The sequence below is a fragment of the Deinococcus sp. KSM4-11 genome, from assembly GCF_004801415.1.
Lineage (GTDB): Bacteria > Deinococcota > Deinococci > Deinococcales > Deinococcaceae > Deinococcus.
Window position 1 is genome coordinate 57,672 of the sequence record NZ_SSNX01000002.1, and the last position, 115,343, is coordinate 173,014.

At 69.3% G+C, this 115,343-nt stretch carries 102 protein-coding genes (2 of these 102 cut by a window edge); 55 read left to right on the forward strand and 47 right to left on the reverse strand.

What is annotated here, in order from left to right:
* Together E7T09_RS07455 and E7T09_RS07460 are read left to right on the forward strand one after the other, a co-directional pair.
* Positions 1-1,237: the 3' portion of a sugar ABC transporter substrate-binding protein gene (locus E7T09_RS07455; protein ID WP_136388568.1), read on the forward strand. 83 nt of this gene lie to the left of the window's left edge; the window shows 1,237 of its 1,320 coding nt (coding positions 84-1,320); its start codon lies beyond the left edge, outside the window; it ends in the stop codon at positions 1,235-1,237.
* A gap of 84 nt (positions 1,238-1,321) precedes the next feature.
* Positions 1,322-2,674 (forward strand): alpha-glucosidase/alpha-galactosidase, encoded by a 1,353-nt coding sequence (locus E7T09_RS07460; protein WP_136388569.1) that lies wholly within the window; start codon positions 1,322-1,324, stop codon positions 2,672-2,674.
* A 472-nt stretch (positions 2,675-3,146) separates the two neighbouring features.
* On the opposite strand, the gene E7T09_RS21865 is transcribed toward E7T09_RS07460, so the two are convergent.
* Complete coding sequence (locus E7T09_RS21865; RefSeq protein WP_168734750.1) at positions 3,147-3,317, reverse strand: hypothetical protein; 171 nt, start codon at positions 3,315-3,317, stop codon at positions 3,147-3,149.
* Between the two features lie 282 nt (positions 3,318-3,599).
* Between E7T09_RS21865 and E7T09_RS07465 the strand changes: the two genes are divergently transcribed.
* The 12 genes from E7T09_RS07465 to E7T09_RS07520 all read left to right on the forward strand — a co-directional run bounded on the left by E7T09_RS07465 (position 3,600) and on the right by E7T09_RS07520 (position 20,195).
* Positions 3,600-4,322, forward strand: coding sequence for a FadR/GntR family transcriptional regulator (locus tag E7T09_RS07465; protein WP_136388570.1), 723 nt, complete (start codon positions 3,600-3,602; stop codon positions 4,320-4,322).
* Positions 4,315-5,793: an ABC transporter substrate-binding protein gene (locus tag E7T09_RS07470; protein ID WP_136388571.1), complete on the forward strand. Its 1,479-nt coding sequence runs from the start codon at positions 4,315-4,317 to the stop codon at positions 5,791-5,793. Before E7T09_RS07465 ends, E7T09_RS07470 begins: the two co-directional genes overlap by 8 nt.
* Positions 5,794-5,815: 22 nt before the next feature.
* A complete protein-coding gene (locus tag E7T09_RS07475) occupies positions 5,816-6,760 on the forward strand; it encodes an ABC transporter permease (protein ID WP_136388572.1) in 945 nt (314 codons plus the stop codon).
* The gene (locus tag E7T09_RS07480) at positions 6,757-7,635 is read left to right on the forward strand and encodes an ABC transporter permease (RefSeq protein WP_136388573.1); all 879 of its coding nucleotides are present in this window, start codon (positions 6,757-6,759) and stop codon (positions 7,633-7,635) included. The genes E7T09_RS07475 and E7T09_RS07480 overlap by 4 nt, the downstream gene beginning before the upstream one ends.
* A 63-nt stretch (positions 7,636-7,698) precedes the next feature.
* A complete protein-coding gene (locus tag E7T09_RS07485) occupies positions 7,699-9,237 on the forward strand; it encodes a gamma-glutamyltransferase family protein (protein WP_136388984.1) in 1,539 nt (512 codons plus the stop codon).
* 32 nt (positions 9,238-9,269) lie between these two features.
* Entirely contained in the window at positions 9,270-10,127 is an 858-nt protein-coding gene (locus tag E7T09_RS07490) for an ABC transporter permease (RefSeq protein ID WP_240741672.1), read from the forward strand.
* A gap of 10 nt (positions 10,128-10,137) precedes the next feature.
* Positions 10,138-11,058 (forward strand): ABC transporter permease, encoded by a 921-nt coding sequence (locus tag E7T09_RS07495; protein WP_136388575.1) that lies wholly within the window; start codon positions 10,138-10,140, stop codon positions 11,056-11,058.
* A gap of 22 nt (positions 11,059-11,080) precedes the next feature.
* Positions 11,081-12,679 carry an ABC transporter substrate-binding protein gene (locus tag E7T09_RS07500; RefSeq protein ID WP_136388576.1) on the forward strand — a complete coding sequence of 533 codons (1,599 nt, stop codon included), beginning with the start codon at positions 11,081-11,083 and terminating at the stop codon, positions 12,677-12,679.
* Positions 12,676-13,632: an acetamidase/formamidase family protein gene (locus E7T09_RS07505; protein ID WP_136388577.1), complete on the forward strand. Its 957-nt coding sequence runs from the start codon at positions 12,676-12,678 to the stop codon at positions 13,630-13,632. Before E7T09_RS07500 ends, E7T09_RS07505 begins: the two co-directional genes overlap by 4 nt.
* 75 nt (positions 13,633-13,707) lie before the next feature.
* Positions 13,708-16,479: a bifunctional diguanylate cyclase/phosphodiesterase gene (locus E7T09_RS07510; RefSeq protein ID WP_136388578.1), complete on the forward strand. Its 2,772-nt coding sequence runs from the start codon at positions 13,708-13,710 to the stop codon at positions 16,477-16,479.
* 315 nt (positions 16,480-16,794) lie between these two features.
* Positions 16,795-19,431 carry a C1 family peptidase gene (locus tag E7T09_RS07515; protein ID WP_136388579.1) on the forward strand — a complete coding sequence of 879 codons (2,637 nt, stop codon included), beginning with the start codon at positions 16,795-16,797 and terminating at the stop codon, positions 19,429-19,431.
* An 83-nt stretch (positions 19,432-19,514) separates the two neighbouring features.
* Positions 19,515-20,195, forward strand: coding sequence for a hypothetical protein (locus E7T09_RS07520; RefSeq protein WP_136388580.1), 681 nt, complete (start codon positions 19,515-19,517; stop codon positions 20,193-20,195).
* Between the two features lie 87 nt (positions 20,196-20,282).
* On the opposite strand, the gene dgoD is transcribed toward E7T09_RS07520, so the two are convergent.
* From dgoD to E7T09_RS07535, 3 genes are all read right to left on the reverse strand, one after another.
* Positions 20,283-21,431, reverse strand: a complete 1,149-nt coding sequence (gene dgoD, locus E7T09_RS07525; protein ID WP_136388581.1) for a galactonate dehydratase — start codon at positions 21,429-21,431, stop codon at positions 20,283-20,285.
* On the reverse strand, positions 21,428-22,063 hold the full coding sequence (locus tag E7T09_RS07530) for a bifunctional 4-hydroxy-2-oxoglutarate aldolase/2-dehydro-3-deoxy-phosphogluconate aldolase (protein WP_136388582.1): 636 nt from the start codon (positions 22,061-22,063) through the stop codon (positions 21,428-21,430). Before E7T09_RS07530 ends, dgoD begins: the two co-directional genes overlap by 4 nt.
* An 88-nt stretch (positions 22,064-22,151) precedes the next feature.
* Complete coding sequence (locus tag E7T09_RS07535; protein WP_136388583.1) at positions 22,152-23,102, reverse strand: sugar kinase; 951 nt, start codon at positions 23,100-23,102, stop codon at positions 22,152-22,154.
* Positions 23,103-23,304: 202 nt separating this feature from the next.
* On the opposite strand from E7T09_RS07535, the gene E7T09_RS07540 reads away from it, so the two are divergent.
* Positions 23,305-24,993 (forward strand): ATP-binding protein, encoded by a 1,689-nt coding sequence (locus tag E7T09_RS07540; protein ID WP_136388584.1) that lies wholly within the window; start codon positions 23,305-23,307, stop codon positions 24,991-24,993.
* A gap of 26 nt (positions 24,994-25,019) precedes the next feature.
* Here the strand turns inward: E7T09_RS07540 and E7T09_RS07545 are convergent, their stop codons facing one another.
* From E7T09_RS07545 to E7T09_RS07580, 8 genes are all read right to left on the reverse strand, one after another.
* Positions 25,020-26,417 carry a cytochrome b N-terminal domain-containing protein gene (locus E7T09_RS07545; protein WP_240741673.1) on the reverse strand — a complete coding sequence of 466 codons (1,398 nt, stop codon included), beginning with the start codon at positions 26,415-26,417 and terminating at the stop codon, positions 25,020-25,022.
* The gene (locus E7T09_RS22200) at positions 26,414-26,944 is read right to left on the reverse strand and encodes a ubiquinol-cytochrome c reductase iron-sulfur subunit (protein ID WP_168734751.1); all 531 of its coding nucleotides are present in this window, start codon (positions 26,942-26,944) and stop codon (positions 26,414-26,416) included. Before E7T09_RS22200 ends, E7T09_RS07545 begins: the two co-directional genes overlap by 4 nt.
* Positions 26,941-27,171 carry a hypothetical protein gene (locus E7T09_RS07555; protein ID WP_136388586.1) on the reverse strand — a complete coding sequence of 77 codons (231 nt, stop codon included), beginning with the start codon at positions 27,169-27,171 and terminating at the stop codon, positions 26,941-26,943. The genes E7T09_RS22200 and E7T09_RS07555 overlap by 4 nt, the downstream gene beginning before the upstream one ends.
* The gene (locus E7T09_RS07560) at positions 27,168-27,746 is read right to left on the reverse strand and encodes a cytochrome c oxidase assembly protein (protein ID WP_240741674.1); all 579 of its coding nucleotides are present in this window, start codon (positions 27,744-27,746) and stop codon (positions 27,168-27,170) included. Before E7T09_RS07560 ends, E7T09_RS07555 begins: the two co-directional genes overlap by 4 nt.
* Positions 27,743-28,309 carry a cytochrome c oxidase subunit 3 gene (locus E7T09_RS07565; protein WP_240741675.1) on the reverse strand — a complete coding sequence of 189 codons (567 nt, stop codon included), beginning with the start codon at positions 28,307-28,309 and terminating at the stop codon, positions 27,743-27,745. Before E7T09_RS07565 ends, E7T09_RS07560 begins: the two co-directional genes overlap by 4 nt.
* The gene (locus tag E7T09_RS07570) at positions 28,306-29,985 is read right to left on the reverse strand and encodes a cbb3-type cytochrome c oxidase subunit I (RefSeq protein ID WP_240741676.1); all 1,680 of its coding nucleotides are present in this window, start codon (positions 29,983-29,985) and stop codon (positions 28,306-28,308) included. The genes E7T09_RS07565 and E7T09_RS07570 overlap by 4 nt, the downstream gene beginning before the upstream one ends.
* On the reverse strand, positions 29,982-30,929 hold the full coding sequence (gene coxB, locus E7T09_RS07575) for a cytochrome c oxidase subunit II (RefSeq protein WP_136388587.1): 948 nt from the start codon (positions 30,927-30,929) through the stop codon (positions 29,982-29,984). The genes E7T09_RS07570 and coxB overlap by 4 nt, the downstream gene beginning before the upstream one ends.
* Before the next feature lie 109 nt (positions 30,930-31,038).
* The gene (locus E7T09_RS07580) at positions 31,039-32,109 is read right to left on the reverse strand and encodes a phosphatidylglycerol lysyltransferase domain-containing protein (RefSeq protein ID WP_136388588.1); all 1,071 of its coding nucleotides are present in this window, start codon (positions 32,107-32,109) and stop codon (positions 31,039-31,041) included.
* Positions 32,110-32,293: 184 nt separating this feature from the next.
* Here E7T09_RS07580 and E7T09_RS07585 point away from each other — a divergent pair, with 184 nt between their 5' ends.
* The 4 genes from E7T09_RS07585 to E7T09_RS07600 all read left to right on the forward strand — a co-directional run bounded on the left by E7T09_RS07585 (position 32,294) and on the right by E7T09_RS07600 (position 36,651).
* Positions 32,294-33,169: a phosphate/phosphite/phosphonate ABC transporter substrate-binding protein gene (locus E7T09_RS07585; RefSeq protein ID WP_136388589.1), complete on the forward strand. Its 876-nt coding sequence runs from the start codon at positions 32,294-32,296 to the stop codon at positions 33,167-33,169.
* Positions 33,170-33,319: 150 nt separating this feature from the next.
* The gene (gene phnC / locus E7T09_RS07590; RefSeq protein WP_136388590.1) at positions 33,320-34,069 is read left to right on the forward strand and encodes a phosphonate ABC transporter ATP-binding protein; all 750 of its coding nucleotides are present in this window, start codon (positions 33,320-33,322) and stop codon (positions 34,067-34,069) included.
* Entirely contained in the window at positions 34,066-35,709 is a 1,644-nt protein-coding gene (phnE, locus tag E7T09_RS07595) for a phosphonate ABC transporter, permease protein PhnE (protein WP_205746956.1), read from the forward strand. Before phnC ends, phnE begins: the two co-directional genes overlap by 4 nt.
* Before the next feature lie 195 nt (positions 35,710-35,904).
* Positions 35,905-36,651, forward strand: coding sequence for a PucR family transcriptional regulator (locus E7T09_RS07600; protein WP_205746957.1), 747 nt, complete (start codon positions 35,905-35,907; stop codon positions 36,649-36,651).
* Between the two features lie 27 nt (positions 36,652-36,678).
* Here the strand turns inward: E7T09_RS07600 and E7T09_RS07605 are convergent, their stop codons facing one another.
* Positions 36,679-37,494 carry a helix-turn-helix domain-containing protein gene (locus E7T09_RS07605; protein ID WP_240741677.1) on the reverse strand — a complete coding sequence of 272 codons (816 nt, stop codon included), beginning with the start codon at positions 37,492-37,494 and terminating at the stop codon, positions 36,679-36,681.
* Between the two features lie 176 nt (positions 37,495-37,670).
* Here E7T09_RS07605 and E7T09_RS07610 point away from each other — a divergent pair, with 176 nt between their 5' ends.
* Entirely contained in the window at positions 37,671-38,657 is a 987-nt protein-coding gene (locus tag E7T09_RS07610) for an aldo/keto reductase (RefSeq protein WP_136388592.1), read from the forward strand.
* An 84-nt stretch (positions 38,658-38,741) separates the two neighbouring features.
* Positions 38,742-40,289: a diguanylate cyclase domain-containing protein gene (locus E7T09_RS07615; protein ID WP_168734752.1), complete on the forward strand. Its 1,548-nt coding sequence runs from the start codon at positions 38,742-38,744 to the stop codon at positions 40,287-40,289.
* Between the two features lie 73 nt (positions 40,290-40,362).
* On the opposite strand, the gene E7T09_RS07620 is transcribed toward E7T09_RS07615, so the two are convergent.
* From E7T09_RS07620 to E7T09_RS07645, 6 genes are all read right to left on the reverse strand, one after another.
* Positions 40,363-41,436: an NAD(P)-dependent alcohol dehydrogenase gene (locus E7T09_RS07620; RefSeq protein WP_136388594.1), complete on the reverse strand. Its 1,074-nt coding sequence runs from the start codon at positions 41,434-41,436 to the stop codon at positions 40,363-40,365.
* Between the two features lie 40 nt (positions 41,437-41,476).
* Entirely contained in the window at positions 41,477-42,244 is a 768-nt protein-coding gene (locus E7T09_RS07625) for a glucose 1-dehydrogenase (protein WP_136388595.1), read from the reverse strand.
* A gap of 22 nt (positions 42,245-42,266) precedes the next feature.
* The gene (locus E7T09_RS07630) at positions 42,267-43,751 is read right to left on the reverse strand and encodes a mannitol dehydrogenase family protein (RefSeq protein WP_136388596.1); all 1,485 of its coding nucleotides are present in this window, start codon (positions 43,749-43,751) and stop codon (positions 42,267-42,269) included.
* A 154-nt stretch (positions 43,752-43,905) separates the two neighbouring features.
* Positions 43,906-44,760, reverse strand: coding sequence for a carbohydrate ABC transporter permease (locus E7T09_RS07635; protein WP_136388597.1), 855 nt, complete (start codon positions 44,758-44,760; stop codon positions 43,906-43,908).
* 1 nt (position 44,761) lies between these two features.
* Positions 44,762-45,688 carry a carbohydrate ABC transporter permease gene (locus tag E7T09_RS07640; RefSeq protein ID WP_136388598.1) on the reverse strand — a complete coding sequence of 309 codons (927 nt, stop codon included), beginning with the start codon at positions 45,686-45,688 and terminating at the stop codon, positions 44,762-44,764.
* 137 nt (positions 45,689-45,825) lie between these two features.
* Positions 45,826-47,151 carry a sugar ABC transporter substrate-binding protein gene (locus E7T09_RS07645; RefSeq protein ID WP_136388599.1) on the reverse strand — a complete coding sequence of 442 codons (1,326 nt, stop codon included), beginning with the start codon at positions 47,149-47,151 and terminating at the stop codon, positions 45,826-45,828.
* Positions 47,152-47,399: 248 nt separating this feature from the next.
* Here E7T09_RS07645 and E7T09_RS07650 point away from each other — a divergent pair, with 248 nt between their 5' ends.
* The 8 genes from E7T09_RS07650 to E7T09_RS07690 all read left to right on the forward strand — a co-directional run bounded on the left by E7T09_RS07650 (position 47,400) and on the right by E7T09_RS07690 (position 58,258).
* Positions 47,400-48,440 (forward strand): LacI family DNA-binding transcriptional regulator, encoded by a 1,041-nt coding sequence (locus E7T09_RS07650; RefSeq protein WP_136388600.1) that lies wholly within the window; start codon positions 47,400-47,402, stop codon positions 48,438-48,440.
* Complete coding sequence (locus E7T09_RS07655) at positions 48,437-49,681, forward strand: MFS transporter (RefSeq protein WP_136388601.1); 1,245 nt, start codon at positions 48,437-48,439, stop codon at positions 49,679-49,681. The genes E7T09_RS07650 and E7T09_RS07655 overlap by 4 nt, the downstream gene beginning before the upstream one ends.
* An 18-nt stretch (positions 49,682-49,699) precedes the next feature.
* A complete protein-coding gene (locus E7T09_RS07660; RefSeq protein ID WP_136388602.1) occupies positions 49,700-50,851 on the forward strand; it encodes an acyl-CoA dehydrogenase family protein in 1,152 nt (383 codons plus the stop codon).
* Positions 50,852-50,915: 64 nt separating this feature from the next.
* Positions 50,916-52,043, forward strand: a complete 1,128-nt coding sequence (locus E7T09_RS07665) for a type III polyketide synthase (RefSeq protein ID WP_136388603.1) — start codon at positions 50,916-50,918, stop codon at positions 52,041-52,043.
* Positions 52,043-52,759, forward strand: a complete 717-nt coding sequence (locus E7T09_RS07670; protein WP_136388604.1) for a class I SAM-dependent methyltransferase — start codon at positions 52,043-52,045, stop codon at positions 52,757-52,759. Before E7T09_RS07665 ends, E7T09_RS07670 begins: the two co-directional genes overlap by 1 nt.
* Positions 52,752-53,897, forward strand: a complete 1,146-nt coding sequence (locus E7T09_RS07675; RefSeq protein ID WP_136388605.1) for an NAD(P)/FAD-dependent oxidoreductase — start codon at positions 52,752-52,754, stop codon at positions 53,895-53,897. Before E7T09_RS07670 ends, E7T09_RS07675 begins: the two co-directional genes overlap by 8 nt.
* Positions 53,898-54,147: 250 nt before the next feature.
* Positions 54,148-56,388, forward strand: coding sequence for a helix-turn-helix domain-containing protein (locus E7T09_RS07685; RefSeq protein ID WP_168734753.1), 2,241 nt, complete (start codon positions 54,148-54,150; stop codon positions 56,386-56,388).
* Between the two features lie 475 nt (positions 56,389-56,863).
* Entirely contained in the window at positions 56,864-58,258 is a 1,395-nt protein-coding gene (locus E7T09_RS07690) for an endo alpha-1,4 polygalactosaminidase (protein ID WP_240741678.1), read from the forward strand.
* A 67-nt stretch (positions 58,259-58,325) separates the two neighbouring features.
* Here E7T09_RS07690 and E7T09_RS07695 read toward each other — a convergent pair whose 3' ends face one another.
* The 7 genes from E7T09_RS07695 to pelF all read right to left on the reverse strand — a co-directional run bounded on the left by E7T09_RS07695 (position 58,326) and on the right by pelF (position 67,053).
* Positions 58,326-59,075, reverse strand: a complete 750-nt coding sequence (locus E7T09_RS07695) for an endo alpha-1,4 polygalactosaminidase (protein ID WP_136388608.1) — start codon at positions 59,073-59,075, stop codon at positions 58,326-58,328.
* A complete protein-coding gene (locus tag E7T09_RS07700; RefSeq protein ID WP_136388609.1) occupies positions 59,075-61,195 on the reverse strand; it encodes a hypothetical protein in 2,121 nt (706 codons plus the stop codon). The genes E7T09_RS07695 and E7T09_RS07700 overlap by 1 nt, the downstream gene beginning before the upstream one ends.
* Positions 61,176-62,111: an NAD(P)-dependent oxidoreductase gene (locus E7T09_RS07705; RefSeq protein WP_136388610.1), complete on the reverse strand. Its 936-nt coding sequence runs from the start codon at positions 62,109-62,111 to the stop codon at positions 61,176-61,178. Before E7T09_RS07705 ends, E7T09_RS07700 begins: the two co-directional genes overlap by 20 nt.
* Positions 62,108-62,884 carry a sugar phosphate nucleotidyltransferase gene (locus tag E7T09_RS07710; RefSeq protein WP_136388611.1) on the reverse strand — a complete coding sequence of 259 codons (777 nt, stop codon included), beginning with the start codon at positions 62,882-62,884 and terminating at the stop codon, positions 62,108-62,110. Before E7T09_RS07710 ends, E7T09_RS07705 begins: the two co-directional genes overlap by 4 nt.
* 148 nt (positions 62,885-63,032) lie before the next feature.
* Positions 63,033-64,028 (reverse strand): GDP-mannose 4,6-dehydratase, encoded by a 996-nt coding sequence (locus E7T09_RS07715; protein ID WP_136388612.1) that lies wholly within the window; start codon positions 64,026-64,028, stop codon positions 63,033-63,035.
* A gap of 119 nt (positions 64,029-64,147) precedes the next feature.
* On the reverse strand, positions 64,148-65,539 hold the full coding sequence (locus E7T09_RS07720; RefSeq protein ID WP_136388613.1) for a hypothetical protein: 1,392 nt from the start codon (positions 65,537-65,539) through the stop codon (positions 64,148-64,150).
* Positions 65,536-67,053, reverse strand: coding sequence for a GT4 family glycosyltransferase PelF (gene pelF, locus E7T09_RS07725; RefSeq protein ID WP_136388614.1), 1,518 nt, complete (start codon positions 67,051-67,053; stop codon positions 65,536-65,538). The genes E7T09_RS07720 and pelF overlap by 4 nt, the downstream gene beginning before the upstream one ends.
* 370 nt (positions 67,054-67,423) lie before the next feature.
* Between pelF and E7T09_RS07730 the strand changes: the two genes are divergently transcribed.
* From E7T09_RS07730 to E7T09_RS07755, 6 genes are all read left to right on the forward strand, one after another.
* Positions 67,424-67,633, forward strand: coding sequence for a hypothetical protein (locus tag E7T09_RS07730; RefSeq protein ID WP_136388615.1), 210 nt, complete (start codon positions 67,424-67,426; stop codon positions 67,631-67,633).
* A gap of 221 nt (positions 67,634-67,854) precedes the next feature.
* A complete protein-coding gene (locus tag E7T09_RS07735) occupies positions 67,855-69,375 on the forward strand; it encodes a sugar ABC transporter ATP-binding protein (protein ID WP_136388616.1) in 1,521 nt (506 codons plus the stop codon).
* Positions 69,362-70,381, forward strand: coding sequence for an ABC transporter permease (locus tag E7T09_RS07740; protein WP_240741679.1), 1,020 nt, complete (start codon positions 69,362-69,364; stop codon positions 70,379-70,381). Before E7T09_RS07735 ends, E7T09_RS07740 begins: the two co-directional genes overlap by 14 nt.
* 75 nt (positions 70,382-70,456) lie before the next feature.
* A complete protein-coding gene (locus E7T09_RS07745) occupies positions 70,457-71,407 on the forward strand; it encodes an ABC transporter substrate-binding protein (RefSeq protein WP_136388617.1) in 951 nt (316 codons plus the stop codon).
* 56 nt (positions 71,408-71,463) lie between these two features.
* Positions 71,464-72,210, forward strand: a complete 747-nt coding sequence (locus tag E7T09_RS07750; protein ID WP_136388618.1) for a glycosyltransferase family 2 protein — start codon at positions 71,464-71,466, stop codon at positions 72,208-72,210.
* A 22-nt stretch (positions 72,211-72,232) separates the two neighbouring features.
* The gene (locus tag E7T09_RS07755; protein WP_136388619.1) at positions 72,233-73,501 is read left to right on the forward strand and encodes a glycosyltransferase; all 1,269 of its coding nucleotides are present in this window, start codon (positions 72,233-72,235) and stop codon (positions 73,499-73,501) included.
* On the opposite strand, the gene E7T09_RS07760 is transcribed toward E7T09_RS07755, so the two are convergent.
* Complete coding sequence (locus E7T09_RS07760; protein ID WP_136388620.1) at positions 73,486-74,010, reverse strand: hypothetical protein; 525 nt, start codon at positions 74,008-74,010, stop codon at positions 73,486-73,488. The two genes, E7T09_RS07755 and E7T09_RS07760, sit on opposite strands and share 16 nt — an antisense overlap.
* A 71-nt stretch (positions 74,011-74,081) precedes the next feature.
* On the opposite strand from E7T09_RS07760, the gene E7T09_RS07765 reads away from it, so the two are divergent.
* Complete coding sequence (locus E7T09_RS07765) at positions 74,082-75,239, forward strand: ABC transporter permease (RefSeq protein ID WP_136388621.1); 1,158 nt, start codon at positions 74,082-74,084, stop codon at positions 75,237-75,239.
* A 27-nt stretch (positions 75,240-75,266) separates the two neighbouring features.
* Here E7T09_RS07765 and E7T09_RS07770 read toward each other — a convergent pair whose 3' ends face one another.
* The 9 genes from E7T09_RS07770 to E7T09_RS07810 are packed head-to-tail and all read right to left on the reverse strand — an operon-like array spanning position 75,267 to position 81,898.
* A complete protein-coding gene (locus E7T09_RS07770) occupies positions 75,267-76,139 on the reverse strand; it encodes an urease accessory protein UreD (protein WP_240741680.1) in 873 nt (290 codons plus the stop codon).
* A complete protein-coding gene (gene ureG / locus E7T09_RS07775; RefSeq protein ID WP_136388622.1) occupies positions 76,067-76,735 on the reverse strand; it encodes an urease accessory protein UreG in 669 nt (222 codons plus the stop codon). Before ureG ends, E7T09_RS07770 begins: the two co-directional genes overlap by 73 nt.
* Positions 76,736-76,760: 25 nt before the next feature.
* On the reverse strand, positions 76,761-77,420 hold the full coding sequence (locus E7T09_RS07780; RefSeq protein ID WP_136388623.1) for an urease accessory protein UreF: 660 nt from the start codon (positions 77,418-77,420) through the stop codon (positions 76,761-76,763).
* The gene (locus E7T09_RS07785; RefSeq protein WP_136388624.1) at positions 77,417-77,878 is read right to left on the reverse strand and encodes an urease accessory protein UreE; all 462 of its coding nucleotides are present in this window, start codon (positions 77,876-77,878) and stop codon (positions 77,417-77,419) included. The genes E7T09_RS07780 and E7T09_RS07785 overlap by 4 nt, the downstream gene beginning before the upstream one ends.
* On the reverse strand, positions 77,875-78,537 hold the full coding sequence (gene hypB, locus E7T09_RS07790; protein ID WP_136388625.1) for a hydrogenase nickel incorporation protein HypB: 663 nt from the start codon (positions 78,535-78,537) through the stop codon (positions 77,875-77,877). The genes E7T09_RS07785 and hypB overlap by 4 nt, the downstream gene beginning before the upstream one ends.
* Positions 78,534-78,887, reverse strand: a complete 354-nt coding sequence (locus E7T09_RS07795; RefSeq protein ID WP_240741681.1) for a hydrogenase maturation nickel metallochaperone HypA — start codon at positions 78,885-78,887, stop codon at positions 78,534-78,536. Before E7T09_RS07795 ends, hypB begins: the two co-directional genes overlap by 4 nt.
* A gap of 27 nt (positions 78,888-78,914) precedes the next feature.
* Positions 78,915-79,478: a HupE/UreJ family protein gene (locus tag E7T09_RS07800; RefSeq protein ID WP_136388627.1), complete on the reverse strand. Its 564-nt coding sequence runs from the start codon at positions 79,476-79,478 to the stop codon at positions 78,915-78,917.
* Between the two features lie 15 nt (positions 79,479-79,493).
* Positions 79,494-81,215, reverse strand: a complete 1,722-nt coding sequence (ureC, locus tag E7T09_RS07805; protein ID WP_136388628.1) for an urease subunit alpha — start codon at positions 81,213-81,215, stop codon at positions 79,494-79,496.
* The gene (locus E7T09_RS07810; protein WP_136388629.1) at positions 81,212-81,898 is read right to left on the reverse strand and encodes an urease subunit beta; all 687 of its coding nucleotides are present in this window, start codon (positions 81,896-81,898) and stop codon (positions 81,212-81,214) included. Before E7T09_RS07810 ends, ureC begins: the two co-directional genes overlap by 4 nt.
* A 247-nt stretch (positions 81,899-82,145) precedes the next feature.
* Between E7T09_RS07810 and urtA the strand changes: the two genes are divergently transcribed.
* The 5 genes from urtA (at position 82,146) to urtE (ending at position 86,860) form a co-directional block, all read left to right on the forward strand.
* Positions 82,146-83,330, forward strand: a complete 1,185-nt coding sequence (gene urtA / locus E7T09_RS07815; RefSeq protein WP_136388630.1) for an urea ABC transporter substrate-binding protein — start codon at positions 82,146-82,148, stop codon at positions 83,328-83,330.
* 94 nt (positions 83,331-83,424) lie between these two features.
* Positions 83,425-84,330: an urea ABC transporter permease subunit UrtB gene (urtB, locus tag E7T09_RS07820; protein ID WP_136388631.1), complete on the forward strand. Its 906-nt coding sequence runs from the start codon at positions 83,425-83,427 to the stop codon at positions 84,328-84,330.
* A complete protein-coding gene (gene urtC / locus E7T09_RS07825; protein WP_136388632.1) occupies positions 84,330-85,403 on the forward strand; it encodes an urea ABC transporter permease subunit UrtC in 1,074 nt (357 codons plus the stop codon). The genes urtB and urtC overlap by 1 nt, the downstream gene beginning before the upstream one ends.
* The gene (gene urtD, locus E7T09_RS07830) at positions 85,393-86,169 is read left to right on the forward strand and encodes an urea ABC transporter ATP-binding protein UrtD (protein WP_136388633.1); all 777 of its coding nucleotides are present in this window, start codon (positions 85,393-85,395) and stop codon (positions 86,167-86,169) included. Before urtC ends, urtD begins: the two co-directional genes overlap by 11 nt.
* Positions 86,156-86,860 carry an urea ABC transporter ATP-binding subunit UrtE gene (gene urtE, locus E7T09_RS07835; RefSeq protein ID WP_136388634.1) on the forward strand — a complete coding sequence of 235 codons (705 nt, stop codon included), beginning with the start codon at positions 86,156-86,158 and terminating at the stop codon, positions 86,858-86,860. Before urtD ends, urtE begins: the two co-directional genes overlap by 14 nt.
* A gap of 43 nt (positions 86,861-86,903) precedes the next feature.
* Here urtE and E7T09_RS07840 read toward each other — a convergent pair whose 3' ends face one another.
* The gene (locus E7T09_RS07840) at positions 86,904-87,395 is read right to left on the reverse strand and encodes a dihydrofolate reductase (protein ID WP_240741682.1); all 492 of its coding nucleotides are present in this window, start codon (positions 87,393-87,395) and stop codon (positions 86,904-86,906) included.
* On the reverse strand, positions 87,392-88,186 hold the full coding sequence (locus E7T09_RS07845; protein ID WP_136388635.1) for a thymidylate synthase: 795 nt from the start codon (positions 88,184-88,186) through the stop codon (positions 87,392-87,394). Before E7T09_RS07845 ends, E7T09_RS07840 begins: the two co-directional genes overlap by 4 nt.
* Before the next feature lie 88 nt (positions 88,187-88,274).
* Here E7T09_RS07845 and E7T09_RS07850 point away from each other — a divergent pair, with 88 nt between their 5' ends.
* Positions 88,275-89,519, forward strand: a complete 1,245-nt coding sequence (locus tag E7T09_RS07850) for a Zn-dependent hydrolase (protein ID WP_136388636.1) — start codon at positions 88,275-88,277, stop codon at positions 89,517-89,519.
* Positions 89,520-89,525: 6 nt separating this feature from the next.
* Here E7T09_RS07850 and E7T09_RS22065 read toward each other — a convergent pair whose 3' ends face one another.
* The gene (locus E7T09_RS22065; RefSeq protein ID WP_205746958.1) at positions 89,526-91,199 is read right to left on the reverse strand and encodes an NPCBM/NEW2 domain-containing protein; all 1,674 of its coding nucleotides are present in this window, start codon (positions 91,197-91,199) and stop codon (positions 89,526-89,528) included.
* A 197-nt stretch (positions 91,200-91,396) separates the two neighbouring features.
* Between E7T09_RS22065 and E7T09_RS07860 the strand changes: the two genes are divergently transcribed.
* From E7T09_RS07860 to E7T09_RS07870, 3 genes are all read left to right on the forward strand, one after another.
* Positions 91,397-92,539: a nuclear transport factor 2 family protein gene (locus E7T09_RS07860; protein ID WP_136388637.1), complete on the forward strand. Its 1,143-nt coding sequence runs from the start codon at positions 91,397-91,399 to the stop codon at positions 92,537-92,539.
* 107 nt (positions 92,540-92,646) lie between these two features.
* On the forward strand, positions 92,647-95,646 hold the full coding sequence (locus E7T09_RS07865; protein WP_168734754.1) for an EAL domain-containing protein: 3,000 nt from the start codon (positions 92,647-92,649) through the stop codon (positions 95,644-95,646).
* Positions 95,647-95,709: 63 nt separating this feature from the next.
* Positions 95,710-97,746 carry a diguanylate cyclase gene (locus tag E7T09_RS07870; protein WP_136388639.1) on the forward strand — a complete coding sequence of 679 codons (2,037 nt, stop codon included), beginning with the start codon at positions 95,710-95,712 and terminating at the stop codon, positions 97,744-97,746.
* A gap of 51 nt (positions 97,747-97,797) precedes the next feature.
* Here E7T09_RS07870 and E7T09_RS07875 read toward each other — a convergent pair whose 3' ends face one another.
* The 4 genes from E7T09_RS07875 to E7T09_RS07890 form a co-directional block, all read right to left on the reverse strand.
* Entirely contained in the window at positions 97,798-98,034 is a 237-nt protein-coding gene (locus tag E7T09_RS07875; protein WP_136388640.1) for a hypothetical protein, read from the reverse strand.
* A gap of 100 nt (positions 98,035-98,134) precedes the next feature.
* Positions 98,135-98,401 carry a hypothetical protein gene (locus tag E7T09_RS07880; protein WP_136388641.1) on the reverse strand — a complete coding sequence of 89 codons (267 nt, stop codon included), beginning with the start codon at positions 98,399-98,401 and terminating at the stop codon, positions 98,135-98,137.
* A 76-nt stretch (positions 98,402-98,477) separates the two neighbouring features.
* On the reverse strand, positions 98,478-100,994 hold the full coding sequence (locus E7T09_RS07885; protein WP_136388642.1) for a glycoside hydrolase family 2 protein: 2,517 nt from the start codon (positions 100,992-100,994) through the stop codon (positions 98,478-98,480).
* Positions 100,995-101,241: 247 nt separating this feature from the next.
* A complete protein-coding gene (locus E7T09_RS07890; RefSeq protein ID WP_136388643.1) occupies positions 101,242-102,141 on the reverse strand; it encodes a hypothetical protein in 900 nt (299 codons plus the stop codon).
* Positions 102,142-102,337: 196 nt separating this feature from the next.
* Here E7T09_RS07890 and E7T09_RS07895 point away from each other — a divergent pair, with 196 nt between their 5' ends.
* The 10 genes from E7T09_RS07895 to E7T09_RS07940 all read left to right on the forward strand — a co-directional run bounded on the left by E7T09_RS07895 (position 102,338) and on the right by E7T09_RS07940 (position 111,917).
* The gene (locus E7T09_RS07895) at positions 102,338-103,306 is read left to right on the forward strand and encodes an acetylxylan esterase (protein ID WP_136388644.1); all 969 of its coding nucleotides are present in this window, start codon (positions 102,338-102,340) and stop codon (positions 103,304-103,306) included.
* 195 nt (positions 103,307-103,501) lie between these two features.
* Positions 103,502-103,924 carry an SRPBCC family protein gene (locus tag E7T09_RS07900; protein WP_136388645.1) on the forward strand — a complete coding sequence of 141 codons (423 nt, stop codon included), beginning with the start codon at positions 103,502-103,504 and terminating at the stop codon, positions 103,922-103,924.
* 60 nt (positions 103,925-103,984) lie between these two features.
* Complete coding sequence (locus tag E7T09_RS07905; RefSeq protein WP_136388646.1) at positions 103,985-104,887, forward strand: SMP-30/gluconolactonase/LRE family protein; 903 nt, start codon at positions 103,985-103,987, stop codon at positions 104,885-104,887.
* A 19-nt stretch (positions 104,888-104,906) separates the two neighbouring features.
* Positions 104,907-105,809: an NAD(P)-dependent oxidoreductase gene (locus tag E7T09_RS07910; RefSeq protein ID WP_136388647.1), complete on the forward strand. Its 903-nt coding sequence runs from the start codon at positions 104,907-104,909 to the stop codon at positions 105,807-105,809.
* Positions 105,810-105,834: 25 nt separating this feature from the next.
* Positions 105,835-106,593 carry an SDR family oxidoreductase gene (locus E7T09_RS07915; protein WP_205746959.1) on the forward strand — a complete coding sequence of 253 codons (759 nt, stop codon included), beginning with the start codon at positions 105,835-105,837 and terminating at the stop codon, positions 106,591-106,593.
* Positions 106,590-107,120 carry a gluconokinase gene (locus E7T09_RS07920; protein ID WP_205746960.1) on the forward strand — a complete coding sequence of 177 codons (531 nt, stop codon included), beginning with the start codon at positions 106,590-106,592 and terminating at the stop codon, positions 107,118-107,120. Before E7T09_RS07915 ends, E7T09_RS07920 begins: the two co-directional genes overlap by 4 nt.
* Before the next feature lie 87 nt (positions 107,121-107,207).
* Positions 107,208-108,698 (forward strand): decarboxylating NADP(+)-dependent phosphogluconate dehydrogenase, encoded by a 1,491-nt coding sequence (gene gnd / locus E7T09_RS07925; protein WP_136388649.1) that lies wholly within the window; start codon positions 107,208-107,210, stop codon positions 108,696-108,698.
* Positions 108,699-108,869: 171 nt separating this feature from the next.
* Complete coding sequence (locus E7T09_RS07930) at positions 108,870-110,534, forward strand: FAD-dependent oxidoreductase (protein ID WP_136388650.1); 1,665 nt, start codon at positions 108,870-108,872, stop codon at positions 110,532-110,534.
* Positions 110,531-110,842 (forward strand): UBP-type zinc finger domain-containing protein, encoded by a 312-nt coding sequence (locus E7T09_RS07935; protein ID WP_136388651.1) that lies wholly within the window; start codon positions 110,531-110,533, stop codon positions 110,840-110,842. Before E7T09_RS07930 ends, E7T09_RS07935 begins: the two co-directional genes overlap by 4 nt.
* Positions 110,843-110,912: 70 nt before the next feature.
* Positions 110,913-111,917 carry an aldo/keto reductase gene (locus E7T09_RS07940; RefSeq protein WP_136388652.1) on the forward strand — a complete coding sequence of 335 codons (1,005 nt, stop codon included), beginning with the start codon at positions 110,913-110,915 and terminating at the stop codon, positions 111,915-111,917.
* Between the two features lie 43 nt (positions 111,918-111,960).
* On the opposite strand, the gene E7T09_RS07945 is transcribed toward E7T09_RS07940, so the two are convergent.
* The 4 genes from E7T09_RS07945 to E7T09_RS07960 form a co-directional block, all read right to left on the reverse strand.
* Positions 111,961-113,013: an LLM class flavin-dependent oxidoreductase gene (locus E7T09_RS07945; protein WP_136388653.1), complete on the reverse strand. Its 1,053-nt coding sequence runs from the start codon at positions 113,011-113,013 to the stop codon at positions 111,961-111,963.
* Positions 113,014-113,094: 81 nt separating this feature from the next.
* Positions 113,095-113,664 (reverse strand): NADPH-dependent FMN reductase, encoded by a 570-nt coding sequence (locus E7T09_RS07950; RefSeq protein ID WP_136388654.1) that lies wholly within the window; start codon positions 113,662-113,664, stop codon positions 113,095-113,097.
* 165 nt (positions 113,665-113,829) lie between these two features.
* On the reverse strand, positions 113,830-114,414 hold the full coding sequence (locus tag E7T09_RS07955; protein WP_136388655.1) for a hypothetical protein: 585 nt from the start codon (positions 114,412-114,414) through the stop codon (positions 113,830-113,832).
* 21 nt (positions 114,415-114,435) lie between these two features.
* Positions 114,436-115,343 carry the 3' portion of an ABC transporter permease gene (locus tag E7T09_RS07960; RefSeq protein WP_136388656.1) on the reverse strand. It continues 424 nt past the right edge of the window, so the window shows 908 of its 1,332 coding nt (coding positions 425-1,332); its start codon lies beyond the right edge, outside the window; its stop codon occupies positions 114,436-114,438.

Consider the following 115,343-nt stretch of genomic DNA (forward strand, 5'->3'; position numbering starts at 1 on the left):
GCAATACTGGCTGTGGGACAGCAACCAGCAACCCGCGTACCAGAGCTGCGCGACCGCCTTCACCAAGGCCAACCCGGACATCACCATCAAGATCACGCAGAAGGGCTGGAATGACTACTGGACCGGCATCACGACCGGCTTCGTGTCGGGCACCGCGCCGGACGTGTTCACGGATCACCTCGCGTACTTCCCGCAGTTCGCCGCCAACAACCAGCTCCTCGACCTGGCGCCGCTGATCGCCAAGGACAAGGTACCCACCAACATCTACTACCCGGGCCTGAAAGACCTGTGGGGCCGTGACGGCAAGCAGTACGGCCTGCCCAAGGACTGGGACACCGTGGCGATCTTCTACAACCAAGATCTGCTGGCCAAGGCGGGCATGAAGCCCAGCGACCTGGCCAACCTGACGTGGAATCCCAAGGACGGCGGCACCTTCCAGAGCACGATCGCCAAGCTGACCAAGGACAAGAGCGGCAACCTGGGCTCCGCGGCCAACTTCGACAAGAAGAACGTCGCGCAGTACGGCTACGAGACCGGCTACGGCGCCGGCTTCAACGGCCAGACCGAGTGGGCGTGGCTGGCCGCGACCACCGGCTGGAAGTACAACGACGGCCTGTACGCCAAGAAGTACTACTACGACGATCCCCGCTTCGCGCAGACCATCCAGTGGCTGGCCGACCTGAACCTCAAGCACGGCCTGATCCCCAGCTTCCAGGAAGTGCAGAGCGGCTCGGACTCGCTGTTCCGCGCCGGGAAGGTCGCCATGGTCACCAACGGCTCGTGGATGATCGGTGACTACACCGGCAAGCTGCCCTTCAAGGTCGGCGTGGCGCCGCTGCCCAAAGGCCCCAACGGCAAGCGCATGAGCATGTTCAACGGACTGGCCGACTCGATCTGGGTGGGCAGCAAGAACCAGGACGCCGCGTGGAAGTGGGTCAAGTTCCTCGCCAGCCCCGCGTGCCAGAACATCGTCGGGAATACGGGGGTGGTCTTCCCGGCCATCCCGGCCGCCGCCGCCATGTCACAGGCCAAGTCCAAGGCCAAGGGCGTGGACGTCGCCACCTTCATCAATCAGGCCAAGGCGCCCGGCGGCACCTTCTACTTCCCGATCACCGACCACATCTCGGAGGTGAACGACATCATGTCGAGCGCCATGCAGAACGTGTACCTGGGCAAGGCCCAGGCCTCCGACGTGCTGAAGGCCGCGAACGACAAGGTCAACGCGCTGTTCAAGTAAATATGAAGGGGGGTGGCCGCGCTGGCCACCCCCCAGTCTTGCCCTAAACTGTAGAACGATCAAATTTCACGCTGGAGGCTCACCATGACCACACCCAAGATCGCTTTCGTCGGTGCCGGCAGCACCGTCTTCGCCAAGAACCTGCTGGGCGACATTCTCAGCTTCGAGGAACTCGGCGGCGCCGAGATCCGCCTGTTCGACATCAACCAGGAACGACTCGACGTCACCGAGCAGGTCGCCCACCGCGTCGCGAAGACCGTGGGAGCCGCCCCCACCGTCAGTGCCACCACGGACCGTCAGCGGGCGCTGGACGGCGCGGACTTCGTCATCAACATGATCCAGGTGGGCGGCTACGAGCCCGCGACGGTCACGGACTTCGAGGTGCCCAAGCAGTACGGCCTGCGCCAGACCATCGCCGACACGCTCGGCATCGGCGGCATCATGCGGGCGCTGCGTACCGTTCCCGTGCTGGCCGACATGAGCCGCGACATGGAACGCCTGTGCCCGGACGCGCTGCACATGAACTACGTCAACCCCATGGCCATGAACATCTGGGGGCTGGCCCGCCTGTCCCCGCGCATCAAGACGGTGGGCCTGTGCCACTCGGTGCAGCACACCGCCGAGGAACTCGCCAAGGATCTGGGCATTCCGGTCGGGGAGATCGACTACCTGTGCGCCGGGATCAACCACATGGCCTTCTACCTCAAATTCGAGCACCAGGGTCAGGATCTCTACCCGCGCCTGATGGAACTCGCGGAGTCCGGCCAGGTGCCCGAATGGAACCGCGTGCGCTACGAGATGCTGCGCCGCCTCGGGTACTTCGTGACCGAAAGCAGCGAGCACTTCAGCGAGTACGTGCCGTACTTCATCAAGCGCGGCCGGGACGACCTGATCGAGAAGTTCAACGTGCCCCTCGACGAGTACCCGCGCCGCTGCGTGTCGCAGCTCGGCGGCTGGCAGGACCTGCGCACCAAACTCCAGGATCCGAACGAGCCGCTGGAAGTCAAACGGTCGGTCGAATACGGTTCGCTGATCATCCACTCGATGGTCACCGGCCAGCCGCGCGTCGTGTACGGCAACGTCATGAACAGCCCGGTGCAGGCAGACGGTACCCCCGGCCACGGCAAGCTGATCAGCAACCTGCCGGACGAATGCAGTGTGGAGGTGCCGTGCCTGGTCGACCGCCAGGGCATCCAGCCCACCCGCATCGGCCGCATCCCGCCGCAGCTGGCTGGCCTGATGCAGACGAACATCAACGTGCAGGCCCTGACGGTCGAGGCGCTCGTCACCGGGAACCGCGAGCACATCTACCACGCGGCCATGCTCGACCCGCACACCAGTGCGGAACTGGATCTGGATCAGATCTGGGGCCTGACCACAGACCTGCTCGCCCAGCATGGCGACTTCATTCCTGAGGCACTCCAGGCCGCCGACTGAATACGGCGCACACTGGAGCCGCCCGGACATCTGCTGTCCGGGCGGCTCCAGGCTGTCGTGTCGAGGATCACGGGGCTCACCGGCCACGACCCCAGCCCACACCGGATCACCCGCCTCTACGCCTCTGGGCTCGATGGGAGATCACGGAACTGTGCTCATGACTGGTGGAGCAGGGCGGCCGTGGAACAGAGCCCACTGTTGTCGCGACCGACCCTCGTCGGACGGGCTGCAAACCGTCACGAGGCTTTGGTGCGTTGGCGCAATCTGATCTTGGACAGGCGTCACTTCACCGTCAACGAGGACGGCGTGACGCCTGCTGAACGCACAACGGGCGCGAGCTCCGAGCGGCAGTCGGCATGCCTGGGTAAAGGCCTTTGCCTGAGCTCACAGTTTGGGACAGCGGGATAACCCGTTGGTTCAGACGGTCAGGCCACCGTGAAACGTACCGGCGACGGGCGCAGCCAGACCCGGCTCAGGCCGGTCGTGGCGCGTGGGGCAGGTAGTGCGCGGCCATGTCTTTGAGGTAGCGCTCGGGAGCGGGATCGTCCCATTCCGTTTCCAGGCCGGTGCGGTGACGGGTGGGCAGCACCAGCAGGAGGACAGTGGCGGCCAGAACCAGAAGAATGGCGAACAGCAGAATCATGTGGAACTCCTCGGCATGGGATGTCAGGGAAATGTAGGTGGCAACGAAGAATCCCAGGTTGGGTTGTATGACTGTCACCAGGGATAGCACGCGTGGATGAGAATTGTCTATGGCTCCCTTGAATCGAAGGGGGAGCCCACTGTGCGGTGCCAGCAGGGCCTTGACGGCACAGGGCACCGGTTCACGCGTTGGCCTTTACAGGACGGTGCCGAGCGCGTACACTCCACGCCACCGAATTGGTCTGACCACCAGACCGTCAGGCCGGGGTGGTCGAGGAGGGAGATGACGGTACAGCCGGTCAAACGCCAGAAACTCACCGAAAGTGTGGCCGAGGAACTGCTGTCCCTGATCGTGCGGGGCGGGTTTCCACCTGGCCACCGACTCCCGGCCGAGCGCGTGCTGGCCGAGCAGATGGGCGTGTCGCGGGCCAGCGTGCGCGACGCCGTGGCCCGCCTGGAAGCGCTCGGGCACGTGGGCGTGCGACAGGGCGACGGCATCTACGTGCTGGCACCCAGCGCCGCCACGCTGTCACAGCCATTCCGGGGTCTGCTGACCCGCCTGCCCCAGACGGCGCGTGACCTGCTGGAGTTCCGCCGCATGCTGGAACCCGAGGTCGCGGCCCTGGCCGCCCAGCGCGTGACTGACACGCAGGAGGACGACCTGTGGATCAGCGTGGACGCGCAGGTGGGCGCGGCCCGCCGTGGCATCAAACTCGTCGCCGAAGACCTGCACTTTCACGCCCTGATCGCCCGGATCGCCGGGAACGGTGTGGTCACCCTGGTGCTCGACACCCTGCAGGAGCTGCTGCACGACCTGCGGCAACGCGACCTGCCCGGCGACCTGCCGGACCTCACCATTCGAGATCACCGCGCCGTCGTGCAGGCCATCGCGAGCCGCGACCCGGTGGCCGCACACGCGGCCATGGCCGCCCACCTCGACACGGTGATCCAGACCGCCAGCGCCGCCCTGAGCTTTTCCCCCGATGGAGGATCCGCGCATGATTAACACCAGCGTTTTCGCCGGCACCGCCCTGCTCACCCTGTGCCTGCTGGGCAGCGCCCATGCCCAGACAGTCACCGTCGGACTGGACGCCGATCCGCCCCGGCTCGACCCGGCGCTGTCCACCGCCCTGGTCGACCGGCAGGTCATGAACCAGATCTTCGACAAACTGGTGGATCTGGACGAGAACCTGAAGATCGTGCCGCGGATCGCCACGTCCTGGAAGATCACGAACGGCGGCCTGACCTACACCTTCAAGATCCGCAGCGGCGTGAAGTTCCACGACGGCACACCCCTCGACGCCGAGGCCGTCCGGTATTCCATCGACCGGGCCATGACGCTCGAGGGCAGCGCCCGCAAGGGGGAGCTCAAGAGCGTGAAGGAGGTCAAGGTCCTCGACCCGACCACCGTGCAGCTCACGCTGTCACAGCCGTACGGGCCGCTGCTGGCCGTCCTGACGGACCGCGCCGGCATGATCGTGTCGCCCACCGCCGCGAAGAAAGCCGGGGCCGACTTCCTGAATGATCCCATCGGCAGCGGGCCGTTCACCTTCGAGTCCCGCAAGCGGCAGGACAACGTGACGCTCGCGGCCAACAAGGCGTATTGGGGCGGCACGCCGAAGATCGACAAGCTGGTCTACCGGCCCTTCCCGGACGGCGACGTGCGCTACGCGAACCTGCTCTCCGGCGCGGTGCAGGCCATCACGCCGATCGATCCCAAGGACATCGGCAAGCTCCAGGCGAACAGCAAGTTCAAGGTGCTGAACTACGCCGGGCTGGGCTTCCAGGGCATCTGGTTCAACACGACCCGCGCGCCCTTCAACAACAAGGCCTTCCGGCAGGCGGTCGCCGCGACCATCGACCGCGCCGCGATCGCCAAGGCGATCTTCTACGACACCGTGGATCCGGCCGCCGGCCCCTTCCCGCCCGGCACGCCGGCCTACTCCCCGGCGATCAAGGTGGCGGCGCCGAACATTCCGCTGGCCAGGAGCAAACTGGGCGGCAAACCCCTGACCTTTACCCTGCTGACGTCGCCGGGCAGCGTGACCACGCAGCTCGCGCAGCTGTACCAGGCGATGTTCGCTCAGGCCGGCATCAACGCGAAGATCGAGCTGGTCGAGTTTGGCACGCTGCTCGACCGCGCCGACAAACGCAATTACGACGCCCTGATGCTCGGCTGGAGCGGTCGCCCCGATCCCGACGGCAACATCTTCGACTTCTTCACCACGGGCGGCGTGAATAACCAGGCGGGGTACAGCAACCCCACCATCGATTCCCTGCTTGGCAAAGCCCGCGCTCAGAACGCGATGTCCGCCCGCGTCGCCACGTACAACGTCGCGCTGGGGACGATCCTGAACGACGCGCCGTACGTCTTCGTGTACTTCCAGAAGAACCTGGTGGGTACCGCCGCCGGTCTCACGGGCCTGAAGCCCATCCCGGACGGCATCCTGCGCTTCGCCGACGTCGACCTGAAGTGACCTGGCTGCCCGGAGGTGAACCTTGCTCGTCTTCGCTCTGCGCCGGCTGATGTCGGCGATACCCACACTCCTGATCGTGACGCTGGTCGTGTTCGCGATGGTCAAGCTGCTCCCCGGCGACCCGGCCCGGCTGATCCTCGGGCAGGAGGCCACGCCGCAGGCCCTGACGGAACTGCGGCGCTCCCTGGGCCTCGACCGGCCCCTGCCCGCGCAGTATGTCTCGTGGCTGGGCGACATCCTGCACCTGGATTTCGGCCGGAGCCTGCAGGATCACACGCCGGTGGGCGCATTGATCGCAGGAAAGTTGCCGGTGACCATCGAGCTCGCGGCCTTCTCGATGCTGATCGCGCTGGTGATCTCCGTTCCGGCCGGGGTGCTCAGCGCGCTGCGGAAGAACACCTGGATCGACCAGGTCATGACCCTGTTCGCGCTCTCGGGAATCAGCCTGCCGAATTTCTTCCTGGGCATCCTGCTGATCTACCTGTTCAGCATCAAGCTGGCGTGGATTCCGGCCAGCGGGTACACGGACTTTCTGGAGAATCCGGGCCGCAACGTGCTGCTGCTGCTGCTCCCGGCCTTCACCCTCGGCACGTACTCGGCGGCGGTGCTGACCCGCTACCTGCGTGCCAGCCTGAGCGAGACGCTGACGCAGGATTACGTCCGCACGGCGCACGCCAAGGGCCTGCCGGGCGGGCAGGTCACGCTGCGGCACGCGCTGCGCAACGCCCTGATTCCGTTCATGACCGTCTTCGGTCTGCAACTCGGCGGGCTGCTGGGCGGCGCGGTCATCACCGAGCAGATCTTCAGCATTCCCGGCTTCGGGCGGCTGCTGGTGGACGCCGTGTTCACCCGTGACCTGCCCGTGATCCAGGCGATGGTGCTGGTCTCGGCGGTCGCGGTGTTCGCCGTGAACTTCCTGGTCGATCTGGGCTATGCGGCGGCCGATCCGCGGATCCGGTACGCATGACGGTCACAGCGCCCGTCTCTCCCCCCCGCCCGCCCCGCCGGCTGAGTGCCCCCCTGCGCCGCTTCCTGCGCCACAAGCTTGCGGTGGCCGGCGTGATCGTGCTGGTCGTGTTCGTCCTGGCGGCCATCCTCGCACCGTGGATCGCGCCGGACGATCCCAGCCGGATCTTCTTCACCGAGATGCGCGCCGCGCCCGGCGGCCCGCACGCCTTCGGCACGGATGAACTGGGCCGCGACATCCTGACCCGCGTGATCTACGGCGCGCGGGTCTCCCTGAGCGCCGGACTGGGCTCGGTGGTCGCGGCGATGCTCGCGGGCACCGGACTGGGCCTGATCGCCGGGTACGCCGGCGGCTGGCTCGACAACGTGATCATGCGGCTGGTCGATGCCCTGCTGGCCCTGCCGTTCCTGGTCCTGGCCATCGCGCTGGCAGCCATCCTGGGGCCGAGCCTGCAGAACACCATGATCGCCATTGCCATCGTCAGTGCCCCCGCGTTCGCCCGCGTGACGCGGGGTGAAGTGCTCGCGCAGCGTGAGCGCGAGTACGTGCAGGCCGCCCAGGCCCTCGGGGCGCGGGACGGCCGGCTGATCCTGCGGCACCTGCTGCCGAACATCAGCGGGGCCCTGACCGTGCAGACCTCGCTGGCCGTCGCCACGGCGATCCTCGCGGAGTCCAGCCTGAGCTTCCTGGGCCTGGGCGTGCAACCCCCCCAGCCCAGTTGGGGATCGATGCTCAACGCGGCGCGCGGGTACCTGGCCGAGGCCCCGTGGATGGCCGTGTTTCCCGGCGCGGCCATCTTCCTGGCGGTCCTCGCCTTCAACCTGGTCGGCGACGGTCTGCGCGAGGCGCTCGATCCGCGCGGCCGGGACGCCTGAGCACCGGAGGTTCCCTTGACATCACACCGCATCTCCCGACACCCCGTCCTGTCGCGCCGGGGCATGGTCGCCACCAGCCAGCCGCTCGCGGCGCAGGCGGGCCTGAGCCTGCTGCAGGCGGGAGGCAACGCCGTGGACGCCGCGATTGCCGCCGCCGCCGCGCTGACGGTCGTGGAACCGACCAGCAACGGGATCGGCAGCGACCTGTTCGCCCTGGTGCACATGGACGGCCAGCTGCATGGCCTGAACGCCTCCGGTCGGGCACCGGCGGCCCTCACCCTGGACGCGCTGCCGGATCGCACGCTTCCGTCGCACGGCTGGCTGCCCGTCACGGTGCCGGGCACGGTGCGCGGCTGGGCCGACCTGCACGCGCGCTTCGGGCGTCGGCCCTTCGAGGAGGTGCTCGCGCCCGCGATCCACTACGCCCGGCACGGGTATCCCCTGTCGCCCGTGCTGGCCGCGAACTGGCAGCGCGGCATCCAGATTCACCGCACGCGCCGCGGCCCGGAATTCGGGCCGTGGCTGGACACCTTCGCGCCGGACGGCTTCACGGCGCCGGTCGGAGCGCTGTGGGCCTCCGAGGCGCACGCGCGGACGCTGGAGGCCATCGCGGCCTCGCGGGGCGAGAGCTTCTATGCAGGCGCCCTGGCCGCGCAGATCGACGCCTTCGCACGGCAGACCGGTGGTCTCCTGACCGGCGATGACCTCGCCGCGCACGTGTCTGAGTGGGTCACTCCAATCCAGACCGCCTACCGGGGCCACCTGGTGCACGAGATTCCGCCGAACGGGCAGGGCATCGCGGCCCTGATCGCGCTCGGGATCCTGGACGGCGTGGAGCTGCCGGAGCACCGGGACGACGCGCGGGGCCTGCACGTGCAGATTGAGGCGATGAAACTGGCCTTCGCAGACGCCCTGCGCCACGTGGCCGATCCGCAGCACGTGCCGGTGCCGGTCGACGCGCTCCTCGACCCGGCGTACTTCGCGGCCCGGCGCGCATTGATCGGCGAGACGGCGCTGGAACCCGAACCCGGCGATCCGAACGCGCACGGCACCGTATACCTCGCGGCGGCCGACGGCGACGGCGGGCTGGTCAGCCTGATCCAGAGCAACTACATGGGCTTCGGCAGCGGCGTGGTCGTGCCCGGCACCGGCATCGCCCTGCACAACCGGGGCCATAATTTCAGCGTGGACGCCGCGCACCCGAATGTCCTCGCGCCGGGCAAACGGCCGTACCACACCATCATTCCCGGCTTCCTGTCGCGGGACGACGGCACGCCGCTGGGGCCGTTCGGGGTGATGGGCGGGTTCATGCAGCCGCAGGGGCACGTGCAGGTGGTGCTGAATACCCTACGCTACGGCATGAACCCCCAGCAGGCCCTGGACGCCCCGCGCTGGCAGTGGCTGGCAGGCAAGACGGTCGAGGTGGAACATGAACTCGGCGGGGCGGTGTCGCGGGCTTTGCAGGCGCGCGGGCACGACGTTCGCGTGCAGCTCAACCCGAATGCCTTCGGGCGCGGGCAGATCATCTGGCGTGACCCCGTGACCGGGGTGCTGACCGGCGGCAGCGAATCCCGCACGGACGGGCAGGTGGCCGCCTTCTGAGCGCCATCCAGCTTGATGCTCCTCAGCGCAGCGTGATCGCGCGGCTGCTGCCCCGGCGGCTGCGGCGCGACCGGGTGGCGATGCTGGGGCTGGGACTGGTGCTGCTGGTCGTGGCGTGCGCGCTCGGCGCTCCGTGGCTCGCGCCGCACGACCCCGCCTTCCAGTTCAGCGAGGGCCTCACGCTGGACGGAGCGCCCCGGCCGCCGGATCGTCAGTTCCTGCTCGGCACGGATCTGCTGGGCCGGGATGTGCTGTCCCGGCTGATCTGGGGCGCGCGGGCTTCTCTCGTGGTCGGCGTGGTCGCCAACGGGCTGGCCGTGGCCATCGGCGTGCTGGTCGGCGCGGCGGGCGGCTTCCTGGGCGGCTGGGCGGGCCGGGCGATCATGCGGTTCACGGACGTGATGATGGCCTTCCCGGTGCTGCTGCTGGCGATTGCGTTGACCGCCATCCTGAAGCCGTCGCTGTGGATCGTGGCGCTGGTGATCGCCCTGCTGAACTGGGTGGGCGTGGCGCGCGTCGCGTACGGACAGGTGGTGGCCCTGCGCGAGCGGGAGTTCGTGGAGGCGGCGCAGGCGCTCGGGGCCCGGCCAGGGCGGGTGCTGGCGCGGCACGTGCTGCCGCACCTGATCCCCACGGCGCTGGTGTGGGGCTCGCTGGGCCTGAGCACCACCGTGCTGCTGGAGGCGACCCTGTCGTTCCTGGGGGTCGGCGTGCAGCCGCCCACGCCGAGCTGGGGCGGGATCATCAACGAGTCGCAGAGCTACCTGACGACCGCGCCGTGGCTGGTGCTGTTTCCGGGACTGGCGATCCTGCTGACGTCGCTGGGCTTCAACCTGCTCGGCGAGGGCCTGCGGGACGCGCTTGATCCGACGCTGCGGGGCACGCCATGACGGAGGTTCCGTGCTGCGCTTCCTGACGGCCCGCGTGGGCCAGAGCGTGCTGGTGCTGCTGGTGGCGTCGCTGATCACCTTCAGCCTGGTGTTCCTGCTGCCCGCCGATCCGGCGCGGCTGGTGGCCGGGCCGAGCGCCAGCGTGGCGACCGTGAATTCGATCCGGCACGAGCTGGGTCTGGACCAGGGCTTTGTGGTGCAGTACGGGCGGTACCTGGGGCACCTCGTGCAGGGTGACCTGGGCCAGTCGTACAAGCAGCAGACGGGCGTGACGGCGCTGATCGGCTCGCGGATCGTGCCCACGCTGCAGCTGATGCTGGGCGCGGTGGCGCTGGAACTGCTGATCGGACTGCCGCTCGGGATCCTGGCGGCGCTCACGCGGGGGCGCTGGCCCGACCGGGTGGCCATGGTGTTCGCCTTCGTGGGCGTCTCGGCCCCGCAGTTCTGGCTGGCCCTGACGCTGGTGTACGTGCTCGCGTACGACCTGCGCATGTTCCCGCTGGGCGGCTACGGGGGCCTGTCACACCTGTTCCTGCCGGCGCTGACGCTCGGGATCGGTGGGGCCGGGTGGTACGCGCGGGTGATGCGCTCGAGCCTGCTGGACGTCCTGAGCCGCGACTACATCCGCACGGCGCGGGCCAAGGGGGTCAGCGCGCGCGGCGTGGTGCTCCGGCACGCGCTGCGCAACGCCGCGATGCCCATCATCTCCATGATCGGGCTGGACATCGGCACCTTCATGGGCGGCGTGGTCGTCGTGGAGAGCGTGTTCGGCTGGCCGGGCCTGGGCCGGCTGGTGTGGGACGCCATCCGCGTGGTGGACATCCCCGTGATCATGGGCGTGGTGATCTTCAGCGCCGCGCTGATCACGCTCGGGAACCTGCTGGCCGACGCCCTGCAACCCCTGATCGACCCGCGCACCCGCTTCGACTGAGTTCCGTTCGCTGGAGGTTCGTATGAAACTGACCGCTGCTTTCCTGAGCACCACCCTCGTGTTGGGTCTCGCGCACGCGCAGCAGCGCGGCGGGGAGATGACCGTGTCGTACAAGGACGACGTGACGACCCTCGATCCGGCCATCGGCTACGACTGGCAGAACTGGCCGATGGAGAAGATGGTCTTCGACGGCCTGCTCGATTACACCCCGGGCACGACCACGCTGGTGCCGCGGCTCGCGGCGAAGCTGCCGGACGTGTCGGCCGACGGGAGGTCGTACACCTTCACCCTCAGAAGCGGCGTGAAGTTCCACAACGGCCGGGGGCTCACTGCCAGCGACGTGAAGTACACCCTGGAACGCGTGATCGACCCGAAGACCAAGAGCCCCGGCCAGAGCTTCTTCCTGGGCATTGCGGGCGCGCAGGCCTTTGCCGACGGCAAGGCGAAGGAGGTCACCGGGATCAAGGTGCTCAGCCCCACCCGCGTGCGGATCACGCTGAGCGCGCCGAACGCCGCGTTCCTGAACATCATGGCCATGAACTTCGCGTTCATCGTGCCGAGGGAAGCCGTGGCCGCCGCGAAGGGCGATTTCGGGCACAAGCCGGTCGGCACCGGGCCGTTCACCATGACCGCGTGGGTGAGCGGGCAGTCGCTGACCTTCAAGCGCAATCCCGCGTACTTCCTGCCCGCCCTGCCGTACCTCGACGGCGTGACGGTGAAGGTCGGCACCGACCCCTCGGTCGCGTACCTGGGGCTCCAGCGCGGCGAGGTCGACCTGCTGGGCGACGGCATTCCGCCCGCCCAGTTCCTCCAGGCGAAGAACGATCCGCAGCTCAAGGACAACATCATCTCCAAGACGCAGGTGAACACATCGTACCTGAGCATCAACACGCAGATGAATGAACTGAAGGACGTGCGGGTGCGGCAGGCGATCAACCACGCGGTCGACAAGACGAAGATCATCCGCATCATCAACGGGCGCGGCGAGGTGGCCCGTGGCGTGCTGCCGCCCCTGATGCCGGGGTACGACAAAACCGCGAAGGGCTACGACTACAGCCCGGACAAGGCCAAGGCGCTGCTCAAGGCCGCGGGGCTGGCCAGCGGTTTCAGCACGACCCTGTACACGAACTCCACCGATCCGAACCCGCGCATCGCGCAGAGCATCCAGCAGGACCTCGCGCAGGTGGGCATCAAGGTGGAGATCAAGAGCCAGGCGCAGGGCACCGTGATCGAGGCGGCAGGCAGCAGGAACACCGCGCCACTGGTGTGGTCAGGCGGCATGGCGTGGACGCAGGACTTCCCGGATCCCAGCGACTTCTACGGCCCGATCCTGTCCTGTGGCAGCGCCGTGCCCGGTGGCTGGAACTGGTCGTGGTACTGCGACAAGGCGCTGGACGCCCAGGCGGCGAAGGCGGACGCCATGACCAGGCCCGCCCAGCGGGCGGCGCGGCTGAAGATGTATAGCGCCATCTTCAAGACGCTGAACGACCAGGCCGTGTGGGTGCCCATCTTCCACGAGGTGCGCTACATGATGCACTCGGATCGCCTGCAGGGCACGGAGGCCGAGTTCGTCGATCCGATCCACCTGATCGGCTACGAGCGGTTGTGGGTGAAGAAATGACAGAGAAGGCCCCGGTGAAGTGCACCATCCATGACCACCACATCGGCTGGGACCACGACCTCCCGCCCGCCGTGACGGTCACGCCGGGCGAGACGGTCGCCTTCGAGGTGCTGGATGCCAGCGGCGGACAGCTCGGGCCGGGCGCCACGCTGGACGACCTGAAGGCGCTGGATTTCGGGAAGGTGAATCCCGTGACCGGCCCCGTGTACGTGGAGGGCGCCGAGCCGGGCGACGCGCTGATCGTGGAGATCCTGGAGTTCGTGCCGTCGGGGGTGGGCTGGACGGCAAACATTCCCGGGTTCGGTCTGCTGGCCGACGAGTTCCCGGATCCCTACCTGAAGCTGTGGACGTACACGGCGGACAGGGCGGAGTTCCTGCCGGGCATCCAGATTCCGGTCCGGCCGTTCACGGGTACCATCGGCAATGCGCTGGCTGAGGCGGGCCAGCACTCGGTGGTGCCGCCGCGCCGGGTGGGCGGGAACATGGACATCCGCGACCTGACGGCCGGCACGCGCCTGCTGCTGCCGGTGGAAGTCCCCGGCGCGCTGTTCAGCGTGGGCGACACGCACGCCGCACAGGGCGACGGTGAGGTCTGCGGCACGGCCATCGAGTCGGCCATGCAGGTCACGCTGCGATTCGGGCTCCAGAAGGCCGCGCACTTCAGCGCGCCGCGCTTCCGGACGGCCGGGCCGGTCACGCGGCACATCGACGCCCTGGGCTACGACGTGACCACCGGCGTGGGGCCGGACCTGTATGCGGCCTCGCGGGACGCCGTGCGGGCCATGATCGACCACCTGGGGCGCGAATACGGCCTGGGGCCGGAGGACGCCTACCTGCTGTGCTCGGTGGCTGCGGACCTGCGCATCAGCGAGATCGTGGACGCCCCGAACTGGCTGGTCAGCCTGTACCTGCCCCGGCAGGTCTTCGGGCCGTCCGGTTCCCGGCCTTCATGATGTCTTCATAGAAGGGGGCCGGAAGAGGGGGAGGCAATAAGGGAGTAAGAGTGCTCCACCTATCGTGAGAGCACCGTGACTCCCGCCTTCCCAGCCGCCGCGGCCACCCTGACCAGCATGGGGGTCGTGCTGCTGGCGGCGCTCGTGCTCGGCGTGCCGGCCTTCGACCGGATCGCGCAGCGCGGACGGGGGCGGCGGCAGGCGCTCGCCGCCGGGACGATCCTGGCCGGCGGGGTGTGGGGCGTCCAGATGGCCCTGCTCAGTCGGCGGGGCGTGAACCTGCCCGGCATTCACCTCGCCCTGAGCGGGCTGGCGGCCGTGGCCCTGTGCTGTGGTCTGTTCCTGTGGTACCGGCATTACGCCGCGAACCGGCCCGCCCTGACCTCGACGGGCATGCTGATCGCGGTGGTGCTGTCGCTGGCCGCCGGCGTGGCCCAGGTTCCCGGCGTGAGTGTCACGTGGGCCGCCGTGGCGGCGCTGCTGGCCGCGAGCGTGGTGGGCTGGAGTGCGTCGTGGCTCGCCGGACGGGCCAGCCGCGCCAGACCATGGCCCCCGGCCCGGCCGCTGGCACTGATCGCCATGGGGAATGGCCTGCTGATCGGTGGCGTGCAACACACCATGCTGCGGTTCCTGCCAGACAGCGCGGCGGCACCCCTCGCGCCCCTCTCACCCATCGGGCTGGCGACCGCCGCCATCATCCTGGTCGTCGTCGCCGCCGCGCTGTACAGCGACGTCCAGCTGCGCCGCAGCCACACGCTCGACCGGCTGGCGCAGGAACGCACGGCAGATCTGGCGCGGGAACGTGACCTGCACGTGGCCCTGCTGGAGAGCCTCAACGATCAGGTCATCGTGTGCGACGCCGACGGACAACTGGTGGGCCACAACGACGGCGCCACCCGCCTGCACGGCCGCACCCCGCTCGCGACCCTCGCCCCCGACTGGGCGCGCGAATATGGCCTGTACACCCCGGACTTCGCCCGGCACCTCGACCTGCTGGACGTTCCTCTGTACCGCGCCCTGTCCGGGGAGGCCGTCCGGGACGCGGTGATCGGCGTGGAGACCGGGGGCGTGCGGCGCGTGATGACCTGCAACGCCAATCCCATCCGCGACGCTCAGGGGCAGCGCATCGGCGCGGTCGTCGCCATGAACGACGTCACGGAGCGCGAGCAGGCCCGCGCGGAGCTGCGCCGCACAGCCGCCCGTCACGCCGAGATCATCAACACGCTCGATGAGGGGCTGCTGCTGCTGGATCTGAATGGGGCCATCCTGACGGTCAACGCCCGCACGCTGGATCTCCTGCACTGGACCGGCCCCCCGCCGGGTTCGCTCGACGAGTTGACGGGCACGGTCAGCTCGCGCAGCGCCCAGGGCTTCGCGCTCGGGGTGCGCGCGGAGTCTTTCATGCAGATCATGCAGGGTGCCACCACCGTCACGGAGACCATCACGGAGATCACCCGCCGCGACAGCAGCGTCGTGTGGCTGCGCAGCCGCGCCCAGGGTCTGTTCCAGGATGGGCAGCTGACCGGCATCCTGTATGTGCTGGCCGACGTGACCGACCGTCAGGAACTGCGGGAAGAACTGCACCGGCTGTCCCGCTTCGAGGCGCTGACGAACCTGCCCAACCGCCTGCACTTCCAGCATCTGGCCGCCCACTCTCCGGCCACGCCAGAGCGCACTGTGGTCACCGCGCAGTGCGTGAACATCACGGAACTCCGGCGGCTGGGCCGCGCGCAGCTCGCGGACGCCCTGGCCGTGAGGTTCTCGCGGGAACTCATGGCCGCCTACCCGGACGCGCTGCAGTTCGGGCAGCTCGACGAACAGACCTTCGTCGCCCTCCTGCCGCACGGCTCCGATGAGCTGCCGGGACGCCTGCTGCACCCGGTGGGCGTGCTGGGTGAGGAGGTCTTCCCGAAGGTCAAGGCCGGAGCGCGCGCGTGGCCCGACGACACGCCGGTCGAAACCGTTCTCCAGGAGGCCGAGACGGCCCTGCAGGCCGCCCAGGAAGGCAAGCTCGCGCCGTATGAGGTCACCTACCTGATCGAGCAGCGCCGAACCCTGCGCACCGAGGCCCGCCTGCGCCACGCCCTGAAGTACCTGCCGTTCACGGTGCAGTACCAGCCGATCGTGAACCTGAACACGGGCGGCATCGTGAAGGCCGAGGCCCTGGTGCGCTGGATCGACGAGGAACTGGGGGTCGTGCCGCCGGATCAGTTCATTCCGATCGCCGAGCGGCTCGGTCAGGTGCACCGCATCACGGATTTCGTCATCGAGGCGGCGCTGGTCGAGGCGCGCCGCGCGAGCGGCCTGCTGGGGCGCCCCGTGCGCATCGCCGTGAACCTCTCCCCCACCGAGTTGAACGCCCCGGATTTCATGGACCGCGTCTACACGCTGCTGTCCGTCCACCCGGACGCGCCGGAGCTGCTGGCCTTCGAGGTGACCGAGGGGGCCGTCCTGAAGAACCTCACGGCCGCCGTCGCGACGCTCACGACCCTGCGGCAGCTGGGCTTCGGACTCGCCCTGGACGATTTCGGCACCGGCTACTCGGCGCTGGGCATGCTCCAGCACCTGCCGATCCATCACCTCAAGCTCGACCGGACGTTCGTGTGGGGCATCGAGGGCAGCGACCGTCAGCAGATCCTGACGCACAGCGTCGTGGAACTGGCCCGCCGGCTGAATATCGACGTGGTCGCCGAGGGCATCGAGACCAGCATGCACGACCTGATGCTGCGCGAGATGCACTGCGCCTTCGGACAGGGCTACCTGTACAGCCGGCCGACCGCCCAGCCCGACTGGCAGGCGCTGGACGGCCACATCGGCCGCCTTGGCAGCGTCGGCCTGGCCGGATAGGGCGGTTGAGCCGGGCGCCGATCTACTCGGATCGGCGCAACGGCGCCGTCGGCTGACCCGCCCGTTACCCCCCGGCCAGCACAATCGGGGAGGAAGGAGGGAGCCGGGCGCCCGAGCAGCGCCTGAATGAGGACGCTGGTGGTGAGATCCGGGGGGATCACGCGCCACGCCGCAGCAGCAGGTTGACCACACGAGCCGGATAGCACGAGTCCACCGCCGGATCGCGCCGCCGAAGCGGCGCTCCGCCCTCGCCTGTGCCGGCAGGAGGGCGTGACGTGAGGCGGGCGGGATCACCAGGGATTTCTGGAGTGAACCATGAATGTGATCAGACGAACAGGCCTGCTGGCGCTGCTGGTGGCCCTCACTGCGTGTTCGGGACCGTCGTCCACGACGCCGCCGGATCCCACGCTCTACACCGAACCGAACGCCTGGACGGGCAGCATGCCGGACGGGGCCGAGCAGCTCAGCCCGCAGGAGTTCCAGGCCCGCGTGGCCTCCGGGGACCTGACCGTGGTCTCGACGGCCAGTCTGGCGGCGCAGGCGAAGGCGCGGCAGGATCAGTTCGACCAGGATCGCTCGTTCCTGCAGGGCCTCTCCAGCAAGAGTCCGTATGAGACGGCGCTCCTCACTGCGGCCAGCGGAGTGCAGGACGCGGGAGGAGACCAGCAGGCCACCCTGCCGGGCGGGCAGACGGTCACGCTCAATGGGATCGCCACGCAGCTGCGCGACGCGGCCGACGCCGAACGCCTCGCGGCCAGCTCGGCCAACGCCCTGAGGGACTACGCCGTGTCGTACAGTCTGATGCCCGCCGCCTTGCAGGCCAGGGCGGCGAGTCCGTCCAGCCTGCAGGGCCAGCCGGCGTCGCAGGTGCGGGCCGCGCTGGGCCACCTGAATGGCCTGCTCGGCAGCGTGCCGAACCTGGGCCGCGTGCGGCTGGATCCGGCGGGCCGCCTGAGCCCCCAGGGCACGCTCAATGCTGGGAATGGCAGCGACAACAACGGGCCGTGCAGCTCGCCGGGCGGCATCGGAGCGAGCTTCTGGTATCCCCTGAAGAACTTCCTCTCGCCCATCAAGGACCAGGGGTCACGGGGCACGTGCTGGGCGTTTGCCGCCGTGGCCGCGCTGGACAGCCGCGAGGCCGTGCAGAACGGCTCGGCGACCAACCTGTCTGAGCAGTTCCTGGTCAACAAGGTCAAACAGGACTGGGACAAGGACAACTACGTGGACGGGTACTGGTCGGAGAACGCCCTGAACCTCGCCACGGACAAGGGGCAGGCGCTGCTGGGCGAGGGCGGCTGGACGTACAACCGTTCGCCCAACCGCCCGGAGTACAAGGCCGGAGACAGCGACTCGTATGCCCACTCCTGCGACAACTACACCGGCACGTGCTCGGATTCCTCGCACCAGAGCCGCGAGAGCTGCACGTCCGTGGTCTTCACGTTCTGCGCGTACAACGGTGTGCGCTTCGACGGCCCCGGGGTGCATGCCAACCACACGGTGCAGGCCTGGAAGAGCGGCGACACCTTCGACCTCAACCGCTACGTGGCCCTGATGGCCGACGGCCACGCGCTGCTGGCCAGCTTCACGGTGTACCGGGGCTTCATGGACGACGCGGCGAGCGGCCAGGGCTACGTCACGAACTTCAGCGCCACCAAGCTGGAGGGCGGCAAGGACGTCAAGGGCTCGTACGGCGGGCACGCCGTGCTGATCGTCGGGTACATCGACAACACCTCGATCAGCGCCAATCCGCTGCTGGGGGGCGTTCCACTGGCGCCGGGAGGCGGCGGGTACTTCATCGTGAAGAACTCCTGGGGCTGCAACGTCGCGGACGCCGGGTACTGGTACGTGCCGGTGGAGTACGTCAAGCAGTACTTCAACCGCCTGAGCTACCTGGACTTCGACGCGAGGCGCTCGGACGCCTGGACGCGCGAGCAGGCCACGCCGGGCGGCGCGGCGAACATCGCGATCACCACCAACCCGGCCCGCGCCGACCTGCGCGTGCAGACCGACGTGTCGCAGTGGTTCAAGGTCTCGCAGGCGGTGGGCGCGGCCATCAGCCTGACCGTCACCACGGACCGCGGTGAACCTATTTACTCCGGCCCGTGGAACAGCGGTCCCTTCGGCCAGAACCTGTACTACACCTTCACGTCGGCCGGAAGCCGCACCATGACCCTCGTGGCGCACACCGGCGCGACCGACACGCGCGCCACGCTGGTCGTGAACGTCGTGAACACGCCGCCCACCCTGACCCTGCAGGCGGCGGGCAGTCCGCACCAGGGTGAGCCGTACCCGATCGCCGCGCTGATCAAGGACATCAACGAACCCGACAGCACGGTCGTATGCGCGAATACCACGTGGGCGGTCGACGCTCCGGATACGCTCAGCGGCGCGACCGGGTGCAATCAGAAGGTCACCTTCGGCACGACCGGCAGCCGGCAGGTTCGCGTGACCACGACGGACCGTGACGGTGCGGGCGCCTCGCAGACCCTGACCCTGACGGTGCTGCCGCCGTCCGAGAATCCCTACCCCCGCGTCCTGAGCGCCGGCGTGTACGCGCATGATTTCCACAGCAGCGGCGCGATCCGTGGCTGCTATGACACCGCCGTCTCCAATGGAACGACCATCATCCTGGCCCAGACCGGCTGCACCTTCGGCATCGGCGCGCCGCCCCAGCGGTACTCGGCGCAGGTGCAGGTAGAGAATCCCCAGAACGAGGCCCTGACCTACGACTGGACGCTGTACATCACAGACGAACGGGGCGAATCGGTGCTGTACCGCACGCTGGCCTCCGGAAGCTCGACCTTCCCGCTGCACAACTATGCGAACGCCGTCGAGGTCACGCAGCCGTGCCGGATCACGGTGCGGGTGAACGCCCCGGATCCGGCCCGCAGCAAAGGGCCGACGACGGTGTGGACTGGACAGTGCACCTACGATGCGGTGCAGATCAACTGATCTGTAGCGTCCGGGGCGGCGCGGCCAGTGGACCGCCCGCCCCGGTCATTCGATTCCACCTGCGGTACGCCCAAGGAGACCCCATGTCCATCCGATCCATCGCCGGCCTGACCCTCGCCGCCCTCTGCACGCTGGCCCTGGCAGCCGGCACCCAGTACGCCGTCATCGTGGGCGGGCAGGTCGCGCCGGATCAGGCGATCGTCGTGAACGGCAAGACGTACGTCCCCCTGTCGGCCCTGAAGCTGCTCGGAGTGGCGTCCAGTCTCAAGGGCACCACCCTGACGCTGGGCACCCAGGCGGCGGCCACGCCAGGCGGAGCGAACCAGCGCGCGTCGCTGGAGGGCTGCATCGGCGACACCCTGTTCAACGGCGTGTGGCGCCTGACCGTGAAATCCGTGCAGCCCATCACGCGGTACAACGGCCAGCAGAAGGGGTACAGCCTGAACCTGGAGTGGAAGAACGGCACCGCGAAGACCATCGACGCCCTGAACACGGGCGTCAAGACGCTGACCCTGGTGCTCGCGGACGGCAGCACGCTCACCTCCGAGGAGTACCAGAACGTGACGCTCAAGTCCCTGCCCCAGGCGGCGGGCACCACCCTGACCCTGCCGTTCTACGCCGATTCGGCCACCTCGGCGAAGGGGCTGGCGGCGGCGTCGAAGTTCCTGGTCGAGATCAACGCGGCCGGTGCGGCGCCCTCGGGCGTGGCGTACACGTCGCCCACCCCGAGCTTCCGGGTGAAACTCGACTGCACCAAGAGCTGATCCGGGAGCCCCTCCTGCTGACTGTGCTGTCGAGTCGGGTCAGCCTGGCGGCGAGCGACCGGGCGGCCCACGGGCCACGCCAAGCTGTCACCATTCGGCGACGCTGCCGTCGGCGTGCCGCCACAGCGGGTTGCGCCAGCGGTGGCCCACGCTGGCCTGCTCGCGGACGTGCGGCTCGTTCACCTCGATGCCCAGCCCCACCCCCTGCGGAATGGCCACGGAGCCGCCTTCGTAGGCGAACACACCCTTGTCGGTCACGTAATCCAGCAGGTCGCTGCCCTGGTTGTAGTGGATGCCGAGGCTCTGTTCCTGGATGGCGGCGTTGTGCGCCACCGCGTCAATCTGTAAGCACGCGGCCAGCGCGATCGGCCCGAGTGGGCAGTGCGGCGCGAGGGCCACGTCGTACGCCTCGGCCATGGCGGCGATCTTGCGGACTTCCGTGATGCCTCCCGCATGCGACAGGTCCGGTTGCAGGATGTCCGCGAGCCCCTCGTGCAGCACGGTCTTGAACTCCCAGCGGGAATAGAGGCGTTCGCCCAGCGCGATGGGCGTCGTGGTGACGCGCCGCACCTCGCGCAGCGCCTCGACGTTCTCGCTGAGCACCGGTTCCTCGATGAACAGCAGGCGCATGGCGTCGAGCTCGCGGGCCAGGACGCGGGCCATGGGCAGATGCACCCGCCCATGGAAGTCCACAGCGATCCCGAAATCCGGGCCGGTCGCGTCGCGTACGGCCTGCACTCGGGCCAGCACGGCGTCGAGCTTGGACGGCACGTCGAGGTAGCTCAGTTCCTCGGTGGCATTCATCTTGATGGCCGTGAAGCCGGCCCCGTGCGCGGCGCGGGCGGCCTGCGCCACGTCGTCCGGGCGGTCGCCGCCGATCCACGAGTACACGCGCATGCGGTCGCGCACGGGGCCGCCCAGCAACTGGTGCACCGGCGCGCCGAGCACGCGACCCTTGATGTCCCACAGCGCCTGGTCGATCCCGGCAATGGCGCTCATGAACACCGCGCCACCCCGGTAGAAGCCGCCCCGGTGCATGACCTGCCACAGGTCCTCGATGCGCGCCGGATCCTGTCCGACGAGCAGATCCGCGAGTTCCTGTACGGCGGCCTGCACGGTGTGCGCACGGCCTTCCACGACGGGTTCGCCCCAGCCGCTCACGCCTTCATCTGTCTCGATCTTCAGGAACAGCCAGCGGGGCGGCACGACGAACGTTTCCAGGCGCGTGATCTTCATAGGCTGTCTCCCAGGCCGGCGGCGGCGACCAGGGCAGCCGCGCCGGAGTGCAGTGACGCCCAGTCCGGGGCGCTCCAGTCGGTGTGGGTCAGGGCCCCGCCGATGCCCGCGCCGAGCGCGCCAGCCGCCAGGTAGGCACCGAGGTTTCCGGCGGTCACGCCCCCCACGGCCAGCAGCGGCGCGTCCGGGTACGGGCCGCGCAGCTGCTGGAAGTAGTCCGGGCCGAACAGCCCGGCCGGAAACACCTTCACGGCGGCGCTGCCCAGCGCGAGTGCCTGCACGATTTCAGTGGGTGTGAGCGCGCCCATCAGCAGGCCCAGCCCATTCTCGTTGGCGACGTGCGCGACGTCCGGTACCAGATGCGGCGTGACCAGAAAGCTGGCGCCAGCCGCCTGCGCCTGGGCCGCCAGTGCTGGCGTGAGGATCGTCCCCGCGCCCAGCATCAGATCCGGGTGGGCGGCATGCACGGCCTTCAGGGCGTCCAGTCCAAGCGCGTCCGAGAGGGCCACCTCGAAGAGTGCGATGCCCGCCGCCCGCAGGGTCTCGATCAGGCGGGGAGCGTGGAGGGCCGGCACGCCGCGCAGGATGGCGAGCAGACGGTGGCGGCGCAGCAGGGTGGGAAGGTCAGGCATGGGGGTCTCCTTGGGTCGCCCGGGGGGTGGCTGGGCCGACCGAGTCATGGGCCACGGTCGAAGGGGTGACCCGGCCTCCAGCATGGGTTCAGCGGCGCGGTTCACCCTGTTCACCGCCCACCAGCACCGCCTGCACGTCGGCCTCACTGGCGCGGAACCGGTCCCCCGGCAGGGTGGTCTTCAGCGCGGCACACGCGGACGCGTAGCGCAGGGCGTCGGCGGGCGCGGCGCCCTTCAGCCAGGCGTGCAGGAACCCCCCGGCGAAGGTGTCCCCCCGTCCGACGCGGCCCGGCCCGGTCGCCTGGAAGGCGGGCTGCGTGACCACCTCGCCGCCGTTCAGGTGCGCCTCGCTGCCCTGAGCGCCGCGCGTGACCACGATGAGCGCGTGCGGATTCAAGTCGCGCAGGCCGGCCACGCCGCCCAGCAAGGGTGCGTCTCGCGCGGCCGTGAAGATCACGTCGGCCCGGGCAGCGGCCGGGCCGTAGGTCGCGGGGGCAGCGGCGTCGGCGAGCAGCAGGCGGCGGTGGTTCACGTCAAAGGACACGAGGGTGCCCTGGGCGCGGGCGTGGTCGATGAGCGCCAGGGCCAGGTCTCGCGGTCCATCGCCGAGTGCCAGACTGATGCCGCTCACGTGAAGCGCCGCGCGGCCCTCCAGCCAGCGGGGATCCAGGTGAGCGGCGCTGAGGGCCTGGAATGCCGTGCCGCTGCGGTCGTACGCGGCGCGGCTGGGGCGGGGGGCGTGATGATCCTCGAGGTACAGCGTGCCCAGGCGGCCCGGCAGGCTCAGGCTGTCGTCCGTCACGCCGAGCGACGCGATCCAGGTTCTCGCCCAGTCTCCCAGCGGCCCCGGAGGCAGCGCCCCCACCCACGCGGCGGGACGGCCCAGCGCCCGCACGGCCGTGGCCACGTTCAGTTCCGCCCCGGCGCAGTCGGCATTCAGGGAGGTCATGTCCTCCAGCCGATGGGTGGGCGGCAGCGTGAACTTGAGCAGGGCTTCTCCAAAGCCGAGCACCGAACCGTCGGTGGGCCGTGGGATCATCCGCCGTGTCCAGCGCGGGTCAGGAGGAAGCCGCCGGGCAGCAGCGGGGCGGGGTGGCCGGCAACGGGTGGATCCACGCCGGCCATCATTTCACGCGGCCGCAGCCGGGCGTGGGCGCCAGGATGGAGTCGAGGCGGGCCGGAGGCGATGACGCCACAGGACGTCCGGGGATGGTCCATCCACGGGCCCGTATCATGCCCGCATGACCGAGTTGCAGGATCCGGAGTTCAGGTTCCGGCTGGCCCTGCAGGCGGCGCGGCTGGGCATCTGGGAGTATGACCTGATGACCGGGATCGGGCGGCGATCCCCGGAACTGCGGGCGCTGCTCGGCCTGCACGACACGGAGCGGACGCTGGCCGAGATGCTCGGCGACGTGCATGAGGACGACCGGGACACGGTGGTGGCGGCCCTGACGGCCCTGGCGGACAGCGCGGCGACGGAGGGGCAGATCCACTTCCGGTTCCGCCATCCGGATGGCCGGCTGCTGTGGCTGGAGCAGCACGTCTTCGTGGAACACGACCCCGCTGGCCAGGCCCGGCACTTCTACAGTCTGGTCCGTGACGTGACCACGCAGCGGCAGACCGAGCAGGAGCTGCACGACCTCAACGCCACGCTGGAGGCACGGGTGGCCGACCGCACCCGCGAGCTGGAGGAGGAGCGGGCCGCGCTCGACGCGTTCGTGGCGTTCACGGAAGTGGCGGGAGCCCAGCCTGAACCGCACCTGCTCGCCCTCCATGCGGTCGACGCCCTGGAGCACACGCTGGCAGAGGTGAGCGTCCTGTATATGGAGCGCGACCGGGATCTGTGGAAGGTGCGGGCGCATTCGCCTTCCATGGACGCGGGCCTCCTGGCGCAGCTCGAATCCGGCGTGCCCGTCGAGCCGCCGGGGTCGGCGCGGGCCATGCCCGAGGGAGACGCGTTCTTCCTGCCGGACTGGCACGGCCCGGAGCGGGGCCTGCCGCTGGCCGCCGGGTACCGCGCGGCGGCCGTGTATCCCTGCGTGGTGGATGGACGCGCCGCCGGATTGCTGGTCATGGGCATCACCCGCGCGCCAAGCTGGACACCGCGCGAGCAGGCCGTGTTCCGTGCCGTGGGCCGCAGCCTGACGCTGGCGCTGGAGCGCGCCGCCGTGACCGCCACGCTGTGGCAGCAGAACGAGGCCCTCGAGGCCCGCACGCGGGCGCTGGGCGCCGCGAACGAGGAACTGGAGGCCTTCGCCTACTCGGTGTCGCACGACCTGCGGACGCCAGTGCGGCACGTGATGGGGTTCGTGGAGCTCACGCGCACGGCGCTGCGCCGGGAGCAGGTCGACAAGGCGCTGCGGTCGCTGGACATCGTGTCCGAGGCGGCGCAGCGCATGAACACCCTGATCGACGGCATGCTGGAGCTCTCCAGGGCAGGTCGGGACGGCTTCACGCCGCGCTGGGTGAACCTGGGCGGGCTGATCGATCAGGCCCGGCAGGACGTGGCCCGGGAGTTCCCGGACCGGCAGGTGCGCTGGACCGTGGACGCCGACCTCGACCTGTGGGCGGATCCAGCGCTGCTGCAGCAGGTCATGACGAACCTCATCAGCAACGCGGTGAAGTACTCCAGCGGGCAGGCCAGCAGCGACCTGACGGTGCGCGCCTTGCCTTCCGAGACCGGGTGGACGGTCACGGTACAGGACAACGGCGTGGGCTTCGACGAGCGCTATGCGCACAAGCTGTTCGCGGTGTTCCAGCGGCTCCACACGCCCCGGGAGTTTCCGGGAACCGGTGTGGGACTGGCCACGGTGCGCCGGATCGTGCTCAAGCATGGCGGCACGGTGTTCGCCCACAGTCCGGGTCAGGCCGGGGCCGTGTTCGGCTTCACGCTGCCGAGGCCAGTTGCCGATGACGCCGAGTCCGGCTGACCGCCCGCATAGGGGCTGTGCTGGGATCACTGGCGGCTGTGGAGGAACGCGACGAGATCCGTGAGCTGCTGGGTGCTGAGCACCCCGGCGTAGGCGGGCATGCCTCTGCCCCCGTTCTGGATGCGCAGGGTCAATTGATCCGCATTCAGGCGGGCGCCGACCGTGCTCAGCTCCGGCCCCCGCTGCCCGCCGAGCCCCCCGATCCGGTGGCAGGCCTCGCAGGACTCGGTGTGCCACAGGGCCGCGCCGCGCCACACGGCCGGGTCGCGGCTGTGCACGGTGGCGGCCGGGAGGGCGGGGGCGTCCAGCGCGGGCAACCACGGTTCGCGCAGTCCGACAGCGGTCAGGGAGGCGATCACCGCCACGCACACGCCCACGATGCCCAGCGCCCACGGTCGCCGGGACGGCGCGCGTTCCCCGGCGGGCCGCAGCAGCGGCAGCGCCAGCAGGGCCAAGATGCCCAGTGTGGGCGCGGCGATCAGCATGACGTTGGTGATCCCGTAGGGCCACAGCGCGAGCACCGTGAAGTACCACAGCAGGTACCAGTCGGGTTTCGGATCGACCGCCACCACCGACGGATCGGGAGGGCCGCTCAGGAGGGGCGGGCCCAGCCGCCAGGCCAGGACGCTCACCAGCAGGATCATCAGGCTGCCGAAGACCGCGTCCCGCCACGCGGCGTCCGGCCAGAAGGGCACGCCGTCGCGCTGCACGAGCGCCCGGTAGTCACGCTTGTACGTTCGGACGTCGACTGGACGCCCGGGGACTGGCGGTTCGCTGATGCCGTTGCGGAGCACCAGGCCCACGTGCAGGGCCACCAGACCCAGCAGACCGGCGGGCAGCCACAACGCGTGCAGGGCGTACAGGTGCGGCAGGGTGTCCACGCCGGGCGTGTCGCCGCCCAGCAGGAACCGTGCCAGCCACGGCCCGATCACGGGGGCGCGGGCCGCCTGCTCCGCGCCGACCACCAGGCTCCAGTAACCGTTGCCGTCCCAGCGGATGACCTGCCCCGTGAAGGCCATGGCCAGGGTGAGCAGCAGCAGCACGACGCCCGACAGCCACTGCACCTCCCGTGGGTATTTGTACGCGGCCATCAGGTACACGCGGATCATGTGGATTCCGGCCATCACGACCATCAGTGAAGCCCCGAAATAATGCAGGGCGCGCACGAAGGCCGTGACGCTGCCCGGGGCGCTCAGCCGCTGCACGCTCTCGTACCCGGCCGCCGGAGAGGGAGTGTAGACCATGGCGAGCGTGATGCCCGTGACGACCTGGAGGACGAGGGCAAACAGCGTGGCGCTGCCGAACACGTACGCCCAGCGGCTGCGGCGCGGCACCCGGTGATCCATGAGGGCGGTCACGGCACGGACAAGACCGGTCCGCTCCTCCAGCCAGCCGAGCAGGCCGCCGCGCTGACCGGAGCTCACCGGGGCCGTCCCAGCAGATCCGGCAGGGGCAGGGCCTGGGCGCGCACCTGCACGCGGCCCGCCTGCTCGCGGACACCCAGACGCACCAGGGGCGCGCGGGGCGGCCCGGCCAGGTTCACGCCGCGCGCGTCGTACACGCCGCCGTGGCAGGGGCACAGGTACAGGCGACTGCCCGGCTGGTACCGCACCGGGCAGCCCAGGTGCAGGCAATTGTTCTGAAGCGCCAGCCAGCCGCCGTCCTCGCGCGTGACCCACGCGGTGTCCCGGCGCAGGTCTCCCGTCGTGAGCTGGGCATGCGGAGTCGTACCGGGCCGGTCGAAGATCACCAGCCGGGCCACGCCTGGGGTGAAGTCACCGGGAACGCCCACATCCCGCCACGCCGCGCCGCGCCGCAGCCACGCGGGCTGCAGCACCGCCGCGCCGACGGGCACGCCCACGGCCAGCGCCGCCAGGCCGCCCGTCCCGAGGCCCACGAGCGTCAACACGCGGCGGCGCCGGGGGTCGGCCGATCCGGCGTCCCCGCTCACCGGCTCTCCCGCAGCGCGGCCAGGGCCCACATCACGCCGCCGGCGAGGGCCCACAGACTCCCCACGGCCAGCACCCACGCGCCCTGCTGGACGAGGACGCCCACGGCCAGGACGGCCAGGCCACTCGCGAGGAGCAGGGGGGCCGGGGTGGGAGCCACCTCGCGCATCTCAGGTGGTGGAGTCAGCACCGTCGGGGTGGGCTCAGGAGTCGGGTCAGGCTGCGTCATGCGCGGTCTCCGTTCAGGAAGGCGAGGAGGAGGGCCAGCGTGGCCGCCATGGGAACGAGGCCGCCCACGACCCACATCAGCACGCCGCCGAGGGCGACGTCCGCGTCCGTGGTGTGGTAGACGGCGCCGCGCGTGAAGGTCACCAGGGCGCCCGTGAGCGCACACGCGGCCATCTGGGCCCCCAGCAGGCCGGCCGCCCGCAGAGGGGATCGGGTGCGGGCCGACTGCCACAGGCCTATGCCGGAGAGCAGGAACAGCGCACCGGCCAGGACGGTGCCGCCGGGAACCGTCATGAGTCGCCCATGGACGGTGGGCAGGTGCAGCAGCACGGTCACGGTGTTGAGGGTCACGAAGGCCGGCAGGGGAGCGACCGGCCTCTGAACCCTCCGCGCCAGGACGAGCAGGGGCGCGGCCGCGAAGCTGAGCAGCAGGTGCGCGCCCATCCACGCGCTGAAGGGATAGCCGGGCCAGGGCCGCACGAGGAGCGCGACCGCGCCGAGGAGGGCGAGCAGGGCCCCGGTGGAGGGTAGCGGCCGGACCGCAGGACGCCCCTCCCAGCGTCCCACCGCGCTCACGGGCCGCCCCACACGTACAGCGCGGCGTACAGCACGACCCACACGGCGTCCACGAAATGCCAGTAGAGGGTAGCGGCCTCGCGGAAACCGGCGCGGCGTTCGGTCAGGCGGCCCCGCGCGGCGAGGGTGGCCAGCGCGGTCAGCAGCGGCAGACCCAGGAACACGTGCAGGCCGTGCAGGGCGGTCAGGGTGTAGAAGCCCGTGAAGAACAGGTCGCTGGTGACCGTGTGGCCCTGGGCGAGGAGGTGCCGGTACTCCAGGCCCTGACCGAGCAGGAAGGCCGCGCCGAGCAGGGCACCCAGGCCGTATAGCGCCGCGCTCGCCCAGGCCCTCCGGACTCGCGGGGCGAGGACCAGCGCGGCGCTCGATGCCCACAGCGCCGCACTCCACGGCAGCATGGCCGCGGCCGAGAGGGCCCCGGCGCCCGGCCCGTGCCCCTGGCGGCGCAGGAACGCGTGCGCGACCAGCAGCAGCAGGAAGATCACGGCGTCGGTGACCAGGAACACCGCCATGCCCCAGTAGGCGTCGGGGCGGCGGGCGGAAGGGGCCGCGGCGGCGCTCACTGGTGATGCTCCCGTTCCTCGGGGCGGATGTGGCCGTGCGTCTGGTCGTGGCGGCGGGGCCGGTCGGCATCAGTGTCCTCGGGATGCGCGAGGTCCCACAGCGGGCGGCGCGAGCGGATGGGGGGCAGGTCCGTGAAGTTGCCGGGGGGCGGCGGGCTGGCGCACCACCACTCCAGCGTCCAGGCGTTCCAGGGGTTGGCCCCGGCGACCTCGCCCACCCGCAGGCTGCGCAGGATGTTCCACAGGATCATGGTCATCCCGACCCCGAGCAGGCCCGCGCTGAGGGTCGAGAGGACGTTCAGCAGGCCCCAGCCGGGCAGGTCCGGGTAGGTGTACACCCGCCGGGGCATGCCCATCAGGCCCAGCGCGTGTTGCACGAGGAAGACGCCGTTGAAGCCCAGCGTGACCAGCCAGAACGACCACATGCCCAGCGACCGGGTCAGGTGGCGGCCCGTGACCTTGGGGAAGTAGTAGTGGAGACCTGAGAGCAGCGCGAAGATGGTGCCGCCCATCAGGACGTAGTGCATGTGCGCCACTACGTAATACGAGTCCGTGACCTGCCAGTCGATGGGCAGCACGGCGAAGCTCACGCCGGTCACGCCGCCGAAAGTGAACTGCACGATGAATGCCAGCGCGTACAGCATCGGCAGTTCGAAGCGGATGCTGCCCTTCCACAGGGTCGCGACCCAGTTGGCGACCTTCACGCCGGTCGGAATGGCGATCAGCATGGTGCTCGCCGCGAAGGCGAGGTTCACGGGGCGGCCCAGGCCGACCACGAACATGTGGTGCGCGTACACCGCGAAGGACAGCAGCGCGATGGCGACCGAGGAACCCGCCACGAACTCGTAGCCGAAGATCGGTTTGCGCGAGAACACCGGGATGACCTCGCTGATGATCCCCCACGCGGGCAGGATCATGATGTACACCTCCGGGTGCCCGAACAGCCAGAAGTAATGCTGCCACAGCAGCGCGCTCCCGCCGTGGCTGAAGAAATGCCCGCCCAGCCGCCGGTCCACTTCCAGCATCAGCAGCGCGGCCGACAGGCACGGCAGCGCGAAGGTGATGATGAAGGCGTTCACGAAGGCCATCCACGCGAACATCGGCATCTGCCACAGACCCATGCCCGGCGCGCGGTAGCGGATCGCCGTGACGATCACGTTGATGGCCGTGAGGGTCGTCCCGAAGCCCGCGAACAGCAGGGCCGCGATCCAGAAGTCCGTGCCCTCGCCCATCGCGTACGGTTTCTCGCTCAGGGGCGCGTAGCTAAACCACCCGGCGTCGGCCGGACCGACCAGCACACTTGCGTATAGCAGCAGGCCGCCCATGACGGTCAGCCACAAACCAAAGGCGTTCAGGCGCGGGAAGGCCATGTCCCGCGCGCCGATCTGCAGGGGCACCAGGTAATTCGAGAAGCCCAGCAGCATGGGCATGACCACGAAGAAGATCATGGTGGTGCCGTGCAGCGTGAACACCTCGTTGTAGGTCTGCGCGGTGATCAGCGTGGCATTCGGCCGGGCGAGCTGCGCGCGCATGGCGAGCGCCTCCAGGCCGCCCAGCAGCATGAACACCATGCCCGTGAGCACGTACAGGATCCCGATGGCCTTGTGGTCGGTGCTCGCCAGCCAGCGGGCGACCCGCCCCGACTCGGGCGGCGAGGTCGGCAGGATGAGGCTCACTTCAGCCCGCCCAGGTAGGCGCCCAGGTGGCCGAGATCGGCGTCGGTCAGGGGATACGTGGGCATGCGCGTGCCGGGCTTGACTGCCTGCGGGGCGCGCAGCCACGTGCGCAGGTTCGCGGGCGTGTTCGTCAGGACGCCCCCCGCGATGATCTGCCGGGAGGCGAAGTGGGTCAGGTCTGGCCCCGGCCCGCCGCGCGCACCCACGCCGCGCAGGGCGTGGCAGGTGCCACAGCCCTCGCGCGCGAACAGGGCGGCCCCCGCCTGGGCGGCCGCCACGGACGGCGGCGCGGCCGATCGGGCCTGGGCCGCCAGCCACGCGCCGAAGGCCTCCGGAGCGTCCGCCACGACGTCCAGGCGCATCCAGGCATGTTGCGCGCCGCAGAATTCCGCGCACGTTCCGCCGTAGCGGCCCGGCCGATCCGCCTCCAGCCACAGCCAGTTGGACTGGCCGGGCACGGCGTCCATCTTGCGGCCCAGGCGCGGCAGCCACAGGTCATGAATGACGTCGGCACTGCGCAGCTCGACCAGTAGGCGCTGACCGGCGGGAATGTGGACCTCGTTTGCTACCCGCACGGCCCCCCGGCCGCCGGCCGCCGGGTACGCCGCCTCCCAGTACCACTGGTGGCCGGTCACGATCACGTCGGGAGTGCGCCCGGCGGGGGGGGCCGGGTCGACCCGGTTCATCGTCCACCACGCCAGGGCAAACAGACCGGCGAGGAGTGCGGCGGCACCGACCATCCAGAGGACTTCCTCGCGGGCGTTGCCGAAAATCTGCGGCGGCTCGCCCCGCGCGCCCCGGTGTCGGTAGCGCCACGCGTAATACGCGGTGAAGGTCGCCACGGCCACGAAGACCGCGCCGCCCAGCGCGAACACGATCCACATCAGCCGGGTCAGTGGCCATGCCAGGCTGGACGCCGGATCGAGCGTGGGCACTGCGTTCACAGGGGGTTCACAGGGGCCGCAGCGGGAGCGGACGGGACAGCGTGGTCAAGGCACTCCTCCTGGCAGGGTCGGGGTTACCGGGCCAGGATAGCGGCGCGGCCCGGCGGCGTCATGGTCGCGTGGCCGGCTGGAGCCGGGCGGCGGCCGGGGTGCCGGGGCGGCGGCTCCGGGCAGGCCGATCGCCCCAGAGCTGTTCCATCAGGGGCCGCACGCCGTCAGGCAGGGCGAGCCGCAGAACCGCCCACGCGGCCAGCGGCAGCGCCGACCGGGACGGCAGGATCATCCATTCGTCCTCGACGTGATCCGCGCCGAACTGCGCCTTGAAGTGCTGGAGCCCATCGACGTGGTACCAGCGGCTCACCAGGGGTTTCAGGAAGCGCAGGTGCAGGTCGCCGGACGTGCCCGTCAAGGGGACTCCGCCCAGCGTGACGCTGCGCACGCCCTCGGCCCCCAGGGTGCGGATGGCGTGCGCCACAACGCTGGCTGCCGTGCCGCGCGGACTGCGCTCGTCCCGCACGACGTCCTCCAGGTACCAGCCGGCCCGGCCGGGGAGTGGCGAGGCTGACAGGAAGGCCAGCAGGGTGCCGTCCGGGCCGCTGGCGATGAAGGTTCGCTTGAGGAGCGCGTGCTGGGAGGGATCGAGCCGGAAAATCCACTCCAGCCCCGCGCCCGCCCGGCGGCCCGCCAGCCAGCGCCGGGCCAGCCGTTCCAGCGCCCGCTGCAGGCCGGGGCCGGCCTCCACGACCTCGCGTACGTGGAGGCCCTGGCGGGCCGCGTGGTTCAGGTCGTTGCGCAGGCGGGCGAAGCGGTTTCCGCGCGGAGCCCAGCGGTGGGCGTCCACATACGCGGTGGCACCCAGGTGCAGGCACGGCAGGCCCAGCTGACGCGCGGCCTCCCCCACGTCCGGGCCGACGGGCGACAGGATCGCGGTGCGCCGGGCGCGGCGGGCCGCATCCAGAAACGCCGTGAGCAGGCCGGGCACGGCGTCCGGAGGCGCCAGGGGTTCCCCGGCCATCCAGACCGGGCCGACCGCGAGATACGGCACGCCGCCCGCGAAGGCCGGGTGTTCAAACAGGTGCGTCCGGCGGTCGATGGCGACCAGCGAGGACGGATTGCGGGCATGTCGGGCGTGGTACCGCAGCGCGCGCTGGACGGCCGGCAGGTGGGACGGCGAGGTCATGTTGGCCCACCATAGGTGGGCGGGCTGTGCAGGACATGAAAGCCCATCAGGCCGAACCACCCGGTGGATAGGAACCGCTGTGGAGCGGCTCAGCGGGGGCTTCGGTTCGGCGGGCAACTGACCCGGCGTGGACGTTGCGGCGGGCCTTTCACCCCTGACACGCGCGTACTATAGTCACGCTCATATGAAAAGACGCGCTCTCCTGACGGCCCTCGGCCTTGGTCTGCTTTCCGCCGCGTACGCCGCGCCCATCACCGTGCGGGTCGGCTTCAACCCCACCCAGAATTCGGACCAGATCAACGCGGCCGCCAAGGCCATCGCCAGCTACCTGGAGGAGAAGTTCGGCGGCACCATCGCCGTCGAGCCCTTCGTGCCCACCGATTACCGCGGGCTGATCGAGGCCATGCGGGCGGGCAAGCTGGACTTCGCGTTCTACCCCCCGGACGGCTACGTGCTCGCCCACCGGGACGCCGGCGCGCAGGTGCTGCTCAAGTCAGTACGCAACGGCTCGCCCGTGTACTGGGCGGCGATCGTGGTGCGCAAGGACAGCGGTATCAAGAACGTGGCCGGGCTGGAAGGCAAGAGCATCGCGTGGATCGACCCGAACAGCGCGTCGGGCTACACCTTCCCGCGCGCGGGCCTGATGGCGCAGGGCATCAACCCGGACAAGTTCTTCAGCAAGCAGGTCTACGCCGGCAAGCACGACGCGGCCGTCCTGGCCGTGCTGAACAAGTCCGTGGACGCGACCGCGACCTTCGCGAACGATGACAAGAACGTCAGCGGCTCCTGGACGCAGTTCCTGAAGCCCGAGCAGGCCGCGCAACTCACGGCCATCTACTACACCAAGCCCATTCCCGGCGACACCTTCGCCGTCGCGCCGCAGTTCCAGAAGAAGTACCCGGCGCTCACGGCCGGCATCGCGGCGGCCATGCGGCAGATCAAGGATCCGCAGAGCAAGCTGCTGATGAACCTGTACACCATCAACTACATGGTGAACGCCAAGGACAGCGATTACGACGTGGTCCGCGAGACCCGCAAGGCCATGGGGCTCGACAAGTAATCCTGTCCCTGTCCGGTGCCGCCGCATGCGTGGCGGCGCCGTTCGTTCTGGGTCGCGATCCTCGACCGGGGCGGATCGCAGACCGTTCTGCCGGCATCCGGCGACGCACCACCGCCCCACCCGGGCGCCGCCTCAGGAGTACCTCCGCGCATGATTGAAGTCCGTTCGCTCACCAAGACCTTTGCAGATGGCACCCGCGCCCTTGACGACGTCAGCGTGAGTATTCCCGACGGGGATTTCGTGGCGGTCGTGGGGCTGTCCGGCGCGGGCAAGTCCACCTTCCTGCGCTGCCTGAATCGCCTGGTGGAACCGACCAGCGGCTCGATCCTGGTCAATGGCCAGGACGTCGCGCCGCTGCAGGGCCGGCAGCTGCAGGCCTACCGGCGCACAGTCGGGTTCATCTTCCAGCAGTTCAACCTGGTGACCCGCCTGACGGTGCTGGAGAACGTGCTGCACGGCCGCCTGGGCTACCACTCCACGCTCAGCGGGCTGCTCGGCCTGTACCGCGAGGAGGATTACGCGCGGGCCCGTGACGCCATCCGGGTGGTCGGCCTGACCGGCCGCGAGGACACGCGGGTCAGTTCCCTGTCGGGCGGCCAGCAGCAGCGTGTGGCCATTGCCCGCGCCATCGCGCAGAACCCCCAGCTGCTGCTGGCGGATGAGCCCATGGCAAGCCTCGATCCGCGGCTCTCGGATGTCATTCTGGGCCTGCTGCGCGGGTACAACGAACAGCAGGGAGTCAGCGTGATGATCAACATTCACGTGCTGGAGCACGCCCGGCGGTACTGCAAGCACTTCCTGGCCTTCAACCGGGGGCAGCTGGTCGCGCAGGGGCCGATCGAGAACCTCACGCCGGAACTGGAAACCCTGATCTACCAGGGCGACCTGGGGACGCTGTGACCCTGTTCGTGATCGCCGGCATTCTGGGCGCCGTGATCGCCGTATTGAGCGGCCTGGCGGGCGGCAGCATGCGCCGCCTGGGGCTGGCGGGCGCCCTCACGTCGCTGCTGGTGGCGGGGACGCTGCCGCTCACGCCCGGTGTGGGCCTGCGCGCCACCGACACCGTCTCCCCCACCGTGCTGGGGCTGCTGCCGGTGGCGCCGTGGCTGCTGCTGAGCCTGCTGGCCCTGGTCGCCAGCGTCTGGACAGCCCGGCGCGGCGGGCGGGTCGCGGCGCTGGGCAGCGTGATCGCGGGCGCGGTGCTGCTGCTGTCGCTGATCGTGTGGACCCGCCAGCCGTCACAGCTGGCCCACGTCCAGCCGCTGCCGGGCGTCATGGAGGTCGTGGCGGGCCTGCTGCTGCTGGCGCTGGTGCAGGTGTTCACCTGGACCGGCCCACAGCGGCGCACGGGGCTGCTGGTCGGGTTCGCGCTGGGCGTGGCGCTCACGGGGTATCTGCTCTCCCCGGATGGCCGCACCAAATTCCCCAGCACGCCCGGCTACTACCGCGTCATGCGCCCGGTGCCGGCCGACGAGACGACCCGGCTGATCAGCGGCTACAACGCCGATCTGGCGAACCTCAATGCCATCCGCAAGAGCATCGATCTGCCGCCCCTGCCGCCCATCAAGGCCGTGTCGGAACTCGGCGCACAGGGCCTGCCGCAGGCCATTGCCGATCAGGGCTACCGGCTGCTGCAACCCGCCCGGCCCGCCTACGGGGAGCCCGTGTTGTTCCTCACGGCGGCGCTCCTGCTCGTCTCGGGCCTGCTGCACCTCCGGCGACCGCAGCTGCAACAGGCCAGCGACTGGCTGACCGGCAGCGTGATCGCCGTGCTGGTCACGCTGCTCGTGCCGTCGTTCGCGGCCACGAACTTCAACCTCTCGCAACTGGTGCGCGGCGCTCCGTTCCTGCGGGATTTCCTGAGCCGCTCCTGGCCGCCGAATCTGGCGCAGGTGAACCCGCAGAACCCCAGCGCGAACATCTACCCCCTGCAGGAAGTCATGAGTCAGATGGCGCTCACGGTCGAGATCGCGCTGGTCGGCACCTTCATCGCGACCCTGTTCGCCCTGCCCCTGTCGTTCCTGGCGGCCCGCAACCTGACCGCCCGGCACGTGCTGATGCGCGCGTCGTACGTTGTCGTGCGCACCTTTTTCAACGTGGATCGGGGCATCGACACGCTGATCCTGGCGCTGGTGTTCGTCGCGGCCGTGGGCCTGGGGCCCTTTGCCGGCGTCTTGGCCATGGCGATCCACTCGGTGGCGGATCTGGGCAAGCTGTACTCCGAGGCGATCGAGAACGCGGAGCGCGGCCCCATCGAGGCGCTGGAATCGGTGGGCGCCACCGGCACGAACGTGCTGCGCTGGGGCATCCTGCCGCAGGTGCTGCCGCTGTTCACGAGCTACACGCTGTACCGCTTCGAGATCAACTTCCGGGTGTCCATCGTGCTGGGCTTCGTCGGGGCCGGCGGGATCGGCTTTTTCATCCAGGGGGCCATGGCGTCGGGCCACTACGACCAGATGATCATCGGGGTGATCGCCATCATCGTGATCGTGAACCTGATCGACTTCCTGTCCAGCGAACTGCGCCGCCGCCTCGTCTGACAGCGGCGTTCCGTTCCGCTGACGGGTCAAATGCACGTCCGCCAACTCCATTCCAGGCGCGGTCTATCGCGCTCACCCGCTCTCCCGGGAAGCTCCTCGAGTCCGCTCGCCCCAGCTCCGGTGAAGGTCTTGACCTTCACCGGAGCTGGCTGCCGCTGTGAGCGCCGGGCCGCAGCCGGCCGGTAGCATGGGCGGATGACGGGCCTGCCGCTGCCCACCGTGCACGACCTGCTGGCCCTGCCTGCCTTCGCCGGGGCTCAGGTGCTGGGCGGGGAGGGCGGGCTGCGCCGCACGGTCACCTGGGTGCACGTGTCCGAGCTGCTGGACGCGGCGCGGTTTCTCTCGGGCGGAGAACTGCTGCTCAGCACCGGACTGGAACTCTCCCGCACCAGCCCCGAGGCCGGGGCAGCCTACCTGCGGTCGCTGGCGGACGGGGGCGCGCACGGGCTGGCCCTGGAACTGGTGGGGCCGCTGCGCGAGGTGCCGCCCGCCCTGCTGGCCGAGGCCCGGCACCTGGACTTCCCGCTCCTGGCCTTCCGGCATGAGGTGCGCTTCGCCGACCTGACCCGCGCGGCCCACGCCCGGATCCTGGCGCGCGGCGTCCCCGACGTGACCAGCGGCCTGGACAGCGTGGCCCTGGCCCTGCGGGAGACGGGCCGCGCCGAGGTGTTCCGGGACGCGCAGCTGGGGCCGCTGCTGGCCTTGCCCGCCCGCCCCCAGAGCACGCTGCTGGGCACGCTCGACGCCCTGATCGCCGGGCAGTTCAACATCGCGCAGGTGGCCCGCACGCTGGGCGTCCGACGACAGACGGTGTACTACCGCCTGGAGCAGCTCCGGGCGCTGCTGGGCAACCTCGACGATCCGCGCCGGCAGCTGGCCCTGCGGCTGGCGCTGGACTTGTCGCCAGAAGCACCGATGGCGCCCGGCACCGAGAGCAGCTGAACACGCTGCCGGTGGCCAGCTGCCGGCTTACAGGGACTGAACCTCCCGCCGGACCGGGTGGCCCGCCCGGAGCAGGGCGAAGTCCGCGAAGGCGCCCGGGGTGAGCTGCGCCAGCGCGCGGAATTCCCGCGTCAGGTGGGCCTGATCGGCGAAGTTCAGGTCGTAGGCGAGGAGCGCCAGGGGCTGCTGAGGATCGCGTTGCAGTCGGTGGGACACTTCCTGAAAGCGGATCAGGCGGGCCAGGGTCTTGGCGTTCACGCCGACCTCCTGCGCGAACAGCCGTTCGAGCTGCCGGGAACTGACGTTCAGGGTCTCGGCCAGGGTGGCCACCCGGATCACGCCGTGCGACGCGTACAGTTGCCCGGCCGCCTGAATGCCCTTGCCGGGCTCACGGGCCCGCTCGATCCACAGCAGCAGCAGCCAGTGCTCGAGCAGCGCCTGCGCGCCGTCCCAGTCGTTTTCGCGCAGCAGGGCCCCGATGTCGCGGGTGGGCCACGGATAACGGGCCAGCAGGTCGAGGTCCGGTGAGCCCAGCGACCAGCCGAACAGCTGCCGGGCGGCCCAGGGGTACAGGTCGACGCCCATCGCACGTTGCAGGCCGGGCGAGACCATGCGCTGCGGCGCGAGGCTCAGGCCCGAGAGGGTCGCCTCGGGCAGGCGGGTGAGGGCCGCCCTGTCCAGTGTGCCGTGCCACGACGCGCCCGTCTGGAAGGTCAGGTTCACGGTGCCCTCGGGCAGCAGGCGGTGCTCCTGGGTGTCCGGGGTGTGTTCCTCCTGCACGCGCCAGAACGCGCGGGCCAGCGTGCTCAGACGCGGATCAGGGGGAAGCTCCCGGTACAGCATGCTCCAACTGTGCCAGATTCCGGCCCTGGACGGCATCGGTCACCTCGACCAGCAGGCATGTCGCATTTCTTCTAGACGCGGGCTTCCCCGCCCCCCGGACGGCGACGGCTTCAGGCCCGGTAAACGGGTCAACCCCGCGCCGTCCGCTAGGATCCAGGTCGTCACAGGAGGCGCAGATGCAGTACCGAAGGCTCGGCAAGACTGGTTACGACGTGTCCACCATCTCGTTCGGGGCGTGGGCCATCGGCGGCACGTGGGGGCAGGTGGACGACGTCCAGAGCATGGCCGCGCTCCACCGCGCGCTGGATCTGGGCATCACGTTCTTCGACACGGCCGACGTGTACGGCGACGGGCACAGCGAGCGGCTGATCGCCCGCCTGCGCCGCGAGCGCCCGGAAGAGCCCTTCACGGTGGCCACCAAAGCCGGTCGGCGGCTCGATCCGCACGAGGCCGCCGGGTACACCGAGAAGAATCTGCGCGGGTTCATCGAGCGCAGCCTGAGCAATCTGGAGATGGACGCGCTCGATCTGGTTCAGCTGCACTGCCCGCCCACCGTGCTGTACCGCCAGCCGGAGGTCTTCGGGATCCTGGACGGGTTCGTACAGGAGGGCCTGATCCGGCACTATGGCGTGAGCGTGGAACTCGTGGACGAGGCGCTGGAAGCGATCAAACACCCCGGCGTGGCCAGCGTGCAGATCATCTTCAACGCCTTCCGGCTGAAGCCCGCCGACGCCTTTTTCGCGGCGGCTCGGGCGGCGGATGTCGGCATCCTGGCGCGCGTACCGCTCGCGAGCGGCCTGCTGACCGGCAAACTGCGCGCCGACACGCCCTTCGAAGCGGACGACCACCGCGCGTTCAACCGTCACGGGGAAGCCTTCGACAAGGGCGAGACCTTCAGCGGCGTCGACTACACCACGGGGCTGGAGGCGGTCGACCGCCTGCGGCCCCTGGTGCCGGACGGCGTGAGCCTCGCCCAGTTCGCACTGCGCTGGATCCTGATGTTCCCCGAGGTCACCTGCGCGATTCCCGGCGCGCGCACTCCCCAGCAGGTCGAATCGAACGCGGCCGCCGCGGAGCTTCCCCCACTGACCGGCGACCAGATGCAGGGCGTGCAGGCCGTGTACGACGACCTGATCCGCGCGCAGGTGCACGGGCACTGGTGACGGGAACTGCGGTCCGGTGGGACGTTCATGGCCCTCACCTCATCTGTAAGGACGGTGTGGTTCCCGCCTGCTACGGTAGTCCGCATGGGGTATCAATCGGCATCGGAGTATGAGTTTCAGCGGCTGCTGGCCCTCACCCGTTATGAAATTCTGGATACCGCGCCGGAGACCCGCTTCGATCAACTGACCGCCCTGGTGGCCGACGCCCTCGAGGTGCCGATCGCCCTGATCAATTTTGTGGACGAGTTCCGGCAGTGGGGAAAATCCTGCATGGGCCTGGAGAGTTCCGAGGCCGCCCGCGAGGACTCCTTCTGTGCGCACACCATCGGACTGGCCGCGATCGGGCAGCGGAGCGGGCTGATCGTACCCGACGCCCGCCAGGATGAGCGGTTCGCCGACAATCCGATGGTGACTGGCGCGCCAGACATCGTCCTGTACGCGGGGGTGCCGCTCACCACTCCAGACGGCTACCACATCGGCACCCTGTGCGTCACGGACCGAGTCGTCCGGGCCTTTGGCGACCGCGAGATGCGGCTGATGCATGGTTTTGCCGCGCTGGTGATGGAAACGCTGGAAGCGCGGCGCCGGGAGCGCCAGCTGACCCTCGATACGCAGTCCAGCGCGGCCCAGGTACGTGAGCTGAGGCGGGTCGCCGCCGATGCCGAGACGCTCGCGGCGGTCACGGCGCTGTTCGACAGTGGCCTCGATTCCGTGGAGGCGACCCGCGCCACGGCCGAACTGCTGGGCACCGCGGCAGACGTGGACTGGTGCGGGCTGTTCCGGACGGACGACCATGGCCTCGACCTGCTGGCCAGCTGGGAACGCGCGCCGCAGGGAAGCGGCCCGATCACCGATGCGAACACCATCCTGGGCGGTGTGGCGGGTTTCGCGGCGCGGGCCCAGCTCAGCTCCTTCGTGGACGATTACAGCGCCCATCCGCGCGCCCTGCCGGGCCTCCTCGACCTGGGCGTGAAGGCCGTGGCCGCCCTGGCCCTCGGCGAGATCGACGGCACCCGCTACCTGCTCGCCAGCGCACGGATGCACGAGGTGAGGCCCTGGCGCGGCAGTGACCGGATCCTGCTGGAAGCGGCGGCCCGCATCGTCCGTGGAGCCCTGGAACGGCACGCGCGCCTGCAGGCCGCGCAGGCGGCCGCGCAGCTCGACGCCCTGACCGGTCTGCCCAACCGCCGCGCGCTGGACGAGGCGCTGCGCGTGGAGGACGAGGAAGGACACGGCGTCAAGGTCGCGCTGGTCGACCTCGACGGCATGAAGGCGGTCAACGACGGCGAGGGCCATGACCGGGGTGACACCCTGCTCCAGGTGTTCGCCCGCGCCCTGCGGGCCCAGTTCAGATCATCCGACGGCGTGTACCGGCTGGGCGGAGATGAGTTCGCCGTCCTGCTGCGCGGCCCCGGCGACGGCCTGGATGACGACGAGGTGCTGGAACGGGTCGATCAGGCGGTGGTGGCGACCCGCGCCGCCAGTTTCTCGAGCATCGGCGCGAGCACCGGCATCGCCCACTCGTCGGGCCAGTCCATGCTCGAGACGGTGGCCGAGGCCGACCGCCGGATGTACCAGCACAAGCGGCGCAAAGCGAGCCTGCGCCGCCCTGGCCTGACCGCCAGCCGCTAGGTGGCCGCACCACCGGGCGGGCCAGGCCACCGGTCAGGGCAAGCCTGGCGCTGAGCCATGACGCCAGGTGCCCTCAGCTGACGTCGATCATGACCTTCATGCTGGTCTTCTTTTCCCGGTCGGCGAACTCAAAGGCGGCCGGCGTCTGGTCGAAGGCGTAGCGGTGCGTGACGAGGGCGTCCAGGTTCACCGCGCCGCTGGCGACGAGTTCCACGGCGGCCGGATAGCAGTTCGCGTAGCGGAACACGCCGCGCAGCGTGACCTCTCGGCTGGCGGCACTGACGATGTCCAGACTGACCTCCGGATCGGCGGGCAGCCCCACCAGAACGGCCACGCCGCCGGGTTTGGGCGCCGCCAGGGTCAGGCGCGTGGTCGGCAGGCTCCCGGCGGTCTCAAAGGCCACGTCCACCCCGCCGTGCGAGAGCGGCAGGCCGTCGCGCTCAGCACACAGCTCGCGGATGTAGGCCAGGGCGTCGCCGCTGCGGGCATTGAAGGTATGGGTGGCACCCACCTGCCGCGCCAGATCGAGCCGGAAGTCCTCCAGGTCGACGGCGATGATGGTCGTCGCGCCGGCGGCCTTCGCGGCCATGACGGTGGTGCAGCCGATCGGGCCGGCCCCCAGCACCGCGACCGAGTGGCCGGGTCGGACGTCTCCCTTGCGGGCCGCCCAGATGCCCACGGCGAGCGGCTCGAGGAGCGCGGCGGCGTCGTCGGACACCGTGTCGGGGACGGGGAACACGAAATCGTCGGGCCACACCACGTACTCGCTAAGGGCGCCGTCGACCGGGGGCGTGGCCATGAAGGTCATGTCCGGGCAGAGGTTGTACGCGCCGGTCTTGCAGTACGTGCAGCGGCGGCAGGGTACGCCGGGTTCCAGGGCCACGCGGTCGCCGGGTTTCACGCGGGTCACGCCCTCACCGACAGCGTCCACCACGCCGCTCACCTCATGACCGAGCACCAGCGGCCCCTCCACAATGAATTTTCCGATGCGGCCATGCGTGAAGTAGTGGACGTCGCTGCCGCACACGCCGATGCGGGCGACCTGGACGCGTACCTCGTGAGGGCCGGGGGTGGCGACCTCGCGCTGTTCCCAGCCGAGGGTGCGGTGGCCGGTCAGGACGGACGTCTTGGATGAGATCGTGGTCATGGTGCAGTCTCCATCAGAGGGCGTGGCGGGCAGTTGCGCCTCACCAGCAGACATACCCGCCGTCCACGACCAGCGAGTGTCCGGTCACGAAACTGGAGGCGTCGCTGGCGAGGTACAGCACGGCGGGAGCGATTTCGAAAGGTTCGGCCAGGCGGCCCATGGGCGTTTCGCCCAGCCACGTGGCCCGCCACTCGGGCGTGTCCAGGCCGCGCCGGGTCATGGGCGTGGCCGTGTAGCCGGGCGAGACGCAGTTCACGCGCACACCGCGCGCTCCCCACTCGCCGGCCAGGGAACGAGTGAGGTGAATGACGCCCGCCTTGCTGACGTTGTACGCCACCTGGGGTTGCGGGTGGTTGCTGATCAGGCCGGACATGCTGGCGGTGGACACGATGCTGCCGCGGCCCCGCGCGAGCATGCTGCGCCCAAATTCCCGGCAGCACCAGAACACGCCGTCCAGATTGACCTTCATCACGGCTGTCCAGTCGTCGTCCTCGGTATCCTCGGCAGGAAGATTGCGGACGATCCCAGCGTTGTTGACGAGGATCTCGACATCGGGGAGTTTCGCGGCGAGGGCCGCGACGGCGGCCGCATCCGTCACGTCCAGCACCTCGAAGGTGCCGCCCAGCGCCTGCGCGGCCGGTTCGCCCACCTCGGCATTCAGGTCCGCGAGGGTGACCCGCGCGCCGGCCTGGGCCAGTCCCTTCGCGATCTCGTACCCGATGCCCTGGGCGCCGCCAGTCACGACAGCGTGGCGGCCGTACAGCTTGAACAGGTCGAGGATGGGCCGGGGTTCGGGGGCTGGAGTCATGGTCATCCTTTTCGTCGGCCGATCAGGCAGAGGGCGTCGGCGGCGTCGCGGCCTTGCGGAGCGCCTGCATCGCCCCGACCGGGCCGTTCGCCTTCAGGCTGGCCGCCGCCGAGATGTACGCCGCGCGGAACCGCTCGTCCTGGGCGAGGTCGCCAAAGACTTCCGGCTGCTCAAGGAACACGCCGGGCGTCTGCTGATCCTGCCGGGCCAGATCGGTCAGAGCGGTCGCGCGTGGATCGACCAGATCCGGGCGATCCGGGCTGGCGATGTACGCACTCCAGGAGGCGACGACCAGCGCCGACCGGTCGATCCCGCCGCCGGTGGCAAGCTGCTCGCGCACCACAGGCAGCAGGAATTTCGGGATGCGCTCGGAGCCATCCACGATCAGGCGGGCCAGCGTGTCGCGGATGGCCGGGCTGGCGAACCGTTCGATCAGCTCATGCTGGTAGGCGCCGAGGTCGATGCCCGGCACGGGGCGCAGGGTCGGCGTGGCCTCCAGCGCCATGTAGTCCAGCAGGTACGCCACGAAGTCCGGATGCTGGCAGACCTCATGGGCATACGTGTACCCGGCCAGCAGGCCCAGGTAGGCCATGGCCTGGTGCGAGGCGTTCAGCAGCCGGAGCTTCATCAGTTCGTAGGGCTCGACGTCATCCACGACCTGCACACCCACCGTCTCCAGCGCCGGGCGCCCCAGCGTGAACTGGTCTTCGAGCACCCACTGCGTGAAGGTCTCGGCCACGACCGGCCAGGCGTCCTCGACGCCGAACTCGGCGCCGACCTCAGCGCGCACCTGATCCGTGGTGGCGGGCGTGATGCGGTCGACCATCGAGTTCGGGAACGCGACCTTCGCCGCGATCCACTCGCCCAGACCGGGGTCCTTCAGGCGCGCGAAGGCCGTCAGGACGCGCTGGGTGACGTGGCCGTTGCCCTGGATGTTGTCGCAGGACATCACCGTGAAGGGTGCCAGCCCCCGGTCGCGGCGGCGGCGCAGCCCCTCGGTCAGGAGGCCGAACACGCTTTTTGGCACGGCGCCGGGCTGCAGATCCGCCTGAACGTCCCCGCTGGGATCGAATTCGCCGGTCACGTTGTTCAGGCTGTAGCCGCCCTCGGTGACGGTGAGCGACACGATCCGCGTGTCCGGGTGCGCGAGCGTCTCGATCACGGCCTCGGGATCGTCCGGCGCGAACAGGAAGGTGTGGATCGCGCCGATCACGCGGGCCTCGGCGTGGCCGTCCGGGGATTTGGTGAGCAGGGTGTAGAGGTGATCCTGCTCGTGCAGGACATCCCGCATGCGGGCGTCGTGCGGCAGGACGCCCACGCCGCAGATGCCCCACTCGTGACCGGCGCCGGTGTTGAGCAGGCGGTCGAGATACATGGCCTCATGCGAGCGGTGGAAGCCGCCGACACCGAAGTGGACGATGCCGGTGCGGAGGGTCTGGGGGTCGTAGTGCGGCACCTCCACGTGGGGGAGGGGGCCGGCCAGGGCCGCCGAGTTGAGCTTGACCATGCTGGGCACTCCAGGGGTGTCACGTGCTGGCCTGGCTGGGTGGCCTGCACGGACGGATGAGAGGACGGAGGTGGGTCAGGTGGGTCGTGCGGAGCGAAATATCTTGGGTGGGAGGGGCGCCGACCGAACCTGACCGGTGGCAGGCGCCCACACCCTACTTCACGGCGCCGAAGCTGAGGCCGCGGACGAGCTGGCGCTGGGCGAGCCAGCCGAAGATCAGCACCGGGAGGACCGTCAGGGTCGCGGCGGCGCTCATCTTCGCCCAGAACAGCCCCTCGCTGGTCTTGAACTGCCCGATGAACACCGAGAGCGGCGCGGCCTCCGAGTTCGTCAGGTTCAGGGCGAAGAACACCTCGTTCCACGCGAAGATCAGGCACAGCAGCGCCGTGGCGGCCACGCCGGGCATCGAGAGCGGCAGGGCGATCCCGAAGAATTCCTGCGCCACGCTCGCCCCGTCCACTTTGGCGGCCTCGTAGATGGCGTAGGGAATCTCGGTCATGTACGAGTGCATCATCCACACGACCAGCGGCAGGTTCATGGTGGTGTACATCAGGATCAGGCCGGGCAGGGTGTCGATCAGGTGCAGGTTGCGGAACAGCAGGAAGATCGGCACGATCACGCCGACCGCCGGCATGAACTTGGTGCTGAGCATCCAGGTCAGGACGCCTTGCGCGCGCGCCGTGGGGTAGACAGCCAGCGCGAAGGCAGCCGGGAGGCCCAGGATGAAGGCGAGCAGCGTGCTGCCGATGGCCGCGACCAGGCTGTTGCGCAGCGCGTGGAAGTAGGTGGGCAGGGCGTTCTGGAAGTTCTCCAGGACGGGCGTGAAGGCGAACACGGGCGGCACCTGGAAGGCCTGCGCCTCAGTCTTGAAGGCCGCCATGATCATCCACACCAGCGGAAACAGGAAGGCGATGGCGATGAGGTACGTGACGACGGTCAGGACGGCGTTGCGGACGCGGTAGCGGTCGCTGACTGTGCCGGTGCGGGTCGGGCTGGGTACGGCGGTCATGTCATCCCCCCTGGCTGCTGCGGGTGCGGCTGATCAGGCGCAGCAGGTACACGGCGAGCACGTTGGTGAGGATCACGGTCAGCACCCCGGCGGCGCTGGCCAGGCCGATGTTGTACTCGGCGAAGGCCTTCTGGTAGATGAAGTACGGCAGGTTCGTGGTGGCGATGCCTGGCCCGCCGGAGGTCGAGCCGTAGATCTCGCCGTATACCTGCAAGAGAGCGATGGTTTCCATCAGCACGACCACCTGGATGGCCTGCATCCAGTGCGGCAGGACGATGTGCTGGAATTCCTGGATGGGGCTCGCGCCGTCCAGCCGGGCGGCTTCGAGCTGGTCGTCCGGGAGGCTCTGGAGGCCGGTCAGCAGGATCAGCATGGCAAAGGGCGTCCATTCCCAGGTGATCATGGCGATCACGCTGGCCATCGGGTACTGCGCGAGCCAGTCGACAGGGTGGCCGCCGACCAGCGTCACGATCCACGAGAAGAAGCCGAAGACCGGGTTGAGCAGCATGTTCTTCCACACGACCGCAGTCACGATCGGCATGACCAGGAACGAGCTGATCAGCAGGGTGCGCAGCAGCGTCCGTCCGGGGAAGTCGCGGTTGAGCAGCATGGCGAGGGCCCCGCCGATGAGCAGCGTCAGGATCAGGGTGCCGCCGGCCAGCACGATGGTGTTCCACAGGATGTGCAGGTTCTGCGGATCGGTCAGCAGGTTGCGGTAGTTCTCCAGTCCGATGAAGGGCCGGCTGCCGGGGATTACCAGGTTGTAGCGGAAGAACGAGTAGTAGATGGTCATGAAGAACGGCACCTGGGTGGTGCAGATCAGGTAGATCATCGCGGGCCAGATCAGGGCGGCGGGGGTCAGACGCAGGCCGCGTTTGGGGGCCGGGGACAGTCCGGTCACGGTGGTCGGGGTGGCGACGGCGGTCATGGGTTCACCTCCTGCTGAGGGGTGGCGGGACTGGGGGCGGCCAGGGCGGGGCGGCGGGCAGTGGTGCGGCGGGAATGGAGCCGGGCGGGAAGGGGGCACGAGCGCTCCCCTCCTCCCGCCCGGTCAGGCCACTGGACTTACTTCTGGTAGCCGCCGTCCTTGGCGGTCTTCTCGGCGGCGGCCTGCGCCTGCGTGAGGGCCTGGTCGACGGTGGTCTGCCCGCTGATGGCCCCGGCCAGGAACTGACCGACCTGGGTGCCGAGCGCCTGGAACTCGGGAATCGCGACGTACTGGATACCGGTGTAGGGCACGGGATCCTTGGTGGCGTGGTTCACGTCGGCGGCGTTGATGCTGCTCAGCACCAGTGCGCTGAAGGCGCCGGCGGCCTTCTTGTAGTTGGCGTTGTTGTAGGTGCTGGTGCGGGTGCCGGGGGGAACCGAGGCCCAGGTGCCCTTCTCCTTGGCGACCAGGGCAATGTATTCCTGGCTGGTGGCCCAGGTGATGAACTTGAAGGCGGCGTCTTCCTGCTTGCTGCTCTTGGGAATGGCGAGGTTCCAGCTCCAGTACCAGTTGTTGCCGCGCGGCGTGGTGCCGACCGGGGCCTTGGCGAAGCCCACCGACTTGGTGATCTTGCTGCTGGCCGGATCGCTCAGGAAGCCGGCGGCGACGGTCGCGTCGACCCACATGCCGCACTTGCCCTGGCTCATCAGGGTGAGGTTCTCGGTAAAGCCGTTGGACGTGGCGCCGGGAGGGCCGTACTTCTTGATGGTGTCGACGTAGAAGGTCATGGCGTTCTTCCACGCAGGGGAGTCAAGCTGGGCCTTCCAGCTCGGATCGAACCAGCGGCCGCCGAAGGTGTTGACGACGGTGGAGAAGACCGCCATGTTCTCACCCCAGCCGGGCAGGCCGCGCAGGCAGATGCCGTACACGCCCTTGGAGGGGTTGTGGATCTTGGCGGCGAAGCCCTGAATCTGCTGCCACGTGGGCTGGGTGGGCATGGTCAGCCCGGCGGCCTTGAAGAGATCCTTGTTGTAGAAGGTCATGGAGCTCTCGGCGTAGAAGGGCACTGCGTACAGGTTGCCGTTCTGGGTGAGCGCGCCGCGCACGCCGGGCAGGATGTCGTTGACGTTGTAGGCCTTGGCGATGTCGGCGTTCTTGGCGAACAGGGGGGTCAGCGGATCGAGCCAGCCGTTCTTCGCCCAGATCGGCACTTCGTAGGCGCCGACGGTGGCGACGTCGAAGGAGCCCGCGCCGCTGGCGACGTCCAGGGTGATCTTCTGACGCAGTTCGTTCTCGGGGAGCGTCACCCACTTGACCGTGATGTCTGGGTACTTCTTGTTGAACTCGGGGGTGAGCTTCTGCATGGTCACCATGTCCGGGTTGTTCACGGTGGCGATGGTGATGGTGCTGGCCGCTTGGGCGGTGGCGGTCAGGGCAAGGCTAAGCAGCAGGGCACGCTTCATGGGTTCCTCCGGGGGCCGCCGTGGGGCGGCGCGAGAACGGCGCGGTTCGGTCGCATCGGGAACTCGGGTGCCCCGTCGCGGGTCCGGTGGCCGCTCCACCGAACACCTGAGTTGAATGGTCTCGTGGCCATTAGTGAACCATACTTGTGGGCCCGTGTCTAGTGGTCCGCAAAATACTCTGTACCTGGTGCAATGGGCTCGTGACCATTTTCACCAAATCTGCGTGCCGTCTTGACCTACACTGACGTATGCCCACCATCCAGGACGTCGCGCGACTGGCGGGCGTCTCTCCCACCACCGCCAAACGCGCCCTGCGCGATCCCGACAAACTCACCCCGGACACCCTGCTCCGCGTGCAGCAGGCCATTGAGCAGCTGCACTACGAGCCGGATCAGCGGGCCGGCAGTCTGCGCGGCGGCCAGAGCAGCACCATCGGCCTGATCCTCGGGTCGATCCTGGAGCCGTTCTTCGCGCAGTTCGCCCGCAGCGCCGCGCACGTCCTGGCCGAGGCCGGCTACACCGTCATCATCTCCGAGAACGAGTACTCGGCCCAGCGCGAACTCGAGGAACTGCGGCGCTTGTACGGTCAGCGGGTGGCCGGGATCATGCTGCGTCCCGGCTACGGTCCGCACAGCCGCGACTACCTCGCCCGACTCGCCGCGCGGGACGTCGCGGTCGTCGAATACGACTACACGCACCCGCACTCGCCCTACCCCAGCGTGGTTCTCGACAACCGTGGGGCCATGCGCCAGGCCGTGCAGTACCTGCACGGCCTCGGGCACCGAGACATCGCCGCCCTCGGTACCTATCACCCCGTCATCCACCCGGAAGAGCGCAGCCGCACCTTCCCCGAGGCCATGAACGAGCTGGGCCTGACCGTGCCCACCGAATACCAGCGCGTCACGCTGCTCACGGAAGACACCGCATACACCCTGACCCATGAGCTACTCTCGTTGCCCCGCCCCCCCAGCGCCCTGATCGCCCTGACCGGCACCCAGGCGGTGGGCGCGTACCGCGCCATCCAGGAGCGGGGCCTGCGGATTCCGCACGACCTGAGCCTGATCACCTTCGACAATTACCCGTGGACCGCGCTGGTCGATCCGCCCATCACGGTGCTCGAACAGCCGGCCGAGGCGATGGCCACCGCCACCGCCCAGCGGCTGCTTGAGCGGCTCGACACCGAACCGCGAGCGCCCGCGACCCACGAGGTCTTTCCCGCTCGCCTGATCGTGCGGGGCAGCTGCGCCGTGCCCGCCACCCCCGCCAGTCCCCTGCTGAGGCGGGCGTGACCCGCCCGGAAGCCGCGCGCCCCTACTACGGCTGGGTGATCGTCGGGATCACGGTGCTGGCGCTGCTGATTGCCGCCGGGGCCCGCAGCGCGCCCGGCGTGTTCCTGCTGCCCATGCAGGACAGCCTGGGCCTGAGCCGGGCCACGCTGTCGTTCTCGGCCAGCCTGGGGCTGCTGGTCTTCGGACTGGCCGCGCCCCTGTCGGGCCGCCTGATGGACGTGTTCGGCCCCAGGCGCGTGGCCACCGCCGGCCTGCTGCTGGTCGCGTTGAGCTTCGGCCTGAGCACCCTGGCGCACTCGGCGCTGGCGCTGCACCTGACCTGGGGGCTGCTCAGCGGTCTGGGCACTGGACTGGTCGGGAGCGTGCTGGGCGCGACCGTCGCCACCCGCTGGTTCGTCAGGAAGCGCGGGCTGGTGGTCGGCATGTTCGGCGCGGCCACCAGCGCCGGGCAACTGCTGTTCATCCCGCTGCTCACCGGCTGGGCCGGTCGACTGGGATGGAGCGGAGCGACCCTGGTGATCGCGGGCGTGGCCCTGCTGCTGGCCCCGGTCGTGTGGAGCCTGCTGCGCGACCGGCCTGAACAGCTCGGCCTGCAACCGGACGGCGACCGGCACGCGCTGCCCATGCCGGCTCCCACGCCCGACCCCGGCGTGATGCGCCGCGCCCTGAAAAGCCGGGACTTCTGGCTGCTGTCCACCACCTTCTTCGTGTGCGGGTTCACGTCCAACGGCATCATCGGCACCCACTTCATCGCGTACTGCGGCGACCTGGGCCTCACAGCGGGCTTCGCCGCCGGCATGCTCGCGCTGATGGGCGCGTTCAACTTCATGGGCACGCTGGCGAGCGGGTACTTCACGGACCGGGTCGATCCGCGCTTCCTGCTCGCGCTGTACTACGTGTTCCGGGGGGTAAGCCTCGCGATCCTGCCGCTGGTGCCGCCGGGGCTGGCGCTCACCGCCTTCGCGGTGCTCTTCGGGCTGGATTACATTGCGACCGTGCCGCCCACCACCGCCCTGACCGCCGACACCTTCGGCCGGGCGAACGTAGGCACCGTGTACGGCTGGATCTTCTGCGCCCATCAGGTCGGCGCGGCGCTGGCGTCGTGGCTGGGTGGGGCCGTGCGCGATTCGGCCGGCAGTTACGGCCCGGCCTTCATCGCGGCGGCGGTGCTTGCGGTCGCCGCGGGCGTGCTCGCGCTGGGCGTGACCTCGCCGGCGCGGCGGGCGGTTCGTCCCGCGTAGGGACGCTAGCCTGCCCGCATGGTTGAGTCCGATTTCACTCCCGGTCAGGCCGAGGTGGTTGACCGCGCCGCGTCCGCCATCCGTGAACACGCGTCCGCGTGCGAGGCCGCGCAGGACGTCACCCCGGCCGCCGCGCGGGCGCTGTCGGACAGCGGCTATACCCGCCTGACGCTGCCCGAGGAGGCGGGTGGACTGGGCGCCACGCTGACCCAGTTCGCCCGCGCGCAGCTGGAACTCGGCCGGGCAGACGCCAGCCTCGCGCTGGTCCTGGCGATGCATGGACACGTGACCGGCTCGGCCTTCCAGGGTCGCAGCCTGCCGCCCGCCCTGCTGGACGCCGTGGCCGGCGCCGGCGTGCGCGGCGAACTGCTCAATGCCCTGGCGAGCGAGCCGGAACTGGGCAGTCCGTCGCGCGGCGGGCTGCCGCGCACGGTGGCCGTCCCGGACGGCAGCGGGTTCGAGAGCGCCACCTGGCTGGTCACGGGCCGCAAGACCTGGAGCACGGGCGCGCGGGCGCTGCGCTGGGCGCTGGTGAGCGCGGCCACGCCCGATGGCCGGGTGGGACGCTACTGGATTGATCTCCGTGGCGAGGGCGTGCGGATCGAGCCGACCTGGGTGGACGCCCTTTCGCTGCGCGGCAGCGGCAGCCACGACGTGGTGTTCGATCACGCCCCGGCCGCGCTCCAGGCTCCGCCCGCCGGGGCCCGCCCGGCCGGCAGCGCGTGGTTCTGGACAGCGGTGGCGGCCACCTACCTCGGCGTGGGGGTGGCGGCCCAGGACGCGCTGACGGCCTACGCCCAGGCGCGGGTGCCGACCGCACTGGGTGCCCCCATCGCCACGCTGCCGCGCGTGCAGGAGAATGTCGGGCGCCTCGCCGCCGATCTGCTCGCCGCGCGGACACTGCTGCTCCACGCCACCGCCACCTGGGACGCGGTGACGGACGCCGCCGCCATCCCGCTGATCGGCGCGGCCAAGGCCGTCGCCACGAACGCCGCCGTGAACGCCACGGACCTCGCCGTGCGGACGGCCGGGGGCGGGGCGCTGACCGGCGCGCTGCCGCTGGGGAAACTGCTGCGCGATGCGCGTGCGGGTCTGACCCACCCGCCCGGTGAAGACGCGGCGTTCACCGCGTTCGGCGCCGCGCACTTCAGGGGGATGGATGTCCCTTAAGGCCCCTCCTTCGCCTTAAGAAAGGCGGGCATGTGCGTCAGCTTCGCCCGCTTAGACTGCGCTCATGCCCGTTTTCCTCCATGCCCTGCGCGGGGTGCTGCCCGAAACTGCCTACGCGCAGGCGCGGATCCGTGATGTGATCCGCGCCCAGCCTGAACTCGACCGGCTGGGCCAGCGGCTCACGACCAGTATCTTCAACAACGCGGGCATCGAGACGCGCCACTCCGTCGTGCCAGACTTCGGGCCGCAGGGGGCCGGACTGTTCTACGACCCGCAGACCGAGCGGATGCTCACGCCCAGCACCGGGGTCAGGAACGCGTACTACGTCGAGCACGCCACGCCGCTGTTCCTGGCAGCGGCCCGCGCGGCCCTCGCTGCCAGTCCGCACCTGAAGGCCGCCGATATCACGCACGTGGTCACGGTCTCGTGCACGGGCTTCTATGCGCCGGGGCCCGAGTACGCGATCGTGCGTGGCCTGGGACTGAGTCCGCAGACGCAGCGCTTCCACCTGGGATTCATGGGCTGCTACGCGGCCTTCCCGGCCCTGCGTATGGCCCGCGCCTTCTGCGAGGCCGACCCGGACGCCGTGGTGCTGGTCGTGTGCGCGGAACTGTGTACCATCCACATGCACTCCGTGAATGACCCGGACACGCTGATCGCCAACTCGGTCTTCGCAGACGGCGCGGCGGGCGTGATCGTGTCCGCCAGGACGCCCGCCGCCGGCACGCCCGCCCTGCGCATGGACGGGTTCGGCACCACCCTGACCCCCGAGGGTGTGGGCGAGAAGGAGATGGCCTGGACGGTCGGCGACCAGGGCTACGACATGGTGCTGAGCACCTACGTGCCGGAGATCATCGAGGCGAACATCGGGCCAGTCTTGACCGACCTGCTGACCCATGACCGGGGGCTGGCGGGCGCGGCCAGCGCGCAGGTGCAGCGCTGGGCGATCCATCCCGGCGGGCGGCAGATCCTCGACCGCGTGCAGGGAGCACTGGAGCTGAGTGACGGACAACTTGCGCCGTCCCGTGAGGTGCTGCGCCGGGCAGGCAACATGAGCAGCGCCACCGTGCTGTTCATCCTGCAGGACGTGCTCGCTCAGGGCACGGACGGCGAGCGGGTGGCGGCGCTCGCCTTCGGGCCGGGGCTCACGGTCGAATCCGGGCTGTTCACGATCTGCAGCGGCCTGGACTGATGGGCGCGGAGCGGTGGCCGGGCGGCTGGCGCACGCGGGCCGTGCACCTGCCCGAGATCATGGACGATCCGCAGTGTGATCCGGCGGGACTGGAGCGCACCTACCGGGCCTTCGGCACCATCAATGCCCTGATCGCCGGCTGGCGGCTGGTGTACCGGCGCGACCTGCGCCCGTTCCTGATCCGTCCGGGCGGCGCGACGCTGCTCGACATCGGCTGCGGCGGCGGGGATGTGGCGCGGCACCTGGCTCGCTGGGCAGCCCGGGATCGCCTGCGCCTGCAAGTCACGGCCATCGATGCCGACGGGCGGGCCATCGCCTATGCGCGGGCGCAGGCGCCTGCGGAGAACGTGACATACCGGCAAGCGTTGAGCAGCGACCTGCGCGCCGAGGGACAGCACTTCGACCTCGTGATCTCGAACCACCTGCTGCACCACCTGAATGCCGCCGACCTCGCCTCCCTGCTGGCTGACACCGAGGCGCTGTGCACGGGGCTGGCGGTGCACGGCGACATCGAGCGGCATCCGCTGGCGTACGCGGCGTACCGGCTGGTCACGCCGCCATTGTTTCCAGGCTCGTTCATCCAGGTCGACGGCCTGCGCTCGATCCGCCGATCGTACACGCATGCGGAACTCGCGGCGGCCGCCCCAGTGGGTTGGGTGGCGCGGCGGCAGGTGCCGTTCCGCAACCTGCTGACGTGGCGGGCCCCGCGTGCCTGACACGTGTGAGGTCGCCGTGGTCGGGGGCGGGCCGGTGGGCCTGTACCTCGGGCTGCTGCTCGGCCGGGCGGGGGTGGAGGTGCGCGTGCTGGAACGGCGCCTGGCCGTCAGCACGCATTCCCGCGCGGTAGGCCTCCACCCGCCGGCGCTGGAGGGTTTCGACGAGGTGGGCGGCCTGGGCCGGAGCATGGCCGACGCGGGGATTCGCATCCGCCAGGGCGTGGTGCGCGGTCCGTCGGGCACGCTGGGCACCCTCAGCTTTGCGGGCACGAGTGCCACCCACCCGTACGTGCTGGCGCTGCCGCAGCGGCAGACCGAGACGCTGCTGGAAGACGCCCTCGTCCGGCTGGCTCCAGACGTGCTCCGCCGTGGCGTGACCGTGACTGGTCTGGAGCAGACGGACCGTCATGTCGATCTGCGCGTGGAGGGCACGCGAACCCCTCCAGCTGTCCTGCGGGCCCGGTACGTGGTCGCCGCCGACGGACGGCGCAGCACCGTCCGTGAGGCGGCCGGTCTTCCCTTCCCCGGCCGCACCTACGCGGCGACTTACCTGATGGGCGATTTCCCGGACGTGTCTGCGTACGGCCCGGACGCCGTGATTACCCTCAGTGCCGGCGGTGTGGTCGAATCATTCCCATTGCCCGGCGACCAGCGGCGCTGGGTGGCCCAGACGCCCGAGCTGCTGCCGGAGGCCACGCCCCAGCACCTCGGAGGGATCGTCGCGCAACGCACCGGCCTCCGCGTGCCTGCTGACGAGGCCACGATGCTCAGTGCCTTCGAGGTGCGGCGTCATCTGGCTCCGGGCTTCAGGGCGGGCCGGGTGCTGCTCGCTGGCGACGCGGCGCATGAGGTCAGTCCAATCGGCGGTCAGGGAATGAACCTCGGCTGGCTGGATGCCCGCGACCTTGCACCCAGGCTCGTGGCGGCGCTGGATGGCGACCCGCTGCCCCTCCGCGGGTACGGTGACCTACGGCGGCGATCCGCCCGGCGAGCCGCCCGGCAGGCGGAACTGAACATGTGGCTGGGCCGGCCCCTTCAGGGCCCCGAAGGTCAGCTGCGCGAGCGCATGATGGCTGGCCTGCTCGCCAGTCCGGCGAGCGCGCTCCTGGCCCGGGCATTCACCATGCGCGGCCTGTGACGCGTCGTCCCCGATGTAGACTGATGGCCCCCCGGACTGTGTTGCCTTCTTCCGTGTAGGTGCCAGATCATGCACGTCAGATAAGGGAGTCCAACTTGATGGTGTTCGGTTCGTCTGTGGTTCTGCGCACGTGTGCGCTCTGCTCGACGCCACTCGGCCTGGCGACGGTTCCTGCCAATTCAAATGACTCCCCCGCCGCCTCACGTGGCCAGGCCGGTATCTCAGCGTCCCTGCAGACCACCCGCCGGGCATGCTGAAACTCTACGTGCTGGGCCACACCTACGCCACGCTGGATGGCCGGCCGGTCCGCCTGTCGACCAAATCCCTGGCCCTGCTCACCTATCTGGCGCTGGAGGGCCGCCCCCAGCACCGCGATCACATGGCGGACCTCCTGTGGGATTCAGCGGGCGCCCTGCGGAACCTCCGGGTGGAGCTCAGCCGCCTGCGGCAGCGTGGACTCGACCTGTTCCCACCGGCCCAGCCCATGCTGGAACTGAGTGTCCGCACGGACCTCGATGACTGGCTGGCCTCGGACGGCGACGTGGGTGAGGCGCAGTTGAGTACCTGGCTCGCGGTGGCCTCGACCCCAGCCCTGGGCGGCCTGGACGATGTGGGCACCCTGGCGTTCCGCGCGTGGCTGGATGCCCGGCGGGCCCTGATCGGTCAGGTGATCGAAGAACACCTGGTCAGCGTTCGCGCCCGCCTGCTGGAACGCGGAGGCCCGAGGATCAGGATGATCGAGGCCCAGATGCAGCGCCTGGAGATTCCCGTGGCGCCCCTGGTCGCCCCACCGGCGCCAGCGCCTTCTGCGCTGATGTTCGAACGCCCGGAGGTGCAGGCCCGGCTGCTGGACGCGCTGGGACGGGCCGGGACGGCGCCGCATCTGATCCTCGTGGAGGAGCGGGCCGGTTCGGACGTCCGAGACCTGATGGCGGAGGTGGCCGTCCGGGCCGGCTGGCAGCTGCTGGAGGTCAAGGCCTCCTCGGACGCCGAGCTGATCGCGTCGGTTCTGGAACGTCAGCTGTCCGGGCTGGAACCCATGGGTGACACCCCTTCTGACCCGGCCACATCAACGCGGACAGAAGGGGTGGGAAGGTCATTGCGCCGCTCCTGGGCGCGCCTGGTGGCCCGTGGTCTGAAACTGGCCGTGGCGATCCAGGTGGATTCCTGGCTGTCCGAGGCGACGGTCGAGAGCGTGCACTACGCGATGGGCCTGCCTGGGCCGCTCGCCATCGTGCTTTACGGGGCTGGGAGTGTCGACCAGTTCCACCAGCATGACCTGGCGGCCATCGACCAGCGCCGCGTGATCCGGCTGCCGATTCCGCCCCTGGGTGTGGGGGAGATCCTGGCGGTGCTCAACCGGGTCGAACGCACCCTCGACCCGGAGCAGCGGCTGGCACGGGCGACCATGATCGCCCAGGAGTCCGAGGGCTGGGAACTGTTCGCCCGCTCGCTCATCTCTCAACCCTCCGATCTCACCGGGCCGGTGTCCCTGCCCGGTGAAATTCGGGAGGCCCTTCTGGCCGATGTGGCCTCGCTCGGGCCTGCACTCCGGAGTGCCCTGGCCAAACTGGCGACGGTCCACAGCCCGTTCGACCTGGACATCGCCCGGCTGCTGGTCGGTGAGGACGCGGCGGGTGTCCTGGATGAAGCCGAGCGGCGTGGCCTGCTGGTCACGGCCGCCGCCCAGGAAGTGGTGACCATGCCGCTGCTGCGGTACCAGTCGAGCGATCAGGATGATCAGCTGACGCTGGCGAGCGAGCCGCTTCGGGCGGCGCTCTCCGGAACGCTCACAAGTACCGAGCGGCGCGCGCTGCGGACGAAACTGGCCATGTTTCATCTCAATACCCGGCCGGACGCCGGTCTGGCGCTGTACTACGCCCAGCGATCCGCCCGGCCGGATCTTGCGGAGGCGGCGCAGGGCTTGCTGGCGAAGACCCCGCCGGGACAACGGATGGCGAGGCCCATGGTGGGGACGCCCTCCGGGCATCAGGCCCATCCCCGGCTCACGGACGTGCAGCGTCTGGAGCGTCGAACCGGGAACGGGTACCGGGTCGTGCTGGAGGGTGGCCAGCTTCAGGTGCTGCGCTACGGCGTGCACACGCGGGCTCCCCTGCTGCGTCTGCGCTGGTCGAGCGTGCCCGCTGGCGAGTGGCAGTTCGTGGGCCGGATCGACGTGTTCCGTGAAGCGCCGGAGCTGGGCCGGACGACGTCAGCGTTTGCGGTGGGGGTGCAGTTCCCGGACGCCCCTCTGGCGATGTACAGCACGGAGGCCATCTGGGTGGCGCCGGACCGGGCCGATCGCCCGGCAGGTGGTCAGGTGCCTCTGGGCCGCTGGTTCAGGCTCTCTGGCCGCAGTGAGGGTGGTGCGGTCGAACTGCAGGTGCGCGGCCTCGATGTGGCCCTGACCGTGGCCCTGTGGCATTCGGGTGGACAGACGCTGATTCCCGTTCCGGGACTACCGGGCACAGCAGGTTCAGGGGTACGGTAGACCACTCAAAGGGATGGCGCTGTTACCTTTAGAAAACCTTAATCCGTTCTGACCCTTGGTTCTAACACGTCCAGGCCCTGTGAAGTCGCGCGTCCTTGGACTGACCTGATCTTCCTGAAGGTGATGAGTGAGTCTAAGGATCAGAGCAGTACGTCACCGCTTCATGCCTCGGGGCATCGTTCCACATTGAACGGAGTGAGGGTCAGCGGTCGGATGCACTGGGGGCACCCGACCGGGGGGACTCTCATTTATGAAAATCAGGTGTAGATGAGATGAAGATCCCCTAAGGACAGCTGAAGGCCGTTCAGGTGCTTCTTTATAGGCACCCCGAATGTCAATAGATTACGAACGACTCATATCATGAGGGTGAAGAATGACACGAAATACTCAGCAATTGAATTTGGCAAGACCACCCATTATTTGATGTCGGTTTTTTAATACAAGCTGGGCGCCAATGACCGTTAACCTGCCGCCCATGAAAAGAAGTCTCCCCCTGTGCCTCACCCTGTTGACCGCACTGATCAGTGCCTGTGGTCAGCAGAACGCCTCTCAGCCAGCCGCGAGCACTCCTGCCAGCGTGAGTCTTGAGGCCACCACCGAACTGTCCAGCCTGACGGTCGTCAATCCCGGGACGCAACAGGGCGCCGTCACCGTGAGCGACTCTGCCGCCACCGGGGGCACAGCGATTCAGCTCAAGGCGGTGGGCAGCAGCGTGGCCTTCGCCCTGCCGTCCACCTTCCAGTCGGGAGACACCTCTGTCAGCATCCGGGCCCGCGGCGTCTCGGATCAGGGTTCGCCGGTGGTCAGCCTGATGCGCGGCACCCAGGAACTCGCCCGCAAGACGCTGAAGAGTGCCACCTACACGACCGTGTATTTCGGCCACTTCATGTTGAAGACCGGGGACACGCTCAGCGTTCGGCTCGTCAACGGCGACTCTGCAACGCGCCGGGCCGCCGTGGTGGATTACCTGAGTTTCGTCCCGAAAACCAGTCCGGCGCCAGCACCGGCTCCTGCACCAGCTCCCACCCCGACACCCACTCCAACGCCAACCCCGACACCCACCCCAACGCCAGCGCCGGCCCCTGCGCCCACGCCCTCCGGCATTCACCTGCCGCCGACCGGCAAGGTCAGCTGGGACTGGCAGATCGGAGCCGGCAGTGATTCTCAGATCACAGCCCCATCCGGCACCGCCCTCCTGGACGTCGACGGGTTCGGCACGAGCGCCGCGAAGGTCGCGCAGCTCAAAGCGCAGGGCCTGTATACCGTCTGCTACCTCGATGTCGGCAGCTACGAGCCCGGCCGCCCCGACTCCAGTCAGTACCCGTCCTACCTGAAAATCCAGCAGGATCCCGACTGGCCCAGCGAATACTTCCTGGACGTGACGGATGTGTTCAAACCGAATTCGGCGCTGGCCACCATCCTGCGGGCCCGCTTCGCGATGTGCAAGGACAAGGGCTTCGATGCTGTGGAGCCCGACAACCTCCAGAACGACGAGAACGTCTCGGGCGGTCGGATCACCACCCAGCAGCAGATCGACTTCAACGGCTGGGTGGCCGATGAGATCCACGCCGCCGGGCTGGCCGCGTTCCAGAAGAACGGCCCGGACAAGATTCTCCTGAAAGACCGCACGGGCAAGATGATGGTCGAGAAGTTCGACGGCATCCTGAACGAGCAGTGCCAGGAATACGGCGAGTGCGCGTCGCTTGCGGAGTACACCAAGCGGGGCAAACTCGCCCTGGACGTCGAGTACAAGTCTGGCCTGTCCCTGAACTGCACGCAGTCCGCCAGCCTGCAGATGAACGCGATGAAACGTGACCTGGATCTCGTCGGCCCCTCGATGTCCGGCTATTCCCGCCAGACCTGCAACTGAGCCTCCTCACAGCAGCACACGCCCATCACGTTCGGGGCGTGTGCTGCTGTGGTTCATTCGGTGGGTCTTAAATCTGGGTCAGATCGCGGTTGCTGATGAAGGTGGACACTCCCAGCCGGGTGGCCCGACGCCGGGCGAAGCGCCGCAGCGCCGGGGTGTCGGCGTAGTCGAGCGCGTAGGCATCGAGTTTCAGCCGCCGCGCCAGATCGAGGAGCCCTTCGGTGTAGGCGAGTTCGTGTCCGTGAAAGGCGTGGTACCCGCCCTGCCACGTGGTCGAGAACGATTCGATCAGAACGCCGTCCACGCAGCCGCGCAGGCGTTCGAGCAGGTCGAAGCCCCGGTTGGCGAGCAGATACCCGCTGCCTGACCATTGCCGGATCTGCCGCACGAGCCGGATCATGGCGCGTTTCTGATACGGGTCGGACGCGGCACTGTCCAAGGTGTCCAGCAGGAAGCCGTCGAAGACCTTGGTGTGGCGTTCCACCTGCGCGTGGATATGTTCGCGCCACGCGGGGTGCCGGACATTCACCCGGCGGGTCTGCCACTCCGGGTGAATGTCATCACTGGTCCACGGAGCGGGGCCACCGTCGTCTTCTCCCAGGCTCAGGTAGGCGAGCACCTCCACGCCACGCGCCTGGAGTCGCGCCACCCGTTCCGGCCAGAAGTGGCCGGGCTGCACCACCACACGCCGGTAGCGGGTGAGGGCCGGGACGAGTTCCGGCCCGTAGTACACCGCCAGCGACCGGTGCCTGGCCGGATCCTCGCGGTCATCCAGCGGCGGAACCAGGTACGTCTGGGGATGCCGGAGTGTGGGCATCAGGGCACAGGGGCCGTGACCGACTGACCGGCCATGAGCGTGAGGGTGCTGATCTTCTGACCGGCGTAGGTCTGGGTGGTGCCCACCGTCACGCCGGTCACGTAGGCGTCGCCACCCCGGGCGGAGGTCAGCGTGACGGTCTTCACCACGCGATCCCAGCGGCCGCTCAGGCCGCTTTTCATGAATGTCGTCCGCGACTTCACGTAGGCTCCCACGGCGTCCCAGCGCAGGGTCTTGAGGGGGAGGGTCGAGTACTTCATGTACTTGGTCAGCAGCGCCGATTCCCAGTCGTAGGCGAGGCTCCGGCCGGTCGCATACTGCCGCAGGTTGTCCTGGTGCATGTAGTGCGGGAAGGCCCCACCACTCAGCAGGTGCGAGAGCGCGATATCCGATTCCTTGTCCTGGATCTCGGTGTAGCTGAGGTTGTGGTCCCAGAAGGGCAGCGTGCCGCCCGGACCGTACACCGAGTTGTACGCGGCCGTCATCTGGGCCGGGGTCGTCACGGAATAAAAGACGTTGGTGGGCCAGCGCGGCACCAGGAAGATGCTGGCATTCAGCGGGTGCACGATGCCGCAGTTCATGCAGGTGGGATCCCACTGCCCGTCCACCGAGTGGTTCGAGGCGAGGTACACGTCACCGGACTTCTGCGCGGCCTGCAGGAAGTTGACGTTCGACGCCTTCAGGCCGTAGTTGGTCTTCGGGCCGTCGCCTGCCGGGTTGTAGTAGCCCAGGCCGGACATGTCGCCGGTCACGAGGCTCTTGCGGCTGAGGTTCAGGTCGAGGGTCTGCGCAACGTCGATGTTCGGCTTCAGCTGCGCCAGCGAGTCGGCGTAGTTCAGGGAGTCCATGTACTCGTGCTGGAGGGTATGGCTGACCCAGTCGAAGTCCCACTTCAGGCAGCGGGACATGCTCGTCAGGGGATCCGGGCTGACCACGTTCGGATCACAGCTGGCTGGAGCGCTGGTGTTCGCGCCGCCCCCGTTGAAGACCATGCTGAAGGTGAAGTTGCTGGACACCGAGAAGGCGTTTTGCAGCGCGGTCTGCTGGTTCCTGACGGCCAGCGCGTCGCTGGCGCTGAGGCGGAATGCGTCCGGCTGGATGGTGAGGGTCGTCTCGTTGAACACGTCGCCCGGCAGGAACCAGTCGTCGATGTCGAGCTGGTTGTAGCGGCGGTATTCGCCCACATACACGCCCTTGGTCAGCCAGTTCACGAGGCTGGGGCTGATCAGGGCGCTGTGCAGCAGGTACGGGTTCTGCGCGAAGGTCAGGGCCAGCCGCTCTCGCGTGCCGGTGCCGAAGGTCGCAGTGGAGGTGGCGGCCAGCACGCGCCCGGCCGTGTCGGTCAGCAGGGGCGTGGTCGTGGTGCCAGCCACGGTGGCCAGCGTGGCCGGGTAGTTGTAGGCGTTGCGGATGGGCAGTTGCAGGCCCGCCTTAAGGTCCTTGAACACGGTGCGGCCCGTGGTGGTCATGACCGGATCTGCCGTGGCGGAGGCCACCCCGGCGTCGCGCAGGCCGTAGTCCTCGGGCCAGGTGCTGGGGTAGGTGTACAGCGAGAGCTGACGCGCCTGGTAGTCGGTCTCGTACTGCCACAGCAGGTTCCAGCCCGCCCAGTCCAGCGCGCTCTGCCAGTTGCCGGGGCTGGCCTCGTAGGCGAGGTTACCGGTGGTCAGGATCACGCCCTGGTACTTGCCCGTGCCGTCGGCCGCGACCAGCGTGTCGGCCGTGAACGCTCCGGGGACGCTGGGGTTCACCACGTCGTAGGGCACGCCCGCCTGGTCGAGCATGGTCTGGGCGTCGCTCAGGGCCGAGTCGGTGGACGACGCGGTGAGAATCAGCACGCGCAGCGCCACGACCGCCGTGTTCTGCACGGCGAGGGATCTCAGGGGCGTCGCCACGACCGGTTTCGCTCCTGTCAGTTGACGCAGGGGGGTGAGGGCACGGCCATCGGGCAGTGCAGGCGCCGCGAGCGTCACGGCGTGTGTGCCGCCGCGCGTGGTCGTCCCGCCTGGCACGGCCGCGCCGGACGTCTCAGGCGACGGCGTGGTCGAGCATGCGGCCAGGATCAGGCCGGGCAGCAGGGCACCCAGACGCAGCGAACGTTTAACTTTGGATCGCTTCATGACGGTTCTCCTCACGGCCCCAGGCCGCCGGTGCAGGGGTGTCTCCATACCAGAGATCGAGCAGGGCCTCGTCCAGCGTGAAGCGGGGCGCCCAGCCCAGCGCGCGGATGCGTTCCAGGTTGGCCTGCTGCCATGCCACGGCGGCCGACCGCTGCGACGCGGGCGCGGTCTCGGTGACCTCGCCGTGGTAATCGGCCAGCCGCGCCAGGCCCCGGACAATGTCGCGGGACGGCCGGGCCACCCCGGATCCGACGTTCAGCAGCAGCGGGCTGCGCTCCAGGCGGGCGGCGAACACCGCGGCGCTGGCCACGTCCCGCAGGGCCACGTAGTCTCGGCGGGTGTCCAGCGACCCGAAGGTCACGCTGGGCGTGTTCTGGCTGGCAGCCGAACGGATCAGTTCAGCCGCCCGGCCCGGCAGCGTGGCCCCACTCTGACCGGCCCCGACCGGGTTGAAGACCCGCAGCACCACGCCACGCAGCTGACCGCCCTCGCAGGCCTGACGGACGCGTTGGGTTCCCGCCAGTTTGCTCATGCCGTAGCTGCTCTGTGGGGAAGCCAGCGCGTGCTCGCTGACGGGCACGTCCGGCTCGGTCAGGCCGTATTCGGCGGCAGAGCCCAGGTGCACCAGCCATGGCCGCCGTGGACGACGTTCCAGGGCCTCGATCAGGCGGCCCACGAGCTCGGCATTCTGCGTAAACAGCGCCTCATCGTCGCCCACCGTGGCTCCGGCTGCGTTGACGACCACGTCCGGATCCATCCCGAGCACCGCGTCCCAGTCGTCGGCGCTGGCTGTCGCCAGATCCACTTCAGCATGGCGCGGCCCCAGGTGCGTCTGCAGATCCGGGTGATCACCCAGCTCACGGACGATGGCCCGCCCGATAAAGCCGGTGGCCCCGAGCAGCAGCACGCGTTTCATTGGACGGCCTGCGCTCCGAAGGTCTCGAGGGGAATGGTCGGCTGCTCGGGCGTCTGGTCGTGCAGGCCGGGCATCAGCAGGTCAATGTACTTCGCGAATTCCTCGTTGGCGCGGTCGTAATCGTCGGGCCGGCCGATGTCCAGCCAGTAACCCCGGAAGGCGTAGCTGGCGGGCCGTTCACCCCGGGAGAGCAGGTCGAGGATCAGCTGGTCGAAGCCGAAGGGCTGCCCGGCCGGGTACCGGGCCAGCGTGGAACGCGTGAAGCCGTAGATGCCCATGCTGACCATGAAGTCGAAAACCGGTTTTTCCCGGAATTGCACGATGTTGCCGCCCTGGATGTCCAGCACACCGAATTCGCTGCGAACCTCGCGCGGGTAGGTGGCGACGGTGACGGGCGCGCCGGACGCCACGTGGTCACGCAGCAACGTGCCGTAGTCGAGATCCGTGAGCACGTCGCCGTTCATGACCAGGAAGTGTTCCGGCAGGCGATCCAGAGCGCCCAGCATGGGACCGATGGTACCCAGCGGCGTGACTTCATCGAGGTAATCGACCTGAATGCCCCAGCGGCTGCCGTCTCCGACGAACGACCGGATCAGATGCCCCATGTGTCCGATGGCCAGGGTGACGTGCGTGAAGCCGCAGTGCGCGAGCTGGTGGAACACGACCTCCAGGATGGAGTAGCGGTCGCCAATCGGCACGAGCGGTTTGGGAACACAGGTGGTGTAGGGGCGCAGACGGGTTCCTTTGCCTCCAGCCATGACTACTGCGTGCATATCGTTCTCCTTCGACCAGTGGACAGTGCGGTGGACGGTGGCGTGATGGTCGGTGCGGCGGTGGACGGACATCGAGCGGATTGAATTTGGAGCGGTGCGGCCCCATACGGACCCCTATGAGCCGCAGTCACAGCGTGTGGCTGTCGGCTCAGATGGCGTACTGGCCGGGGCGATAGTGGGCCAGGTTCGCCGGGTTCAGGAACCACTCGCTCGTGCGTTCCAGGCCGGTGTGTAGCGTGTAGGCGGGCTGCCAGCCGGTCAGCTGCCGCAGTTCGCTGCTGTCGCTGATCAGTCGCATCACCTCGGAGGCGTCCGGGCGCATCCGCGCGGCCTCCTGCTGCACTTCGACCCGCGCGCCCATGACGTCCGCGATCGCCTCGACCAGCGCGCCCACCGACACCTCGACGCCGGTGCCGGTGTTCAGGGTGCGGCCCAGCACCTTCGGTGCCGGGGCGGTGCCCACCGCCAGGAAGGACTGCGCCGTATCCGCGACGTAGTTGAAGTCCCGCGTGGGTTTCAGGGAACCGACCTTGATCACGTCCTGGCGCGCGGCGATCTGCGAGATGACCGTGGGGATCACGGCGCGCGCCGATTGTCTGGGTCCAAAGGTGTTGAAGGGCCGCAGCGTCACGACGGGCAGGCCGAAACTCAGGTGGTAGCTCTCCACGAGCTTGTCGGCCCCCACTTTCGACGCCGCGTACGGCGACTGGGCCTGCAGGGGGTGCGTTTCCTGGATGGGCACCTGCCGGGCCGTGCCGTACACCTCACTGGTCGACGTGTGGATCAGGCGCGGCGTGCCCAGGTCACGGACGGCCTCCAGCACGTTCAGGGTGCCGATCACGTTCGTCTGCACGTAGGAATGTGGCGCCTGGTAGGAGTACGGAATGGCAATCAGGGCCGCCAGGTGGTACACGACCTCCGCGTCCCGCAGGCATTCGCGCACGGACAGTGGATCGCGCACGTCGCCCAGGATGACCTCGACGTCGGCCATGATGTCCGGCGGCAGGTGTTCCAGCCAGCCCCACGAACCGAACGAGTTGTACAGCACCATGGCCCGAACCCGGAAGCCGGCCCGAACCAGGGCCTCGACCAGATGTGACCCGATAAATCCCTCTGCGCCTGTGACTGCGACCAGTGGTTTCATGCACTCCTCCTCTCCCCTGCGGCAGCTCCCCCGAGCTGCCCTGAACTGGTTGTGAACGGTGGTCTGGACGGGCCGATCCACACTGGCCCCGATGAATGTGACGAATGGACGCTCGGCGATCAGCCCAGGTGCCGGACATCCCGGACGGCCAGGGCGCTGAGGAAGAACAGAAGGACGGAGGCAACACCCGCGCCGAGAGCGTAGGCCTGGGTGGCGTCCTGACCGTGCAGGAGCTGCGTCAGCTGGGTGCCCAGCGCCACTCCCCAGACCCCCAGCACCCAGCGCAGCTGGGCGAAGTTGATCAGCAGGCCGCTGAACATCAGCGCCAGACCCATCAGGACATGCCCGAGCAGCAGCGGTGCCGGCAGGGCCGTCATGCCGAGGCGCGGCACCAGCCAGCCGACCACCGCGTAGGCCGCGCCGAGTACCAGCACGTACTGCGAGCAGCGCAGGCCCACCTCGCCGGCCGCACGCCACACGATCCGGCGCAGCGAGGACATCAGGCGCGACTGGCGCCGCAGACCCGCGTGCAGGTGCCGGAGTTGCAGTTCCATCAGGCCCAGGCTGAGGATCAGTGGGGCGACACTCCACGACGCCCCGAGCAGTTCCCCAGCCGGACGCGTGTGGAAGGGATCGAGGAGCACCAGGGACATGCACGCGGCGCACAGCCAGCCGTACAGCATGTGCGGGGTGGCGGCGCGCCAGGACAGGCCCGGCAGCCGTCCTGCGTGGCGCGGTTCGGCACGCGGTGGCAGGGCCGCGAACCCGGCCGGGACGGCCACCGCGATGAACAGCAGGCTGGTCGGGCCACCCGGCACCAGGCCGGGCCAGCGGAGTTGCGCGGCCATCCACGCCAGGGCCGGCAGGGCGGACAGCAACAGGGCGGCCTCGCGCCCCAGCACCAACAGGGTCGTGGCGGCGGCCAGATACAGCGAAATGCCCGCCGTGGCCAGCATGACCTGCGGAACATCCTGGTGCACGGCCGTCGCGAGCGCGGCGGCCACCAGCACGCTGAATGCGGCCGCACCGAGGCCCACCGCGCGCAGGCGGCGATGGGCTTCCACCTGGTTCGAGCTGAGCACGACGTACCCGAGGTAGGCCATGCCCTGCATCCAGCCCCAGCCGAACAGCGTGGCGACGAGCAGACCCAGACCCGCTCCCTCGTACACGCCGCCCGACACGGCCAGGGCGTGCGGCGTCCAGAGGGCCGGCAGCAGGTAGATCACGCCGCGCAGCAGGTTCTGCCACGAGGGGCTCTGCGGGCCGGGCACCACGAAGGGCTTTGGGCTGGCGCGGTGCGGCACCATGGCGTACAGCAGTTGGGCGCATTCGAACACGCTGTCCTGTCCGTACCGTTCGCGGACCACCTTGTCCGTCAGCCCTTCGGCTTCCAGGATGGCGGCCAGTTCCAGCGGCTGCACGGCCCCCACACAGGCCGAATCGATCTGGCGCGACAGTTGGGCGAGCGGCTCCAGGGAACGCCGTTCCGGGCCAGCGGTCACGCCGGTCATCCCAGGGCTCCGACCAGGGGTTGGCCTGGCGTGCCGTCCAGCAGGGCACCGCGCACACCAGCGTGACCGACCAAGGAGGTGCCCGCCTGCGCCACCAGCGGGTAGATGCGGCGGTACACGCTCAGGAAACTGTCGAGGGTGAATTCGCTCAGCACCCGGTTGCGCGCCGCCCGTCCGAGATCCGTGCGCAGGCGAGCGTCACCCAGGAGCCGCAGACTGGCCTGCGCGACGGCGCCGGGATCGCGGGAGGGCACGACCAGGCCGGTATCGCCCACCGCCTCGGTCACGCCACCGACGTCCGTGGACACCGTGGCGCGGCCGACGGCCATGGCCTCGATGAGGGTGTAGGGAAAGCCTTCGGAAATGCTCGTCAGGGCCACCAGGTGCCCGGCGTGGTAGGCGTCCACGACGTCCTCGACCCGGCCCTCGAAGGTCGCCTGGGCGCTCAGGCCGAACTGGTCGATGAGGTTCTGGCAGTGGCGGGCGTAGCCCTCGTTGCCCCGGGGCGTGCTGCCGAACATCCTGAGTTTGGCGTTCGGCATGTGCGTGTGCACCTCGCCGAAGGCGCGGATCAACGTCTCGAGATCCTTCAGCGGATCGACCCGCCCCACCCAGCTGATGGTCGGGTCGGACGGCTCGGTCACGGCCGGCGGGAAGAAGTCCGGGTTGACGCCGTTGTAGACCGCGCGGATGCGGTCTGCCTGCGCGCCCTGGATGACTTCCCACCGCTCGTTGAAGTGCGAGCCGGGGGTGATCAGGTCGGCCATCTCGTACGAGGCCGCGCTGAGTTGCTGGTAGAAGCGCAGCAGGAAGGATTTGAACGCCGGTGTGTGCCCGCTGTACCGCAACTCCAGGTAGCGTTCGCGCAGGTACACCCCGTGTTCAGTCAGGACGAAGGGCGTGCCGTGCCGCCACTTGCTGGCGAACGCCACGAGCGGACTCAGACCGCCGGACGTGGCGTGGCAGACCGACGCGACGGGCGGGCGACACGACAGCGGCCTCAGGAAGTGTTCCAGCCAGACGTGCGCCTGGAGTGCGTCCGCCAGCGTGGGTTTCAGGAGCAGACCGTCGGCGCGTTTGGCGTCTGTGGTTCGGTCACCGGCCGAGACCCGCCACATCTCGAACAGCTGGGCCGCTTTCTTCCCGGTGTCCAGGCCACGTGACAGCGAGCCGCGCTGGGCGTACTCGAACAGGCGCCGCAGGGCGCTAAGAAACATCCCGGGCCGGTTCGAGGCCATGAACAGGCTGTACAGCAGCTGTCCGTAGCCCTCGTGCAGGTCGGTGGAACGTACCCATCCCCGGGGCGCCGCCGGCTGGTCGGCCCAGAGGGGCACGTTGACGACCGACGTGACGTTCGCGGGAAGGTTCAGGGCACGTGCATCCATCGGCATACCGGTAATGGCGTAGACGTCGAAGGCGTGCTCCGGCAATCCGGCGATCAACTGTTCACACCACACGCTGACCCCACCTTGCATGTGGGGATACGTGCCTTCACACAGCAGTGCAATGCGCATTCCCTCCGCTCCTCTCCCTTCCTGCTGAACCCTGTACTGGCCGAGCCCCCGCTCCTCCAGACCTGGGATATGGCATGTGATCCCTGGTACTCCTGAACCGGCGACGAAGATCCACGGTCGACCATGAGATCGTCCGGAATCCTGGCTGAACCCCCGGTAAATAGACCCTAAGGAAATGGTGGGTTCAGCCGCGTTACAGCTCATGAAATGCCGCTTCAGTTCCGCTGCTCCTGCCATCTGGCCACACCGGCTCCACTCCACGAATGTGCCGTCCAGCACAGCTTCCATGCTTATTATTAGAATAATGATGAAACCTTTAAGTCACTTGCGTCCGACCGTGCGGCCGGGTTCAACTTGCTACGGTGGACGCATGACTGAGAAGGTGAGCCTGAGCAGCAGTGACTTCCAGACGAGGGCCCTCGAAATCGCCTCCGACCTGTCCAGCATTGGTGCGCTCGACCATGGGGGCAAACACGGTGAGGAGTGGGCCCGTGCGCGCGCCGCCTACATTCGTGAACTGTATGAGATTCTGACCAGTCCCTCGGGTGAGGATCGCGGCGAACCGAATCCACGCCCCTGAAATCGGAGGGCGGAGTGGCGGTAACGGCCGGGGCCTTCCAAAGCTCAGGCGCCGCGCTGTGGTGCCGCCTGAACCGTGATGTGTTGCCGCGCATCCCGACTTGACCGGCTCCGGCCCGGCTCCTAGATTGAGGACACCGCCACCGCTGGACGAGGAGTGTCTTCCCATGAATGCCCAGGACCAAACCGAGTCCATGATCTGCCGCTGGTTCCGCAGCTGTCATGACTGAGCACGCGCCCGCCGGAGTGGCTGTCCGCTTCGAGGGTATCTCCAAGACCTTCGGGGAAATCGAGGTGCTTCACGACGTGACCTTCGGCGTGGCTGGCGGCACCATTCACGCGCTGCTGGGCGAGAATGGTGCCGGGAAGAGCACCCTGATGAAAGTGCTGGGCGGCTACCATGCTCCCACGCACGGCACTGTTGTGCTCGACGGCGAGCCGATGGCCTTTCGCAGCAGCCGCGACGCTGAGGCGCAGGGCGTCGTCCTGATCCACCAGGAATTCAATCTCGCGGAAGACCTCACGGTCGCTCAGAACATCTACCTGGGCCACGAGCTGGGAGGCGCGCTGCTGGACGACGCGGCCATGCGGCGGGGCGCACTGGACGTGCTCGGGCGACTGGAAGTCAGCCTCGATCCGGACACGCGGGTGCGGCACCTGGCGGTGCCCATGAAACAGCTCGTCGAGATCGCGCGGGCGCTCTCCCGCCGGGCACGGGTGCTGATCATGGACGAGCCCACGGCCGCGCTGACCCCCCACGAGACGGACACGCTGTTTGCCCTGATGCGCAGACTGCGTGACACCGGGGTCACGATCCTCTATATCAGCCACAAGCTCGACGAGGTGAAGCTGGTGACCGACCGGGTCACGGTGCTGCGCGACGGTCAGGTGGTCAGCACCAGCGACACCGCCGACCTGAGCACCGCGCAGATGGCCAACGCCATGGTGGGCCGGGATCTGGAGGACATGTACCCGGCCCGGCAGCCGCCCGGCGCCGAGGAGCTGCTGCGCGTGGAGGGGCTCGACGTCCCCGGCTGGGCCCAGGACATGTCATTCACGCTGCGGCGGGGCGAGATCCTGGGGTTCGCCGGCCTGGTCGGGGCCGGGCGGACCGAGAGCATCGAGGGCCTCCTGGGCCTGCGACCGCACCGGGTGCGGAACGTCCTGGTGCGGGGCCGCTCGGTGCATCTGCGCTCCCCGGCAGACGCGGCGCGGGCGGGGGTGGTGTACCTGAGTGAGGATCGCAAGGGCAAGGGCCTGCACGTAGACTTCCAGCTGCGGCCAAACCTGACCCTGATGACCCTCGAGCACTACGCCAGACCCCTGCTGGACACGCGCGCCGAGGAGGGCGCACTGCGCCGCGCCGCGCAGACCTTCGGCATCCGCACCGGGCGGCTGGACGTACCAGCAAGCAGCCTGTCGGGCGGCAACCAGCAGAAGCTGGCGCTGGCCAAGATCCTGGAGGTGCAGCCGGAGGTGGTCATCCTGGACGAACCGACGCGGGGCGTGGACGTGGGCGCCAAGCAGGAGATCTACGCGCTGGTGGGCAACCTGGCCCGGCAGGGCAAGGGCGTGGTCGTGATCAGTTCCGAGCTGCCCGAACTGCTGGGCCTGTGCCACCGCCTGCTGGTCATGCACGAGGGCCATGTGGTTGGCGACCTGGACACGGGCGGCCTGAGCGAGCAGGACGTCATCCAGTACGCGACGGGGCTGCGCGGCCGGGAGACCCGTGTCTCAGCCTGACCCGCGCGCCGTGCCGTCGGGGCCGGCCCCGGCCGCCGCGCCGGCACGCGCCGTCCTGACCCGCGTCGCGTCGCTCGGGCCGCTGCTGGGCCTGCTGGCGCTGATGGTCGTGGCCACCCTGCTCAACCACGATTTCCTGACGGTGGCGAACCTCTCGAACGTGCTGACGCGCGCGGCCTTCAGCGGGATCATCGCGGTCGGCATGACCTTCGTGATCATCTCCGGCGGCATCGACCTGTCGGTGGGCTCGATGGCGGCCCTGATCGCGGGCTCGATGATCCTGATCATGAACGCCCTGAGCACCACCCTGGGTCCAGGCGTACTCACCATCGCGCTGGGGATGCTCGCCGCGCTCGCCATCGGAGCGCTCGCCGGCCTGTTCCATGGCACGGTGATCACGCGCGGGCGGATCGAGCCCTTCATCGTCACCCTCGGCACGCTGGGTATCTACCGCGCGGTGCTCACGTACCTCGCGCAGGGCGGCGCGATCTCGCTCGACCAGGGCGTGGGCGACCGCTACGGCCCGGTGTACTACGGCTCCGTCCTGGGCATCCCCATTCCGATCCTGGTGTTCACGGCGGTGGCGCTGCTGGGCGGGCTGATCCTGAACCGCACGCGCTACGGGCGGTACGTGCAGGCCATCGGCAGCAGTGAACAGGTCGCGCGCTACGCGGCCATCGACGTCACCGGCATCAAGATCCTGACCTATGTGCTGCTGGGCGTGTGTGTGGGCCTCGCCACCATCCTGTACGTGCCCCGCCTGGGCAGCGCCACACCGTCCACCGGTCTGCTGTGGGAGCTGGAAGCCATCGCGGCCGTCATCATCGGCGGCACCGCCCTGAAGGGGGGCTCCGGGCGCATCTGGGGCACGGTGGTGGGCGCTATCCTGCTGGTGACCATCGAGAACGTCCTGAACCTCACCAACATCATCTCCGTGTACCTGAACGCGGCCGTCACCGGCTTCGTCATCATCGGCGTCGCGTTCTTCCAGCGTGGCCGCCGCTGAAGGGAGTTCCATGACCTGAGCATGCCGTCGGCTGCACCGTCCACCCTCCGTTCCCGCCCTGCCAGGAGACCCGCCATGACACACCTGACCCGCCTGACCGCCCTGTCTTTGTTCCTCGCCGCTTCCCCTGCCCTCGCGCAGGCCAAACAGATCATCGGGGTGTCGATTCCCTCCGCAGACCACGGCTGGACGGCGGGCGTCGTGTACCACGCGAACCAGGCCAAGGCCATGCTGGAGAAGATGTACCCGAACGTGCAGATCATCGTGAAGACGGCCAAGGACAGCAACGAGCAGGCCAACCAGATCCAGGATCTGCTGACCGTGAACAAGATCAATGCCCTGGTAATCCTGCCGCAGGAGAGTGCTCCGCTGACCCGTCCGGTCGCGGCGCTGAAGGCCAAGGGCGTGTTCGTGACCGTGGTGGATCGCGGCCTGACCGACCCGAAGGCGCAGGACGCCTACGTGGCCGGCGACAACACGGCCTTCGGCCGGGTGGCGGGCGAGTACTTCGTGAAGCAGTTCGGCTCAGGAGGCGCGAACGTGGTCGTGCTGCGCGGCATCCCCACCGTGATCGACAACCAGCGGGTCGACGCCTTCAAGGCGGCCGTGGCGAAGAGCCCCAGCATCAAGATCCTGGACGCCAAATTCGGCAACTGGAACCGCGACGACGCCTTCAAGGTCATGCAGGACTACCTGACGCGCTTCCCGAAGATCGACGCCGTATGGGCCAGTGACGACGACATGGCGGTCGGAGTGATCAAGGCCCTGGAGCAGGCCAAGCGCACGGACGTGAAACTGGTGCTCGGCGGCGCCGGCATGAAGGAGGCCATCAAGAAGGTCATGGACGGCGACAAGCTGATGCCGGTGGACGTGACCTACCCGCCCAGCATGATCGCCGACGCGATCCGCCTGACCGTGGAAAGCCGCGTGAAGGGCACGCCGATGAAGGCCACCACCCTGATTCCGTCGGTACTGGTCACACCCGCGAACGCCAAGGACTACTACTTCCCGAACTCGCCGTTCTGAACGGTCGTCGCAGCGGCTGTTGCGCTGCTTAGCCCGCGCGGGCAGGATAGGACGTGATGTCCGATCCTGCCCGTCCCACATTCAGCATCGTCACCCCCACCCACCTGCGGCCGGACCTGCTGCTGCGGACGCTGGCCAGCGTCCAGGCCCAGTCCCTGCCCGACTGGGAAGTGCTGGTGATCGACGACGGCGACGGCAGCGGGATCCGGGCCGCGGCCACCCTGGAGGATGGGCGCATCCGCGCCGTGCCCAACACTGGCACGGGGCAGGTCGCCGCCCGCAACACCGGCCTGCGGCTGGCGCGGGGCCGCCTGATTCACCTGCTCGACGACGATGACCGCTGGGAGGACGACCACCACCTCGCCACGATGCAGGACACGCTCGGCCACCAGAAAGCGCTGGCCCACCGCGCCGGCTGGCTGGTCGAGGAGGACGTCACACCGACCGGGTGGACGGAACGCCGGCGCCGACCGTTCAACCCGCCCACGACGGCCGACTCGCTGCGCCGGGACAATACCCTGCTGGTGTCCGGCGTGGCCTATCCGGCCGCGCTGCATGCCGAGCTGGGTCTGTTCGACGAGCAGGTGGGCCACTACTGGGACTGGGACTGGTGGCTGAGGGTCACGGCCCGGTATTCGCTCCTGGAGGCGCCGGGCCTGGGCGTCCTGATGAGCTGGCGGGGCAGCAACTCGTCAAGCGATCCGGCCGCGCCGTCACGGGTGCGCGATCTGCGCCGCCTGTGCACGAAGCACGACCTGGGCGAGCTTCCGTCGAAGAACCACGACACGGTCTGGCCGGGCTAGTCCCCGCGCTACGCTGGCGGGCATGGCCCGCATCCTGATCGCGTCACAGCCCATCGCGGGGCACCTGCTGCCGCTGCTGCCGGTCGCGCAGGAACTCGCCGGGCGAGGGCATGAGCTGCGCTGGTACACCGGGCGCAAGTACGCCGCCCGGGTGGAGCAGTGTGGGGCCGCCTTCGAGCCGTTCACGCTCGCGCGGGATTTCGATGACCGGGACTTCGGCGCGGCCTTTCCAGGCCGGGACGCGCTGAGCGGCCTGCGACAGGTGCAGTTCGACGTGCAGCACATCTTCGTCGGACAGATCGAGGCGCAGCTGCGCGATCTCCAGGCCCTGTGGCGGGCGTGGCCGTGGGACGTGACGCTGGCGGAGCAGACGCTCAGCGCCGCGCTGCTGCTGGAGGAACTGGGCGGGCCGCCCTGCGCGCTGCTGGGCGTGCTGCCGCTCGGCATCCGCAGCCGCGACACCGCGCCCTTCGGGCTGGGCCTGCCACCCACGCGCGGGCCGCTGGGCCGGGCGCGCAACGCCGCGCTGCACGCGCTCACGCAGCGGCTGGTGTTCGGCGCGGCCGAACGCGACCTGCGCGCCGTATGCCGCACGCTGGGCCTGCCCGCGCGCCCCTTCGGCCCGCCCACCCCGCCCAGCCTGATGCTGCAGGCCAGCGTCCCGGAGTTCGAGTACTCCGTGAGCGACCGCCCCCCGCAGCTGCACTTCATCGGGGCATTGACACCACCAGCACCGCCGGATGTGGCGCTGCCGGACTGGTGGCCGGACGTGGTGACCAGCGAACGGCCCGTGGTGGTGGTCACGCAGGGCACCCTGGCCACCGATCCCCGCGACCTGATCCTCCCGGCCCTGCACGCCCTGGAGGAGGCGCCCGTGCTGGTCGTGGTGGCCGGCGTGCGCAACGTGGCCGCGCTGGGCCGGGTGCCGGACAACGCCCGCACCGCACCATTCCTGCCCTTTGACCGGTTGCTGCCCCACGCCAGCGTGTACGTCACGAATGGCGGGTACGGTGGCGTGCAACTGGCCCTCGCCCATGGTCTACCCATCCTGTCGGCAGGCACCACCGAGGACAAGCTGGAGGTCGGCCGCCGCGTGCAGGTCGCGGGCGTGGGCGTGCGCCTGGGTACCCGCACGCCCACGCCCGCGCAGATCAGGAATGGCGTGCAGCGGCTGCTGGGCGAACCCCACTTCCGCGCGCGGGCCGAAATCCTCCAGGCGGCGCTGCACAGCCACGACGCCCCATGCGAAGCGGCGTCCCTGGTCGAGGGCCTGATTCAGCGGCGCAGCTGACCCCGGTTCAGCCGGGCCCGCAGGGTGCGCTGCAGCATGATCGGATAGGCGTGGAGGCCAGCGCTCAGGATCACCTGCCACAGCGCGGCGTCCCACCAGCGGCGCCGGGCAGCCAGGCCCGCCAGCACCAGGCCCAGGCTACCGAGCAGGGCATGGTTCGTCTCGGCCTCACGGGTCGCACGTTCCAGGCGGGCCAGCGCCGATCTGCGGCCGGTGAAGCCCACGGCCTGCTTCCGGAACCGTTCCCAGCCGAGCAGGCGCAGCAGCCGCATGTACCGATACGCGCCTAGGCGGCGGTACACCACAGCCTCCCAGGGACGCACGCGGAACGCGCGGTGCGCCAGCTCCGGATGCACCGCGGGCAGGGCGTCCACCGCCCAGCGCATCAGGCCGGCGTGCAGAATCACCGCCACGAACGGCCGACGCCAGCCGGTCACGTGGCCCACCAGCGCCGCTGCCCCCAGCGTGAGGATCAGACGCGCCATGACCGCCGGAGGAGGACGCTTCACCCGCCGAGCATAGCGGGACGTTCAGGAGTGGTGGTGCCCGCCCTCACGTCCCGCACCCTAGGCTATGGGGCGTGACTTCCGGCGACCTCCTGATCCTGGCATGGCGCGGCCTAACCCGCCGCCCGGTGCGTACCCTGCTGACCACACTGGGCCTGAGCGTGGCGGTGGCAGGCATGGTGGTGTTCCTGTCGCTGGGCGAGGGCATCCGGCAGGTCTTCACCGGACAGTTCCGCAGTGTGGGGCCGGACGTGCAACTGACGCTGGACGGCGCCCAGAGCGGCCTGCTGCCCCCACCGAACCTGCCCGAGAGCGTCGTGGCGCGGGTGCGTGCGGCGGCCACTCCACTGGGGGCCACGCAGGTGACGCCGGTCGTGACGCTCCTCAAACAGGCCCTCGATCCCACGCAGAGTGCCGTGTACTACGGGCTGCCCGCAGCGCAGGGCATCGGCGCCCTGTTCGAGGGCCTGCAGGCCGCACAGGGCCGGGTGCTGGCCGCCGCCGACGAGGGGCAGCCGGTCGCCGTGCTGGGCCAGAGTGCGGCGCGCAATGCCGGGGCGAGGGTGGGCGGCACGGTGGACGTGCTGGGCACGGCCGTCCGTGTCGTGGGCATTCTGGAGGGCGGCCACGGCCTGAACGACACCTTCACCTTCCTGCCCCTTCGCACCCTGCAACGGCTGTCTGGCGCGCCAGGTCAGGTGTCGCTGGTGGCCGTGACCCTGCGCAATCCGGGCCGGGCCGCGCCGGTCGCCGCGACGCTCGCCCACACGCTGAAGCTGGAGGGACAGACGCGCGGGGACGTGCTCGCGGTCATCAACCGGGCGCTGCGCGTGACGGACGCCGCCCGCATCGGCATCTCCGTCGTGGCGCTGATCGTGGGCGGGCTGGCCGTGGCGAACACGGTCGCGATGGGCGTGTTCGAGCGGGTGCGGGAATTCGGCACGCTGCGCGCCATCGGCGCCCGCCCCGCGTTCGTGCGGGCGCTGGTGCTCACCGAGTCCGCGCTGCTCTCCCTCGCGGCCGGCGCGGCTGGCCTGCTGGTCGGTGTGGCCGGCAACGCGGGCGTGAACGCGTACACGCAGGACCTTGCGGGCATCGATGCGGCGTCCCTCACCCCTGCGCTGGCGCTGGTGGCGCTGGGCGTGAGCCTGGGCCTGGGCCTGCTCGCCGCCCTGATTCCTGCGCGCAGCGCGGCCCGCCTGCCGGTGGTCGAGGCCCTGAGCCGCCTCTGAAGCCGACGGGCCGGCCGTAACCGGAACTCAGCGCCGGATCTGGAGGGGAGGCGCGTTCCACAGCTGTCGCCGCAGCGCGTCCCGCGCCTCTACTACGGCCCGGTCGAGCTGGGGGCCGCGCGCCGCCGCCCCCCGCAGCCACACCGCGCCGCCCGCAGTGAAGCCGGTGGCCAGCTGTCCCGGCACCGCAGGCCAGTCGGCCACCACACCCGCGCCGACGAACACCCCAGACGCCTGGTAATCGAGGTCGCCCCACACGCCCGGCGCCCGCGTGACCTCGCCGGGAACAAGGCGCTGCCGATCCAGGAAGACGCGCCGCCCCGCGACCATCACCTGCACCCGGCTCTCGAACGACGCGAACGCCAGCCGCTCCCCGGCCTGCACCCGGCCGCTGGCGAGCGTCTCGGTCAGTCCGAACTGCGCGCCGTCGTCCAGCTCGGCGCGCAGCATCTGCCTGTAGGCACTTCCAGCGAAGGGGATCGTCCGTTCCGGGTGGTACTCCAGCCGTCCACCGGCCGCCACTTTGAACTGAATGTCCTGCGTGGCGGCCTGCCCATCCGGTGAGGGCTGCACGCGCGTGGCGGACTGCGTGAGGATCAGCACCCGTGCGCCGCCGTCCACGGTCACGCGGACCTCGCTGTGATCGCCACCCAGCAGGCCGCCCGTGGGATTCACGATAAAGACCATCAGCGTGCCGCACGGCAGCGTAAAGGGCCGGATGACCATCAAGGGCGCTTTCTGGGTGTCGCGCAGCAGGACGGTCTGGCCGCGACGCTCACCGAAGTGCAGGTGCAGGACGCCGGTGCGGGTGCGGGCCAGCAGGGTGCTCAGACCGGCTCCGGGCGCAGGCCGATCCGGGGCGGGTTCACGTCCCGGAACAGCAGGTCGTGTTCGATCCACGCGATCACATCGGTCAGACCGTCGCCGCTCTTCAAGTTCGTGAACACGTAGGGCCGCAGCTCACTCCCGGCCGTGCGTCCGGCCCGCGCGTCGGCGTCCATGACGCTCAGGTTCGCGCCGACCAGCGGGGCCAGATCGGTCTTGTTGATGACCAGCAGGTCGCTGGAACGGATGCCGGGGCCACCCTTGCGCGGCACCTTCTCGCCGCCGGACACGTCCAGCACGAAGATCCACGCGTCCACCAGTTCCGGTGAGAAGCTCGACGCCAGGTTGTCGCCGCCGGACTCGATGAACAGCAGTTCCAGGCCCGGATACTCGGCGGTCAGCGCCTCGGCCGCTTCCTGGTTCAGGGAGGCGTCCTCGCGGATCGCGGTGTGTGGACAGCCGCCGGTCTGCACGCCCCGGATACGCCCGGCGGGCAGCGCGGCCGCCTGGGTCAGGATCCGCTGATCCTCGAAGGTATAGATGTCGTTGGTGATCACGGCCAGTTCGTAGCGGTCACGCAGGGCGCGGCACAGCGCTTCGAGTAGCGCCGTCTTGCCGCTGCCCACCGGGCCGCCCACGCCGATCCGCAGGGGCGTCGAGGGAAGGGTCATACGGTCTCCATCAGGTCTGGCTCCATCAGGTCTGGAACAGCCGCTCGTCCAGCGTGGGCTGCGCGCTGGCGGCGAGGTCGAGGAGCGGCGTGAAGGTGCACAGGTCGTCGGTGGTGGCGCTCAGCGCGCCGTGAATGCAGGTTCTTGCCTGAGGCTCACAGGCAGAGGCGCAGCGCTGGGCTTCCAGGCCGCCCAGCCGCATCAGGCGGGTGGCCGAGGTGGCGCGGCCGAGCAGCCAGCTGCTCACGAAGGCCGTCACCGCGTCGCTGCGGGATACTCGCAGCGCGTAGGCGAGCGCGCCGAAGGTGGTGGCGTGGTGACGGGTGGATGGTACGGCGGCCAACACCTCCGGCCAGACGTGCGCGGCGGCCCGGCGCAGGTTCGCGCCCACGCGCTTGCTCGCGCCGCGCGGCCCAACAACCAGTTTCAGGTCGTCGAGCAGCGCGTCCAGCTCGGCCAGGGCGTCGACGTCGGCGTTCCAGGCCAGGGCGCAGGCAGGAACGTCCTGCTGCCCCCAGCCATGCGTGAGTTGCCCGGCCAGGAACGCGGTCAGGTCGGCAGCGGAGCGGACCGCGCCGCCCGGATCGTCACGCTGGGTCAGGGTCTCCAGGCCGTCGCTGAAAGCGTACGCGCCCGTCGGGAAGGCGGAGTCGGCGAGGTGCAGCAGACGCAGCAGGGCGCTCATCCTTCATGCTCCCAGCCGGGACGGCCGTGGAAGGGCCGCTCCTCCCGCGTGAAGGGCACACCCTGGCGCGTGAGCAGCAGTTCCAGCGGCGCGTCCCACAGGGCAAGGAACACGCCGGCCTCGTCGGCCGGGATGAAGTCCCGGTGCAGGTTCCCGACGGCGTGCGCCACGGCGACTGCCTCCGTCATGGAGCGCGGGCGGAGGACCGCCACGTCCTCGGGCGCGGCCTCCACCACGTAGCTCACGCCGTCCTGCACGGCCAGCACGGTGCCTGGCGTGAGCACCGTTCCAGTCGGCAGGGCCAGCCGCACCTCCACGCCGTCCGGCGCGTGCAGGCGGCGGCGCACCCGGCGGCGGTCCACGGCCGTCATGAACACGGCGACCTGACGGCCCTCCGGCCGCTGGGGCGTGGTCTGGGTGGCCAGGATGGAGCGGCGCAGACCGGACAGGTTCGTCAAGGGGTGCCGCCCCGCACGAACGCGAACCACGCCTCCAGTCCGGCCCCGCTGCGGCTGCTGAGTTCGATGACCGGCACACCGGGCCGCGCCCGGTCGATGTTCTCACGGCACAGCTCCCGATCGAAGTCCACGGCGTCCGCCAGATCCATCTTCGTGATCACCACGACATCGGCCGTGTTGAACATGGTCGGGTACTTCAGGGGCTTGTCCTCGCCCTCGGTGGTGCTGATCAGCACCGCGCGGGCAGCCTCGCCCAGGTCGTAGGAACTGGGGCACACGAGGTTGCCGACGTTCTCCAGGAACAGCACGTCCAGCGCCCCCAGGTCGAAGCGTGGCAGCACCCTCTGCACCATGCCTGCGTCCAGGTGGCAGATGGTGCCCGTGACGATCTGCTCGGCCGGTGAGCCCCACCGCCGCAGCCGCGCCGCGTCGTTCTCGGTGGCGAGGTCGCCCACGGCCACGCCCATGCGCAGGCCGCCCGCGAGGTCGCGCAGGGTCCGTTCCAGCAGCGCCGTCTTGCCCGCACCGGGACTGCTCGCGAGGTTGATGGCGCGCACGCCGGCGGCCTGGAAGGTGGCGCGGTTCTCGGCGGCGGTATGGTCGTTCGCTTTCAGGATGTTCTGCCGGACGCTCACGATCCGGGGCGGTGTGATCGTCATGTGCCCTCCAGTTCCAGCTCATCGAGTTCGAGTTCGTCGCCCTGCACGAGCCTCGGCGTGGGCGCGTCACAGTGGGGACAGCGCAGGCCGCGCGTCACGTCCAGCGTGACCGGCCCATGGTTCGGACACTCGCCCACCCCGGGTACCCGGATGACCTTCAGGCGCGCCCCCTCCAGCCGGGTGCCCTGCGCGCAGGCGGGAAACGCGGCCTGCAGGGCTTCCGGTACCACGCTCGACCACGCTCCCACCCGCACGGTCAATGACCGGGCACGCGCTCCACTGTGCTCGGCGAGCACCTCAGAGGCCACCTCGATCAAGGACAGGGCAATGGAGGCCTCATGCATCAGCATCAGCCGTGTCCCGATCCATCGCCAGGGTCATGCTCCCAGCAGCAGGCTGCCGCCCACCACGGCGAGGCCCATCCCGGTCCAGCGCAGCACCGGCGCGGAGAGGTGCTGGCCCAGGCGACCGGCACTGACGCCAGCGGCATGGAGCGCGGCGGTGCTCAGCGTGAAGCCCGCGAAGAATTCCAGCGCGTTGAGATCCGCCGGAAGTTCAGAGCCGTGCGCGTGTCCATGGAACGCGCCCATCACGCCCACGAGCACGGCCAGGGCACCCAACGGCGGACGCGCCGCGAACGCGAGCAGCAGGCCCAGCACCACGACGCTCACGGCGATGCCCTGTTCCGCGAACGGCAGCGCCACGCCCTGGACGCCAGCCAGCGCGCCCAGCAGCATGCACGCCATGAACGCGGCGGGCAGCCACAGGCCGCGCCGACCGAAGGGAGCGGCCAGGAGACCGACCGCCACCATCGCCAGCAGATGATCGGTGCCGGTCAGCGGATGTTCCAGCCCGGCGAGCACTCCAGAGGTGTGCGCCCCGCTGTGGGCAGAGGCGGTCGAGGCGAGGAGCAGGGCGGTCAGGACAGGTGACGTTCGCATGGGTGCCTCCGGGGCTCAGAACAGGAAGTACCGCTGCGCGAGCGGCAGCTCGTCCAGCGGCTCACAGGTGACGATCTCGCCATTGACGCGCACTTCATAGGTCTCGGGGTTCACGTCGATCTCTGGCGTTCCGGCGTTCAGGAGCATGTCCTTCTTGCCGATATCGCGGGTGTGGCTCACGGCGCTGTAGCGGCGGCCCACGTCGGGAAGGTTCCCTTCCGTCAGGCTGACCTGCGACACGAAGTGCAGGCAGGTGGCGTCCGGGCCTCCCCCGTGGGCGGCGAACATCGGGCGGGGGTACACCGGCTGCGGGGTGGGAATGCTGGCGTTCGCGTCGCCCATCTGCGCGGCCACCACGAAGCCGCCCTTGATGACCAGCGCGGTCTTCGCGCCGAAGAAGGCAGGCTTCCACAGCACGAGGTCCGCAAGCTTCCCGACCTCGACGCTGCCGACCTCGTGCGCGATGCCGTGGGCGACGGCCGGGTTGATGGTGTACTTGGCGACGTAGCGGCGGGCGCGCAGGTTGTCGGCACGGGCGTCGGTGCCCAGGCCGGGGATGGCCAGGGGGCCGCGCTGGAGCTTCATCTTGTGCGCGGCCTGCCACGTGCGGGTGATCACCTCACCCACCCGGCCCATCGCCTGCGAGTCGCTGCTCATCATCGAGAACACGCCCAGATCGTGCAGCACGTCCTCGGCGGCGATCGTTTCGGGGCGGATGCGGCTCTCGGCGAAGCTCACGTCCTCGGGAATGCGGGGGGAGAGGTGGTGGCAGACCATCAGCATGTCCAGGTGCTCGTGGATGGTGTTGACTGTGAAGGGCATGGTGGGGTTGGTGGAGCTGGGCAGCACGTTCGGCAGGCCCGCCACCTTGATGATGTCCGGCGCGTGCCCGCCGCCCGCCCCCTCGGTATGGAAGGTGTGGATGGTGCGGCCCGCGAAGGCGCGGATGGAGTCCTCGACAAAGCCGGATTCGTTCAGGGTGTCGGTGTGGATGGCGACCTGCACGTCGAAGTCGTCGGCCACGCTCAGGGCCGCGTGGATGGCGGCCGGCGTGGTGCCCCAGTCCTCATGGAGCTTGAGGCCCAGTGCCCCGGCGCGGATCTGTTCGGCCAGCGGCGCCTGCGTGCTGGCGTTCCCCTTGCCGAGCAGGCCGAAGTTCAGCGGCAGGCCCGCGAGGGATTCCAGCATGCGGTGGATGTGCCATTCGCCCGGCGTGCACGTCGTGGCCGAGGTGCCCGCCGTGGGGCCGGTGCCGCCACCGATCATGGTCGTCACACCGGATTCCAGTGCCGTCCAGCACTGCTGCGGCGCGATGAAGTGGATGTGCGTGTCCACGCCGCCCGCCGTGAGGATGTGCCCCTCGCCCGCCACGATCTCGGTGCTCGCGCCGATGGTCAGGCCCTGGGTCACGCCGTCCTGCGTGCCGGGATTCCCGGCCTTGCCGATGGCGGTGATCCGGCCATTCTTGACGCCCACGTCCGCCTTGACCACGCCCCAGTGATCCAGGATCAGGGCGTTCGTGATGACCAGGTCCGGCACATTCGGATCTGAGCGGGTGGCCGTGCTGCTCTGGCCCAGGCCGTCGCGGATGACCTTGCCGCCGCCGAACTTCACCTCCTCGCCGTAGGTGGTGTAGTCCTGCTCCACCTCGATCAGCAGGTTCGTGTCTCCCAGGCGCACGCGGTCGCCCACCGTCGGGCCGTACAGATCGGCGTACTGGCGGCGGCTGACCTTCATTCCGCTCCCCCGAAGCCCTGTGCCCGGGCGCGCTGGAGCGCCACCTCCGGCATGCCGGCGCCGTCGAGTTCGCCGCTCACCAGGGCGTTCATGCCGTACACCTCGCGCGTGCCGCCCAGGGGGACGAGTTCGATGGCCTTCTCCTCGCCCGGTTCGAAGCGCACGGCGGTTCCGGCGGGGATGTTCAGGCGCTGGCCGTAGGCGGCGGCGCGGTCGAAGTGCAGGCCGGCATTCACCTCGAAGAAGTGGAAGTGGCTGCCGACCTGAATGGGCCGGTCGGCGCGGTTGGCGACCGTGAGCGGGGTCACGGGGCGTCCGGCGTTCAGCTCGATCTCGCCGTCATCCAGGACGTATTCGCCGGGCACCAGCTGACTGCGGCCTCCCCGGATAGGGTCGTGGATGGTGACGAGTTTGGTGCCGTCCGGAAAGGTGCCCTCGACCTGGATGTCGTGGATGAGTTCAGGGATGCCGTCCATGACGTCGTCGGCACTGAGGATGGTCGCGCCCCAGCCCATCAGGTCCTCCACGCGGCGGCCCTCGCGGATGCCTTCGAGGACGGCGGCCGTGATCAAGGCGACCGCCTCGGGGTGGTTGAGCTTAAGGCCGCGTTCCCGCCGGTCGCGGGCGAGGCTGGCGGCGGCATGGATCAGCAGTTTGTCGCGTTCGCGTTCGGTGAGTTGCATCCCTGGGTGACCTCCTGGACGGGGCGGGCGGGTACGTGCGACGGGTGCCCAGGGTGCAGCGTAGCGGGCAGGCCGTCCAGAGTCATCCGTTTTTCTAAACAACTTGCAAAGGATTTCACATCCACTCCCCTATGCTCGCCTCATCTGCGCAAGATGTTCAGAAAATTTTGAACAAATTGCACAGTCAGCGTACGATCGGCACCACAGCAGCGCCGGTGCGTGCACTACGCATCCCAAAGGAGTCCCCATGAGCAAGCTCCGTTCTGTCTGCACCACCGCCCTGAGCTTTACCCTCCTCGCCGCCAGCACCGCCAGCGCCCAGAGCACCGTCAAGGTCGGCGTGCTGCACTCGCTGACCGGCACCATGGCCATCAGTGAAATTACCGTGGCCAACGCCGCGCAGCTCGCCATCGACGAGATCAACGCGGCGGGCGGCGTCATGGGCAAGAAGGTCGAGGTCGTCAAGGAAGACGGCGCCAGCGACTGGCCCACCTTCGCCACCAAGGCCGAGAAGCTCCTCACGCAGGACAAGGTCGCCACCGTGTTCGGCGGGTGGACCAGCGCCAGCCGCAAATCCATGCTGCCGGTGTTCGAGAAGAACGGCGGCCTGCTGTTCTACCCGGTGCAGTTCGAGGGCAACGAATGCAGCCCGAACATCATCTACACCGGCGCGCAGCCCAACCAGCAGGCCCTGCCCGCACTGGAGTGGGCGCTGAGCAAGGGCTACAAGAAGATCTTCCTGCTGGGCAGCGACTACGTGTACCCGCGCACCGCGAACCTGATCCTGAAAAAGCACATCACCGACATGAAGGCCACCCTCTCCGGCGAGGAGTACGTCGCGCTGGGCGGCACCGAATTTTCCAGCGTCATCAACAAGATCAAGGCCGCCAAGCCGGACGTGATCATCAACACCCTGAACGGCGACAGCAACGTGTCGTTCTTCAAGCAGTACCAGGCCGCCGGGTACAGCGCCAAGACGCTGCCGGTGATCTCGTTCAGCATCGCCGAGCAGGAAGCGCAGGCCATCGGCACACAGCTCCTCGACGGGCAGTACGCCACCTGGAACTACTTCCAGAGCCTGCCGAACGCCGCGAACAAGAAGTTCGTCGCCGCTTACCAGGCCAAGTACGGCGCGAAGGCCGCCATCACCGACCCCATGGCCCACGCGTACATGGACGTGTACCTGTGGAAGGCCGCCGTCGAGAAAGCCAAGTCCTTCGACCCCATGGCCGTGCGCAAGGCCATCGTGGGCATCAGCGTGGACAGCCCGCTGGGCAAGATCACGGTCGATCCGAACGGCAGCCTCACCCAGGCCGTATACACCGGCATGTCCGGCGCGGGCGGGCAGTTCAAGGTCGTTGCGCAGAGCAAGGGCGTGGTCGCGCCGCAGCCCTACGACAAGCTCGCCTTCCCCGGCAAGACCTGCCCCTGAGCCATGACGGCCAAGCGGGACGCGGGAAGCGGCACACAGCCCCTTCTGCGTCCCGCTCGGCGTTGTTGTATGCAGCACCGCTAGGAGGGATGCAATGGACTTCACCTTTTTGTCTGGTCAGCTGTTCACGGGCCTCTCGGTCGCGTCGATCCTGCTGCTGGCTGCGCTCGGCCTGGCCCTGAGTTTCGGATTGATGCGCGTGATCAACATGGCGCACGGCGAGTTCCTGATGGTCGGCGGGTACCTCACGTACCTCGCCGCGCAGTGGGCCGGGCCAAACTTCCTGTGGGTGGCATTCCCGCTGGCCTTCCTGGGGGCGGGCCTACTCGGCGCCGTCATGGAATTCACCGTGATCCGCCGCCTGTACGGCCGCCCGCTGGACACGCTGCTCGCCACCTTCGGGATCAGCCTGATCCTGCAGCAGGCCGCCCGCCAGCTCTTCGGTTCGACAGGCGTGCCCGTCACCGCGCCCACGTGGCTGAGCGGGGCGGTCGTCGTCCACGGCGGCGTGCTGGACGGCCTGACCTTCCCGTACGTGCGCCTCTTCGTGATCGCCCTGGCGCTGATCGTGCTGGGCGGGATGTGGTGGCTGCTGAACCGCTCCACCTTCGGCATGCACGTCCGCGCCGTGAACGGGAACCGGGAAATGGCCGCCGCGCTGGGCGTGAACACCCGCTCGCTGGACATGCTGGTCTTCGCGCTGGGCGCCGGGATCGCGGGCATTGCCGGCGTGGGCCTCGCGCTGATCGCCCCGGTCAACCCGACGGTCGGCGCGTCGTACATCGTGAACGCCTTCCTGGTGGTCGTGGTCGGCGGGGTGGGCAGCGTGCTGGGCGGCGCGGTCGCGGCCGTGCTGCTGGGCTTCATCACAGCGCTGGCCGAGGGGCTGACCAGCGTGAGCCTGGCGCAGGCGATCTTGCTGGTGGCCGTCGTGGCCTTCTTGCAGTGGAAGCCGCGCGGCCTGTTCCCGACCCAGTCCAGAGCGCTCGAGGAGGCGTGATGAGGCTCCCGACATCGACCCTGGTCACCCTCGTCGTGTTGCTCGCCCTGGCGTTCGCGCCGCTGTACCTGGGGGCATATCCGCTGGCGCTGCTGGGGCGCGTGCTGGCACTGTCCATCGCGGCCATCGGCGTGAGCGTGGTGTGGGGCCGCACCGGCATCCTGAGCCTGGGCCAGGGGCTGTTCTTCGGGCTGGGCGGGTACGCGCTGGCCATGCACCTGAAGCTGGCGGCCACCGCGAAGGGCGAATTGCCGGATTTCATGGTGTACAACGGCGTGGAGAAGCTCCCGTGGTTCTGGGCACCCTTCGCCAGCGCGCCGTTCGCGCTGCTGATGGTGCTGGTGCTGCCGGCTGCCGTCGCCGGCGTGATCGCGTGGCTGATGTTCCGCCGCCGCATCACGGGCGTGTACGTGAGCATCATCACGCAGGCGCTGCTGCTGGCCTTCGTGACGTGGCTGAACGGCTCACAGGGCCTGACCTCCGGCACGAACGGCATCACGGACTACCAGAGCTTCCTGGGCATCAGCCTGCGCGGCCCGAATGTCGCGCACGGCCTGTACTGGGTGACACTGCTGTTCCTGGCCCTCGCCCTGGGCGGCACGGCAGCGCTGCTCCGCACGCCCTTCGGGGCCATCCTGACCGCGATCCGCGACAACGAGAACCGCACGCGCTTCCTGGGCTTCAACCCGGCGGCGTTCAAGATCGCGGCCTTCATGCTGGGCGGCCTGCTGGCGGGCGTGTCGGGCGCGCTGTACACGCTGCACCTGGGCACCATCTCACCGGCCATGATCGGCACGGCCTTCAGCATCGAACTGGTCGTGTGGGTGGCGCTGGGCGGCCGCGCCAGCCTGATCGGCGCGGCGGGCGGGCTGGTGCTGGGACAGCTGGCAAAAGACCGGATCTCGAGCGCTGCCCCGGACGCGTGGCTGTACGTCATGGGCGCGCTGTTCGTGCTGGTCGTGCTGGTCATGCCGCAGGGCGTGGCCGGACTCCTGGCGAACCGCAAGAAGGCGGCCGCGCTCCCGGTCAAGACGCCCAACCCGGTCACCCGCGAGGTGAGCGATGCCGTCTGACTCGGGCACCGAGACGCTGCTGGACGTGCGGGACATCACCGTGTCCTTCGACGGTTTCAAGGCCATTACGAATCTCAGCCTGAGTGTCCCGAAAGGCAGCCTGCGGGTGCTGATCGGGCCGAACGGCGCGGGCAAGAGCACGCTGCTCGACACCATCATCGGCAAGGTGCGGCCCGACACGGGCGACATCCGGTTCGGGGGCCAGGTCATCTCGAGGCTCCCGGAACACCGCATCGCCGGGCTGGGGATCTGCCGCAAGTTCCAGGCCCCCGGCGTGCTGGAGGGCCTGACCGTGCGGGAAAACCTGCTGCTCACGGCCCGCCGGGACAAGGGCGTGCTGAGCATTCTGAAGGCGCCCACCCCGGTCGAGCAGGCCCGCGCGGATGAGCTGCTGCACTTGACCGGCCTGACCGAGCGGGCGGACGTGCTCGCGGCGTCGCTCGCACATGGGGAAAAACAGTGGCTGGAGATCGGGATGGTGGTCGCCGCCGACCCGGAATTGCTGCTGCTGGACGAACCCACCGCCGGCATGACGGCCCAGGAAACCGCGCAGACCGCCGAGCTGATCCACACCCTGGCCGGGCGGCACACCGTGCTGGTCATCGACCACGACATGCATTTCGTGGAACTGCTGGACGCCCCCATCACCGTGCTGCACCAGGGGCAGGTGTTCCGCGAGGGCGATCTGGCCACGCTGCGCGCCGACCCCGAGGTGATGGAGATCTACCTGGGACGGCCCAAGGAGACTGGACATGCTGAAGCTTGAGGGCGTCACCGCCGCGTACGGACAGAGCCCTGTGCTGTTCGGCATCGACCTGGAAGTGCGCGATGCCGAAGCGGTCACGCTCATCGGCCGCAACGGGGTCGGCAAGACCACGCTGCTGCGCACGATCACCGGCCTGCACCCGGTCACGGGCGGCGGCGTGCGTCTGAACGGCGCGCAGGTCGAGAAGGAAGCGGCCTTCACCCGCGCCCGCAGTGGGCTCGCCTATGTCCCGCAGGGCCGGGGCCTGTTCGGGCACCTGAGCGTCGAGGAGAACCTGCTGATGGGCCTTCCCGCCCTCTCGGGACGCGCGGCCGCGAAGCGCCAGATTCCGGATCTGGTGTACGACCTCTTCCCCATCTGCCGTGACATGACGGATCGCAAGGCCGGCAACCTGTCGGGCGGCCAGCAGCAGCAGGTCGCCATCGGTCGCGCGCTGGTCACGCAGCCGCGCTACCTGCTGCTGGACGAACCGACCGAGGGCATCCAGCCGAGCATCGTGCAGGAGATCGAGGCCGCCCTGACGCGCGTCCGCACGGAACTGCGCGTGGCGGTGCTGCTGGTCGAGCAGTACCTGGATTTCGCGTGGTCCTTCGCCGACCGCTACTACGTGATGCAAAAAGGCCGGGTGGTCGAGACCGGGAACACCGCCGACACGCCCACGCACGCCGTGCAGCGGTATCTGGGCGTGTAGATGACCTGGCCTGGAGAGAACCGCTGAGGACGTGTAGAGCCGCTCAGCGTTCCAGGGTCACGAAGCTCAAGTCGTACGGATGGCGTTCATCGGCAGGCCGCTCGCGGCGGGCCGTTTCACGCCAGGCGCCGGGCAGGTCCGGGAAATACGTGTCGCCGGCGATGTCCGCATGGATCACCGTCAGCTCGACGCGGGTGACCTGCGGCACGTACAGGCGGTAGATCTCCTCGCCGCCGATCACCATGACGTCCGGCACGGCTCCGGCGGCGACCAGCGCGGCCTGCGGGTCGTGGACGACCGCGCAGCCTGGCGCCGTGAACGCCGGATTCCGGGTCAGGACGATGTTCGTGCGCTGCGGCAGGGGCCGCCCGATGGAGTCGTAGACCTTGCGGCCCATGATCACGGGCTTGCCCAGCGTGACGCGCTTGAAGTGCGCGAGATCGGCCGGCAGGTGCCAGGGCAGGTCGCCACCGCGGCCGATCACGCGTCCCGGTTCGGTCATGGCGACGACGAAGGTGACGGCTGGGCTGCTCACACCGCGATGGGCGCCTTGATGCGCGGATGTGGGTGGTAGCCGTCCAGGCTGAAGTCGCCATACCGGAAGGCCAGCAGGTCGGTGATCTCTGGGTTCAGGTGCATGCGCGGCAGGGGCCGGGGCTCCCGCGACAGCTGTTCGCGCGCCTGCTCGAAATGGTTCGAGTACAGGTGGCAGTCTCCGCCGGTCCAGATGAAATCGCCGGGTTCCAGGCCGCACACCTGCGCGACCATCATGGTCAGCAGGGCGTACGAGGCGATGTTGAACGGCACGCCCAGAAACAGGTCGGCCGACCGCTGGTACAGCTGGCAGGACAGCCGTCCATCCGCGACGTAGAACTGGAACAGCGCGTGGCAGGGGGGCAGCGCCATGTGCTTGATCTCGGCCACGTTCCACGCCGAGACGATCAGCCGGCGTGAATCGGGGGTGGCCCGGATCTGGTTTACGACCTGCGTGATCTGGTCGATGTGCCGGCCGTCCGGCGTGGGCCAGCTTCTCCACTGCACGCCGTACACGGGGCCGAGTTCACCGTCGCCATCGGCCCACTCGTCCCAGATGGTCACGCCGTTCTCGCGCAGGTACGCCACGTTGCTGCTGCCCGACAGGAACCACAGCAGCTCGTGGATGATCGATTTCAGGTGCACTTTCTTGGTCGTGACCAGGGGAAAGCCGGCCCGCAGGTCGAAGCGCAGTTGCGCGCCGAAGATCGAGCGGGTGCCGGTGCCGGTGCGGTCGGTCTTGGTGGCCCCGTCGTCGAGCACGTGGCGCATCAGGTCGAGGTAAGCCTGCATATGGCGCTCAGTGTACGGGTCTGTTCCGGGGGTCGGGGCTGGCCCCACTGGACTTCCCGTGGTGCGGCGCCGGCCGGTATGGTGGATCATGGCCCTGAACCCACAGCGGACGATCGACGACCTCAAGGCCCTGCGTGACCTGACGGGCAACGAGCAGGGAGCGCAGCGCGTGGCCTTCACGGACACCTGGCTCCAGGCCCGCGCGTTCCTGAAAGAGCGGCTGGACACCCTGCCGGTCTCACAGCACATGGACGCCGCCGGGAATTACTGGGCTACCCTGAAGGGCCAGTCGCCGCGGACACTCATCATCGGCGGGCACCTGGACAGCGTGCCGAACGGCGGCTGGCTGGACGGCTGTCTGAACGTCCTGGCCGGCCTGGAGGTGATGCGCCGCGTGAACGAGCAGTATGCCGGTTCGCCCCCGGTCACGCTGAAACTGGTGGACTGGGCCGACGAGGAAGGCGCGCGGTTCGGCCGGTCGCTGTACGGGTCGAGCGCGGCGGGCGGGAACATCGACCTCGCGGAGATGCGCAAGCTCAGAGACCGGGACGGCGTGGGGCTGGAGGACGCGCTCGCCCGCGTGGGCGTGACGCTGGAGAATGCTCCGCAGGCCCGCCAGGAGCTGGCGGGCGCCGCGGCATACCTGGAACTTCATATCGAGCAGGGACCGGTGCTGGAGGGCCTGGGCCTGCCGCTGGGCGCGGTTCTGGGAACGGTGGGCGTGGAGCGGCACACCCTCACCTTCCACGGGCAGGCGGCGCACTCGGGCAGCACGCCCATGAACGTCCGCCGGGACGCGTTCCGGGCGGCGGGGCAGTTCGCGCAAGAGATCTACGCCATCGCCGAGAAGCATGGGGGCGTGTGCACCATCGGGTCATGCAAGACGCTGCCGGGCATCGTGACCAGCGTCGTCGAGACCTGCGAGCTCACCCTGGATCAGCGGCACCTGAATGCACAGAGCCTCGCCGCCATGTGGCGGGATGCGCAGGACGCCGCCCGGCGCCTGGCCGACGGGGGCGGCTGCACCGTGACCTTCGGTGACCTGTGGCACATCGAACCCATTCCCTTCCATCCGGAGCTGATCGACGCGGCCGACGCGAGCGTCCGGGAGGTCTCAGGCACCGGGCACCGCCTGCCGAGCGGCCCGCTGCACGACGCGGCCGAGGTGGCCCGCAGCGGCGTGCCCACGGTGATGCTGTTCGTGCAGAGCCTGCGCGGCATCAGCCACAACAAGATCGAAGACACGCTCGAAGCGCACTTGATCCAGAGCGTCGAGGCGCTTGACCGCCTGACGGACCGCACCATGGCGTGGATTGCGGCGCAGCCCGGCTGACACGACTCAGGGCGCAGGCACCCCGCCGTACCCCACGCCGTAGCGGGAATACGCCGCGACCGGTTCGCTGCCCTGCAGGTCCACCTGCAGGTAGTAGCGGGTATTGTCCAGCTTGGTCACGATCGTGCGGGTGGCCACGTTGATGATGTGGCCGGTCGAGATCTGGGCGTAGCGGCCGTCCCGCGTGAAGTTGATCCACTTGGGGTAGTTGGAGGCGTCGGCCGTGTCTTTCACGTCGATGTCGGCCACCTGCACCGGGGCGCGGCTGGGCAGCCCCGAGACGTCGAACACGTGCACGTACTTGTTGTACGAATCCAGCACCCACACTTCCTTCTCGTTCGGCGTGAGGGCGACGCCGTGGCTCTGCACCCCCACCGCTGGTTCCTGCCACGGGAAGTTCTGGACGGGCACGCTGTACAGGTTGCGGCCGGTCGCCACGTCGCCGACCTCGAAGCCCGAGAAGTGGTTCATGTTCACGAACACCAGGGTCTCGGCGGCGTTGACCGTGAAGGGCCGCACGCCCGAGTCGGCCGCGCCGTTCGAGTAGAAGGGGCCGATCTTGCTGACGAGCTTGTCGGTCGCCGTGTCGGCCACATTCAGGAAGGTGGTCGACACGCTGGCCAGGTACACGCGCTTGCCACTCGCCCCGACGATGGTGTTGTGGGCATTCTTGAACACCGGGATGCGGGTCAGTTCGGTGCCGGTAGCGGCGTCGAGCACGAACCAGAAGGCTCCGCCACGATCCTCGCCGCTGGGCAGGTACAGTTTCTTGCCGTCCGGGGTGATCGCCAGGCTGTCCACCGACGGCGAATACTTGCGCGTCCACAGCACCTTGTCGGTCTTGAGATCGAGGGCCAGCAGGTACCCGAAACTCGGCTGCCCGGCGTACCTGGCATCCGCACGGTCTCCGGTGTACGGCACGTACAGGCGGTCGGTCACCGCGCTGGCCGCGATGCCGCGCAGGCCGTACACGCCAGGCAGCGGGATCGTTCGGACGAGCGCGTAGCCATGGTCGATGTCGTAGACCTTCAGGGCCCGGTCCACTCCCACGTACTCGAGGTGCCGCACGGTTGGCGGCGGGGGAGGCGGCACGGTGGCCGAAGTGCACACCACTCTGGGGTTGGCCCAGTCGGCGTGGTCGTAGGACGTGCCGTTTCCGGCGTCCGTGACGCTGAGGCGCAGTTCGCGGCGACCGCTGACGTCGAGGTCGATCTGGCGCGTGGCGCCGCTGCCGGTCAGGGTGCCGGAATCGAAGGCCTTGACGCCGTCGAGGTACACCTGGAAGACCACGCTGCCCCTGGTTCCGACCTCATCGTCCACGCCGATATCTGCGAGTAGCCGGGTGCAGGCCACACCGCTGACCGGCAAGGCGAAGCGCAGGTCGCTGCTGGCATGCACCCCAAAGCCCTGTGGGTACGTGACGCCGTTCAGCGTCAATGTCTCGCCGTCTCCGGCGGCCTGCTCGCCGTTGCTGTGGTTGCGCTCGACCGGCCCCCACCCGTTGGTGGCCGAAAGGAACGGCTCATATTGCAGGGTATTCGTGCCCGGACCCAGGGTCAGCGGCGTGAGGGTGGAGCCCGCCGCTGGAGCGGGGGTTCCGGGTGCCCTGGAGCACGCGACCGGCAGGATGAGCAGCGCCAGGCCGGTCAGCAGGTGCGGAAGCGTGGGTCGTGAACGCATCGTTCCTCCGAAATGGGTGTGGTCGCGTGGTGACAGTGTGAACTTTCTCAAGTTTGACAGGTCGCGCCGCCCGATGTGGCGCATCTGCGGCCCGCAGACATGGTCTATCCTTGGCCTGTCTGGACGTACCCATCAGGAGGTTCCTTGCCGACGTTGCCCTGCTCCTGCACCGACTGCTCCTCCGGCCTCCGCCCGGCATGACCGCCCGGATCAGCACGGGCTTCCCGGATCTCGACGGCGTCCTGGCCCAGCTGGTGCAGGGGGCCCGGCTGGTGCTGGGAGCGGACTTCGTCGCCGCGTTCCTGCAAGGGTCGTTCGCGCTGGGGGACGCCGACGGGGGCAGCGACGTGGATTTCGTGGTGGTGGTGCGCTCGGCCCTCACGGACGCCCAGGAGCGGGCCGTGCTGGCCCTGCACCGCCATCTGTGGAGCCTGGAGAGTCCCTGGGCCCGGCACCTGGAAGGCTCGTACTTCCCACAGGAGCTGCTGCGCCGCGCGGATCCGGCGGCCACGCCGGTGCCCTACTTCGACAACGGCAGCCGCGACCTTCAGCACTCCGCCCATGACAACACCTTGGTCATGCGCTGGACCGCCCGCGAGTTCGGCCTTCTGCTGGACGGTCTGAATCCACGAGACCTGATCGATCCGGTGCCGGCAGACGCCCTCCAGAACGAGGTGCGGGACACGCTCCACACCTGGGGAGCGGACCTGCTGTCGACCCCGGCCGCCCTGGACGACGGGTGGCGGCAGCCGTACGTGGCGCTGAGCATCGCCAGGATGCTCCAGACCCTGGACAGCGGGCAGGTCCATTCGAAACGTGCGGCCATGACCTGGGCCCAGGATCATGCGCCCAGCTGGGCAGCCCTGCTGGAACGCGCGTGGGCGCAGCATCCCGGCCAGTTCAGCCGGGTGGGACAGCCCGCCCAGCCGGCCGATCTCGACCTGACCCGTGGATTCATCCAGTTCGCCCTGGACTGGACGCAGGACGGGTCCCCCGCCAGCGTGGCCGCCCAGCAACTGCGGCTCTACAACGCCCGGGACCTCGATGCCTTCATGGCGCTGTGGGCGCCGGACGCGCGGCTGTACGCTCACCCGGACACGCTGCTGGCCGACGGCGCGCCGGCCATCCGCGCGCGGCACGAGAACCGGTTCCGGGAACCGCATCTGCACGCGAAGGTGCTCCACCGGGCCGTGCTGGGAACCGTGGTGGTGGATCACGAACTGGTCACCCGCACTGTTGCCGGGCAGCCGGGCGTTCTGGAGGTCGTGATGACCTATGAGGTGCGCGGCGGCCTGATCAGGGCGGCGTGGCTGCTGGCCGGGCCACTCCGCACCCCCTGAGTGCCGCCGCTTTTCGTCTCTGAGACGGCATGCCCCCTTCAGATGAACGCTGGATGAAGTCGGAAACCGGTCACTGTCGGCGGGCCGTGACCGGTACACTCGTCGGTATGGTCCAGCCGGTCGAGGAGGCGATCCTGGCGGCGCGTGCGGCCGTTCTCGACACCATGGGGAGCAGTCCGGATTCACTCGTCATCGTGGACGCGGCCACACTGGAGATCCTGGCGGTCACGCCAGCCCTGCAAGACCTGTTGCACCTAAGTTCCCCGGCCCTGGTGGGCCGCTCCTTCACCGACCTCCACCCGCCACAGCAGCGCAGCGCGGCCCGCGACATCCTGACGGCCTTCACGCTCGGCGGAACCATTCCCCATGAGCGGAGTTACGAGCTTGGCACCGGAGATGGCACGCTCCTGCCCTGCGATCTGCGCGGCGTGCGGCTGACGCTGCCCGGCGGGCAGGCTGTGGCGTCACTGACTGTGCGGCCCATTCAGGAACTCCAGCGGGAGGACTCGTTCGCCCGGCAGGTGCTCGACAACCTCCCTACCGAACTGGCCGTGCTCGGTGCCGACGGACGGTACCTGTACACCAATCCGGCCGCCATCCGCGATCCCGAGATCCGGGCAGGCATCATCGGCCGGACGGATCGGGAGTACGTGGGCTGGCGCGGGCACCCCCAACGCCTGGCCGATCGGCGGGAGGAGCACTTCCGTCAGGCGCTCAGCACGCGCGCGACCGTGCACTGGGAGGAACTGTTCCCCACGTCGGCCGGGCACCGCGTACTGCGCCGGGCCTACACGCCGGTCTACCGTCCGGACGGCGCGCTGGACGTCATGATCGGGTTCGGGGCCGACATCACCCAGTCCTTGGCCCAGACCCAGCGACTGACCTTGCTGGAGACGATGGTGGACACCTCGCTGGACGCGCTGATGGTCATCAACGCCAGTCCGGGCGACGCGTACCTGACGCTGGAGTTCGGCAACCCGGCCTTCTACGCCCTGTTGCAGCGGCACGGCATGACCGTGGACAGCGACACCCCCCTGACCCGCTGGCCCTTCCAGGCCCGGGATGTGGAGGCCATCCTGGAACTGCGCGGCAAATTGACCCGCCAGGGCAGCAGTCCCCAGGGCGGCGGAACGTACATGCTGTTCCTGCCGGACCTGCGCGAGTGGCTGGAACTCACGGCCAGTCCCATCCTGGACGCGTCCGGCACCTGCACCCATTGGGCCGTCGACCTGCGGGTCGTGACGGATCGCCACCGCGCGCAGGATCTGCAACTCCGGCTGGCCGAGGCGAACCTGCTGGCCCTGCGGGGCCGGCCGCTGGAGGTGAGCCTCGACGTGTTGCTGGGCGGCGTGACGCTGTGGTATCCGGGCTGGAAGACCGCCGTGGTGTACGCCGATGCCGGGCGGTTGCGGGTGCAGGGGGAGGTGCTGCCCACCCTGCGCGACACCCTGAAGGACACGGAACCCGAGACGCTGCGGGCCCTGTGGCACCGCCGCGACCCCGAGCGCAGTGGGCAGCCCCTGGTGTTCAACGACCTGCAGGCCCGGCTGCGCGGGCAGCTGGACGACGCGCAGATCGAGCGGCTGGGCGTGCGCAGCACCGTCGAGCTGCCCCTGTACGACCGGGACGGGCTGATCCTCGGCGTCCTGTTCGCGGCCCACGACACCCTGGCCGACGCGCCAGACGGCCTGACCGAATTGCTGCAACTGCGCGCGGCGGCCCTGGCGCTGCTGCTCGAACGCGACGTGCAGCGCCGGCAGGTGGAACAGCTGGCCTACACCGATCCGCTGACCGGACTGATGAACCGCTGGACCTTCAGCACCCACCTCGACACCGAGCTGGAACGGATCCGGCGGAGCGGCGGGCAACTGGCCCTGGGCCTGATCGACCTCGACCGTTTCAAGCACGTGAACGACGGCCTGGGCCATGTCACCGGTGACGAGTTGCTGCGGCACCTGGCCCGCCGCCTGGAAACGGTCACCGCACGCCACCCGGTGCTGGCGCTGGCCCGCATGGGCGGCGACGAGTTCGCCCTGCTGCTGGGCGACCCCTCCCGGCTGCCGGACGTGATCGACCACCTGAAGGCCCTCTTCGACGAGCCCTTCGACCTCGGCAATGGAATTCCGCTGCTCCTGCAGGCGTCCGTGGGCTGGAGTGTGGCGCCGGACACCGCCCGCGATTCCGAGGCGCTACACCAGCAGGCCGACGCCGCCATGTACCAGGCCAAACGGCAGCAGCGCTTCTCCCAGGTGTTTGAACCCGTCAAACGTTCCGGCTTCCAGGCACTGACCCTGGAAACGGCGATGCGTCAGGCCCTGCCCCGCCGCGAGTTCCGTCTGGTGTACCAGCCGCAGGTGAGTTCGATCACGGGCGAGCTGTACGGCGCCGAAGCGCTGCTCCGGTGGACGAACCCGACCCTGGGGGTTGTGACGCCGGATCAGTTCATTCCGGTGGCGGAGCTCACCGGCCTGATGGGGCAACTGGGCGAGTGGGTGCTGGAAACCGCCTGCCGCGAGGTCGCCCGCTGGGCCAGCGATCACCTGACGATCAGCGTGAACGTGTCCAGTACCCAGTTGCAGGACGCGCGGTTCGCCGGGCACGTGCACCGCGCCCTGCAGCTCAGCGGCCTGGATCCACACCGCCTGGTGCTGGAGGTCACCGAGACGGGCCTGATCGACAACCCCGCGTCCGCCCGCGCCATGCTCCAGTCCCTGCGGGACGAGGGCGTCCGGATCTCCATCGACGATTTCGGCACCGGGTACTCCACCCTACACAGCCTGCGCACCCTGCCGGTCGACGAGCTGAAGATCGATCGCGCCTTCATTCAGGACATCGGGGAGGCCTCGCGGGAAGGCTGGGAGAGCCGATCGATCATGCGCGCCACGCTGCAACTCGCGCACGCGCTGGACATCACCGTGGTGGCCGAAGGCGTGGAACTCCAGGCGCAGGCGGACGCCCTGCGGGAGGTGGGCTGCGACCTGCACCAGGGCTGGCTGATCGCGCCCGGCCTGGACGCCGTGGACTTCGAGCGGTTCATCCACGACTGGCCCGCGCGGCTGGCCGCCCTGGCGGGGTCCGGCGTCCACAAGCACGCCTCCCAGCCCTGAACCGGCGCGGCGCGCGGTTCATGGTGCTGCCGGTGGCCGCCCCGGCTGGTATTCTCCACGCACGTGCGAGCCTCAGATCCTCCTCGGGTTCCTGCCGATGTCGGCTCTCTGAGCCTGCTGCGCCGCCGCGCCTACCTGCTGATCCTGCCGGTCACGCTGCTGGCCGCCTGCGTGACCTGGGGACTCAGCGCCGAGCAGCCTGATCCGACCTTCAACGGCCTGGCCCTGCCGGTGCTCGCCCTGGGCACGCTGTTGCTGCTGCTGGGTCTGATCAGCCAGCGCCTGCCGCTGCGCTGGATCGAACGCGGCTTCTACGTCCTGGCGGTGCTGATCTTCCTGGCCAAATACGCCTCGGCCGTCGTCGACCGTGGCGTGCCGCCCGATACGGCGCTGGTCGAGGTGTTCATCTGGACACCGTTCGTGTACGTGCTGGCCTTCCTGATCGAAAGCCCACGCAGCGCGCTGATCCGCTCGGTGACCGTGTCCGTCCTGAGTCTGCTGATCGGCGCCTACGGCGTGTGGATCGGCGGCATGCCGGCCGTGCGCCTGCTCGAATTCCACCTGGCCGAGGGCATTATCCTGACCCTGCTGTACCTGCTGTCCACCCTGAAAAACCAGGTGCTGGCCCTCCAGGATCAGGTGGGCGACCTGCACCGCCTGGCCCACCTGGATCCCCTGACCAGCACGAGCAACCGGCGGCAACTGGAGTTGCAGCTCAGTCACGAGGTGCTGCGCAGCCAGCGCTACGGCACGCCCTGGTGCGTGATCATGTTCGATCTTGACGATTTCAAGGCTGTGAACGACGCGTACGGCCACGCGGTCGGTGACGAGGTGCTGCGGCAGACCTCGGCCGTGATGCAGCGCGAGGTGCGCGGCACCGACCTGCTGGGCCGCTGGGGCGGGGAGGAATTCCTGATCCTGGCCGTGCAGATCGACCTGCCCTACGCGCTGGCCCTTACCGAGCGGCTGCGTGTGGCCCTGGAACAGCATCCCATGCCGGGGCCAGGTAGGGTCACCGCGAGTTTCGGCGTGGCCGCCTACCGCGATCAGGAGACCGCCGAGGATTTGCTCGCGCGCGCCGATGCCGCCCTGTACAGCGCCAAGGCGGCGGGCAAGAACCGGGTGGAAGGTTCGCTGGTGAAGGTGGACACGCCGCTGCGGGTGCCGCCGCTGCTCAACCCCTTCCCGGTGCTCGCGCCCGCCCCGCACCACGACATCGCCCAGGCGACCAGCCGCTGGCTGTCCACCTTCGACCTGGGGCCGCAGGACGACGTGTCCCGCGTGCACTTCTCGGGCACCTTCGCGCAGCTCGCCGCCGCCCTGCACCCCACGGCCGCCGCCGACGCGCTGCGCCTGATGGCCGACTGGTACTGCGTGATGTTCCTGCACGACGACCGCTGCGACGCGTCGGGCATCGGGAAGGATCCGGCGCGCCTGCGCGCCCTGACCGCCCGCCTGCTGGCCGCCCTGAAAGGCCACGCCCCGGTGCCCGACGATGAACCGCTCGCCTGGGCGATGTCCGACCTGAGCCGACGCTTCCGTGACGCGGGCAGCGACGCGTGGCTGGACGAGGTCGCAGCCCACGTCACCGCGTACTTCAGCTCCCTGGCCTGGGAAGCGGACAACCGCGCCAGGGGCGTGGTGCCGATCCTGGACGAGTACGTCCGCATGCGGCCCCTGACGGCCGGACTGGCGATCGACGAGGCCTTCCTGAGTCTCGTCGACGACCTGCACCTGCCCGGTGAGGTGCATGCGCACCCGACCGTCCAGGCACTCACCGTGCATGCCAACCGCGCCGTGTGCTGGTCGAACGACATCATCTCGCTCGAGAAGGAGTTGCAGGGCGGGGACGTCCACAATCTGGTGCTCGTGCTGCGCCAGGAACGGGGCCTGGGCCTGCAGGACGCCCTGGAGGCGGCCGCCGCTATGTACCACCAGGAACTGGAACGGCTGATCGATGTCGAACAGCACCTGCCGGATCTGGGGCCGGAGATCAACGTCCAGCTGGCCCGCTACGTGCAGCTGCAACAGATCCGGGTGGGTGGCATCCTGGAGTGGTCGTGGCGGTCGAAACGCTATCAGCTGGCGCCGTCGGCCTGACCGCGGTTCCGTGAGTACCGGCCCTCTCGGGCGACCTCTAGTGCCGTGCCGTCAGTGGTGGGCTGGGGGCATGCCGAGGCGACTCAGGTGAACGCGCAGGATCCTGGCGTACCGGCTCAATTCCTCCTCGTCGGACGTTCGCTGCCCATGCAGCAGGGCGTCCCACGCGTCGTCCGGCAGCCGCGGGCAGCGGGGATCCCGAGCGAGGTCGCACAGCGTCCACGCGGCCGCCTCGAACTCGGCGCGCGCCCGCTTCGGGCCCTCCGAACTGATCCGACGTTCTGGCATGCCCAAGCCTAAATCCATGCGGCGCGGCGCGTGACCGCACTTGACCACGGTTCATACGGCGGGCCGGCCGAAGCGCGTGGTGCCGGCTGACACGGCGCCGTCACATACAGGTGTGCCAGGGCGTCCGGGCGCCAGCAACTGGCATGAGTTCATCGGCGAGCAGTTCCAGGGGCAGCAGCTCCAGTTCCGGATGCTGTTCGAGGAGGTCACGGATCGCACTGTTCACGCCGCCCGCGCCAGCGACCGTCTGTTGCACACCGGGGTCGGCCCACAGCACCTTCAGAGTCTGGTGCAGGGTCTCGAAGCTGCCCACGCTGGGCGCAGACGGCGGGATGGCGGGGGCGCTCCGGGCAGTTCGTATGGTCATGCCTGCACCGTAGACGCCGCACCATGATCAATGAATGACCGTTTTCAGTCGCGTCATGACCGGACGCGTGCCCGGTTCATCGTACCGTCGACCCATCGGTGCCCGTCGGAGCGGACAGGGCCTGTACGGGCGTCCCACCGACGGCCTGTACGCAGAGGTCGCCCCCATCCAGATCACCGTCCAGGGTCAGCGTGACGCGCTCGCCGGGCCGCAGGTCGAGGTGGTTGTCACTGAGCCTGACCGGGCCGGCGTCCACCCAGACCGCGTGGGCGGGCCGGGTGGTCTCGATGGTGACGGTACGACCCTGCCGGGTCGCGCGCAGCCCCGGATCGGGGAGATCGTAGTACTTGAGTGGCTCGGGCCACAGCGCCGCGCGGCTGAGCTCCATGTCCCCCCGCACGAGGCGCAGGATGACCACGGTGTCCGGCGAACTGGCCTCATCTGGCAGCGCCGTCACCGCGTTCGCGGCGGCCAGCATGGACGTCACCCGGCCCGTCAGGTGATCCCCGCCCAGGGTGTAGACGTCCAGCCTGAGCTCCACCGGGGCGTCCTCGAGAAGCGAGCTGACCACCCAGGCCTGGACGGTCAGTCCATCCCGGCGCGCCTGCACGGCCAGCGGCGCGAGTTCCCGCTTGATCGCGTAATACGCGGGTTTGGGCACACCGCTGGAGTCGATGATCGCCCAGCTCGTGACCGGCCAGCAATCGTTGAGTTGCCACACCAGCGCGCCCGACACTGCCCGCGCACCGTCCTGGCCCCAGCGGCCCCGGAACGCACGGTATGCGCTGACCATCGCGTCGGCCTGCACCACCCGCGCCTGGTACACGTACTCCTCGAAGCTGCGGGCGGGCTGGAAGGCGTCCGAGAGGTACACGGCGATCCGGCGCTGTCCATCGGCGCGGCCCAGCGGATCGGCGGCCTTGTTGTGGTGCTCGAATACGCGGCTGTGTGCAGCGCGGTTCCCGGGACGGGTGAAGGTCTCGATGGTGTGCCGGCTGGGCGGCGACTGCATGCCGAACTCGCTGACGAACCGGCCCTCGTATCGGCCGTAATCGCGGTGGGGGGCCATGTTGCCGTGCCAGACCTCCCAGGTGTGCCGGTCACCCACCGTGGGATCGGACGACCGGACGCCGCCGCTGGGACTGCCGGGCCAGTACGGCACTTCCGGGTTGAGGGCGGCGACCACCTCGGGCAGCAGGTGCTCGTAGATGGTCAGGGCGTCGAAGGAGCCGGGCTCAGCGCCTGAACCGCTGGCGCCCACGGATTCGGCGATCTGGTAGTCCTCGTTGTTGCCGCACCACAGGGCCAGGCAGGCGTGGTGCCGCAGGCGCGTCACGGCCGCCCGCGCTTCGTCCCGCACGGACTCGAGCATCGCGGGGTACGCGGGGTACATGCCGCAGGCGAACAGGAAGTCCTGCCACACGAGCAACCCCAGTTCATCGCAGATGTCGTAGAAGACGTCGGATTCGTACAGGCCGCCGCCCCACACGCGGATCATGACCATGTGCGCGTCGGCCGCCTGCTGCAGGCGCGTCCGGTACTGGGCCGCGCTCACGCGGTTCAGCAGCAGGTCTTCAGGAATCCAGTTCGCTCCACCCGCGAAGATGGGAACGCCGTTCACGACGAAGGTGAAGCTGGTGCCGGACTCGCCGGCCACCGGTTCCTGCGCGAGCCGCAGGTGCCGCGCCCCCACCCGGCGGTCCAGTTGGTCGAAGACGGTGTTCCCCCGCTGGAGCGACACGGACACGGTGTAGAGCGGCTGGTCGCCATACCCGCGCGGCCACCACAGCTCGGGGGCAGGGAGGACGATGCTGCCGCGCGCGGCGCTGGCGGGAAGGCTCAGGTGACCGACCCGCTCGCCCCGCGAATCCTTGAGTTCCACCTCGACGGTATCGCCGGGCTGCAACGTACCCACTGGAGACGCCTCTACCGTCAGCGTGGCCTGTCCCAGGTCGTCGCTGACGGTGAACGCGGTACGGACAGCATCGAGACGAAGGGCGTAGGCGTGTACGAAGACGTCTTTCCACGGCCCGGCCGTGAGCAGGGTCGGTCCCCAGTCCCAGCCGTAGTGGTATTGCGCCTTGCGGACATACACGCGGCTGGGATCGCCGTTCCACACGGCCCGCCGGCCGTGTTCGGCCTCCAGGGCGCGGCCGTGGGCCAGGGCGGGATCGAAGCGCAGGACGAGGGTGTTCACGCCGGGCTGCGCGTGCCGGCGAAGGTCGACGCGCCAGGGAATGAACATGTTGTCGGTGGTCAGGATCACCTGGCCGTTCAGGATGACGGTGCAGAGCGTATCCAGGCCGTCCAGGCACAGGTCGAGGTGTGGCGCAGCGAGCTGTTCCGGACTCAGGTCGAAGGTGGCGTCGTACGCCCAGACGGTCTCCCCCACCCACTGCACGTCCAGCTCGTTCAGGCCGTCGTACGGGTCGGGGATGACGCCGTGCCGGAGCAGGTCGAGGTGCACCGTGCCGGGCACACTGGCCGCCAGGGGCATCGTGGGGGCGTGCGGGGACAGGGGAGCGGCGGCGTCTGGCAGGGCCTGGACGGTCCAATCGGTGAGGGCGTGGCGGGCGGCAGTGGCGTGGGTCATCGGGCTCCGGCGCCAGGGGCGCGCTGTGGAAAAGGCGTCTGCGTCAGAACAATTCAGCCAGTCGAGTCCGACGAGCGTACCCTCCACCGTGCCCGGTGTCAAAAGGCCATTCAGGATCTGCCGGCACAGGGGTAGGTACGTGCTCCCACTCCCGTGAGTCGTGACACGTCCTGGCCGCCGCCTCACCTCTGCCCGGTCAAGGCCCGTCCCCGGATGCTCCATGGTGCTGGCTGGCAGCCTGGGCCGCTCAGGAGGCGCTGATGCTGGGCGCGCAGTCCGTGTACGTCACGGTGACGGTCTTCAGCAGGGTGGTATGCGCGGCCTCGCTGTACACCTGCACGTCAAAGGCGCCACTGCGGGCATGTGAGGTGCCGAAGATGCGCTCGGCCTTCGTGGTGCAGGTGGGATCGTAGGCGATGGGGGTGGTCGTCGTGATCTGCAGGTACCGGTCGACCTGCCTGCCGCCGCTGGTGATGTGCCACTCACGGGGGCCGTTCACGGTAACGGTACCCGCCGGGAGGGCGCTGCGGCGGTCGATGGTCTGCCCGGTGGCGGCCGTGAACTGGACTGTCACGAGGTTCTTCCAGGTCGCCTGGCGGGTCGGGTGGGCGCTGTCGCTGACCGTCTCGTCGATCGTTCGCACGATGGTCAGGTCCGTGCGGTTCCGGAGCGTCCCGCTGCTGGTGCCGGTGCGGACGGCCGTGCGGGTGGTGCCGTCCGCGCGGGTGTAGGCCAGCGTCAGGTTCTGCGCCGTGTCGACGAAGCTCCCGGCCAGGGCCACGTCGGCGCTGGGGTCGCTGAGCAGCGCGCGACCGTTCACGCTGGCGCCGCCCCGCATGCAGGCGGTGTAGACCCAGGTCACGTGGTCGGGCACACCGTCCGCGTCTGAATCCACGGGCCTGCCGCCGGCGTCCAGGGCACTGCTCGCGGCGTCCGGCGCGCGGCACGATGCCAGGGGGCCCACGCCCACGTCGCTGAGGCTGCCGAGGGTCTGTTCGACGTCGCTGGCCACGGCGCCGCCCACCTCGGTCTGGGTGGCCATGTCCGCCAGGGGGGCCGGCTCGCTGGCCGTGACGGGCGGACTCGACGTGGTGCACGCGCTCAGCACGAGGGCGAGGGTCAGGGCCGGCAGCAGCGCAGTCTTCATGGGAAACCTCCGGGAGCGTGTTCCGTCTCCACCCCTTGGAGCCTGCCCAGGAGTGAAAAGTTCCAGGTGAACCCGTGGGTGGATGCCGGGTGCCCCCGATGGGGGCGGCATACTTGACGCGGCGTCCCACCACTCACGTCACCGGACGGCCACACGTCCACTACGCGCGACCACCGGCCGATCCACAGGAGAATTCATGGCACTCTTCGACCTACCCCTCGAGCAACTCCGCACCTACCGCGCGCCCGGCCGCGCTCCGACCGACTTCGACAGCTTCTGGTCGGCCACGCTGACCGAAGCGCGCACGCACGATCTGCAGGCGACCTTTACCGCCGTCGACACGCCGTACGTCACGGTGGACGTGTTCGACGTCACCTTTGCCGGGTGGGATGGGCAGCCGGTGAAGGGCTGGTTGACCCTGCCGCGCGCACGTTCCGCCCCGCTGCCGTGTGTGGTGGAATTTATCGGCTATGGCGGCGGGCGCGGCCTGGCCACCGATCACCTGAGCTACGCCAGCCTCGGCTACGCGCACCTGCTGATGGACACGCGCGGGCAGGGCAGCGTGTGGCGGCAGGGCGACACCCCGGACGACGCGCCGGGTGCCGGGCCGCAGATTCCCGGCTTCATGACGCGGGGAATCCAGTCGCGCGAGACGTACTACTACCGCCGGGTGTTCACGGACGCCGTGCGGGCCGTGGAGACCGCCCGTTCGCATGCGGAGATCGACGCCTCCCGCATCGCCGTGGCGGGCGGCAGCCAGGGCGGCGGCATCGCGCTTGCGGCCGCGGGCCTGACCGACGTGCAGCTGTGCCTGCCGGACGTGCCGTTCCTGTGCCACTACGACCGCGCGACCCGGATCGTGGACAGCTACCCCTACGGCGAGATCGTCAATTACCTCAAGACCCACAAGGGACGCGTGGAGGACGTCTTCAGTGTCCTCGCGTACTTCGACGGCGTGCATTTTGCCGCGCGCGCCCAGGCCTCGGCCCTGTTCTCGGTGGGCCTGATGGACGACATCTGTCCGCCCAGTACCGTGTACGCGGCCTTCAACGCCTACGCGGGCCAGAAGGACATCCGGGTGTACGAGTTCAACCGCCATGAGGGCGGAGAGAACGTGCACGGTGGGGAGCGGATGGCGTTCCTGCACGCGCACTGGCGACCCTGAGCGAAGCGCGCTCGCGAACCCATGAGGGTTGCCGGAACCGCGTGCCGGTGGCAGGATTGGAGCACCTTCCCGATCCTGTCTGTGCCGACATCGGATCCGCTTGACGTCGGCTCCATTGATGACTGGGGCGGCCTCTGGCCAGACCGATGGGCTCAGGCTGGGGCGGACATCGGGTGGATCCAGTCAGGAGGGAACATGAGCGGAGCAATCACGGTCACGACGGACATCGACGCCCCGCTGGACGCCGTATGGACGGCGTGGACAGCGCCGGAGCACATCACCCAGTGGAACCAGGCGAGCCCGGACTGGCACTGCCCGAAGGCGAGCAACGACCTGCGGCCGGGCGGCCTGTTCTCGTCGACCATGGCGGCTCGGGACGGCAGTTTTGAATTCGAGTTCGGCGGTGAGCACACGGCCGTCGTACCGCATGAGCGGATCGAATCGCGCCTCGGCGATGGCCGCACCATGCAGGTCGTCTTCGAGGCGCAGGGAGCCCACCGAACCCGCGTCACGGAGACCTTCGAGCCCGAGGGGCAGAACCCGGTCGAGATGCAGCGTGCGGGCTGGCAGGCCATCCTCGACACCTTCCGGCAGCACGTCGAGGGCACGCTGGCGTGAAGGCCGTGCGGGATCGCGCGCCGGCTCCTGCCCCTCCGGAGGAGTGACAATGGACGGCACATGACCCCTGTGACGACGGAACATCCCTTTCCTGGCCTGGAGGCGCTGATACCCGCACACGCCCGCCTGGAGCACCTCGCGGCGGGCGGGACGTGGACGGAAGGGCCGGTGTGCCAGGACGACGGCAGCGTCTTGTGGAGCGACATTCCCGGCAACCGCGTGCTGTCGTGGCACCCGGAACGCGGTCAGGCCGTGTTCCTGCACCCCGCTCACTTTCACAACGGGCACACCCGCGACGCCTCGGGGGCGCTGTATGCCTGCTCGCATGGTGAACGGGCCGTCCTGAAGTCGACCGACCAGGGGCAGTCGTGGCAGGCCATCGCCACGCACCATGAGGGCCGGCGCCTGAACAGTCCCAACGACATCATCGTCGCGCCAGACGGAGCCGTGTGGTTCACGGATCCGCCCTACGGATTGATCCAGCCGCACGAGGGCTACGGCGGCGAGCAGGAGCAGCCGGGCTGCTTCGTGTACCGCCTCGACCCGTCCACTGGCGAGGTCACGGCGAAGATCACGGACATGATCCGCCCGAACGGCCTGGCCCTCAGTCCGGATGCCCGGACGCTGTATGTCACCGATACCAGCCGGAGCCACGATCCGGAGGGACACCACCACATCCGTGCGTATCCCCTGGCCGGTGACACGGTCGGCGCAGGTCGATCCTTCGCCGTCGTTGATCCCGGCCTGCCCGACGGCATCCGCGTCGACGAGTACGGCAACGTCTGGTCGAGCAGTGGCGGCGGCGTGCAGGTCTACGCGCCGGATGGCCGCCGGCTGGGCGTGGTGCCGGTGCCCGAGGTGATCGGCAACCTGACCTTCAGCCACACCGAGGCCTATCTGTACATTGCCGCGACGACCAGCCTGTACCGCGTCGCGGTCAGCGTGAAGGGCAACGCTTTCTGAGGCGCCGCGAAGGACGGCCATGACGACACGGCCAAGGGTGGCGCTGATCGGCACGGGCCTGATGGGTCGGCCGATGGCCGGACGCCTGCTCGACGCGGGCCTGCCGCTGACCGTGTCGAACCGCTCAGCCCCGTCGCTGGACGCGCTGGACGCCCTGGGCGCCACACGGGCCGACAGCCCCGCCCAGGCCGCGCGGGACGCCGACATCGTCTTGACCATGCTGCCGAACGGCGGCGTCGTCACGGACGTGCTGATCCGCGGCGGGGTCTTTGCGGCGGCCCGGCCCGGCACGCTGTTCATCGACATGAGCAGCGTTCATCCGGCCATCGCCCGCGATCTGGGGGCGCAGGCGGCCACGCGCGGACTGCGCTTCATGGACGCCCCCGTCAGCGGCGGCATCACGGGCGCGCAGCAGGGCACCCTGGCGATCATGGTGGGCGGCACCGAGGCCCTGCTGGAGGAGGCCCGGCCGGTGCTGTTGGCACTGGGCACCCCCAGGCTGGTCGGCCCGGTTGGGAGTGGGCAGCTGTGCAAACTGGTCAATCAGGTAATCGTGGCGGTCACCATCGGCGCGGTCGCCGAGGGCCTGACGCTGGCGAAGGCGGGCGGCGCCGACCCGGCCCGCGTGCGCGAGGCGATCATGGGGGGATTCTGCCAGAGCCGGATCCTGAGCGAACACGGCGCGCGCATGGTCGAGCAGCGGTTTACCCCCGGCGGCACCATCGCCTACCAGATCAAGGATCTGGACGCCGCGCTGGACGTGGCGCGCACCGTCGGCGCGGTTCTGCCCCTGACGGCCCGCGCCCGCGAGCTGTTCGCCGCATACGCCGCTGGCGATGATGGCGCGCGGGCTGGCGACGACCACAGCGCCCTGATCCGCCACATCGAGGCACTGAGTGGCCTGCGGCCGGAGCAGGCCTGACCGCCGGTAGGACACAATACTGACGATGAATCTGTTCGACCTGACCGGAAAACGCGCCCTGATCACCGGCAGCGGCGGTGGCATCGGCCTGGCACTCGCACGTGGGCTGGCGGAGCACGGCGCGCAGGTCGTGCTGAACGGCCGCGATCCGGCCAGGCTGGACGTGGCCGCCACCCAGCTGCGTGCTGAGGGTCATGCCGTCGAGACGGTGCCCTTCGACGTGACCGACGAGGCCGCCGTGATCGCGGGCGTCGCGCAGGTGCTCGCGGGCGGTGAGCTGCACATCCTGATCAACAACGCGGGCATCCAGCGCCGCACGCCGCTGACAGACGTGACGCTTGAACTGTGGAACGAGGTGCTGACAGCCAACCTGACGGCCGCCATGCTCGTCTCCCGCGAGGTCGCGCCGCACCTGCTGGCGCGTGGGAGCGGCAAGGTCGTGAACATCCTGTCGCTGATGAGTGAATTGGGCCGGAAAACCATTGCGCCGTACACGGCGGCCAAGGGTGGCCTGAAGATGCTGACGCGCGCCATGTGTGCCGAGTGGGCGGCCGGCGGCGTGCAGGTCAACGGGATCGGGCCCGGGTATTTCACCACCGAGATGAATCAAGCCCTGCTGGCCGACGCCGCCTTCACCACTTGGATCGAGGCGCGCACGCCGGCAGGCCGCTGGGGTGACCCCTCGGAACTGGTGGGCGCGGCCGTGTTCCTGTCGTCGGAGGCGAGCAATTTCGTGAACGGACAGGTGGTGTACGTGGACGGCGGCCTCCTGGCGGTGCTGTGAGCGGGGACGGCGGCAGGCCGACGCGCGCCGTGATCGTCATGGGCGTGTCCGGCAGCGGGAAGACCACCATCGGTGCGGCCCTGGCCGCGCGACTGGACTGGGCCTTCGTCGACGCCGACGACCTCCACCCGCCCGCGAACACGCAGAAGATGTCGCGTGGGGAGCCACTCACCGACGCCGACCGCGCGCCGTGGCTGGCGGGCCTCCACCGGCTGATCGCCCACCACGTGCAGGACGGCCCGCCGCTGGTGCTGGCCTGCTCGGCCCTCAAGGAGCGGTACCGCCGCACATTGATCGGCAACGTGGTGGGGGTACAGCTCGTGTTCGCGCGGGGCAGCCGCGACCTGATCGCGGCCCGGATGCGGGCGCGCTCGCATTTCATGCCGCCCAGCCTGCTCGACTCGCAGTTCGCCGCGCTGGAAGAACCGCAGGACGCCGTGACCGTGGACATCAGCTCCCCGCTGGACGACATCGTGGCGGACCTCGTCCGAACCATCTCCGGCGGCTCCCCGGCTGAACAACGTTGAGCCACCGCCCTGAGTGGCCGCTAGAGTCAGAGTCCTGCTGCCCTCGTTTCCGCCCGGCGCGCCGCCCTCTCCTCCACTGGAGTTCCCATGACCACACTGCCAATCCCCGCCGACCCCACCGCCCTCCCGCAGGCCGATATCGGCGTGATCGGGCTGGCCGTCATGGGCGAAAACCTGATCCTGAACATGGCGAACCACGGCTTCACGGTCGCCGCCTTCAACCGCACGGTCAGTAAGGTAAGTCACTTCACCGAGGGCCGCGCGCGTGGCCTGAGCATCATCGGGGCGAACACCCTGGAGGAACTGGTGGGGCTGCTCCGGCGGCCACGCAAGGTCATGCTGATGGTCAAGGCCGGGCGGCCGGTCGAGGAGTTCATCGAGCACCTCCGTCCCCTGCTGGAACCCGGCGACATCCTCATCGACGGCGGCAACAGCCATCCCAGCGACACGCAGCGGCGCATGCAGGATCTGGCCAAGGATGGCCTGCTGTACGTCGGCACGGGGGTGTCTGGCGGCGAGGAGGGTGCCTTGACCGGCCCGAGCATCATGCCCGGCGGCTCACCGGCCGCGTGGCCGGAGATCCGGCCCATTTTCCAGGCGATCGCTGCGAAGGTCGCCGACGGAACGCCCTGCTGCGACTGGGTGGGCGAGGGCGGCGCAGGGCACTTCGTGAAGACCGTGCACAACGGGATCGAGTACGCCGACATGCAGATGATCGCGGAGGCCTACCACCTGCTGCGCGACGTGGGGGGCCTGAGCGCCCCCGAGGCGGCAGACGTATTCCGCGAGTGGAACGCCGGGGAACTCGATTCCTACCTGATCGAGATCACGGCCGACATCCTTGGCAAGACCGACGACGTGACCGGACAGCCCCTGGTGGACGTGATCCTGGATACCGCCGGACAGAAGGGCACGGGCAAGTGGACGTCGGTGGGTGCGCTCGATGCAGGGGCGCCCGCCATGACCATCACCCAGGCCGTGTACGCCCGCTACATGAGCGCCCTGAAGACCGAGCGCGTGGCGGCCAGCGCCGTGCTGCCCGGCCCCGCCGCGCGGCCCGCCCCGGACCGCGCCACGCTGGTTGAGCAGGTTCGCCGCGCGCTGTACGCCAGCAAGATTGCCGCGTACGCGCAGGGCTTCCAGCTCATGCGCATGACTGCCCAGGAGTCCGGCTGGACGCTCGATTACGGCAGCATCGCGCGGATGTGGCGTGGGGGCTGCATCATCCGCGCCGCGCTGCTCGGCACCATCAGCGACGCCTTCGCGGCGCAGGCGGAGCTGCCGAACCTGCTGCTGTCGCCACCGTTTGTCGCTGCGATCAGTGAGCACCAGCAGGCGTGGCGTGAGGTGATCGCCCTGGCGGCCCTGCACGGCGTGCCGGTGCCGGCTTTCAGCAGCGCCCTCGCTTACTACGACTCGTACCGCGCCGCGCGGCTGCCCGCCAACCTGCTCCAGGCGCAGCGCGATTACTTCGGCGCCCACACCTACGAGCGTACGGACGGCCCGCGTGGCGAATTCCACCACACCAACTGGACCGGGCGGGGCGGCGAGACGGCCAGCACGACGTACAACGCCTGAGCCCAGTGCCAGGCCGCCGATGACCGGCCTCGGCGCACCCGGACGGCTCGGGCATCGCCAGTGGCTCAGCTGCAATAGATGGTCGTCGGAGCGGAGGGGACGCGTGAGCAACCGAACACAGAACCAGGACGCCAGATCGCCCCGGAACCCGGTGTCCAGGGGTCACGCCGCGTGATCACGCCGGAACTGCTGCGCTCGCTGGCGCTGTTCGCTTCGCTGGATGACGCCGCGCTGCAGGCGGTGGCGCTCGAAGCGGCAGACGTGCGTCTGAACGCGGGCGAGTACCTGGTGCAGGAGGGGGATTCGGTCGCGTTCTTCGTGCTGCTGGAGGGGCAGTTGGACGTCAGCAAGGAGGTCGGCGGGGTGCTTCAGACGCTGGACACCTACGGCCCCGGCGACTCCTTCGGGGAACTGCCCCTGCTGCTCGGCACGTCCGCGACCGTGAACCTGCGCGCTGCGGGCGCCGTGCGCGTGCTGCAGCTGGACGGCCCCGACTTCCTGGCGCTGCTGGCCCACTCGGAGGCGCTGGCCGCCACGGTCATGGCGAACATGACGCGCCGCGTGCGGAACCTGCAGCGCGTCACGCTCGGCGCCCCGGTGGTGCCCACGCTGCTGGTCGGTTCCGCAGACGACCTGCGGTGTTTCAGGTTGCGGGAGTTCCTGTCGCGCAACCAGGTGGCGTTCCGCTGGCTGGATCCGGAGTCGCCGGTCATGGCCTGCGACCTGCCGCCGCTGGAGGCCGGCCCGCTGCCCGCCGTGATCCTGCCCGGTGGGGAGGTGCTGCGCCAGCCGGACGTGCAGGAGGTGGCGCGCCGGGTGGGACTGCAGGTGGAGCCGCACCTGCCGGAGTACGACGTGGTGATCGTGGGCGGCGGCCCGGCCGGGCTGGCGGCGGCCGTATACGGCGCGTCCGAGGGCCTGTGCACGCTGCTGCTGGACAAGGAGGCGCCCGGAGGGCAGGCGGGCACCAGCAGCCGCATCGAGAACTACCTGGGGTTTCCCACGGGCCTGTCCGGCGCGGAACTCAGCGCCCGCGCGCTGCGGCAGGCGCGGCGCTTCGGCGCGGAGGTCGTCATCACCCGCGAGGTGACGGCCCTGGAGCCGGGCGAGACCGGGCACACGGTCGTCCTCGACGGCGGCGACCGCGTGCAGGCCCAGAATGTCGTGCTGGCGATGGGTGTGGAGTGGCGCAAGCTGCCGCTGCCGGACGCCGGGCGCTTCGTGGGGCGCGGCCTGTGGTACGGCGCGGCCCGCACGGAGGCGCCGGGCACCCGCGGCAAGGACGTGTACTTGATCGGTGGGGGCAATTCGGCCGGGCAGGCGGCCATGTTCTTCTCGAACTACGCCGCGCGGGTCTCCATCCTGATCCGGGCAGACCGCATCGAGCAGGGCATGTCGCAGTACCTGGTCGCCCAGCTGCGCGTCCGGCCGAACGTCCGCATCTGCGAGCACTGCGAGGTGACGGCGCTGCGCGGCGACGCACACCTGCAGGGCCTGACGGTGCACCACCGTGACACGGGCGAGGACGAGCAGGTGGAGACGGACTCGCTGTTCGTGCTGATCGGCGCGGACGCCCGCACGGACTGGCTCGGGCGCACCGTGCTGCGCGATGAGCGCGGGTACGTGTGCTCAGGGCTCGACCTCGCGCCGCAGAATGCCTGGCCCCTGGAGCGGGATCCGTTCCTGCTGGAGACCAGTGTGCCGGGCGTGTTCGTGGTGGGCGACGTGCGGCGCGGCTCGATCAAGCGCGTGGCGTCCGGCGTGGGCGAGGGCAGCATGAGCATCGCCCTGATTCACCAGTACCTGGCCCTGGAGCCGGGCGGGAGGAACGCATGACCAAGGATTCACCGGCCTGCACGCACCTGAATTCCATCCGAGCGGTTACGCCCAGCGCGCACGGCTGCGAGGAGTGCCTGAACACGGGCGACACCTGGGTTCACCTGCGGATCTGCCTGGAGTGTGGCCACGTGGGCTGCTGCGACTCCTCAAAGAACAAGCACGCTTCGAAGCACTTCCGCGCGGCCCGGCACCCGCTCGTGCAGAGCATGGAGCCCGGCGAGGACTGGCTGTGGTGCTACGAGGACGAGGTGATGCTCGAACCCGGCAGCGGGCCCCTGTGGCGCGGGCCGTGGCGCAAGGGCTGAACCCCAGCGCCGCGCCCACCCGCTACAGTGGCGGCACGCCCGCCGCCCCGCTCCTGACCGAGGTTCATTTATGGTGTACGATCCCAGCCCCCAGCGTTACGAGTCCCTTCCCTACCGCCGCGCCGGCCGCAGCGGCCTGCAGCTCCCGGTCATCTCGCTGGGCCTGTGGCACAACTTCGGCGGCGTCGACCGCCATGAGAACGCGCGGGCGATGGTGCGCGCGGCCTTCGACGGCGGCATCACGCATTTTGACCTGGCCAACAACTACGGGCCGCCCCCCGGCAGCGCGGAAACCACCTTCGGCCGCCTGCTCAGAGAAGACCTCGCGCCGTTCCGGGATGAGCTGATCATTTCCAGCAAGGCCGGGTACACCATGTGGCCCGGCCCGTACGGCGACTGGGGCAGCCGCAAGTACCTGATCGCCTCGTGCGACGCGAGCCTCAAGCGCCTGGGCCTCGACTACGTGGACGTCTTCTACCACCACCGGCCCGATCCGAACACGCCGCTGGAAGAGACCATGCGGGCGCTCGACCAGATCGTCCGCAGCGGGCGGGCACTGTACGCAGCGGTCAGCAATTACCCGGCGGCGCTCCTGCGCGAGGCCGCGGGCATCCTGCGGGAGCTGGGCACACCCTTCGTGCTGAACCAGCCGAGTTACTCGATGTTCAACCGCTGGCTGGAACCCGACGGCCTGGTGGGCGCGCTGCGCGATGAGGGCGTGGGCGGCATCGTCTTCAGTCCGCTGGCGCAGGGCATGCTGAGCAGCAAGTACCTGAACGGCATTCCCGCCGACTCCCGCGCGGCGAGTGCCACCGGCTTCCTGAAAGCCGAGCAGGTCACGCCTGAGCGCATCGAGCAGATCCGCGCGCTGAACGCCATTGCCCAGGCGCGGGGGCAGACGCTGGCCCAGCTCGCGCTGGCGTGGGTGCTCCGGCACCCGGAGATCACGTCCGCCCTGATCGGCGCGAGCCGCCCCGAGCAGATCACGGACGCCATAGGCGCCCTGAAGGCCGGGCCGATCACCGACGATGAGCTGGCCCGCATCGAGGCGATCCTGAGTCCTCCGTCGGCCTGAGCACCGCTGCGGGGAGCACGGACAGACCAGGATTCCGGGCGGTCTACGCGGTGGCCGTCCGCCCGGCCAGGGCCTGCTGGACGAGCGGGATGACGTTTGCGCCCAGCAGCGTGATGGCGTCGAGCATGGCCGCGTGGGGCAGCAGCACGTTCGTCATCTGGAAGGTCAGGCGGTCGATTCCCCCCAGGACGTCGTTCGCGTAGAGCACCTTCTGGGCGACGGTCTGCGGATCGCCGATCAGGTACGGGCCGCCGGGGCCGGTCGAGGCGTCGAACTGCGCCCGGCTGGGCGGTGACCAGCCACGTTCGCGGCCGATGGTGTCCAGCATCCGCGCGTAGCCGGGGTAGAACAGATCCAGGGCCTGCTGGGTGCTGGGCGCGACGAAGCCGAACAGATGCACGCCCACCTTCAGCGTCTCTGGGGCATGCCCGGCGCGGCGGCTGGCCTCGCGGTACAGGTCGATCAGCGGACGGAACTGCCGCATGTCCCCACCGATGATCGCGACCATCAGCGGCAGGCCCAGCAGTCCGGCGCGCACGAAGGATTGCGGCGTGCCGCCCACGCCCAGCCAGATGGGAAGCCGATCCTGCGCGGGCCGGGGGTAGATGCCCTGTCCGGTCAGGGCCGCGCGGTGCTGGCCGGACCAGTGCACGTGGGTGTCATCGCGGATCTTCAGCAGCAGGTCGAGGTGCTCGGCGAACAGCGAATCGTAGTCCTGGAGGGCCAGCCCGAAGAGGGGGAAGGCTTCGGTGAACGAGCCGCGTCCGGCGATGATCTCGGCCCGTCCGCCGGAGAGCAGGTCAAGCGTGGCGAATTCCTGGAACACGCGCACCGGGTCGGCCGCGCTGAGCACCGTCACCGCGCTCGTCAGGCGGATGCGCTCGGTGCGGGACGCGGCGGCGGCCAGGATCACGCTGGGCGCGGAATCCAAGTACTCCTGGCGGTGGTGTTCCCCGACGCCGAAACTGTCCACGCCGGCCTGATCTGCCGTGACGATCTCCTCGATCAGGTTCTTGAGGCGCTGGCTGGCGCTCAGGGTGATGCCGGTCACGGGATCCGAGACCACGGCGGCGAAACTGTCGATGCCGATCTGCACGTCAACCTCCAGGGGTGGTCAAGCAGTTCCGCCAGGCGACCGACCACCCGGTCTGCCGCCTGGCGGAATCGGGGCGCGGGTTCAGGCCTCGCGGGCGGTTTTGAGGGCCGTGGCCCACCACTCGAGTTCGGTCAGCATGTTCTGCACGCCGGGCTGCAGGTGCGCCATGTCCTCCAGGGCCGCGCCCTGCTGCCACGCGCCCATGAAATCCGCACCCTGGATGTGCACGCCGGTGCGGGTGGGGGCCATCTGGAGTTCCACGGCGATCAGGCGCAACTGCTCGATGGCGCGGGCAGCGCCGACGGAGCCGTAGCCGACGAAGGCGACCGGCTTCTTGTTCCATTCAGGGTAGGCGTAGTCCAGGGCGTTTTTCAGCACGGCGGTCGGGCCGTGGTTGTACTCGGCCGTCAGGATGATGAAGCCGTCGTACTGGGCGACCGTCTGTTGCCAGCGAACCGCGACCTCGTTCGTGCTGGGTGCCCACGCGTTCGAGGCGACCTCGTCGAAGAAGGGCATGGGGAAGTCGCGCAGGTCGAGGAAGTCGTAGGTGACATCGCTGCGCTGCGCGACGATGTCCTTGAGCCACGCGGCGGGCTTGTCGGCGAAGCGGGTGGCGCGGGTGCTGCTGATGATAATGGCAATTTTGAGCATGATGGTCTCCTCGGAGCAGCGCCGTGGCGCTGTCACTACCGAACTATACTCTGTTTTTTCAATCAGTGTGTATTACAAATTGTTTTATCAATGCTAAGGCATCGCTGCACGGAGCGACCAGGCAGGAGCGGAACCCCTGCCCGGTCGTCCTGTGGTAACACGTGACTATTTCTTCTGCAGCACCATGATGTACGCCTTGAGCGCGTCGGCCTGGCGGCCCTGCTTGAAGGGATTGAACTGGCCGGGCTGGAAGTTCCCGCCCTGGCCGTTCTGGCCCTGCGCGCCGTTCTGCCCCCCGGGCCGCTGGCCGCCCCCAAAGCCGCCCGCCCCTGGAACGCCGGGAATCCGCACGCCGGCGCCCCCACTGGCCTGCGCCTGGGCGCGCCGGGCGGCGCGTTCCTGCTCGGCCTTGAGCTGCAGATCATCCATGGCGGTGAGCTGCCCCTCGGTCATGATCTTGTCCTCGATCTGCGACAGGTACTTCTTCGCGTCGTTCGGCTGGATCCCGGCCGCTTTCTGCAGGCTGGTCAGGATCGGCAGCAGCAGCTTGGCCTGGGCCTTGGTCATGGCCGTGGCCGGGTTCTTCTCCAGGTCCGGCAGCAGGCGGATGTCCTGGGCCAGGTCGAAGATGGGCTGCATCTGCTTCATGCGGGCCTGCATCTCGGGCGTCAGCTGACGCTGCTGGGTCTGCTGGGCGGCGGCGAGGGTGGTGACGGCCAGGGCGGTGGTAAGGAGGGCGGTGTGTTTCATGGCTGTTCTCCTGAAGAAGAGTTATTCGTAGCGGAGGGAATCGACCGGGTCGAGTCTGGCGGCGCGGGCGGCCGGGTAGTACCCGAAGAACACGCCGACGAGCGCGCTGAACACGAACGCGACGATCATCGGCGTGGGCGAGAACACGGGCGTGATGCCAAAGCCCCGGCCCCCGAATGCGGCGGCCACGCCGAGCACCATGCCGATCACGCCGCCGCTGACCGACAGCAGGGACGCCTCGACCAGGAACTGCGTGAGGATGTCGCGCGGCTTGGCGCCCAGGGCCTTGCGCACCCCGATCTCGCGGGTGCGTTCGGTGACGGACACCAGCATGATGTTCATGATCCCGATCCCGCCGACCAGCAGCGAGATTCCGGCGATCGCGCCGACCAGGATCGTGAGGGTGTTGGTGATGGCGCTGAGACTGGCCAGCGAGTCCGCCTGGTTCTGCACCTGGAAGTCCAGGCTGGTGGGGTCGGTCAGCTTGTGCCGGACCATCATCAGATCGGTCACGTCGGACTGGAGCTGCTTGAGGTCCTTGGCATCGGTGGCCTGCATGTACACGTTGTTCACGGTGGGCTCGCCACTGCTGGCGTTGGTGCGGGAAAACCGCTGGAGGTAGGTGCTGAGCGGCACGAGCACCTGACTGTTGGCGTTCCCGAAGCCGGAGTTGCCCTTGTCGGGCAGCACGCCCACGACCGTGAAGTTCACCGAGCCGAGCCGGATGCGCTGCCCGATGGCCTGGTCGTCGGTGGCGCTGCCGTCCGTGCCGTCGCCCCACAGGTCGAGCAGCACCTGATGGCCGATCACGGCCGTGCGCTTCTTGCCGTCCACATCGGCCTGCGTGAAGTAGTCACCGGTAGCGACGGGGCTGTTGCGGACCGATTCGTACGCAGGCCACGTCCCGACGATGGTCGCCTGGGTGTTGT

Coding starts and splice junctions, on each gene's coding strand:
- E7T09_RS07895 (WP_136388644.1), top strand. CDS start 102,338: ATGGCACTCTTCGACCTACCCCTCGAGCAACTCCGCACCTACCGCGCG.
- E7T09_RS07585 (WP_136388589.1), top strand. CDS start 32,294: ATGAAAAGACGCGCTCTCCTGACGGCCCTCGGCCTTGGTCTGCTTTCC.
- E7T09_RS07705 (WP_136388610.1), bottom strand. CDS start 62,111: ATGAAACGCGTGCTGCTGCTCGGGGCCACCGGCTTTATCGGGCGGGCC.
- E7T09_RS07850 (WP_136388636.1), top strand. CDS start 88,275: ATGGCCCTGAACCCACAGCGGACGATCGACGACCTCAAGGCCCTGCGT.
- E7T09_RS07915 (WP_205746959.1), top strand. CDS start 105,835: ATGAATCTGTTCGACCTGACCGGAAAACGCGCCCTGATCACCGGCAGC.
- E7T09_RS07485 (WP_136388984.1), top strand. CDS start 7,699: ATGGTCGCCACCAGCCAGCCGCTCGCGGCGCAGGCGGGCCTGAGCCTG.
- E7T09_RS07875 (WP_136388640.1), bottom strand. CDS start 98,034: ATGCCAGAACGTCGGATCAGTTCGGAGGGCCCGAAGCGGGCGCGCGCC.
- E7T09_RS21865 (WP_168734750.1), bottom strand. CDS start 3,317: ATGATTCTGCTGTTCGCCATTCTTCTGGTTCTGGCCGCCACTGTCCTC.
- E7T09_RS07755 (WP_136388619.1), top strand. CDS start 72,233: ATGGCCCGCATCCTGATCGCGTCACAGCCCATCGCGGGGCACCTGCTG.
- E7T09_RS07555 (WP_136388586.1), bottom strand. CDS start 27,171: ATGACGCAGCCTGACCCGACTCCTGAGCCCACCCCGACGGTGCTGACT.
- E7T09_RS07480 (WP_136388573.1), top strand. CDS start 6,757: ATGACGGTCACAGCGCCCGTCTCTCCCCCCCGCCCGCCCCGCCGGCTG.
- E7T09_RS07630 (WP_136388596.1), bottom strand. CDS start 43,751: ATGGTCAAGCTCAACTCGGCGGCCCTGGCCGGCCCCCTCCCCCACGTG.
- urtC (WP_136388632.1), top strand. CDS start 84,330: ATGAGGCTCCCGACATCGACCCTGGTCACCCTCGTCGTGTTGCTCGCC.
- gnd (WP_136388649.1), top strand. CDS start 107,208: ATGACCACACTGCCAATCCCCGCCGACCCCACCGCCCTCCCGCAGGCC.
- E7T09_RS07670 (WP_136388604.1), top strand. CDS start 52,043: ATGGGCGCGGAGCGGTGGCCGGGCGGCTGGCGCACGCGGGCCGTGCAC.
- E7T09_RS07780 (WP_136388623.1), bottom strand. CDS start 77,420: ATGAGCGCCCTGCTGCGTCTGCTGCACCTCGCCGACTCCGCCTTCCCG.
- E7T09_RS07605 (WP_240741677.1), bottom strand. CDS start 37,494: ATGCTGTACCGGGAGCTTCCCCCTGATCCGCGTCTGAGCACGCTGGCC.
- E7T09_RS07745 (WP_136388617.1), top strand. CDS start 70,457: ATGACACACCTGACCCGCCTGACCGCCCTGTCTTTGTTCCTCGCCGCT.
- E7T09_RS07710 (WP_136388611.1), bottom strand. CDS start 62,884: ATGCACGCAGTAGTCATGGCTGGAGGCAAAGGAACCCGTCTGCGCCCC.
- E7T09_RS07955 (WP_136388655.1), bottom strand. CDS start 114,414: ATGAAACACACCGCCCTCCTTACCACCGCCCTGGCCGTCACCACCCTC.
- E7T09_RS07505 (WP_136388577.1), top strand. CDS start 12,676: ATGACAGAGAAGGCCCCGGTGAAGTGCACCATCCATGACCACCACATC.
- hypB (WP_136388625.1), bottom strand. CDS start 78,537: ATGACGATCACACCGCCCCGGATCGTGAGCGTCCGGCAGAACATCCTG.
- E7T09_RS07465 (WP_136388570.1), top strand. CDS start 3,600: ATGACGGTACAGCCGGTCAAACGCCAGAAACTCACCGAAAGTGTGGCC.
- E7T09_RS07890 (WP_136388643.1), bottom strand. CDS start 102,141: ATGAAGACTGCGCTGCTGCCGGCCCTGACCCTCGCCCTCGTGCTGAGC.
- urtD (WP_136388633.1), top strand. CDS start 85,393: ATGCCGTCTGACTCGGGCACCGAGACGCTGCTGGACGTGCGGGACATC.
- E7T09_RS07620 (WP_136388594.1), bottom strand. CDS start 41,436: ATGACCACGATCTCATCCAAGACGTCCGTCCTGACCGGCCACCGCACC.
- E7T09_RS07580 (WP_136388588.1), bottom strand. CDS start 32,109: ATGACCTCGCCGTCCCACCTGCCGGCCGTCCAGCGCGCGCTGCGGTAC.
- E7T09_RS07730 (WP_136388615.1), top strand. CDS start 67,424: ATGACTGAGAAGGTGAGCCTGAGCAGCAGTGACTTCCAGACGAGGGCC.
- E7T09_RS07690 (WP_240741678.1), top strand. CDS start 56,864: ATGAAAAGAAGTCTCCCCCTGTGCCTCACCCTGTTGACCGCACTGATC.
- phnC (WP_136388590.1), top strand. CDS start 33,320: ATGATTGAAGTCCGTTCGCTCACCAAGACCTTTGCAGATGGCACCCGC.
- E7T09_RS07660 (WP_136388602.1), top strand. CDS start 49,700: ATGGTTGAGTCCGATTTCACTCCCGGTCAGGCCGAGGTGGTTGACCGC.
- ureG (WP_136388622.1), bottom strand. CDS start 76,735: ATGACCCTTCCCTCGACGCCCCTGCGGATCGGCGTGGGCGGCCCGGTG.
- E7T09_RS07530 (WP_136388582.1), bottom strand. CDS start 22,063: ATGCCTGACCTTCCCACCCTGCTGCGCCGCCACCGTCTGCTCGCCATC.
- E7T09_RS07950 (WP_136388654.1), bottom strand. CDS start 113,664: ATGCTCAAAATTGCCATTATCATCAGCAGCACCCGCGCCACCCGCTTC.
- E7T09_RS07635 (WP_136388597.1), bottom strand. CDS start 44,760: ATGACCGCCGTACCCAGCCCGACCCGCACCGGCACAGTCAGCGACCGC.
- E7T09_RS07845 (WP_136388635.1), bottom strand. CDS start 88,186: ATGCAGGCTTACCTCGACCTGATGCGCCACGTGCTCGACGACGGGGCC.
- urtA (WP_136388630.1), top strand. CDS start 82,146: ATGAGCAAGCTCCGTTCTGTCTGCACCACCGCCCTGAGCTTTACCCTC.
- E7T09_RS07515 (WP_136388579.1), top strand. CDS start 16,795: ATGAATGTGATCAGACGAACAGGCCTGCTGGCGCTGCTGGTGGCCCTC.
- E7T09_RS07500 (WP_136388576.1), top strand. CDS start 11,081: ATGAAACTGACCGCTGCTTTCCTGAGCACCACCCTCGTGTTGGGTCTC.
- E7T09_RS07470 (WP_136388571.1), top strand. CDS start 4,315: ATGATTAACACCAGCGTTTTCGCCGGCACCGCCCTGCTCACCCTGTGC.
- E7T09_RS07665 (WP_136388603.1), top strand. CDS start 50,916: ATGCCCGTTTTCCTCCATGCCCTGCGCGGGGTGCTGCCCGAAACTGCC.
- urtB (WP_136388631.1), top strand. CDS start 83,425: ATGGACTTCACCTTTTTGTCTGGTCAGCTGTTCACGGGCCTCTCGGTC.
- ureC (WP_136388628.1), bottom strand. CDS start 81,215: ATGAAGGTCAGCCGCCGCCAGTACGCCGATCTGTACGGCCCGACGGTG.
- E7T09_RS07935 (WP_136388651.1), top strand. CDS start 110,531: ATGACCAAGGATTCACCGGCCTGCACGCACCTGAATTCCATCCGAGCG.
- E7T09_RS07640 (WP_136388598.1), bottom strand. CDS start 45,688: ATGACCGCCGTCGCCACCCCGACCACCGTGACCGGACTGTCCCCGGCC.
- E7T09_RS07940 (WP_136388652.1), top strand. CDS start 110,913: ATGGTGTACGATCCCAGCCCCCAGCGTTACGAGTCCCTTCCCTACCGC.
- E7T09_RS07800 (WP_136388627.1), bottom strand. CDS start 79,478: ATGCGAACGTCACCTGTCCTGACCGCCCTGCTCCTCGCCTCGACCGCC.
- pelF (WP_136388614.1), bottom strand. CDS start 67,053: ATGCGCATTGCACTGCTGTGTGAAGGCACGTATCCCCACATGCAAGGT.
- E7T09_RS07695 (WP_136388608.1), bottom strand. CDS start 59,075: ATGCCCACACTCCGGCATCCCCAGACGTACCTGGTTCCGCCGCTGGAT.
- E7T09_RS07650 (WP_136388600.1), top strand. CDS start 47,400: ATGCCCACCATCCAGGACGTCGCGCGACTGGCGGGCGTCTCTCCCACC.
- E7T09_RS07905 (WP_136388646.1), top strand. CDS start 103,985: ATGACCCCTGTGACGACGGAACATCCCTTTCCTGGCCTGGAGGCGCTG.
- E7T09_RS07900 (WP_136388645.1), top strand. CDS start 103,502: ATGAGCGGAGCAATCACGGTCACGACGGACATCGACGCCCCGCTGGAC.
- E7T09_RS07810 (WP_136388629.1), bottom strand. CDS start 81,898: ATGCAACTCACCGAACGCGAACGCGACAAACTGCTGATCCATGCCGCC.
- E7T09_RS07540 (WP_136388584.1), top strand. CDS start 23,305: ATGACCGAGTTGCAGGATCCGGAGTTCAGGTTCCGGCTGGCCCTGCAG.
- E7T09_RS07880 (WP_136388641.1), bottom strand. CDS start 98,401: ATGACCATACGAACTGCCCGGAGCGCCCCCGCCATCCCGCCGTCTGCG.
- E7T09_RS07795 (WP_240741681.1), bottom strand. CDS start 78,887: ATGCTGATGCATGAGGCCTCCATTGCCCTGTCCTTGATCGAGGTGGCC.
- E7T09_RS07720 (WP_136388613.1), bottom strand. CDS start 65,539: ATGACCGGCGTGACCGCTGGCCCGGAACGGCGTTCCCTGGAGCCGCTC.
- E7T09_RS07910 (WP_136388647.1), top strand. CDS start 104,907: ATGACGACACGGCCAAGGGTGGCGCTGATCGGCACGGGCCTGATGGGT.
- E7T09_RS07750 (WP_136388618.1), top strand. CDS start 71,464: ATGTCCGATCCTGCCCGTCCCACATTCAGCATCGTCACCCCCACCCAC.
- E7T09_RS07715 (WP_136388612.1), bottom strand. CDS start 64,028: ATGAAACCACTGGTCGCAGTCACAGGCGCAGAGGGATTTATCGGGTCA.
- E7T09_RS22065 (WP_205746958.1), bottom strand. CDS start 91,199: ATGCGTTCACGACCCACGCTTCCGCACCTGCTGACCGGCCTGGCGCTG.
- E7T09_RS07460 (WP_136388569.1), top strand. CDS start 1,322: ATGACCACACCCAAGATCGCTTTCGTCGGTGCCGGCAGCACCGTCTTC.
- urtE (WP_136388634.1), top strand. CDS start 86,156: ATGCTGAAGCTTGAGGGCGTCACCGCCGCGTACGGACAGAGCCCTGTG.
- E7T09_RS07700 (WP_136388609.1), bottom strand. CDS start 61,195: ATGAAGCGATCCAAAGTTAAACGTTCGCTGCGTCTGGGTGCCCTGCTG.
- E7T09_RS07615 (WP_168734752.1), top strand. CDS start 38,742: ATGGGGTATCAATCGGCATCGGAGTATGAGTTTCAGCGGCTGCTGGCC.
- E7T09_RS07735 (WP_136388616.1), top strand. CDS start 67,855: ATGACTGAGCACGCGCCCGCCGGAGTGGCTGTCCGCTTCGAGGGTATC.
- dgoD (WP_136388581.1), bottom strand. CDS start 21,431: ATGAAGATCACGCGCCTGGAAACGTTCGTCGTGCCGCCCCGCTGGCTG.
- E7T09_RS07685 (WP_168734753.1), top strand. CDS start 54,148: ATGCTGAAACTCTACGTGCTGGGCCACACCTACGCCACGCTGGATGGC.
- E7T09_RS07520 (WP_136388580.1), top strand. CDS start 19,515: ATGTCCATCCGATCCATCGCCGGCCTGACCCTCGCCGCCCTCTGCACG.
- E7T09_RS07625 (WP_136388595.1), bottom strand. CDS start 42,244: ATGACTCCAGCCCCCGAACCCCGGCCCATCCTCGACCTGTTCAAGCTG.
- E7T09_RS07535 (WP_136388583.1), bottom strand. CDS start 23,102: ATGATCCCACGGCCCACCGACGGTTCGGTGCTCGGCTTTGGAGAAGCC.
- E7T09_RS07610 (WP_136388592.1), top strand. CDS start 37,671: ATGCAGTACCGAAGGCTCGGCAAGACTGGTTACGACGTGTCCACCATC.
- E7T09_RS07860 (WP_136388637.1), top strand. CDS start 91,397: ATGACCGCCCGGATCAGCACGGGCTTCCCGGATCTCGACGGCGTCCTG.
- E7T09_RS07885 (WP_136388642.1), bottom strand. CDS start 100,994: ATGACCCACGCCACTGCCGCCCGCCACGCCCTCACCGATTGGACCGTC.
- E7T09_RS07865 (WP_168734754.1), top strand. CDS start 92,647: ATGGTCCAGCCGGTCGAGGAGGCGATCCTGGCGGCGCGTGCGGCCGTT.
- E7T09_RS07645 (WP_136388599.1), bottom strand. CDS start 47,151: ATGAAGCGTGCCCTGCTGCTTAGCCTTGCCCTGACCGCCACCGCCCAA.
- E7T09_RS07600 (WP_205746957.1), top strand. CDS start 35,905: ATGACGGGCCTGCCGCTGCCCACCGTGCACGACCTGCTGGCCCTGCCT.